Here is a 109708-nt window from a genome sequence, read left to right on the forward strand (position 1 = left end):
AGGTACTATTGCTGTTAAGCAATTTAATGCTGTTTCGCGAATCTTAGAATCTGGGTTATTGAGATTATTTATAACAAGATCAACAAACGTTGTTAGCGTTTCTTTATCGAGAAATGGTGCTATTGTTGCTAAGCAATTTAATGCTGCTTGGTGAAGATTAGTTTCTTGATTATTAAGATTGGTTTTAACCGATCCCACAAGCGTTGTTAGTGTTTCTTTATCCAGAAGCGGTACTATTGCTGCAAAGCATTTTAATGCGGCTTGGCGAACTCCTTCATGTTCGTCATGGAGTTTATTTTTAACCGATTCCACAAGCGTTGTTAGCGTTTCTTTCTCTAAAACAGGTGCTATGGTGGCTAAGCAATATAATGCTGTATAGCGAATAATCCACTCTTGAACATTGAATTTGTTAGTAACGGATTCAACAACCGTTGCTAGCATTTCTTTTTCTAAACCAGGTGCCATGACGGGTAGGCAAATTAATGCGGCTTGGCAAACATTCCGATAAGGGTCATGAAGTTTGTTTTTAACTGATTCAACAAGTATTGCTAGCGTTTCTTTCTCTAAAGCAGGTGCTATAGCGGCTAAGCAAGTTAATGCCTTTTCGCGAACCTCCGAATCTTGATTATTGAGATTATTTATAACAGGATCAATAAGCGTTGTTAGCGTTTCTTTATCGAAAACCGGTGCTATAGTTACAAAGTCATCTAATGCTACTAGGCGAGTATTAGGATTATTAAGATTAATTTTTAAACGCTCAGCAAGCGTTGCTAGCGTTCCTTTCTCTAAAACGGGCGCTATGGTAACTAAGCAATTTAATGCGACTTGGCGAACACCCCAATCATTGTCATGGAGTTTGTTTTTAACAGGCTCAACAAGCGTTGCTAGCGTTTCTTTCGCTAAAACGGGTGCTAGGAGGGCTAAGCAAGTCAATGCAGCTTGGCGAACACCCCAATCATTGTCATTAAGTTTGTTTTTAACAGGCTCAAAAAGCGTAATTAGCGTTTCTTTCTCTAAAGCAGGGGCTAGCTCTGTTAGACAATTTAATGCTGCTTGGCAAGCCTTCGGATCTTGATCATGAAGTTTGGATACTATCTCTGTAATATCTAACGAAACGTGCCGAATCATGCCAAGGAGTTTTAACCCTCGCAATCGCTTGGATAAGCTTAATTGAGGGTTTTTCATCTTCTCAGCAAATTGTTTTGCTAAGGTATGCAAATAGTTGTCATCGCCGTTGCAAATCGAGCGCGCGTTGGCGAGTATTGTTAATAGCTTGATTTGGCTTGAATAAAATTCGACACCATCCTTTGCAAATAAGACAGTTTCTACTGCCCTTTGTTGCGCTTTTCTACCCGTGTGCCAGGCGCTTAAAAGGTCTTTAAGTCCTAGATAGGAATAAATGTGTACTAAAGCTTCTTGAGGTAATGGTGAAAAAAAATCAGTGTTTGTCATGCAGCAGTACCTTTTAAGTCGATTACATTAGACGATTTTCAATAACACGCGGTCCCTTATCCTTGTGATGAAGAATAGGGAGTCGATTCCTTGTTCGCACTTTCATCACGCGTGTTATGAGGTAACTGCCATTCGACTATAAACGAATACACTGTTTCAGAGAGCTTAATTTTCTTTGACGGTGGTTCACTGACCTTTGCCTCTGTTTGGTCTTGTATTTCAAGAACCAACAGATCATTTGCCACGATTTCAATGCCTGGATGCTCTGCACGAAATTTTGTTACAGCCTCGCTGGTCACTTTAGTGTTAGATACATTGACCGTTTTTAATTTGCTGAGAGTGGCCAACGTTTTAAAAACGTCGTTATCAATTTGAGTGTTTTGTAAATCCAAATGCTCAAGATTTTCATTGCCTTTTAGATGACCTATACCATCACTCGTTATTTTAGTTCTAGCCACGTTTAACTGTCTTAGTTTAGGCATCGTTGTTAATGTTTTCAGGGCTTCATCTTCAATTTTAGTTTTCTGTAAATGAAATTCTTCGATAGTCGCATGATTGGTAAAACAAAGCAGACCAGTACTAGTAACTCTCGTGTAGGATAAATTTAATTGCCTTAATTTAGGCAGGGTTGCTAATACTTTGAGGGCTTCATCTTCAATTTCAGTCTGTTGTAAATGGAATTCTTCAATAGTGGCATTATTTTTAAAATAAAGCAGACCAGTACTATTAACTCCCGTGTAAGATAAATTTAACTGCCTTAAATTCGGTAGGGTTGCTAGAATTTCTAGAGCTTGCAAGGGTTCACCCTCTATTTCGGTGTGATGTAGGTTTAATTCCTCAATCACACTGTTACCCTTTAAATAAAGAACTCCCTTATTGGTTACCCATGTGTTGGATATATTTAACTTTCTTAATTTAGCCATGGTTGAAAACACTGCGAGAGCTGGGTCTCCTATTTCAGTCTCTGATAAATTGATTTCCTCAAAAGTCTTATTTTTCCGAAGAAGAAGAATACCTGTATCAGTAATGCTCTCTTGATTACCTGACATATCTAATCTTTTTAGAGATTTATTTCTCTTGGTCAAGGCGAGTAAGGTGGCATTACTAACATCAGTGCTCGCGAGGCTAAGTTCTTCAAGGACATTATTGTCAATAAATGATTTTGCATTTTCATCATTCAAATTACTGTTGTTATAAAGCTTTAAGGTTTTAATCGTCTTATTTGCTGCTAAGTCTTTTGCTGCTTCATCGATACCATTATCGGACAAGTCCACATATTCTAAAGTGGTTGTGGTTGCTACGATGCGGGCTCCCTCGTTGCCCAAATCATTTAATGTGAGATCAAGTCCCTTAAGAGTAGGAAAGTGGACGAGTGCTCTAAGTCCATCACGGCGAACATTGTGCCCAGTTAAATTAATAAAATGAATGGATGGGTTTTTGGTTAGAAAAGAAATAAGGACATTTAATACATCATTATCATCAATGTCGTCGTCCATTTTCGACAAATCGAGTTCGTTACTTCCAGTGGTATAATAGGAGTTAATGATTTCTTCGGTTAACATAATTTGCCCTCTATTTACGATTAAATAGATTAGGCTTTAAAAATAAGGGGATAGCTTGATGATAGGTAATCGCCTTGAAAAAAGCCTAATGCTTCTATCATGGCGATGCACCCGTTTCGTAATGGAAACTTGAATTAGTATCAGTCCTCCTCATTAATCCATTGGGGAGAAGACACATCGCAGTTTTTGAAAATGTTAAATTATTTCTCAAAAGAGACGAAATTGTATCACATTTATTATGTTATGATCAAATCGAATCACCAAAGTTAACGGTTAGATTGACCTTGTGAATCACTATAATCGAAGCTTAGTGCCGGTTAAATCGGCTTTTTTCTAAATTTTGTATCCATTTCTCCCGATTTACTTGCCCCATATCCGCCTCTTTAATGACGTAGTGAACAACGTAAAGCCCATCGTTGCCTTTGTTAACGATTTGTAATTCGTTTTGTTTAAAATTCTCAGGCGAGGCAATACGAAATTCGAAGAGCACTTGTTGGGGAGTTTCCCTAATGATGTTAACAACGGGTTGAAATCCGGAGTCTTTTAATTGTTTAAGAACAAAATCGGTATATTGTTTAGGGGTGATAGTATTTTGAATTCCCGGAATAAATTGACTGGTGACGAGTTCATGCCATTGATTAAGGTTATTGCCAGCTGGGATATACTCGACAGTAGTAATTTCATCGGTTTTCTTGCCCCAAACCGCTTGCCAAGGGCGATTATCGAAAAAAATCGTTTGAGTTTCATAATCCTTTATTTTAGGGTCAACGACAGAAGACTGAGAAGTGGGTTCGTGCGTGCAGTAAAGTGAGTCCTTGTAGGTGTAGAACTCGACACATTCTGCTCTATTGTCATGTGTAACTTTGATTAATGATTGCGGATCAACCGTAGCGTGTGCATGAGTAGCGATCGACAGGAGTGCAACCGGTGTAATTAATCCTAAAAATTTATTCATTATCATTTCTTAAGCAGTTAATGGTGAATAAGTTCTAGAGTATCGGGATGTTGGTGAATAGTAAAGGTATGTGTTCAGGATAACCGCATCTTATTTCAGCACAAGAAGTCTTCATTTTGCCTACGCGCTGTGAAGTATACAGGCATCCCGGCGATCTTGAATAAGGTTCGAAGTGGATTGCGCGTATAAAGCGCAGAACATAGACCTCTTGACTGAATAATATTCGTTAGTTGTATGTTTATTGTCTTGGAATGGAGGAGTCAAATTTCAAGACAATAGCAGGTTAGAAACCCGAAAGAACGATTTTCCCTCGTGATTTACCAGATATAAGTAATTCATGCGCTTTGTTTAAATTAGCTGCATTGATAGCACCAAAGTGCTGATTGAGAGTCGTTTTAATCACGCCTTTATCCACGAGATCCGCTACTTGAGTTAATATTCGGTGCTGATTAATCATGTCATAAGTTTTATACATCGAGCGCGTAAACATCATTTCCCAGTGAATGGAAATGCTTTTCAACTTGAAAATCCTGAAATCAAGATGCTCAGGATCATCGATTAAGGCGAATTTGGCTTGCGGTTTAAGACAGTTGACTAATTCTTCTGCATGCTCGCCACTGTGCGTTAAGCTAATCACATAATCGACTTGACCAATGCCTAGTTTTTCCAGCTGTTCCAGCATCGGCTTGTTATGGTCAATGACATGATGCGCACCGTGTTCCTTAATCCATTGTTGAGATTCTTCCCGTCCAGCGGTGCCAATAACGGTTAGCTCGGTTAGTTTACTTGCGAGTTGCACCAAAATGGAACCCACTCCGCCTGCAGCACCTGTAATGAGCAAGCTGCCTTTCTGATTCGCCGTGACATGTAATCGATCAAATAACAGTTCCCAGGCGGTAATAGCGGTTAACGGCAGGGCGGCAGCTTGTTCAAAAGACAGGCTTTTGGGTTTTAACCCCACAATGCGCTCATCAACCAGAGTAAATTCACTGTTACAGCCCGGACGTGTTTTATCGCCTGCAAACCAAACCTCATCACCTGGATTAAAAAGAATTACCCTGTCACCCACTTCTTTAACAATGCCTGACGCATCCCACCCCAGTATGCTATGTTGACCTTCTTCAAGCTGCACTCGTCTGCGCGTTTTATAATCGACAGGATTTACCGCAATAGCCTTAATCTCTATTAATAAATCATGGCCAGTTGCTTTAGGTATGGGTAATTCGAGATCAACAAGCGGATTCATTTCTTCTTTAGATTTTGCTTTGATACAGCCAATTGCCTTCATACAATGTCCTTAAGTACTGAGTTCATTAAAGCCTAGCAACCCTAGGGTGTCCAATGCAAATCATTTAAGCAGTGGAAAGAGAAGTGCCCTGAAAAGAGATTACCTTATTAGAGATAGATTTAGCAAAGGATGTATTTAATTAATGGGTGTAGTGTACGCTTTGGGCTTGGCCCAACCCATTCAATTCCCTATGCAGGGTAAAATGCGGGTAGTAGATAAAAAGAAAGGTATTGATGTTCAACCATGAGATGCGCGCTTGCCTGATCTTGCAGAGTTGAAAAACAACGATGGAAGACTTGTAGTATACTTAGAAAAATAATCTAAGGTGGACCCTGGTGATGAAAACGATATTAGTAGGTTTATTGGTACTTTGGGGAAGCTTAGTGAATGCTGCTGCATCAGATCCGATGACCATTAACGTGAACCCCAAGCAATCGAAATTTCAGATTACCTTACCCTCTAATCCAACTACAGGTTACCAATGGACAGTGACCCAATATGACAAATCTTTTTTGCAACTCATCTCAAGCCAGTATATTGCACCGCAATCCAACTTGATAGGAGCGGGTGGACAAATGTCCTTTACTTTTGAGTTAGTTGAGGGCAAATCTTACCCAGCAACCACTGCCATAAATTTAAAGTACGCCAGACCTTGGGAACCTGAAAATGGGACTGCTAAAACAGTAACTGTTAATTTTCAGAGCACTAAACCCTGATTTATTGTTTAATTTCATACAAATACTGCCGTTTTCCCATTGTTTTTAAAGCGCTGATCAGTTACTTTATTTGCTGAATTTTCTGATTAGGGATGATAAATGAAACGGCTTTGTCTTAAGTCCGCTACCTTTGCTCTAATGGCTTTATTCTTAACTCAGTCTTTCTCCCATGCAGTGACTTTCTATGGTTTAGAAAGTGTCGATCACTATCACGGCAAAACCAATGGCGCTTTCTTTATTCAATTAGGGAATTTTTCGGCTAAATTAAATGCCTACCATTTTCAGGAAAAAATGCAGGCGAAGATTGCTCAACCCATTAAAATTGAACGAAGAGGGGGAAACTATGTCGTTATGGTCGGGCCTTTACGTTCGATAGCAGAAGTAAAGACCGTTGTTGCTCAGGCAAGGTCGAGAGTGGTGCGTAAGCCAATTTCCGAAACCCCCATCACTAAACGTGGGCAAAAAGGTTATGCATCACACAAAATAATACGACCAGAAAAAGAACCGCTGGAAAAAGAACCCGTTGAGCACTTTGCCTTAATCAATGAGAATTGGTATATCGGGGTTTTAGGCGGTGTCCAATGGAATGATATTACTCATAAAATAACCGTCAACAACGGTTCCAATGCCCAGGCTCCTTACAACCAAGATACCTATCTTTCAGGTGTTCATGATCAGGCATTTGCAGGCGCTGCGGGAGGGTATCGTTGGGAGCTTAATAACAGTTGGATACCTGCGTTTGCCTTGGGATTACGCTATCACCGTGTGTTTGCTCGCGATGTGGGTAAATCTGTGCTTCAGTATTCGATGCCCGAATTTGGCAATTATAACTACAGTTGGCAAATATACTCCGATGTTGCATTAGCCACTGCCAAGCTTAACTTTTTTCAATACAGGACATTCGCACCTTATTTAAGTGGAGGGTTTGGCGCTGCTTTTAACCGCGCTCGTGGTTACAGCGAAGCTTCCCTGCCAGGAGTGACTCCGCGGATTAGCCCCGCCTTTGCGGATAATTGGACTACACAATTTGCATATAATTTGGGGGCAGGACTAGACGTTCAGTTTGGTAGTCGCATTATCGTTTCCTTAGGTTACGAATACCAAGATCTGGGCAGCGTATCCTCTGGAAGCGGCATGGGTACTTGGGCAGGGCAATCACTTAATCTAGGAAGTTATAAATCCAATGCTGCCATGTTAAGTGTGAGTTATTTATTAGGTGATCGGTAGTAGGGCCTCTTCTACTGAAGTTCCCTTTTTATAATCAGTTGGAGGGGTTGTATGGCGATGATTCGTATAGGCCTAATATGGGTTCTATCCTTTTTTTATGTTCAGGGAAGTATGGCAGCCGTCGATCCAGTGGCCTGGTCTCTTCAGCCAATCAGTGGATTTTCTCCGGTAGGTCCAGGTGGCGCTTCCACGGTCGTTTATACTTTATCGAATAACCTTCCGTTTACTACTACGATTAACACAACATTTATTAAAAGCCATGAGTGGTTTTATATTCAAGATAATTGCAATGGCTATCCATTATTTCCAGGCACTAGTTGTTTAATAGCGATCACCTTTTTTCCGCAGGGCGTTGGCACCTCATTCATCCAGCTTACTTATGGGTATCACTTGAATCGTATCCCTTTACCACCTTTACTAGCGGTAGCCAATGGGCCGACGCCACCTTCAAGTTGCAGTGTAGTAGGCAGTAACCCACTCCCTTTGCCGGTAAACACTTATCAGTTTGCAGATAATTTGGTTAAATTTGTGTTCACAAACCCTTGCTCGAATGCACCAGCGATTTTAGGACCTGTGAACCTTAATGTCAGTTTTTCAGCTGGTATACAGGCAGTGGTAAATAATTCGCAAGCTGTAGTCACTACTGGTTCTGATACGTGTTCAAACCAAACGCTTCCGCCGCAAGGAAGTTGCTCTATACTCGCTTCTATTGTGCCACAAAATCCGGCTGCAAATATGGTTGTATCAGCCAGTGTGACATCAGGAGGCCAAGTGGCAACTGCTTCAACCTCATCGAGAGTAAACAGCAATAATCCAAGTACCCATGTTGTCCATTTTGTTAATCAATGCCCTTTTAATGTTTGGTACGGAATAGCGAATGGGAGTGGAGGGTCAAACTCACCTGACCCCACGCCTGGAAGCCAACCCAACGGTGCCCCTGCTTCTTCCTATCTGCTTCCTGCACAATTACCCGGCCAAGCTCCTAGTGTTATCAATCTTGTCGTCCCCGAATACATTAACGGTGCAATATGGCCGCGAACGGGTTGTGCTTTCCAGGGTAGTTCTTTTGTTTGCGAAACCGGTAACTGCACGTCGCTTCCCGATTCCGGAACCTGTGTTACATCCGGTATACCCAATACAACGCCTCAACCTATACCGCCTTTTACTAAATTTGAGTTTACGATTAATAGTGCTGGTGCAGATGGAGTTTATGATGTTTCATTAATTAATGGATTTAATGTCCCAGTGGAGATTAAAGGGCTGGGCCCAACTTCAAGTGACCCCTTTTCTTGTACGGGGGCAGGGGCTGTCATTCAACCTCAGGGTTCAACGTTAGGATCATGTTCTTGGCAATTTAATCCCGGTGATCCCAACGTTTCTGGCTTAGATCCGCTTAATGTGGTTTGGGTTAGCGCAGGACCCCCCGATAATTGTACGTCTAATAGCAGTTGTGCAGGGGGGCTCGTATGCGGAATGGCCTTTGATAATATACTTGCGCCGAATACGATCAATAGACGTTGTGGGGAGTTTATTGGTTATACAACTCTAGCGAATTATATTGGCTATTCTAGTGCTTCTCAATGGGGGTCAAGCACTTTTAACCTCTATAATCAATATGGTATGGGTAATCTGCTGGGAGCCTCTTATGGGCAATTCCCTATAACCCCTCCGCCGACTCCAGCTAATGCTAACTTTGGCAATATGCTTGGATGCCAAATCACGACGACGGATGCACTTGATTCTTGCTATAACAACGCAAATACCAATTTAGCCAATTGTTGCGGGTGTGTCGATTGGGACACCAGTCCCATCCCTACTGCAGTCGCTGCTTCATGCCTTAACAAAAATCCTGATTGGACTACCAACTTGATAGGGACTATTACTGCGCAAAAGGCTATTATGTGGTTAAAAAAGACTTGTCCAACTGCCTATTCTTATCAATTTGATGACCAGTCAAGCTCTTTTACCTGCACACCTCCGGGATTAGTCAGCTATCAAATCACTTTTTGCCCTGGGGGAATTACTTCGTTACCTACAGGAGCTGTTGATGGGCGACTGAGTTAATATCCTACTTAAAATGAAAGGGACTTTATTAGCCCCTTTCAATAAAATCCTCCAAACTTTTGCGTTCAGGGTATTAGGGGGTAATTTTTCTGTCTTCTGCCTCATGCGTATGGTCTTTCTTGTTTTCAAGAGCTTCTGCATCAGGGATGACTTCATCGAGTTTAAAATAAGCCCCCGTAGTAGGATTGCGTCTTAAAAACGGATCCTTTGGATGACGCTCTTTTATCTCTAAAATCTGACGTAAATCGTAGATTTCCTCAGATACTCCGCTCGCAACTGAGGGATTGGGTAATCTCACTGGTATTCGAGGAATCCCATGTGCATAAGCAACGAGCTCATCTCCCGAATCTTTAAAAACGCGACCAGTGACCATTTGACTAAATCTTTCTTCCGGATTTTCAGCCATGATGGAATTGATAATGTGCTTCTGCATGGGGGCATTAAATCTGTCCCACCGACCTCTAATTTCTTTGGGGATAAGTGCCCAGGTTTTTTCATCAACATTTATCTGTGCAGGTTTTTCTTCTTTGACCCCCAATAAAAAAAGCAGCTTACGCGGAGAAACAGAGGTAATTGTTCTGCTGGAGGTCATAATGCTTGTATCCCGGGTGACTTGCACCTCAACGAAGGATTCGATGAAATCGAGATAGTCTTTTTGCTGTAATAAACCAAAGAGTTTATCAACTGCTTTTTTTTGTTTTTCGGAAGGGGGATGCTGGGTGCTCTCTCGTACAATTAATTGTGAACCGGTATTATTAACCCGGTAATTTTGATCGCAATCGATGTATTTTAATAACACTTCAAGAATCTGTTTGGTCAGGATTGTCAGTTTGAGCTTAAATTGACGCCTTTTCACATCATGTAAATTTGAAGCCATTTATTTCTCCAGAGGATTAATTGTTTTAATTGTATATTTTTTATACATTCAAATCAAGATGTTTATTCTGGAAGCGTTTGAGTAAGGCAAACCTCAAAATCTTTAGTTAATCAAACGCTTCTCGCAATAAAGTATCATCTCATTTCTCTATGATTGTGAGCATCAATTTCGATGCTTCTTATGCCTGGCTGCAGGGCTGACAATGGTTTGATCAATGCCTTTATTAAATAAATCTGCGGAATAAAGGGGGCGAATTGTCACAACAGTGCCTGCAAAATTATTTTTTACATTCGCAGCCTTCACGAAATCGTGATTTAGCCATTTCGCATCGTCAATAAACATGCGAACGCATCCGTGGCTTGCTCGATAGCCTGGGATATCTTCCGAGCCGTGTAAGGCAAAACCTTTATGGAAAAACATGCAATAGGGCATACTGGCGCCTCCTTTTCCTGCCGGAAACGCATTCGAGACGCAATTTTCACCTTCTTTGCTAAATACCCTAAAGATACCAGTTAAAGTCCGGCAAGTTTTGCTGCTGTTATCCGAGCATTGGTCGCTGCCTGATGAAATAGGTCCCCATTTAATTAATTGCCCTTGTTCGTCGTAAGCGCCCCAAGCCAATTTTTCTTGATCGACAATGATTTGATTATCAGAAGAAGGGGAAATCTTCAGAGGGAAGGGAGACACATCGAATAGATTAACCGTCTCTAAATTTTGTGGAACAGCAATGATTTGCCCTTCATATAAGGGATTATAAGTGCGGTTTAATCGTTGCACGAGATCGCGTTGAGTTTCATCAGGAAATAATTTTTTCCAACTTTGTCCACCTTTGATTTTAATGCATTGATATTGAGGGTACTTACATAGTCCCGAGCCATAATAGGTAGGTTCCGATCCATCCTTTCCTGCTTTTGCGAGTACGGGTAATAAGGCTAGTATCATTAAAATGATTAGTCGTTTCATGTTCAATCCCCATCTATTTTCCATAATAAAGCGGACTTGCTAAAAGAAATTGACAACGACAAATACTATGAGCAGTAGGATCACATTGGCTGATGCAAAACGGATTCTAATGTCTCACAAAATTTTTCAATTTCTTCTTCAGAATTATAGTAGTGAACCGATGCTCTTACCAATGAAGCAAGATTTCTTTTGGCTAGGTCTAAGCGTGCATATTCTTGTAATGAGATTGAAACATTAATATGATATTTTCTCAGTTGCTCTTGGATAAAAACCGGCTCTTTATTTTTACACGTGAAAGTAACAATTCCGCACTTATTTTTTCCAAGATCTTGAAGAGTGACGCCTTTAATCGTTTTTAATCGCTCCCTTAACTGTGCAGCTAAAATTTGGATTCTTTGCCAAGTTACACTAATGCCGAGTTCCAGAGCATAATGAATAGCAACTGCCAGGCCAATTTTACCAGCAACATTTTGTTCCCAGGTTTCAAAACGACGAGCGTCTGTTCTTAGCTGATAATCGTTATCAGCTATCCATTGCGCCGCGTGAAGATCGACAAAGGGTGGTTCATATTGGCTAATGATGGATTTGCGAGCATATAAAAATCCTGTTCCGCGTGGACCTCGCAGATATTTTCGTCCGGTAGCACATAAAAAATCACAACCAATTTCTTGCACATCAATAGGCATTTGTCCTACGGATTGGGTTGTATCAACCAGATAAGGAACGCCATGCTTTTTGGCTATTTTTCCTGCTGCAACGATAGGATTTATTAATCCACCTTGAGTAGGCACATGAGTGAGCGCGATTAATTTAACTTTTTCATCCAATTTTTTTTCTAAATCTTCTAAATCAAGTTGCCCGGTTTCATCATTCGCAATCACTACAATTTCCACGCCTTGTTGCTTCGCCCGATGAAGAAAGGCTAAGTAATTACTTGCGTATTCGCAAACGGAGGTAACTATTTTGTCTCCTTTTTGCAATTTAAAACTATAAAAAGCCATCTCCCAAGCGCGTGTGGCGTTTTCAGCGAAGGCAATCTCTTCCGGATCACAATTGATCAGTCGAGCGGCGTGTTGATACAGTTGCTCAGACTGGTCAAAATGATAGTCTGCTGCTTCATAACCGCCCCTATTTGCTTCCAAGTCCAGATGGTTTTTTACTGCATTGAGCACGGGTATCGGGGGTAGAGATGCTCCTGCATTGTTCAAATGTAACACTTGGCTACAGCCAGGGGTGTCCTGTCTTAGTTTTTCAATTTTTAATGAGTGCATGCAAAGTCCTAATCGGTTTATAAGACAATCTATAGTCGCGCACGCGAATTCAACGCGTCAAAATTTGCCCTACAATCTTACTCGCCCACGCACAATTAAGGAAGCGGCGGCCAATTTTCCAAGGACGTGTACTATCTATGCTTAACAAGGGTTGTTACTGGCGATTTGAATACCCCATGTTCGCATGAGAATCTATAAATAAAATCCATAAAGTATAAAATATGCTATTTTTGTAAGAGAGCGGGATACCCTAAAGATGCCCACACACCCTACCCGAAACACTAGAGTTCAGCTCGAATTACTCATTCAAAAAAAGAATACTCTTGCTGCCTGTCAATCCAGCACTGGAGTCTCTGAAGTGAGGTCAGCTGAAATCTCGCCAAGCAATCCTGTAGCGATTCATGAACTGGCCGAACACATTGCCGATTTTATCCCTACCAGCGATGTACTCCCCCTCATCGATGAAAAAACCGGTGAGGAAAGCACAAGGAAAATCACCCCGCTTGCCGATTTTGTCTCAGCGAACCGCTTTTTTTACCATTTAACTCAACCCCGGCATTTAGCCAGCAAACTGTTATTGTTCACTGCGCAAGGCAAAGAAGAGGAGGTGGTAAACTTCTTTGCGATGTCACCCCATTTAATTCGCAGCTTAATCGCCAGAAATGATGTTGAAGATTATTCTGGAAGGCGCTTTAAAAACATCTCTGCTTTCCAGTATGCGTTATGGGCAAGGGATTGGCATCTATGGGAGAGAATGTTGAAAGCCTTAGATGAGGCTTATGCTCGCGCATTACCGACTGAAGAATGGGAGGCACTTCCAGAACACCAACGAAACCAAGTGATGACGCTGACTAAAGTCGAGGTAGCCGACATACGAACCCGTTTAAAGCAACAATATGATGAGGTAGTGGGTAAAGGGCTTGATTATACGATTACCAGAATGGGTGAAAACGGTGAACCCATGGTTGTGCACGTTAAAGGGGAAACCCACTTTGACTTAATAGGCCCCGAGTTTTGTTTGATGCCACAAGAAGCTAACTTTGCCCCTGAAAAAGGCAAAATTTATATCAAGATTGAACAAGGTGCGCTGCATTACAGGTTGATTAGTTTATCAGGGGAACCCGTGTCCGCAAGCATTCCTTTAGAACGGCTAGCACCGCTTACGCAATTAAGCACCGCTGAAGACATAAAACCTTTTATTACTCCTCTCTTAAAAATTACTTCGATGCGCGGACATACCCATCCCCAAGCACTGATTAGTAGTTTAAAGACCTACTATGAACAATGTAGCAACTGGAATGGGTCTCAGATGGAAAACCACTGGTGTCATGTGGTGGGTATGGCTCAGCGTGAAGTGCCTGTCCATATTGCCCAGGAATACTGCCGTACCGATTTGGCATTAAGAAAAGAGCGGTCATTCACCGAGCTTGAATTTCCCAGGACGCTAGAATTTGATAATTGGATAAATGATAAAGCTGAATCATGGTTCCCTCTACACTTGAATAATAAACTCGGTGAGGGTTTTGCCATATATAATTATGGCTCGCGCATGGGGTTGCGGCGAGGTCCGTGGCGGGGTAAAGAGGTGTGCCCGGGGGCGACACAACGTGTTTCGCGCTGGCTCGACGACTTCCAGAATTTGTGCGGCTTGTTAGCCCTATGCGAAGTCAGATCTAAGCAGGTTATAGAGTTAGGAAAACGTTTGTTAAAACAGGTACAAGAGGTGGGTTTGGAAGTCGAGAAAGATAAGGGCATGGCTTATCCATAGTTTGGGTTTACAGGTTGCGCCAGTTAAGCCTACCAGGTTAAAGCATAGCCGGTGATTTTGTTCATGCCAACGGAAATTTTACATTGTTCCTTAAGCAAGTTGCCATTGTTAAGCTATAATGATCTTTCATACAACAGAAGGGGCAATAAAATGCGTGGTTTTTTTTCCTATTTGCTAATCGGATTACTCACTTTTGGCTTAGTAATCAATGAAGCTTCAGCCAAGCGCTTCGGAGGCGGCAGAAGCTTTGGTGTGCAGCGTTCCTATGGCAGTCTTTTTTCATCTGCTAAAGCCCAACCTATGAAATCCTTAGGGCAGCAGGCTAATAAAAGCAAATGGGGCGGTATGTTAGGTGGTTTGCTAATTGGTAGTTTATTAACAAGCTTGTTTATGGGAAATGGATTGGGAAGCGGTTTGTTATCTTGGCTAATTTTAGGCTCAATCGCCTTTTTTATCATTAACTTTTTACGTAGAAAAATGCAGCCTGGATTTCAATCGGCACAAACGAACGCGTTTAAACAAAATCCATTTAACAATCGTTCAACGCAATTTTACGCAGGAAATTCGAGTGGTAGCTCTTTTACTACTTATCCCGCTGGGTTTGAGCCGGAAGCTTTTCTACGCGACGCTAAAGTGAAATTTATTCGCTTACAAGCAGCTTATGACCAAAAGAATTTGCAAGACTTGAGTGATTTTACCGCTCCCGAAGTGTTTGCTGAGATCACAATGCAGCTTGAAGAGCGGGGGAATGAGCTTAACAAAACAGAAGTGCTTAACTTGGAGGCGCAATTATTGGATGTGTCGCAACAGGCGGATTCCACTATGGCAAGTGTGCGCTTCACTGGAACGCTAAAGGAAAACGGCGAACAGACACAACTCGATGAAATTTGGCATTTCCGCCAATTCTTTAACAACAAAACATGGGTTGTAGGGGGTATTCAACAAGAGGTTTACCAGCCACGATAGGCGCTAATTAGCGTACCCACAAAATTTGATGGCTACAATCTAGACGACGTGCCGCGACTTGTTCGCGGCTTCTAAATTTTTACTCAGAACGGCTGAATACTGCGGAAAAACCGCAGTATGTGGATTTTTTTGAATAGCCTAATGAAAACGAAAGTTCTTTTGATACTGGCTTCAAGCTTAGCTATGCTCATAAACACGTATCCGATGCCCATCTGGATCGACAGCAACAAAATTAAGACCGAAATCCATCCTGACAGGTTCTTGGATAATGGTTAAACCCCTTTTTCGCCAGTTTTCATATCGCTCATGCACAGCCTCTGAATTGGGAACTAAAATAACGAGTTCAGACCCACCACCTAGAGGGGCCGCTGTAGCAGGCTCAACGGTGTCTTTAGACCAAAGACCCAGTCTAAATCCCTTTTCAAGAGCAAACATGACAAAAGTAGGTGAGGATTCCACAGGTTGGTTTTCAAGTAAATTGCTGTAGAAATCAGCACTGGCAAGAGGGTTTGCCACATACAGAATAACGAAATTTGGATTAAGCATAGTGAGTTCTCCGATTGATGTTATGGAGTCTCAATCGTAAAGGAACATGCTGCCAAATTTTGTCAGTAGTGTTTGATCGATTATTGCATGGATATGCCATTTAATTCGCGCCATTCGTTTAAAAGGGCTTGGCGTCTTTTGGGATAGCGATGATTGATTAATGTCAGTTTTTTAATGCGATCAATCCGAAAATGACGAAAAGATTGGCGAATTTCACACCAAGCAGCTAAAACGCGGACTTGATCAAAAAAACCAATGGCGAAAGGCCAAATGACCCGTTTGGTTTCGCTGTCTTTAAGATCCACATAAGTAATTTCCATTTTATGCTCAGAGCGGATGGCTTGGCGGATCAAGGCTTGTTCCTCGTCACCCGTTGGTGTTTCATGTCCGGGGCCAACAAGAAGACCGGCTGTTTCTAATTTATTACGTAAATCATCGGGAAGTACGGCAGCAATTTTTGCCAACGCATTGTGTGATGAAAGTGCTAATCGAGAGTCCGTTCTTTTAGCTACCCATCGTGAACCCAAGACTAACGCTTCAAGCTCCTCCTCCGAAAACATCAAAGGTGGAAGCATAAAACAAGGCCGCAAACGATAACCAATTCCTGGTTCACCATCAATTTGAGCCCCTTGTGCTTGTAGCGTTTGAATATCTCGATAAAGTGTTCGCAAACTAATACCGAGCTCAGCGGCGAGCGTTGCTCCGCTTACCGGATAGCGATGGCGACGTAAGATTTGTAATAAATCAAGCAGGCGTTCTGTGCGAGACAAGGTTGGAATCCCGATAAAATCAAGAAAAAAGATCCTGCCATATTGTGGCAGGTTAAAACAATAGTTGAAACTCATTCTTCCTCATTTGGCTTTAAATTTTGAGTTAGAGGACGTAATATCTCCGGTATTTAAACCAAACGGATAATTTCATGCCAAAACTCTTTTCTTACGGCACTCTGCAATTGGCGTCAGTGCAGATGGCTACTTTCTCAAGGCATTTAGAAGGTAAAAAAGACAGCTTAAAAGGCTATGTGTTAAGGGATTTGCAAATAACGGATCCTCATGTCCTAAGGGTGAGCGGTAAGGCAGTGCATCAGATACTTGTGCCAACAGGTCAAGAGAGGGATCAAGTTGCAGGAATGGTCTTTGAGCTCACCGAGGCGGAACTAGTAAAAGCAGACGAATACGAAGTTGACGATTACGTACGAATCAACGTTCATTTGGTTTCAGGTACTGAAGCTTGGGTCTATGCTCATCGTTCAGTGATTGCTCAGAAAGTTGATTAGAGAGGAGCAATTATTTGCATTCAGTTCTTCTGAAAGGCAAATACCGGGGTTCCCAAAATAAATCTTGAATCAACTTCTCGATCTCTGCATCTTGATTCTTTTGTGCTAATCCTTCTTTTATCGCCGTAGTAGCCACGGCGACGGCAATGTGTTTAGCGACCACTTGTGCTTCATTAAGTGAAGGAAGCAACGGAGCGAAGCTGTGCTGTTTACTGGGTGCGTATTCACTTAATGTGGAAGCTGCGGCCCAGATCATTTCTTTGGATAATCGCGAAGCTTGTACCGCGATAATTCCTAAACCTATTCCAGGAAAGACTAACGCATTATTGCATTGGGCAATTTCTAATAAACGGTTTTGATAATCTACTGCAGGGAAAGCAGTTCCAGTGGCTATTAATGCTTTGCCTTGACTCCACGCTAAAAGATCAGCAGGTTGTGCTTCACATTTTTCATCAGGATTTGAAAGAGGAAAAATAATAGGGCGCTCACAAGCTGAGGCCATGATTTCCACAATTTCTTGAGAGAAAGTACCGGGTTGGGCGGAGCAACCGATTAAAATAGTAGGCTTCACTTGCCTGACGGTGTCAGTTAAGCTGGGTAGTTGTTTATTATGAGTAGGCCACCAAGCAATTTCAGCTTTTGCACGCGCATAAGGTTTTTGGGCCTCTGTAAGTTCTAAATCAGAATCCACTAAAAGGCCTTGGCGATCGATAAGCCAAAAGCGTTTATAAGCGTCTTCCTTACTTAATCCTTGCCTCATCATGGCTTCAACGATCTGATCGCTTATACCCGTCCCTGCAGAACCTGCACCAAAAACCACAATTCGATGATCGGTAAGATTGATGCCAGTCACATCGCAGGCAGCCAATAATGCCGATAAAGTGACAGCGCCCGTGCCCTGAATATCATCATTAAAAGTGCATAATTGATCTTGGTATTGATCTAAGATTCGTCTAGCATTGTTTCGGCCGAAATCTTCCCAATGCAAGAAAGCATTAGGAAAATGCCTGCGCACCGCATCAACAAAAGTCTGAATAAAAGCATCATATTGCTCTTGTGCGATACGTGGGTGTTGACAGCCAAGGTATAACGGGTCATTAAGTAATTCTTGGTTATTTGTGCCCACATCAAGAAAAACGGGTAAAGTGCGAATGGGATTAATACCGCCACACAGGGAGTACACCATGAGTTTGGCAACCGGAATATCCATGCCGCCGATCCCTTGATCGCCAATACCCAATACACCTTCCCCATCTGTGACTACGATTAAATCGATTTCAGGATTTGAGCGATTGTTTATAATTTCTTCAATTTGATTTACATCAGAATGGGCAATATATAAGCCTCTTGGTTGGCGGTATTCATGGCTGAACCGTTTAACGGCAGTCCCTACAATGGGGGTATAAATGGTAGGAAGCATTTCTCCTAAGTGCTGGCTTAGCAGTTTGTAGAACAAAACCTGATTTTTATCATGCAAATTATTGAGGTAAATGTTTTGCTGAAGACGCGTTTTATAGCTGGAATATTGTAAATAACTGCGATTGACCTGCTCATCTAACGTTTCGATGCGATGGGGAAGTTTACCAAGTAAACCAAACGCACGCCGCTCTTCCCGGGTAAAAGCTGTGCCTTTATTCAGTTGAGGGATAGTGAGCAACGGTTTACCGAAGATAGCGGTTTCGATGTGGAGTTCTCCAGTTTGCTCATCACGAATAATTTTGAAGTCTAGCATAATTATTTTTCATCAAATCGAAAGGGCATAACAATAACTAATAAGCAGCATGTATTCAATGCAGTAAAAAATTATAGTTCTAAAATGAAGGGCGAACATGGCGTTAGTGTACCACAAATGGTAACATCGGCAGTTTTATTATAAATGCCCAGAGGTTGGTAATGATAAAGTACTTGTTGATGGCCTGCATGCCATTGATATTAGCTGCTTGTTCGACTCAAAGTAATGAACAATACTATCGAACGCATCCGCAAGTATTACAAGATGCGATAAAAAATTGTTCTACAGGGCAGTCCTCTCGGCTCAGTTGTGAACAGTTAGCCAATATTGCAACGAGTGTGAATGAGCTGGCTTTTCAATTGCAAATCAATCCGCAAGCGTTTGGTAAAAAAATACTGTCACTGCAAGAAACATTAGCGCGTCAACAAGCTGATTTAAACACCAATCCTAATCAACCCGCGCTTAGAGAAACAGTGAAAAAAAATGAAGAGCAGTTGGCTGAGTTTTTAGCAGTAGTCCGATGGATAGAATCCCCAGAGAGTTAGTATGAGAATTTTGGTAAGTAACGATGATGGTGTGTATGCCCCAGGCATACGAGCACTTGCTAATGAAATGGCGACCATTGCAGAAGTCGTGGTGGTTGCTCCCGATCGAAATCGCAGTGGTGCCAGCAATTCCCTCACTTTGACAAGGCCACTGAGAATTAAGCAATTAGATAATAGCTATTACAGTGTAGAAGGCACGCCTACTGATTGCGTGCATTTAGCTTTAACTGGGTTTCTTGAACCCACTGCTGACATGGTGGTTTCAGGAATCAATGACGGAGCTAATCTCGGTGATGATATTCTCTACTCAGGAACGGTTGCCGCAGCGATGGAAGGACGGTATTTGGGACTGCCAGCCATTGCCTTTTCGATGGTTGGGGAAAATATTCAGCATTATGATGCTGCTGCGGCAATTGCCCGGCAATTAGTTCTTAAAATGCGTGCTAATTTATTGCCGTCTCAAACGATCTTAAATGTTAATATTCCTGATTTGCCATTAGAAAAAATCCGGGGAATTGAAGTCACACGTTTGGGGACTCGGCATGCAGCGGAACCTGTTGTTAAGGAATATGACCCTCGTGGACGTCCGATTTACTGGGTAGGGCCTTCTGGCGTCGAAGCAGATGCTGGGCCTGGTACCGATTTTTATGCCATTGCTCAAAATTGTGTATCGATTACTCCTCTACAACTCGATATGACGCATTATAAGGTATTTGATACCTTATCTGCTTGGGTTCATGAAATTAATTGGAGCGTATAAATTGCATTTTTCTATGGCCTTACAATCAGATAACCGCTAAAGTGTAGTGCTAATTTACCAATACTATTCTTTACCCGAGATAAATATGTACAAATTGTGCGTATTAATACTAATAATACTGCTTGCTGCTTGTACCTCCAGGCCCAGCTTAGCCCCGGTGGTTGAGTTAAAATGGAAACCACAGAATCCCAATAAAACCACTCACATTGTGCAGCGCGGTGATACGCTTTATGCCGTTGCTTTTCGCTATGATCAAGATTATCGACAACTGGCTGCAATGAACCACTTGCATAGACCTTTTGCATTAAGAGTGGGTCAGGTTTTACGTGTTAGAGGAATAGCTCCTCGTGCTCGATTTTTGCCAATGAGGACAACACGTACTGCACGCTACGTAGCTCGCACTAAACAGAATAGCTATTCTAATGCCAAACCTCATAGGTATGGAGCAGTCTCTAATCAAGGTCAAAAATGGATTTGGCCTGTCAACGGTCGGGTTGCAGCCCGATTTGCTCCTCAGCAAGGAAAAAAAGGCATAGATATTGCTGGTAAAAAAGGTGAAAAGATACGAGCAGCGTCCAGTGGAGTAGTTGCTTATGCAGGCAGTGGGCTTTCTGGGTATGGAAATTTGATCATCATTAAACACAATGATCAATACCTTACTGCCTACGGTAACAACTCAAGAAATAGGGTTAAGGAAGGGCAAAACGTTAAAGCTGGACAAATTATTGCCGAAATGGGTGTTATCGATAGAAGATATTGGGGCGTCCATTTTGAAATTAGAAAGGCTGGGAAACCAGTTAATCCTTTGGATTATTTAAAGGGTTAAGAGAGCTTGGCTTGAAAAATAAGCAATTTGTACATATTTTATATGCCATAATGCTATGAAGCAGTGTTTTTTTCTTATTGAGATATGAACACATAGGTGAAATATGCAGGCAGATAACGAATCAATGAAGGAAGATGAAATTCCAGAAGAAGAGTGGGATGAATCTCCTACTGAGGAAGTGTTGCTCTCTGAAGAGCCAACTGACGTCGTTGAGGAAGTAGAGGAAGACCTCCCTGATTTTAGTGATGAAGAGGCATTCCCTAGTTTTCAGAGAGGCAGACAAGCGTCCAAAATTATGGATGCGACACAAATTTATTTGAGCGAAATTGGGTTTTCTCCATTGCTCTCAGCTGAAGAAGAAGTCCATTACGCGAGGCTCGCACTTAAAGGTGATGCTGCGGCGCGTAAAAAAATGATCGAGTCCAATTTGCGTTTAGTGGTAAAGATTGCACGGCGCTATCTTAATCGTGGATTACCGCTCCTTGATTTGATTGAGGAAGGGAATTTAGGATTGATGAAATCAGTGGAAAAATTTGATCCTGATCGAGGGTTTCGCTTTTCTACGTACGCCACTTGGTGGATTAGACAAACCATTGAACGGGCGATCATGAATCAAACACGCACCATAAGGCTACCCATTCATGTGGTAAAAGAGCTCAATGTTTATTTACGAGCCGCAAGGCAATTAACTCAAAAGCTTGATCATGAACCTTCAGCAGAAGAAATTGCAGAAATGGTGGACAAACCTCTTGAGGATGTTGAAAAACTACTGGGCTTGAATGACAAAGTGGCTTCTGTCGATACGCCTATTGGTTATGATGAAAGTAAATCGTTGTTGGATACTATTGCTGATGAAAACAGTATGAATCCAGCAGAGCTTTTAACGGATGAAAATTTGCGTAATCATATTGAATCCTTACTGGATAAATTAACAGAAAACCAACAACAGGTCATTGCAAGACGTTTTGGTTTGCGCGGTTTTGAAAAAGCGACTTTGGAAGATGTTGGCAAAGAAATTGATTTAACACGGGAACGCGTTAGACAAATTCAAGTTGAAGCCTTAAAAACACTAAGAGGACTCTTGGAAAGAGTAGGTTTGACACAGGAAGATTTGTTTTAAAGCATTAAGTAAGGCCAGCTCTCTCCCCTATGTCCTGCGACTTGCTCGCGGGACATAGAGTGATAGCCCCCGATTCCTAACTTAATGTCAGGAACTCAGTGCGGCTATTAGCCACTAAAATTAGAGCCTAAACTTTGCCAGCACTTGGAGTAATCCAATTGCCTTGCGGGATGCATTAATGCCTCTTCACTAATTAGCCAAGGCATTTTGGTTTCAAACATAAACGCTAAAGTATCTTTGTATCGAGTCGGTGTTAATTGTTGACTGACCGCATTTTGATACGTTTCATTATCTGGGCCATGCCCAATCATGCAATTATGGATACTGACGCCACCCGGCAAAAAGCCTGTTTTTTTCGCATCATATTCTCCATCAATTAACCCCATCAGCTCGCTCATGATGTTGCGATGAAAATAAGGAGGCCGGAACGTATGTTCAGAAACCACCCAGCGTGAGGGAAAAATAACAAAATCCATATTAGCGACACCCGGGGTGTCACTTTCAGAGGTTAATACCGTGAAAATTGAGGGATCAGGATGATCAAAGCTTACGCTATTTATCGTATTGAAAAGGGATAAATCATAGCTATAAGGGGCATAATTTCCTTGCCATGCTACCACATTGAGTGGGGAATGGTGCGATTGGGCTGTCCAAAATCGTTGCTGATATTTGCAAAAGAGCGTCACTTCTTCTTCTCTCTGATCTTCAAAGGCTGCCTGAGGGTAGAGAAAATGCCGGGGGTTCGCTAAACCGTTGGCGCCAATGGGACCCAGTTGGGGCAATGTAAAAGGGGAGCCAGTATTTTCGCAAAGATAACCGCAAGCCAAAGGACAAGACAGATCCATCTTAAATTTTACTCCACGAGGAATCACTGCAATTTTGCCAGGAGTCAGAGGAAGTCGACCAAACTCTGTGTAAAGAAGAATTTCTCCAAGATAAGGCACCAGCAATAGTTCACCGTCACTGTTACTAAAATAACGGTTGTTCATCGAGCGATTGCATTGGTAAATAAAGGCGTTTGTTAGGTTATTGCCGGCGATGTAAAATAAGCCATCGATGAAATCTTGGGGATTGGTAGGGCAGGGTAACGGAGACCAGCGCCATGGATTAGGCGCCTGATCTTTTGCCTGGACAAGCCTTTTCCCTTTAGAATAGGGGACGTAATCTTCATGCACTACCGAAGGAAAGGTTCGATAAAGCCAGCTGCGTAAATTCACATGCCTTGGCCTTGTGAAAGCACTTCCACTTAATTGCTCTGCGTATAAACCGAATGGACATTGTTGAGGAGAGTTTTGTTCTTTGGGTAGTGCTTTAGGAATTGCTTCTGATTGATGGTAATTACCAAACCCTGATAGATACACCTTTGTCTCCCTCAATAGCGGTGATTCTTATTTGGAATTGTCTAGAATAACTTGAAAAAGTTAAAAAAGTCGAGACCGATAAGTCTAGTCAGCGTTCTTTTTAATACAATGGCGATGTATAATCACCCCATTTAAGGTCGTTTCGCTGAGGTAGACATTCATGGCTGGACATAGTAAATGGGCTAATATTCGTTTTCGCAAAGGTGCACAAGATGCTAAACGGGGTAAAATTTTCACTAAGCTAATTCGAGAAATTACGGTTGCCGCACGCGCGGGCGGTGCTGAAGAATCATCCAATCCAAGATTACGTGACGCGGTGAGTAAAGCCCTAAAAGCCAATATGAAACGCGATACTATTGACGGTGCAATCAAGCGTGGTGCGGGTGGTTTAGAAGGCGAAAGTATGATGGAAATGCGCTATGAGGGCTATGGTCCTGGGGGTGTTGCTATTCTGGTTGATTGCTTATCCGACAATAAAAACCGCACTGTTTCAGAAGTTCGCCATGCATTTACAAAACACGGTGGAAATTTAGGAACAGATGGTTCTGTTGCTTACCTATTTAACAAACAAGGTGAAATCCTTTTAGCGCCTAATCAACCTGAAGAAAAGGTTATGGAAATTGCAATTGAAGCGGGTGCGGAAGACGTGATTACGGAAGAGGGACAAATAGAAATTATTACCGCCGCCGATAATTATCATACAGTATTGGCTGCTATTCAGCAGGCAGGGTATGAAATTGAACAATCACAGCTCACTATGCGTGCTCAGACAATGGTGCCTTTGGATAAAGAATCTGCCGAAAGCTTAATAAAGTTAATTGACATGCTGGAAGATTTGGATGATGTGCAAGAAGTACACAGTAACGCAGAATTTCCAGAATCTATCTTTGAATGAATGCTTAGCAGACAGTAGTAGGTGGGAGGCCTTGGTCTAATAGTAGATCTTGGCCCAGCCTACTTTGATTTCATGTTTGTCGAAAAGGTATGTATCAGTGAGTATCATTTTAGGGATTGACCCAGGATCACGCATAACGGGTTATGGCATTATCAAAGAAGAAAATCGAAAGCTCCATTATATTGATAGTGGATGCATTCGCACTTCCGAAGGCCTATTAAGCCAACGTCTATTGGAAATTTTCGATGGGATCTGTCAGTTAATGGATCATTATTCGCCCGATGAGGTAGCAATAGAACAGGTCTTCATGCACCAAAACCCCAATTCGGCACTGAAGTTAGGGCATGCGAGAGGTGTTGCCATGGTTGCCGCGGCTTCACATCGAGTTAAGGTAAGCGAATATTCAGCGCGTGAAATTAAGCAGTCGGTTGTGGGCTATGGCGCAGCGCAGAAAACTCAGGTAAAGCATATGGTTGTCAATATTCTTATGCTCAATCGTGCCCCACAGAATGATGCAGCAGACGCTTTAGCCATAGCCATATGTCACAGCCATATGCGCCATGGCTTAGCTGCCCTACAACAAGCCCGACAGCAAGGTATAAGGAGTCGTGAGAAATGATAGGTTGGTTAAGCGGGCAAATCGTTGATAAACATCAATTAGGGAAATTAGTAATAGATGTGAATGGCGTGGGTTATGATGTTGAAACATCCTTGCAAACGTTTTTTCAACTCGAATCGCATCAAGGTAGAGTAGGATTACACATCCATACCGTTGTGCGAGAAGATGCGTTGTTGCTTTATGGGTTTTTAGATAAGCTTGAACGCGCCTTATTTCGTGCTTTAATCAAAGTGAATGGGGTTGGGCCTAAAATGGCAATCACCATTCTTTCCGGTATTACTCCCCCTGACTTTATTCAATGTATTCATGATCAAAACACCTCGTATTTGACTAAATTGCCCGGGATTGGTAAAAAAACAGCCGAGCGTTTGATGATCGAAATGAAAGACAGCATTAAGCAGTTTGGTTCGAGTGATTTAGGTCAATCGATGACTAAATCAGTGATAAATCTGCGTGAACAAGATGAGGCCATTAGTGCTTTGGAAGCGTTAGGGTATAAGCAGCAAGAAGCCATAAAAGTGATTAATAAAATTGATGATGGCAGTAAAACGTGCGAACAGCTGATTAGACAAGCATTGCAATTGTTGAGTAGCCGGTAACAAGCAAGCCTGTATGAAACGCAGTGTCAGCATTTATGCCACAATTTCTAGGGCTATGTCTATGAGTCACCCACCAGACGCTTGTTGTATTGGAAAATACACACGAACAATTAATCCTGTTCCAACAGTAGGGGAGTCTAGCTCTACTCTGCCACCATGCAAGTCGGTAATTTGTCTTACAATCGCCAGACCTAATCCGCTACCTGGGCTCTTATTTCCTAAAACGCGGAAGAATCGTTCAAATACCCGAGCTTGTAATTCACTGGGTATTCCTGGACCATTATCGCAAACTTCGAGAATTAACTCTGACTTTTTGGCATGGACACGAACAGACACTTTGCCATTGTCTTTGCAATAGCGTATTGCGTTATCAACGAGATTACGCACAAGAATACCTATGGCAGTTGGATTTCCGGCAAATCCCGGTAGATTTTCGTCGTGCTCAAATTCAAGTTCGATTTGTTTCTCTACCGCGTTTGGCGCTAGCATGGCGAGTACTTCACGTGTGATTTTGACTAAATTGACGTCATCAATATCATTAATACTCGCTGCTTCAGGAACTAATTTACTCATTGTAAGCAGTTGTTGCACTATGTGGGTGCTGCGGTTTACGCTAGCAATTAATTTTTGCAACGCTGAATTTTTTTCCTCAATGTCATTGGTATTCAATGCAACCTGAGCTTGCGCTTTTAGTGCTGCAAGAGGGGTCCGTAACTCATGTGCTGCGTCAGCGGCAAAACGTTTTTCGCGCTCAAAGCCTTCTTGGAGACGATAAAATAATTTATTGAGCTCATCAATTACAGGCTTAATTTCTTCCGGAACTTCCTGCAAATCCACAGGCTCTAAGTGAGTCGGTGCTCGATTAGCCACTTCTTGAGCAACCCGGTCCAAGCTGTCTAATCCTCGACCAATAATAATCCAGATCAGCAAACCCGATAAAGGGAAGGTCAGCAGCATGATATAAAGATCGTCTTGAGCAATGCGATGACCTAATTCGTTGCGAGTATCGTAGCGCTCAGCTAAAACGGTGCGTACACCAGCTTTTTCATTGTAGGCAGTGAAAACTCGCCATTTTTGGTTGCCGAGCATTCTATCACTGAAACCATCGATTTCAGCTGCCAAAGGAATTTTAGGCGCAGTAGGTGAATGCAGTAGAAGCTTTCCTCCATTAGTCCACACCTGAAAATTAAATTTCTCCATGTAGTTTTTGGGAGGTAGTTCGTTCAAAAATCGACGCTGGTAATAATTATCAATTTTTTGTGGAATGAGTTCTAAGGCATCCTGAATTTTGTTCAGTGGACGCTGATGAAGATCATCGCCTAATAACGCTTGATAGGAGAGAGCTGAGATGGCCATCAAAGTATCCAAGTGCTCTTGAATATCCTTTTGGTCGAGATAATAATTACCGATAGCAGTAAGGGTCGTTGTGATTGTAATTGCTAATAATAGATTAAATAGCAAAAATTTCCGAATTGAAGATCTCACGGTACTTAATTACTCTCGTTTTTTTCTGCCATGTACCCCACACCTCGAATAGTGCGAATAAAATTGGCATTGAGTTTTTTCCGCAAGTTATGAATATGAACCTCTAGGGCATTAGAATCTACATCTTCATCCCAACCATAAATACTTTGCATAAGCTGTTCACGTGATAAGACTTGGCCGCTGTTTTCCAGCAATTTTTGTAATAAAGCAAACTCACGTCGCGGTACATTGATCATGACATCATCGACGTAGACTGAATGTGCAGCAGGATCTAATGTAATGTTTCGATATTGTAAGACAGAATCAGCGCGTCCTTGTGAGCGTCTAACAAGTGCTCGAACTCGAGCACTTAATTCGTTTAAATCAAAAGGTTTAGTCATGTAATCATCAGCGCCACTATCGAGTCCCTTAATCCGATCTTCGACGGTTTCACGGGCAGTGAGAATAATGACTGGCGTTGCATTTCCATCATGACGGATGGCCTGAAGAAAACCTAAGCCTGAGAGTTTAGGTAGCCCCAGATCAAGAATAATAAGTTCGAAAGATTCAGATTTTACTGCAGCTCTTGCTGCTTCGCCATCCTTTAGCCAGTCAACGACATAGCCAAATTGAGTGAGGCCTGCTTTCACTGCATCACCCAGTAATTCATCATCTTCAACTAGTAGCAATCGCATTCCTGCTCCTAATGGTTAAACGATTCTAACGTGAATCGCTAGAGGGTTGACTTTCGATGTCTCTTTCAATGAGGTGCCTGGTTAAGTATATTGCTTGAATAAAAACAAATACTAATGTAAAGCCAGCACCACCAAATAATTTGAAATTAACCCAGATGTCGGTACTGTAATAATAAGCAACATACAGGTTAACACTACCCATTAAAACAAAAAATATAGCCCAAGCAAAATTTAATCGGTACCACACCTTCTGCGGTAAGCTAATGTTTCCTTCCATCATCTTTTGGATCAGCGGTTTTTTACTGATCAAAGGCGAAATGAGAAATACCAATGAAGTAAGCCAATAGATTCCGGTGGGTTTCCATTTAATAAACCAAGGGTTATGAAAAAATAAAGTGGCTCCACCTAATACAAAAATTAACCCAAAGCTAATGAGATGCATCTTTTCATAGCGCTGATGTTTAAACCGATAAAACACCACTTGAAAAAGGGATGCGGCCATAGCAATAGCAGTGGCGTTATAAATTCCAAACAATTTATAACTTAAGAAAAAAATAAAAATCGGAAAAAAATCAAAGAATAATTTCATAGCCCTAATTCATTTTTTAATATTTCTTTAAGTATATCACACGATTTCTAACTCACTTACAAGCCTTAAACTTTATGACTAAAATGCGTGGCATCTGAAATTTCAGGGCTATCAGGGTTATTTTCAAGTTGAAAAGCCGCTTTTTCCAAAGCGGTTTCCACAAGATTGAAAGCTTGCTTTTGCATCTCAGGTTCTCTTAAGGACATTATTTTGGCTAGCAAGATCTCCACTTCTTTTTTTACGGCGCTCATTTGCGCGTCTTCGGCTTCCATTCCCCCGTTGCTAAGTGGCCTAATAACGATATCGGGTAGAATACCTGTAGGCTTATGTTTGGATAGGGATTGGAATTTTCGCTTTTCGTCAGGTGAAAAAAAAGAATGGTAAGACCTTTTAACAGAAAACGAAGTGGCTTGTTCTTCTGATTCGATAGGCGAATCAATGGACGTTGGATCGGAGTCGCCCATCAGCATATCAAAGCGTTGTTTGAGTTGTTCTCGAGAATAAGACCGAGTAAAGTAAGCATCTAGCCAATTCACCAGTAATTCTGGTTTATCCACCTGTATTTGTAATGGTTTCGCAGGATCACTGGGATGAGTGATAAAAAAATCGGCGGTTGCCTGAAAGCAAGCCAATTTTTCACCGGGATAAATAATGCAATTTATTCCTTTTTTCGCACTAAGCCAAATCACTGCAGGACTTTCTTCGGTAAGATAGCCGCGTGAACGATGAAGCCAAAGATCAAAGCCACCTTCCTTTTTGTGGCGTTTTGCAAAATCCTGTGCATCTTCCTCAATCTTACTCTTTAATGCATCTTGCTTGTAACACTCTATGAGTTCTTGTTGGTTTTCTACAAAATCAGGATCGCTATTGATCCATTCTTCCCATCGCACGATTTTAAAATGCTTGCCTTTCTCAATGGCCAATTGATTGATTACAGCAATTTTGGCGTCGATAGGGCTGTACTCAGGTTTTATTGCTTGGCGTAGTGCAGTAAATTGTTCTGTGGTTAAATTAAGCTTATTTAAAACATTATTTGCTTCTTCGCCAGGAGTATTTCTAACCAGCTCATATAAACGCTCAAATTCATGAATTGATAAATGGAATGGCAATAAAAATTGCGTTAGATTTTCTTGAAGGTAATCGTCTCCAAGAGCGAGAGCTTGCCTTTCAAGTTCTGCTTTCTCGTCAGCGGCTAAATCCGCTGTCATGGGTTTTAGATTGTGCCAACTGACTTTATCTGCCACGAGGAAAGTAGTAAATTCTTTACTTTGAGTATCCATTTCAGACGCATTGTCTTTTTCTGACTCCTCGTCAGATTTGCTTTGACGTTTTTTAGTCTTTGCGTTGTAGAGCTTGTCAGCACTTAAAGGATCAGGTTTAGTAGGACCTGCGAGTGCACGTTCAATGATCGCGCCTAAATACTCCCCGGCACAATGCTCCTTACCTCGTATGCTCAAGAGCACCAAGCTTTGGATACCATGTATACCTTTTAAATTTTGCGCATCTTTTCCATTAAATTTGGCAGTAAGAATATGCCCATCTTTAGGGCCATGAACTCGAGGCATTTGTTTTCCTCAGAATAAAACTTTTAAATATTTATAAAAAAATCTTTAAAATTCAATATAATTAATTGCAATTTATTTCCCGATTTTCCAAAAATTATAAAGAATCGCATTGTTTATTTTAGCATGGATTCATGATTTTTTTTTCGAAAATCGCCCAGAAATTCTAAGACTCCCATTTTACTATTAAATAAATTAAGGAAATATTAACTTCACCATCTTTTATGAGCTATTACTTATGAACTAGACTAATAATTTAGCAGAAAATCGATTAATTTGATATTTAGGTGATTAAACTCCATGTCTTTAACGTGTTATCATAATGAAGAATAAAAGAATTTAATAACGAACTTATCCTCATAATAAGTTGGTATAGCTTAGAAAGGTGAATCATGACTTTTGAGGGAAAGGAAGAGCTTCTAAATATTATCGATGAAAAAGACGAAGAAATTGCTCGTTTAAAAGCCGCTTTGGAGCAAGAAAAGTTGCAATTTAAAAATGAACTCACCGAGGTTCAGGATTATTATGAAAATATTCTTGCCATAATGCCCGGCCACGTCTACTGGTTAGATAGGAACAATGTTTTTCTTGGCTGTAATGACTTGCAAGCGAAGAATGCTAAATTGGAATCTAGAAAAGAGATCGTTGGAAAAACCAATTACGATATGCCGTGGAAAGATCAGGCTGATGAATTAAATAGGCTGAATACTCTCGTGATGGAAACGGGGGTGCCTCATGCAGCGGAAGAGTACGCGGTAATGGCAAATGGATTGGCTATCTATTTTTCACAAAAAACCCCGCTTCGCGACAAAAACAATCGTATTATCGGTGTCTTAGGAATTTCAATTGATATTACTGAGCGTAAAAAAATGGAAGCGGCTTTGCGCCGAGCGAAAGAGTCAGCTGAAGTGGCAAACCACGCGAAAACGGAATTTATTGCGAACATGAGTCATGATATTCATACGCCATTGAATGGAATAGTGGGGTTATCCAAAATTTTGGAAGAAAAAATTCATGCCACTGAAGAAAAGCAATATGCACGTTGGATTAAGGAAAGTGGGGAGCAACTGTTAAGTTTATTAAATAGGGTAGTGCAAGTGATATCCAAAGAGCTCATTGAAATGGAGGTGAACGAAGAAATAGTGGAATTGCGTCAATCGGTTCAGAGCATCGTTCATCTTCTTTTACCCGCCATAAAGCTGAAAGGCCTTGAGCTAATCCTTGATCTGGACGAAACAATACCCAAAAAATTAATCACAGATAGAGCGAAACTCCACCGAATTTTATTCAATCTTCTTGATAATGCGATTAAATTCACTGAAAAAGGGACTATCACGCTCAAAATAAAAGTCATTGTGGATGACAAAGAGTACGTACGATTACAATTTAGCGTAGAAGATACTGGAATCGGTATTCCGGAAGAGTTGCATATTCAAATTTTTGAGCGCTTCTTTTGTGTTGATCCTACTTATCAGGCCGAACAAGGTACGCATGGGCTTGGATTGCATGTCGCCCAAAATTATGTCGGTTTATTAAGCGGGGAAATAGAAGTAGACAGTGAGCCGGGTAAAGGTTCGTTATTCTACTTTACTTTGCCAATGAAGGTAGCGGATAGGCAAGATAATTCTTAAAGCAATAACATATAAAAATCCTAGCCAAGCACTAATTTTTGTCCCGGTTTTAATCGACTTGTATCGATATTCGGATTGAGCTGACTCAGTGTTTGGACACTGGTGTTATTACGTTTAGCGATGCTACTTAAGCTGTCTCCTGTTTTTACGGTGTATACTCCATATTGCACAACGCGCTTCCAGATGATTAATTGTGAACCGATTTTCAAACCTGATGCAGCATTAGTTTGGTTCCAATTTTGGATATCGATTGAGGTTACATTGTATTTCTTTTCCAATGTTTGATAAGTATCGCCTGGTTGTACAATATGGATCACTTTATAAGTCTGTGTGGTCGGTGGTTTGTCGATTTCTACAGGGGGCGTGGTTTTAGGGATTGCAGCAACAGGCGCATTTTTGCTGCTTGGAATCAAGATAGATTGCCCCAGCTTTAATTTATCCGACTTCAATTGGTTAAGCTCGCGAATGAGTTTTACTGTTGTAAAATACCTTTGAGCGATCGAGCCTAATGTATCGCCGCTGTGCACTTGGTGGCGTGTCCAGCTGACTCGTTTATCGACAGGAACAGTAGCGAGATTGCGATTAAAATGCACTACCTTGTCTGCAGGAATAAGTAATTTAAAGGGTTTGTAGGGTGCGGTTGCCCAGCGATTATAGCCCGGATTGAGTTTAATGAGATCCCTATAAGAAATGCCAGCCAATTTCGCTGCGTGATTAAGATCAATTTGGCTGCCTATATTGACTTCTTCAAAATAAGGCACATGAGGTATATCGGGGAGTGTCACCCGGTATTTTTGCGGGTATTTAATAACTTCAGCTAAAGCAAGTAAGCGAGGAACATACGCTTTGGTTTCACTGGGTACGGGTAAAGACCAAAAACTGATATGGCGCGATGATTGGCCACTATTTTTGATGGCGCGAGAGACGGTCCCTTCGCCCGAATCGTAAGCAGCGATGGCGAGGAGCCAATTGCCATTAAAATATCGGCATAAATGGGTTAAGTAATTCAGTGCACCGTCAGTGGAAGAGCGGATACTGCGCCTGGCGTCAAACCACCAATCTTGTTTTAAACCCAAATCATTTCCTGTTCCAGGCATAAGTTGCCACAGCCCCGCAGCACCTACTCCAGAATAAGCAAAAGGATCATAAGCGCTTTCGATCATGGGCAACAGTGCCAGTTCGCCAGGTAGTCTTCTTTTCTTTACTTCAGTAACGATATGATAAATATAGGGCTCAGCCTGTGCTAATTTTTGTAAATAGCTGGGATGAGTAATCAACCATTGGATTTGGGATTGCACATCAGGTTGATTAACCTCATGGTTAAGAGTGAATTGGCTGCGTAGGACATCCCAAACATTGGGTGCTGGGCGTGAATAAAGCGCATGAGGAAAAATAGATAAGCTGCAAAACAGAAGAAAAAAACTAATAAAAGCTAAGGAGGAAAACTTCAATGCGAAACCCTTATTTTTATTATTTGGGGAACAGTGTACTCGATAATAATAAAGCAATAAACCTTTTATTTTTCAAGACAACTGCATATCGCAAGCCTCGTAGCGTTGAGGATCTCCTTGGCTGACCTCAGGGTGACACATTGCATTCAGGAGGAAAATTGTTGTGTGTCAGTGTATCAGAACTTATCTTTTTCTGCTCGGATTTGCCGAAAAACAGATAAAGAATCCTGTTCCTGACAACCCTTCAGCTTTGCATATTCCTTGACCGCTGCTACTTGAATTCTAAAAAAAGGATTAATTTGCTTTTCAAGAGTAATCGTTGAGGGCAGGGAGCAGGGGGGGACTTGATTCAGTAATTTTTGCAAGTGATGATAAATTGCTGGATTATTAGGTTCGACTGTGGCAGCGAAACGAAGATTTTGTTGCGTGTATTCATGGGCACAATAGACTTGGGTGTCATCGGGTAATGTTTTAAGCATTTGTAACGAATCATGCAATGCTTCGATGCTACCGTCAAATACGCGTCCACAGCCTGCTGAAAATAAAGTATCACCGCAGAATAGCCATTTTTGCTGTGGCTCATAAAAGCAAATATGAGTGGACGTGTGTCCAGGTGTAGATAAAATGGTAAATTGATATGAATCCAGCGCTAAAATGTCTCCACCCTGCAGAGTATGTGTCACATACGGGATACGCATGTCTTTAGGACCATATACCGATAGATGGGGATATGCTTTAAGCAAGCCGGCTGTTCCGCCAATGTGATCAAAGTGATGATGAGTGAGCAAAATGGCTTCAAGCGTTAAGTTTTTCTCCTTTAAAACTTCTAAGACAGGGCTCGCATCGCCTGGATCCACACAAATGACTTGCTGTTTGTTCATCCCTTCAATAAGCCAGATGTAGTTATCGCTCAATGCTGAAACCGGTATTACTTTCATTTACATTCCTTTTCTCAGCGCTTTCTCCTTTCTAAAGTTTATGCTAAAGGGTCTCTACAATAAAGGAAGAAACACCGGGATTAAAAAGGGTGCTCAAGTGCTTTAGCGCTGTTCTCATTTCTTCAGCAAGAACATAAGGAGGATTAATAATCCATAAGCCACAGCCAGTCATTCCAGTTTGAATGGACTGTGTTAAATTAAATTCAATGCGTAACGCGCTTTGCGCGTTAATGCTTGCCATTGCCCGCAATAACTGCTCGTGAAGCCGGTTATCAATAATGGGATACCAAAGGCAAAAAACCCCTGTAGCAAAACGATGATAAGCTGATTTAATCGCTTTGGGCACTTCTTTATAATCCGTTTTTATCTCATAAGAAGGATCAATAAAAATAAGGCCGCGGCGCTCAGTTGGCGGAAGCAAGGCATTAAGATTGGCTATTCCATCGCTATGACTAAAAAAAACTTTTTTTCCACCGTGCGGTAGTTTTTGCAAACTTTCAAATTCGCGTGGATGCAGCTCACAGCAATATAAGCGGTCTTGTGGACGCAGCAGATCAATAGCTAAGCTAGGTGAGCCGGGGTAAAAACGCAATTCTTCTGATTCATTGACATGGTGAATGACATGAAGGTATTGAGAAAAAACAGCCGGCAATTTAGCTTTTTGTAACCAAAGCAGGCTAATCCCTTGAAGATTTTCACCTGTTTTCATCGCTTGGCTATTTTTCAAATCATACATGCCTCGACCCGAATGCGTTTCAAGGTAAAAAAGGGGCTTCTCTTTGCTGGTCATGTAAACCAAGACGCGCGTAAGCGTTAAATGTTTAATGACGTCGGCAAAACTACCCGCGTGGTATCCGTGTTGATAACTGAGCATAGGATTAGAAAGCACAATAAGTTTGGGCTGCAGTATATACCCAAGCTAGTTTAAAATGCTATTTTTAGCTTTAATTGAATAGGGCAAACGCCTCTCCCTTTTGAACGTAAATAGTTCTCTTTTTGGCTGCTTCTCGCGCTTTATGGGCGAGATCCATACCTCCAATCAGGATAGCAGCTTGCATTTAGCGCATAAAAGGAACTTTTTAATGCCATTAGAGGCGGTACCCTGTTTTATTCAAGGTTAGAATTTGGCCATTCTTTATCGCCAAATAAGGGGCCAAATAATTCAGAGCAATTGTGGATCTGGCTCCAGAACAAATCACCAAAGTCAAAATGCCACCATTCGTATTCGTAAGTAGTAAAGCCAACTTTTTCGAGGACAGCACGTAGGAGTTGTCTTCTTTGCTTGATATTTTTTTCTTCCAAAGTAAGCTCTGTTAATTGCTCAAAATAATCTCGATGTGCTTTCTCAGTGCAATCGTCAAAGGGAGTGCCCATCTCGAGTTCTTTGCCACTGGCTATTTCAAATAGGGTTAAATCGATAGCCCCCCCACTGAGATGAGGAGAGCAGTAGTTATCACCTATTTTTGCTGGTAAGGTGACGTATTTTTTCGTTTCTTCAAAATTTTCCTGCTCAGTGAGATGGGGAAATTTACTCTGAATTTCTTTACGCATCCATTCAAAAAGCGCTGCTTGAGTAGCTCTCGGGCGATACACGTCCCAGACGAGAAAGCCGAATTCTTGAGGAAGTAATTCGATAGCTTGAAGCAAGCGTTTAAGTACGGCATTTCTACCATAAATATGAGGCGAAGAACTAAACCCAAGCTCAAAATAGATAGGGCGGATAAAAATCCGCGGATGAAGGCCATTGGTCAATTCAACCGCTTCAAATTCGGTTGGGTGAAGTGTATTTTTTGCTGCCATCTAGAGCTTCCTGAAGAACTTCGATCATTGAGCTAACGGTTTAATTTCCTCATCATATTGTAAAGCCCGCTTAACGACTTTACGCCCATAAAAAAAACGTCCAATGACGTTGGTAACAAATTGATTTACTAAATGAGGAAAAAAGGGCATGGGTCTTAAAACATCAATAATGAGTACCGCTCGATAATCATCGCTTTCATTTTTTACTTCATGGGGCCAGGAGTCATCAAATAAAACGGCTTCCCCTTCGCGCCACGTATAAGGCTGATTGTTGACAATGATTTGAGGGGGATTATTTTGTGGTATATGAATGCCTAAATGATACCGTAAATAACCGATATAAGGGCCTTTATGGAGTGGTATGGATTTTCCTGGCTCTAGGATAGAAAAAAAGGCTTGAATTAAATGGGGGACCGTTTTTACTAAACGACAAAGGGTTGGACATAAAGTTTGCGCTTTTTCCAATTCATACCCCAAAAGGTAAAGCATAAACACATTCCAATTTTTTTGAGTTGCATCGGATATGTCGGCTTCCCCCGGATCAATATCATGGTATCGGGGTAATTGCTGCGAGTGGGTTAACACATTTTCAAATTCTTTTTTTATCACTGAAAACTGCTTTGTTACCTCATTTAGGGCAGGGAAAGTGTGTTCAATATTGAAAAAAGTGGGGCGCTTATCATAACCCACATAACGCCCATATAGGTTATTAACAATATCTTTAAAATAATGATAGTCCATTACTTCTTCCGAAAAGAATTAAGGGTTATGAATCTAGGGTATTAAGAGGATGAAGTCAATTGCTTACTACTAATAAAAGCGCCCAGCATCCCATTCATCCTAAGCAATAAGAATAAATGATTAAAGCCTCAAAGCGCAATTGAACTGAAAATTCTCTTCATAATGCAGCGCTAGGTTTTTGATACAAAATTCGACAGCGGTTCGGAAGTCCTTCACTTTTGCTCAGGATGACAGGGGTATTGTCGTCCCGAACGAAGTGAGGGATCTCCTGAAGGAGGGCACTGCCAAGAGTTGGGAGGTCCTTCGCTTTCGCTTAACGGTATTGTCGTCCCGAACGAAGTGAGGAATCTCCTGAAGGAGGGTATTGCCAAGAGTCGGGAACTCCTTCGCTTTCGCTCAGGATATATTTTCTTTGCTGCATCCGCACTGTAATGAACTTAAAGTGAACCGCTAAACAAAATATTGTTTTTTGAACAAGTGCCTACAGTACTGTCTGTTAAACTCAGCTTATAAAACCATCCCATTTACTTGGGCATTCCACATTGTTTTGAAATAGCTTTTTGGTTTATTCATCAGTTTATCAAAATGACCTTCCTCGAGGATTTTTCCATTATCCATAACCACAATTCGATCCATATAGCGAATTGTTGAAAGTCGATGGGCAATAGCAATGACTGTCGTCCCGTTTTTCTCCAAAATCGTATTAATGGATTGTTGAATTTGCTGTTCTGTGACTGTATCCAAGCTAGATGTTGCTACATCTAGAATAATGATGGGTGCATTTTTTAAATAGCCCGTGCGATGGCGATGCGCTGACCCCCGGATAGATAACACCACGTTCACCGGTTAGGTCGAATGATGTTTTTTTTCACGAACAGAGCATATTAAAACTGCTGTGAATTACACTAACTCCCATATCGTGTTGAATAAAGAACGATGCATTTCCGCCACATGAGGATTTTCTATGAATATTGCGAGAAATGGCTCAACGATTTGAACTAAAATGACATAATGACCGTAGATTACCATGTTAATATTAAGTCGCATATGAGCAGGAAGTAATTTGATACTATTCTCGCAGACAATTTTTGACTGTGTGCAATAATGCGAATGGCTTTTATTGTTATCTTGCAAAATCAATTTGATGTTTGGCACCAGTAAAGAGCGTTTTTGCATGAACTCTTTGAAGTATTCGGGGTCAAGTTCATACCATTTATCCTGATCGGAAATCACAAGATATTCATCGCCCCGCTTTAGAGTGATTAAGATATTGTCGTAAAGCAATTTTATCCCGGATAAACCTTGATATGTTTTGATGGTATTTACGGTAGGTGAGCAACGTAAATAATCTTGAACCAGGGCAGGCATGATAGCGTTTAAGGTTTGTTTTTGATTTTCCAGTAATAAGGCGAGTTTCTCGGGCGACTCAGCTACATATAACTTTCTTACCCCTTTAATTTCAACATGCATCAATCCTTTAGTTATCAGTGTTTCAATCAAGCCGTAAACCGTTGCCCGTTTAAGCCCACTTTCGAGTGATAAATTTTGCGCTGTCGTGGGTCCCATCCTTAGAGCTGCCATATACAATAGAGCTTCTTTTTCGGATAACCCCAATGATATAAGACCGGGAAGCACTTGATTATTCATAGCCATTCTCTGTTGTCGGTTTTGACGACAAAATATCATTTTTTTACAAAAATACCTTGTTTTATAATAGCGTTATATTCTGGAATTATCGACATTTTATTTGGGGAGGGGATTATGACTACGATTGCAAGCTTAACCAAGCGATATATCGAGGGTATTTATCAAACCAAAGCTTTCATGATAAAAGAAAGCCCGATGACCTTACACTCAGGTAAGAAAAGTCATGTGTATTTAAACCATCGTCAGTTTTTGACGAACACGGATTATCTCACTGTGATTGCAAAACTCTATTTTGAACTCATACAGAGCAAAAGTTCCGATTATTGTTTGGGTATTGTGGACTCCATTATGAGTCCGATAATTGTTGGTGCAATGAGCGTTTTATTTAAAAAAAATTATGTAATTATACAGAAAAAAGCTATGGGACATGGGACGCAAGAGTCAATTTTCGGCACGAGTCAAAAGCCCATTGTGTTGATTGATGACATGACTTCAACAGGAGAAACGTTAATTGACGCGGCACATAAAATTCGTGAGAAGGGTGGAGTAGTCAATTATGCAGTTATCAGTGCTTATCGTGAAACAAATGCACTCGATAATTTACGCTCACATGACATTGAGCCGTTGGCCATTGCAAGTTTTAACGAAATTGTGAATACATTATTCGAGTCATTTACAGAGCAAGAAAAAATGATTGTGCAACAATATCCACTTATTATGGACTGATGGTTATGTTCTCTCTATTCGGCATTTGTTTTTTAGCAGGCTGCATTGGAGCATTGCTGCAAGGCATGGTTGGCATAGGTACTGGTATTATTATTGTTCCTACACTTACCTTTATCCTGCCGTATTATCATTTTCCACCTGATATTGCTTTTCATATGGCGATTGCAACAGCGATGACAGCTATTGCTATTAACTCTCTAACGGCTTTAATCCATCATTACCATCATAATAATATTGACTGGAAGTTATTTCGTCTTATCGTTGGATTTAGTACTTTGGGTTCGGCAATCGGAGCACTTATTGCTGCGTTTATAAACGGCTATTTATTAAAAATTATTTTTTCAGTGTTTCTTATGAGTCTTGCCGGTTACCTTTTATTATTTAAAAAATCACACCATGAAATATCCGAAACGATGCCTTCTAGTGATGCAACGAGTGTTAAATTGCGATGTGTTGGTTTGGGGATTGGTTTTATTGCAAGCTTTGTGGGTTCGGCAGGAGGGATTTTAATGGTTCCTTTTCTGCGTAAATTAAATTACCCGATGCGCTATGCCGTCGGAACTTCTACTCTAATCGGCTTACCCATTGCATTAGCAGGCTCTGCTATTTACATCGTACTGGGTAGTATAAAAATGCCGAATTCTTCAGCAACTATTGGTTATCTACATTGGCCTGCTTTATTAGCGATTACTCTAGCAGGACTTTTCAGTGCACCTTTAGGGGTTAGATTGGCCACAAAATTACCCACTCTTTTATTACAACGCCTATTTGCTTTCATGATGCTAATCATTGGGCTAAAAATGCTAAATGCTTAAGGTTTCTTCCCAATTGTCTTAGTGCATTATCTGTTTTAATATAAATCCAATGTATTGTCACCTGAACGCAATACCCATGTCTTTGCGTTTTTAAAAATAAATCCATCACTGTCAATGTATCGTTGACTATAAATGGCTTGATGGGAGTTAAATCACTCAGCGCGTTATAAACCAACGTATCCTTTATAGGGAATTTTTATTTGGACAAGGGATTACATAAATATCTTATTTGGTTAATTATCACGCTATTTGTTGTTTATGCATTCTGTCTAAATACAGCAGCAGCTGTGTTTTCAAGCGCGATTAAACTGACGCTTGGGGTAAGTGACATTCAAGCATCGATCGCTACAGGCGCATTTATTTTAGGTTTTGCAAGCCTGCAAATTCCTGCAGGCTATTTCTTAGATAAATTCAATGCTAAGTACGTGGTCAGTTTTGGTGTATTTTTGTTGGCAATAGGAAATAGTCTTACCTCAGTCACGACGAATCTTTTTCTCTTCACCTTGTCGAATTTTTTACAAGGGATGGGGGCTTCTTTTTCTTTTGTTGCTGCGGCTGTGCTGATAGCCCAATGGTTTAGGGAAAAAGATTTCCCCATTTTATTTGGTTTGACACAAGCACTCGCCTGCATTTTTGCAGGGATACTTCATTATTATTTTATTATTACTTTAAGGGACCATTCATGGAATTTTATTTACAGGGGGCTTGCTATCAGTGGTTTTATTTTATTGTTTTTAGTTTTATTTTTTGTGAAGAGTCCTTCACGCCAGGTAAGCAATCAATCGCTTTCATTGAGGGAATCCTTAAATTTAACTTTAAAGAATAAGCAAATCGTGCTGTGTTCAATTGCCGCAGCTGCCTCATTTGGTGTCCTGCTTGCGTATGCCAGTTTTTGGTACATGAGCGTGCAGTCATTTTACTCAGTGAGCAAGTTGGATGCAGCGATAACGAGTGGCATGATATTTACGGGTATTGGGGTTGGCACGCCATTATGGGGATGGTTTTCCAATCGAGTAAAATCGAGAATGATGGTGATTCACGTCTCTTTAGTGCTTGGGACGATGGTATTATTGTTAGATTTATACCTTCCCCACTTAAACGTGAATACCTTAGTTTTTACTGAAATCACGTCTTTTTTTACTGGCTTTTTATTATCTGGTTCAATGCTTTTTTATACTGTCGTGAGTGAAATTTCAGGTAACCAAACGCGCGGTGTAGCCATAAGCGTGTTAAATACCCTGGTTTTTTTATTTAATACGTTGATGCTATTTATTCCTTATTTATTTATCACAGCTCAGTCGAAACAGTTTTTTACCCATTTGTGGGTCCTTCCTTTTTCTATCTTGTTTTCTATCTTAATCATGTATTTTATTAGGGAGCCCAAAGTTCATACTGAGGATAGCGAAATAGTGCATCATAATTAGTCCTGGAGTTCTTTAGAAATGTTTACTATACCCATATCATTGGGTATATAAAATAAACCAATGGAGGAGCAATGAAGTTTATCGTGGGCTTTATGGCAATAATTATCAGCACTTCACTTTTAGCAGACTCAAGTACTCAGCCACAAACTGAAGGATGCATCGTGGAGGGAAGCCAAATTCAGCTCATGGGTAAATTGATCAGTGAGACCACCTCGAAAATGTTGGATGACACCGATCCAAAAGGCAGGGATCCATTGGAAACTTATTGGGTTCTTTCTACTGAAAAATCCTATTGTGGCGAAAGTTATAATACTGAAACTAAGGCACTCAATCGCATTGGAGAGCTAACTTCTCGTTTTCAATTAATCCTTAAACCCGAGCAATATAATGAGCAACAGGATTTATTGGGTAAGAAAGTGATTGTTGAAGGAAAAATGCTACTTGCTCACACCGGACAGCACCACACTAAGATGCTCATCGATGTAAATTCAATTGAATCCGCGACTTGTAGTTCAGAATTATAGCTTATTCTAAGCGTTTTAGGCGGAGTTGTATCTCAAATTTTTCAAAAAAGATTTTCAGAAAATTTTACTTATTTTTATAAATTATTTTCAGCATAAAATTCTCCTAAAAATAATCCATTTATTTGCTAGACTTAAATTGAAAAACTAAGAGATTCTTATGAAAATAGCCTGGCTTACGGATATCCATTTAAATTTTTTAGATCGCAATTCGCGAAAAAGATTCTACGAATTTATTGCAATCACCAAAGCAGATTTGCTCATGATTAGTGGGGATATTGCTGAAGCTCCCTCCGTTAAAGAGGTATTAATCGAGATGGGAAAAGAAGTGAGTAGACCCATCTATTTTGTACTCGGTAATCACGATTATTATTTTGGTTATGTGCAAGAAGTGAGAGAAGAGATGACGCAGTTAACCCATGGTGAACCACTGCTTTATTGGCTTCCTGCGACAAAACCCATTGCGTTGAAAAAAAACGTTTTTTTAGTGGGACAGGATGGATGGGCGGATGGTCGCTATGGTAACTACTACAAAAGCCCTGTTGCTGTGAATGATAGTCGCCTTATTATCGATTTATTTTTACAACAAGGGATGGGAAAAAAGCAACTGTTAGAGCAAATGAGGGAATTGGCAGATACCGATGCCCAGCAATTAAAAAATAAATTACAGGAAGCTGCGGATTTGGGAGCGAAACAAATCTTAATCATTACGCATGTACCTCCCTTTAAGGAAAATTGCTTTTATCGAGGTAAGGAGGGAACGCAGGATTTTTTGCCTTATTATGCATCGCAAGCAACAGGGAATGTTTTACTTGAATTAGCACATGAGAATCAACAAATTCATTTCGCGGTTTTTTGTGGGCATACGCATGCTAAAAGTATCTATAAACCCTTAGAAAATTTAACCATTAAATCAGGACAAGCTGAATATTATATGCCGGAAATTCAAGAAATTATTACCATTTAAAGACGGTTATTGGCCTATAGATTAAGTAAAATTTTATCCAGCCCTAGAGATAAAACATCCACAAAAATAACCACGGCATACCTAAGAGCAGGCTGACCGGATAGCGCAACTAACAGAAAGATATTGGATTTAGAAAAGCGCTTGAACAGAAACAGCTGCAACCGTTTCGAGGATTTATTAACCCTGCTAGAAATAAGATTGGAATATTCTTAACTCAATTAAGACGATATTTTCTGGAATATACTTCCCTATGCTGCATTAACCTCACTAGCCCTGGAAAAGTTATGAAGGAGGAAGTAGAATTTAGGGCTTCAATAGCAATTTAACATTTTTAGCCAAGGGCATGAATGGGTATGAGTTAGCAATTCTGCAAATGTTCAGCCTAAAAATTAGTGAGATTTCTAGCAATGTTGCTTTAACTGTTTAATGTTAAATAAAAAACAAGAGGTATCTTTATGACTGTAATACTAAGCCTAGGTGATGTAGTCACACAAAATCAGCTTGCTACTGTTAGTCAGTTTGCATCATTTATAGATCCAGTCAACCCTCAAGCTAAAATGCCTGTATTGGATAAGATTTTACAGAGTAAAGCGATGGGTGATTTACTTAAACAATTTAAAACAGGGCAAATATCAGAAGAAGCCTTCCTAATCGATATACTGAAAAGAATTGAAGAAAATACGGGTGTTGCTTTGAGCAAGGAGCAATTCTATGCAGCTTGGAATGCTATGAATCCCTCATCATCTAGCTTTATAAGCAGATTAAATGAAGTTGCAATGCATCGTGATGTTATTTTTGTAAGTGAGACAAATCCTATTGACATGGCGCACTTAAAGCAGGAGCTACAAAAGGAAAATATTCCTTTCACGACTGATGAAGAAAATAATTTAACTTCCCTTGCAGGCATTCCGCTATATTTATCTTATGTACACAAACAACCAAAAGAATCTCTTATCTTAACAGTAATAGAGAAGCTTAAAAAAAATTCCTTAAATCCTGAGCAACTCTATTTTCATCCATGGGATATTAAATACATGCTAAGTGATCGCAGTATTCCCCACGAGCAATTGGAAAAACTAAATCAAGAGAGTAAGGAAACAGTGAGTGAAGCACTGGAGACAAAAGGAATTGCGACTCTTGTGTGGCATATTAGCCAAGGTGAAAAGTTTGCAGAGGCTATTAAATCTGAAAATATCTATCATGTACCTGTTGCAAAGCTTTAACTGTTAGCGCAGGATTTTAAATATGCACTCTAATAAAAAACTTGTGTTATTGCGCATAGTTCTCATCATGCTCGGTAGTGTTGGTATGAGTCAGATAAGGTTTTATTCCAGCTAAAACTCAAAAAATCTACATTGATTTACCTGCCCCTATGCAGCAGTAGCTGGGAGTTACCTATTTTTACCCACTAAAATAATGGGCAATATCCCTGAAATTGGTGCTCAAGCCTATGATAAGCCTGCGTAAATTGTCCCAATCGATAGAATAGACTTCCTTTCATTCAGTTGTCTTACCTTCAATTGCTATTTAAAAAATGAAATAGACTCTCTATAGGCCTGGTATTTGCATCAATCACTTTGCTTTTATGGGAAATGTTTGCTTTATTAAAAGGAAGATCACCTTTGTTAACTTCATGATTTATAATGATAGAGTTTATTGACACCCTAAGAAAATCGGCTGTGTTTTCCTGTCTACAAGAAAATGAATTGCAAGATCTTGTCAGTAAATTCGAATTCATTCATTTAAAGGCAGGAGAAATTCTTTTCTCAAGGGGAGATAAACCGGATTACATCTATCTTGTCGTGACTGGCAATGTTTCTAGCTATTTTATGAATAAAAATAATCAGCCAGAAATTATCGGTAGTATTGAGCAGGGACAGATTGTAGGTGAAGCGGGAGTGCTTTCGGGTGAACCGCGTATGCTTACTGTGAAAGCAACAGCACCCTCAGAGCTGGCTCGACTACCGGCTGAGCAGTTTAATGCCTTATGCAGTAACAATCCAGTTATATTGCAAGAGACTACTAAAATTGTCATCAAGCGTTCTCAACGCACCATGAACCACATTGCTGATGAATCTGCTCAGCAATGGCATATTCTCATTCCTGTAAATCCTTACATTTTTATTCAGCAATTTTGCGTGAGGTTAAAAAATAATTTAATGAAATATCCCAATATATTCTTTTTTGAAAGCAATGACCTGGAAGCAATCAAGAAAGAGATCGCGAGTTTAGATGAGCACAAGAATCGAGTAATTTTAGTGATCACTTCAGCTGAGATTTTATCGGAGCTAATCCATTTAAATAAAATAAAAACAATTTACTTGTTAGCTGACAATCAAATGGCCGCAAGTATAGATTCTAAAATTCTTGAAGTAATTAACAATAAAAAAAGTGAAATTTATGTGAAATCCGAACTAATTTTATTACACCCTGATCAAATTGAAAGACCTATTAATACAGGAACATGGCTTGAAAAGGCTTCTTTTTCCTTTCATTATCAAATTAAACAAAATCGAGATGCGGACTATCAGCGGTTATTACGCTTTATGAATGGCACTGCTACGGTGCTTGTATTAGGGGGTGGTGGGGCAAAAGGGTGGTTTCATGTAGGGTTAATTAAAGCATTAACTGAGAAGGAAATTGAAATTGATGGCATTGGTGGTGTTAGCGCAGGCGCAATTATTGGTGCGTGTTATTTAATCGATCCGGAGATTAAACAGATTGTTGATAAATTAAAGCAGATTACGCGTGCATTTTACCGTATTACTAAGCTAACAAACTTAACTTGGCCTTTAGTGTCATTATTTAAACCGTCTAATGCAATGGCCTCATTGCAGGCTATATTTCATGACATAAGGATAGAGGATTTATGGCGGCCCTTTTTCTGTGTAACAGCTAATTTATCTTTATGCTGCGAGTCTGTTCATTATCAGGGAGAACTTGCTCCTTTAATTATGGCGAGTAACTCGATTCCTGGGGTATTACCGCCATTTATTCTTAATGGTCAATTGCATTACGATGGTGGGTTAATTAACAATTTACCCATCGATGTGATGCGAAATCGCATTGGCAATCAAAATAGAATTATCGCTTCTAGTCTTTCTACCAGCGGTACCGATAATACCCTCTATCAACTCCCTCAAAAAATTAATCTCATTCAGTTTTTAATGGCTCGGTTTGGAAAAAGTACAAAAAATTACCCGATAATCTGGGATAGTTTTATTAAAGCTTTTTTATTAGGTTCATCACTCAAGGAAAAACAAAACAGCGAATATGCAAATTGTTTAATAAATCCTGATTTAAGCAATTTTAGTATCTATTATTTAAGTAGGGAACAAGAACAACGATTACTTCAATTAGGTTATGAAGAGGGATTAAGGTTAATCGAACGAATGTGAGAATTTACCATGATAGGGATTAGCATTCTAAACGCTTACAATAAATTTTTGCACTGTTTAGGAAAGAAGGGTGTGTTTCAAGATACCCCTTATCCTGATGTACAAACTCATTTCCCGCAGGCAAAAATTCTTGAGGAAAATTATTCGATTATTCATGATGAATATTTGCGCTATTTACAGCTTAGCTTACCATGTCCTAGTTTAATGCAATTGGGGCTATATGGAGGTAATAGGGCCAGTACTTTACCTTGGAATGACTTTCATGCTGAAAACAACAAGGAGGCAGATTGGACCACTGTTTTTTTAAAATTAGATAGCAAAATGGTTAGCAAGAATGTGGAATATTTCCCCCAAACAGCAGAGCTATTAAAGAACATGCCAAACGCCGTGAATGTTTTCTTTTCCCAGCTGGGGCCTCAGTCCAGTATTGAGCCGCATTATGGTTATATGAAAGGCTTTTTGCGTTATCATTTAGGCATTATTATCCCTAAAGAGAAGTTATGTTATTTAGAAGTTAACGGTATTTTATATTATTGGAAACCAGGGGAAAGCGTTGTTTTTGATGATATGTTTTTGCACGCCGCTTATAATAAAACAGATCAGGCAAGGGTAATTTTATTTATTGATTTTTATAGACCGCTTCCTTTCCCTTATGATTGGGTAAATCGAAAAATCGCCAATCTATTGATGAAGAATCAAGTTGTCAAAAGAGCTGAGAGAATAATAAATAGTTATTAGCTTATCCTGGTTCCTTAACCCAGAGTAATATTGCGCCTCCGATAATAAAAAAAGGTAATAGCACGGCCATCCCCAAGCGCTGACTATCAAAATAGGTGGTAAAAATTCCGACCAATAAAGGGCCTAAAAAACTGGTGACCTTCCCCGTAAATGAGTAGAGGCCATACATGCGAGTGATTTCGTTTGGTTTCGCTAATCGAGCGAGAAAGGTTCGGCTGGCAGCCTGTACTGGTCCCACAAAAAGACCAAGTGTGGGGGCAGAGAACCAAAATAAGGTGCTGGATTTCACAGTCAATAAAAAGCAAAAAGTGATAAGCAAACCAAGCAAGGCAAGAAGAACTGTATTTTTTGAGCCGAGCCAATCATCAAGCCAAGCGAATAAGGCAGCTCCTATACCGGCTGAAATATTCATGGTAATTCCAAATATGACAATATCCGTGACACTCAATCCGAAAGTCCCGGCTGCATAGATTCCACCTAAAGCAAATAACGTATTTAAACCATCCATATAAATAATACGTGCGATTAGAAAAAGAGAGAGATTTTTTTGTTGAGGCAACGTTTTAAGAGTTATTAAAAGCGCTTTGAGACCTTTTTTTACAGCAGATTTAATGGGTAAATAATTCGTATTTTGCGACTGCACAATCAAAAATAGAGGCAAACTAAAAATAATTAGCCAAACGACAACTAATAAAGCGATGGCACGAATGTTTGCGGCATTTGCAGTATTGGAATCGAGGTGGCCGGCAATGAAAAAATACAAAGCGGCTAATAAACAAAAAATTCCCCCCAAATAACCGCAACCCCATCCCCATCCGGATATGCGACCAAGGTATGCTTTAGGTGCAATTTTAGGTAAAAAAGCATTGTAAAAAACGGTGCTTTCCTCTAAAGCAAAATTACTAATAAAAATGCAAACTAGCGTCAAAGTAATGGAGTTTGGACTAGGGTATGCAAACCATAGGAGACCGGTTGTTATAATGCCTAAATAGGTAAAAAAGAATAACCAGCGCTTGGAGTGTCCACCATAATCTGCGATAGCACCTAGAAAGGGACTGATGATGGCTATGAAAAAAGCAGAAGCTGAAATGGTATATCCCCACAAGGTAGTACCGTCAATGGTATTGGGGGCGATTTTTTCTGAGAAATAAGTTGCAAAAACAAAAGTAAGAATCACTACAAAATAGGATGAACTGGCAAAATCGTAGAGTGCCCAAGCAATAATGTCTTTGATTTTAGTCTTCTCTGCGGGCATCCTAATCATTACCCAATCCTTTGCTTTGATTTCACTTTAGAGAATACCTCAAATTTAGTTATTGAATCTACTATGCATTCGACAATGATTATCTATACTAGTTAGTAAAACCAAGAGAATTATCATGACTGATACAATTAAAATGGAATTTAAAAATAAATTACTTATCCTTGGGTTTGGCAGTATTGGGCAGGCAATTCTTCCTCTTTTATTTAAACATTTAAATCTTGCACCTTCTCAAGTCATTATTCTCTCTTCAGATTTAGAAGGGCTTCCAATCGCTGAAAAATTTGGTCTAAAAATAAAAGGCGTAACGGTTACAAAAGAAAATTATAGGGATTTATTGGCAAGTCATCTTCAGCAGGGGGATTTTTTATTAAATTTATCGGTAGGGATCTCCAGTCTTGATTTAATTCATTATTGTCAAGAGCATCATATTCTGTATTTAGACACTTGCACCGAACCTTGGGCAGGCCAATACGTGGATAAATCCTTATCAACCTCGTTAAGGACTAACTATGCATTGCGGGAAGCCGTTTTACAGCAAGGAAAGAAGAACGGCCCTACCGCGATTCTTACTCATGGAGCTAATCCGGGCTTGGTATCTCACTTTGTAAAACAAGCATTATGCAATTTGGCATCAGATAATCATTTGGATCTCAAAGGGGTTGATCAACATGATTTTTGGCCACGATTAGCACACGCACTAGGAATAAAAACAATCCATATTGCAGAACGTGATTCGCAAATTTCAACGCAACCTAAAAAGCCCAATGAATTTGTAAATACTTGGTCTATTGATGGGTTAATTTCGGAAGCAAGTCAACCGGCCGAATTGGGATGGGGGACTCATGAAAATCATTGGCCTGAAGACGCTAAAAAACATCCATTTGGTTCCAACAGTGCAATCTATTTGAATCGTTCGGGTGCGGCAACAAGAGTACGAACCTGGACCCCTTCTTATGGGTCTTTCAATGGATTTTTAATTACCCATGCTGAAGCGATCTCGATTGCTGATTATCTTACTCTCAAACAAGATAATAGGGTTTCCTATCGCCCTACGGTTTATTATGCCTATCATCCTTGTCCCGATACTATTCTTTCTTTGCACGAATTAGAAGGGAAAGAGGGGGTGCTCCAAGTACGAAAACGATTTCTTTTAAACGATATTACCGAAGGAGCTGACGAGCTTGGGGTGCTGTTAATGGGAAATAAAAAAGGTGCGTATTGGTTTGGTTCACAGTTGTCCATAAAAGAAGCGCGCGAATTAGTTCCTTTTAACAATGCGACGAGTTTACAAGTGGTTGCTGGAGTATTGGCGGGAGTAATGTGGGGAATCCAAAATCCAGCGCGAGGAGTGGTTGAACCTGAACAGATGGATCATAATTTTGTACTCAAATGGGCTCTCCCCTATTTAGGAAAAGTAGCCGGCTATTATACTGATTGGACGCCGTTGCAAGATCGATCTACCCTTTTTTCCCCTAATTTGGATCATCAGGACCCTTGGCAATTTATTAACTTCCGTGTGTGTTAAGTAAAGTAAGCGCTTGAGCTGTTTGTAAACGTATATTCAGGGTATTTTATGAGTAATTCGGGCATGACTTATTATCCTAATATTTCGTTACACTGTCACTTGCAGGAAAGGTTTCTTTTAAAGCCTCATCTAATGATCTTTCTTTTTTAATTTTTCGACGTCTGGTCGTCATTTTTGATTTTGATTTTTCGTCTCGTAGGGCTTGATGCTTTGAGATTCTTGAATGTTGTTTTAGAGGATCATGACGATCGGATTTTGTATTATGGTGAATATTCATAAAACCCCCTCAGGTGTTAAAGATTAATGTCTTGTGATGTAATTTGGATTTCTCCCTCCTTATGTCGAGCAACGATTAATGTGTATTCGGGAACCTCTAACCAGGTTGTTGCATCTTCGGTTAAGGGTTCAGAGGAAATAATAATGCTCGCTTTTGTGTCGCCTCCTTTCATCCGATATTCTTTCTCATAAAGTCCATAAGATTCGCCATAGGTGTACCAAAGCGAATGATAGGCCGCATGTGTTGAAGGCTGGGATTCCGATGAGAACCAGCCGTAATCTAAAACCAAGCGAGTAGCTGCAATAAATTTGCCATTGGTAATAAATAAATTAACCGGAGAGTTAATGCGAATTTTATTTTTCTTTCTTACAAATTGTAAGATGTTAATTGTTTCGAATACGGCACTAATGATCTCTTTAGTTTCGTAGTCATTCTGCGATTGAGCAAGCTGTGATAACAGCAAGTAATAAATCCATTCGCTATCGGTTGTGCCTTTAATTTCTTTTTTATATTGCTCATCAATAAATTCTAATAAGTCATAACGCATGAGTTTAAAATCATACAATGCTCCATTATGCGCAAGAATCAAGTTAGTTTCAGGCAGAGAAAATGGATGAACATTTTGAATGCCAATCACTTGTTTGTCATTATAGGCGACTCCTCGCAAGTGAGCCAAAAGACAATGAGGAGTAATTTTTGAAGATAAATTACGGAGGTTTTCGTCGTAAAAAGGAAGGTATGGCGTTTTATAAAGAAATGGAAAATCGGGATTATGAGATTCGGTATTCCATGCTGCCATACCAAAACCTGCTAAATTTAATAAATGCGTCATGTAAATGGGGTGATAACTCTGCTTAATGAACGAGTTATCCGGCTTGTATAAAAGCTCTTCAATCAAAATGGGTTTTCCAAGGTAAGATAGAATTCTGCACATAGCATTTTACCTGTTGTAATTTTCGATTTGTAATCTCGAATCCAATTTATCAACAGAACGTTGTAATGCCACGACCGATTTACAAATCAAATGATAAAGTTTATACCACAGCAAAGGTTGAATAACCTCAATGGATTTTAAATGCATCTCATTCATTTTTAATAAAATTGATTTCTCGCAAGTGATAAAAGTAATTGCAAAAGGGTTGCTCTCAAGACATAGATTGGCTAACAACGTGTAAGGACCTATTACGGATAATTTTGCAAGCCTATTGCTTTTCATAATGCTTGATTGAATAGCACCCCGAATTACAATGTAACAAGTGGTATTTTTCTCAGTCTCAGAAATAATCTTACAATTTTTAGGAGCGTCTAAAAGCTGACAGTGTTTAAATAAATTCTCCCACTCCTCCTTGTCAAAATAATTAAAATTCGTGATCAGCATTTCTTTATATTTCTCACTTTTATCGGGAAGCAATATACTGGGTTTATTGATGGAATGGATCACTCTGCCATAGAGCGATAATTTTGACATATCAGAATCGGCTATGTATTCACTGACTTTCTCATGTAAACTTTTAAGGTGGTTGCAGACTTGATGGGTGATGGCCCTTGTAATTTTGTAATTAAGAATAGGAGAGATTAAGGAGACCATTTTTAAATAAATTTTTGATATGAATAAGCAAGTGACATTCTCATTCGTAATGAAAGAAGTATGAGAGGGTTCATTGACTATGTAACTAATTACTCCTAAAAAGCTCCCTGGTGATAAAACGCCTAAATGAAACTTATTTTTATCAAGAATTTTTTCCGTTACGCTGACGGTTCCTTCTAGGATAATAAAAATTCCATCAGATTTTTTACCCTGTTTAATAACAATTTCACTGGCTGAGTAGCTAATAATTTGGCTGTAATTAAGCAGTGATAAAATTTCATCTTTGTTTAAAAATTTATTCAGAGTAAAGTTATCGGAATCATAAATCCATTTTACATATCTGTCTGTGCTTTTATCTTGATTTACTTTCTCAATCATTTTCTTCCTTTAAAACAATATCTGTAAAATTTATCACATTAACATATGCTATATTTTTACAGTATAACCCATTATAAAAATTATGTTATTTAACACGAAAAAAACCAATGTTTAATTGGCTTATTAAATGACTCGTTAAAATAGGGATATTTATCATGATGAAATCGAATTCCAATCAAATTGCGTACAAACTTAGTGATATAAAAAAACGCGCTAAGCAATCGCTTGATAAAGGTGCTGTCACTGAGAATTATCCGCTCGATTAGATCTCGCCTGCAAACATCTAAATGTCGCATTTGAACTGAAATTATGTGTGTATTACGCTATCGTCATCATCAAATTATTGCATCTGGTATTGACAGGCCTCAAGTAATTCGCACTCATGCGTGATGAAATCGTCATGCGGAAAGATGAGTGTAGAACTCTAAAAACTTTTGCAAATCCTGTTGTGTCATTCTCGTTATTCCATATCGAGCTTTCCAAATTTTTTTAATAACCAGAGGAACACGGCTTCGTGTTGCCTTAAGTGCAATTGCCCAAAGATGTGCTATAAATGCACATCCTTTGGTTTTGCAGTCAATATCCAGCAAGTACAGAGCACTTTTAAAGCGCCTAAGATTGTCTTTTTTTAACAACAATGCGGTTCTAGAATTAGGTTTCAATAGATTTTTTTTAGCTAATCTCTTTTTTATTAGTCGATGAAACTGGAACGAATCTTTTCGATGGCGGCCATAGCTTTGATTAATTGATTTAAAATGAATTTCGAGTGGAGAATTTTTCCAGGCAAGCTTCTCTATTGCCTGAAAAATCGCATCAATATCTGTTTCTAAATCAGTAACGGCTATTTCTTTGGGATAAATTAAATAGTCTAAGTTATCATCCAAAAGCATGTATTGAATGACTGGAGGCTTTTTTTCTCCACGAGTAACCCAGCGAATCGCGGCTATATTAGGCATAATGCACTCTGAGTGTCGTTATACTATTAGTTTAGTCATGGAGGCATTTTTTATGTTTCGGGTGAGATTTATGAGCAATGTAGATTATTTTTTTTACTTCAGCAACGATATTACCGTCTGAATCCATAATGGATACAATAAACTCTGTTTCGGTTTTACCGTGTTGAATAACCTCTTGTCGAATTTTTTCAAGTTGATGGGGTGATATTTGAAATGTGGCATAAACTACCCCTTTGGCAGGCACTTTATAGCGTATTGATGCGGATTTATCCCAAACAATATAGCTTTTTCCTAATAAATTCAGCAACATGAGCATATAGAAAGGGTCTGTCATTGAGTATAAAGAGCCACCAAAATGAGTCCCCACGTAATTTTATTCCAAAAGCGCATCTTCATTTGCACGACCACTTCGGAACAATCTGCATTAAACTGTTTGACACGGATTCCTGCACCTAAAAAAGGGGGCCAAAATTTCATTAACTTTAATAATAAAGAAAACTTCATCACACTTTTCTCAATGAATACTTCACTCAAATGTGACATTCATGAATAATTTAAGCAACCACATTATGCATACGCGGCGAGAAAGTCTAGGTTTAATAATAGGAGTTTATTGACAATTAATTGGTGATCCGATGTACTGCTGTTGGATGACTACTTTGATGAGAAGAGGTACTGTGTCACTTTCATCAGTCAGGAAAGTGAATCGGTTTCAAATCCAATTTTCCTAATCAATGCGATTTTGGATTAAATTCGTATAAAACCAATTTATTTGGTTACTGGAAAGTTTTACATTGTAGAATACAAAAATAATGGGCTTGTTTATACACTAGTTTTTGGCTGAGAGTAGGAATGGGGATAAGCCCTCAACAGAAGGATTGAAAAATTAGTAATACAATAACCCAAGAAACGGCATGGAAAACACTCTTAGGTACATTGCTTGCTGCCTTTTACATGATTCTTTTTTTTCTGATGTTTTCTTCGCTAAGCACGCTGGATTTTCTGTCTTTTTATTCATCGTCACAGATCTTAGCGAAAGGAGGTCATCCATACCAGGTTTTATCAGCCATCTCATTTCCAGTGTCAGCCCTTGTGCCTGCCAATTTAAATCCTCCTGTCGTGTTATGGCTTTTCAGTCCTTTCGTAAAATTTAATTATTATGTTGCAGCGGGTTTGTGGTCGGTATTTTCCCTTATTTTGGGATTGATTGGTGCTCGGATTGCATTTTTTTATGCCTTTTCAAGTGATTTTATTAAAAACAATGGGTTTTATTTGTATTTTTTTTATTTATTGAGTTTTCCTACGCTCATGAATACCGGCCTTGCCCAGTTCGGTAGTATTCTTTTATTTTTTGTCATGAGTGGTTATCACTTATACAGGAAAAAACGAGATTATTTCGCAGGAGTTGTTTGGGGAGTCATCATTGCTATCAAGTTCTTTCCTGCATTAATTATGGTCTATGTGCTCGTGCATAGACGTTATAAGGTTTGTTTAATGATGCTGGGTACTGCATTGTTGTTATCACTCCTCCCTGTAGTTTTTTACGGTACAACCTTGTATACAGAATATTTTTCGATGATGTCACTTGTTAAGTGGTATGGAAAGAGTTGGAATGGATCTATTTTAGGAATGATTTACCGTATGATTCCCGGTGAAGGTGCGCAAAATTGGCTTCTTATTAAGCAAATTTATGGTGGATTATTTGGTCTTTTTTTACTGTTTTATGTCAAAAGAATAATAATCATTGAAAAAAAGGGTATTCCACATCAATCGTTTTGCTTAACCCTGGTGATGATGCTGCTGCTAAGTCCTTTCGGGTGGTTATATTATTTTCCCTTACTCGTCTTGCCTTTTTGTTTAACTTGGTTAAATTTTGTGTTTGAAAAGCCAATGACGATGACTAAATTGGCTTGGTTTCTTTGCTTGTTTTTATTCAATATCCCCATCAATAATCTGCCGTTATCCCTCATGCCATCCCTATGGTGTAAATTGAGTGTTTACTCGTTTAATTTTTATGGTTTACTGGTTCTGTTGTACCTTGTTAATAAAATCCAGATGCCTTACCGGAATGTATTGAAAGCCTGAGCCTTTTTAACCTCGTCAATGTCGCCACCTACTTTTTCATGTAGTCTATTGTGTAGTAGTTTAGCGCAGACTTCATAAGATTCGATTTCCACTTGATGGCCTAAGGTTGCTGTGGCTTTAGGCTTCTGCCTGACAAAATTTTCGCCATCAACAAGCCAGACGCCGGAACGTTTGATTTTGTCGTGACCATCTGCCTGAACGATCAGGCCTTGGTTTATCGTAGGCGTAACAACCTGCGTCCCATCAAGCTCGCTGCGTTTTTTGTAATTAATAGGCAAAGCCATGGAGCAGGAGGAAATGATTTGAATTGCGGGGCCATACTCATCACAGTGAAAATCGGGGAATTGCTTTTGCAAATATTTCCCTAACACGCCCTCCTGAGCATCAATACATACGCTACCCGCGAAAGTTATTCCTTTGAACATCTTAAGGTAATCAAGTGTCATCAATTTTCGGTTCACAACACTTTGATGATAAGTGTTTCTCTCCGCTTCGGCGTTTAGTAATTCAGACTCCGGAATGTCAGCGGGCCCTTTGTTAAGTTTGTAGCTTAAATACACCACTTCTCCATTTTTTAGGCCAACAAGCGTATTGATTTTTTGCCGACGGGCCTTATGGCCCATTGTTACTGCAACGGCATCTCTTTCCTCTGTTGCCGTAGTTGCGGTGATATTGACCATAATGAGCAATTCAGGGAAGTATCTGCTTGTTTTGCAATACCCGGCTAATAATAAGGTTTGGGTATTATGGGACATAAATAGTCTTCCACTGCCCGTGGAAGAACAGTGGCTATAGAATTCTGGCATTACGCAAAGCGCCATTTCATCGGGGAATAGGGGCCTTCGCTCAGTAAGTAATCGATAAGCGGTACTTACGTGTTGGTGAAATAACTCAATCTGTTGTGCGATTGTTCTGTAACTAAGCTTCGCAAAATTTCCCGTGGGCATCGATACTGTTGCTACTTTCAAGCTCCGCTGCTCGCAGTATTTGTCGCCAATTTTTTTGAGCAATATACTCAAGGGTTTTTTAAGTTCGTTTAAAGCAGCAATCATTGAATGGGAGTTGATGTCAGGAAGGCAAACTCGAATATAGGATTCTGCTGCAAAAGTAATATTGAGTTGATTCCAAATTTTTTCCGAAAACACACGCTTTAGAATAAGTAATTTCTCAGCTTCTGCATAAGAGAAATAAACCACTGCATCGACGCTAAGATCATCATTAACCCAACCAAAAAAATTGGCATTCGTTGTATGGCGTAAAAGAAGTATCGCTGCACTGTAGGTTGTTTTACCCATATGACAATTATTTAGATCAGTGTGCGCTAAATATAAACAAAAAACATTAACAAAATATTAAATATAAGGTATTGGGTTTCGTCGAAATTCAGTAAACAGGGAAGATTGGTTGTGGATTGTCAACATCTCCTAAATAAGGGGTATTTCTGAACTGAGGAATCGCAAAATAAATTTTATAACTCGTTAACTAATAAGTACGAAGGCTTGGTTGATTAAATACAGCCGGGTTAAACAAATCTAAATTAAGAACATATGCGAGAGCTATTTAAACAGGGCATGATTTTAAATGAAAATATAATAGTAAGCAGTTTGTTTTTTATATCTTTATAATTGAAAAATGTTGCCGAAATTAGAGCAAATTACATATGAGCCGCCAGCAATTTTTAGATCGTCCTGATAGGGGGTATTGTCGTCCTGAGCGAAGCGAAGGATCTCCTTGTTGGAGTACTGCTATTATTTCACTGAAGAAAGTGATTGACGAACACCATAGCCATCTGAATCAAAATAGTAATTGCAAGTGACCCGATAGCGATAAACGTTAATATCATTCCTCTAATCCGCCATTTAGGGTAAGAAACAAGGTTGCTAGCAGTTTGATACTCTTCATCTTTAAGTAAACTATATGCATGCATGATCCGTCCTATCAAGAAAAGCATGCCCAAAAAATTAATTGTCCATATCGGTAAACCATTAATCTCAGCATGACCGAGTAAAATCAAAAAAATGGCGGCATACTCAACAAAGTTGCCCTGGGCTCTTATGAAGCGCCTCATTTGAAGATTGTTACCATCTCCAATTCCCACACCAAGTTTTCTGCGAGCTTGTATGGTTTTAATCGAGAGTCGAATAAGTATTATTCCAAGTATTGCTGCATATATTGAAGTTACCATGCATCTTCACCAAAAAAGAGTTAAGCATTAAATTTTTTTTATTTAGGATTTAAACGTTACTGTTCCTAGTATATATTCGTTTCATATTACAGAAAGGGATATTTCTCATGCTAAAACGAATTAATTTTTTCATTACCGCTGTTATCGCTGCTATAACACCGCTAAGTTTATCGATTTCTTCATACGCTGAAGATGTACCTAAAACCAATGAATATTGGTGGCCAAAATTATTAGACCTTAGCCCACTTCGTCAACCCAATACCAACTCTAATCCAATGGGACCGCAATTCAATTATGCTGAAGCGTTTAATAGTCTTGATCTCAACGCAGTTATACGTGATCTTGAGAAATTAATGAAGAGTTCGCAGGAGTGGTGGCCTGCTGACTTCGGCAATTACGGTCCTTTTTTTATACGCATGTCATGGCACGCAGCCGGAACTTATCGAATTTTTGATGGCCGAGGTGGAGCTAATGGTGGTTTTCAGCGTTTGTCTCCCCTGAACAGCTGGCCAGACAATGCAAATCTCGATAAGGCAAGACGTTTGCTTTGGCCTATTAAACAAAAGTATGGCAACAAGATCTCATGGGCTGATTTACTCGTTCTTGCTGGAAATGTCGCTATGGACTCCATGGGCTTTAAAACCTTAGGATTTGCCGGTGGCCGCGAAGATGTTTGGGAAGCGATCAATATCAATTGGGGCTCTGAAGGAAAATGGCTTGAGAGTAACCGTAAATCCCCCGATGGAAAACTTAAAAACCCTCTTGCTGCTTCAGTTATGGGGTTGATTTACGTTAATCCAGAAGGCCCTAACGGAGTACCAGATCCGCTTGCAGCAGCTAAAGACATTCGCGAGACATTCGGACGTATGGCGATGAATGATGAAGAAACTGTCGCACTAATCGCAGGAGGGCATGCCTTCGGTAAAGTTCATGGTGCTGCATCGACCAAAAATTTGGGACCGGCACCTGCTGGTGCCGATATCGAACAACAAGGTTTTGGCTGGAAAAACAGTTATGGAACCGGTAAAGGTAAAGACACTATTACCAGTGGTTTAGAAGGATCGTGGACAGTTTCACCCACCAAGTGGAGCCATAATTATCTCGAAAACCTGTTTGCGTTCAATTGGGTTAAAACCAAGAGTCCAGCAGGAGCAATCCAATGGATTCCTGATAATAAGAGCACTTCCTCTATGGTGCCTGATGCATTTGATTCTAGCAGACGACACGCTCCGATCATGCTTACAACAGACCTTGCTCTTAAGTTTGATCCCATTTACAGTAAAATCGCCAAGCGATTCTTGGATAATCCCAAGGAATTTGATGAGGCTTTTGCAAAGGCTTGGTTTAAATTGATTCACCGTGACATGGGCCCACGCTCGCGTTACCTGGGTCCATTAGTTCCGCAAGAAGTCATGATTTGGCAAGACCCTGTTCCAGCAGTCGATTATGTATTAGTTAATCCAGAGGATGTTGGGCTACTCAAGAACAAAATTCTTAACTCAGGGTTAAGTATTCCTGAATTGGTAAGAACTGCCTGGGCTTCAGCCTCTACTTTCCGTGGGACTGACATGCGCGGTGGTGCAAATGGCGCAAGAATTCGACTGGCTCCCCAGAAGGATTGGCCAGTCAATGATCCAAATGAGCTAGCAAAGGTTTTAACAATCCTTGAGAATATCCAAAATGATTTTAATAAGGCTCAAACAGGAGGAAAAAAAATATCGCTTGCCGATTTAATTGTTCTTGGAGGTAATGTTGCAATAGAAGAGGCAGCCAAAAAAGCAGGTCATACTATTCAAGTTCCGTTCATACCCGGACGCACCGACACCACCCAAGCGATGACAGACGTGAGCTCGTTTGCAGTTCTTGAACCTACTGCGGATGGATTTCGTAATTACTTTGATAAAAGTAATCAGAAATCACCGCCAGAAATGCTGGTAGACAAAGCAAGCTTATTGAAATTAAGCGTTCCTGAAATGACAGTGCTAATTGGCGGTATGCGGGTCCTCAATGCAAATAGCGGACAAACTCCTTATGGTGTATTGACTGATAAACCAGGTAGTTTGAATAACGATTTTTTTACTAATCTGCTAGATATGTCCACCGAGTGGAAGAAGTCAGAGACAATAGCAGGGGTCTATGAAGGTTTTGACCGCAAAACAGGTCAATTGAAATGGAGGGCGACTTCAGTAGACCTCATCTTTGGGGCCAATTCGGAGCTAAGGGCGGTTGCCGAGTTTTACGCAACTGATGATGCCAAAGAAAAGTTCGTACACGATTTCGTTAACACGTGGGTTAAGGTAATGAATGCCGATCGCTTTGACATAAAAAATAGAGTAACTACTATAGGCTAGGGATTATGATAAAAGACCTAGGGAACCAGCTTCCAGTTGGTTGCCCATATATGAATAGCAAATACCAAACCTGACCAAAAACATGACGCAGAGCCTGGACCATATTGTTATATGGAAAAGCATGAGAAATCTGTATGAGCATATAAACGCTCGTTAAGCATTTCAAAACACATACGGCCATCATTTTGGGATCATATGTCCGTGGTTTATCCGCGGGAATCCACGGAGAGCTAATGCCAGTAGAATCTCTCCTTCCCCGCGGCAAAAGACGGGATGCGGAGCCTAAATCCTTAAGCTAGCACTTAGGCCAAGATTCAACCGACGTCTCTTTTGCGCTCCCGCGGGCTTAGTAATTAATAACAGCGAAATTGTCCAAAAAGATTAGTCCAACAGCCTGGACGACTGAGAATAGGTCTTGCAAAGGGACCTGGGTGATTGGCTATGCATCCTCCGTAAAGACTCTTATGATATCCCAATCCACAATCTTGTGCTGCATTAGCTTGAGAAGTATATCCTGCTGCTAAACATAATAGACTGACCATCGCAACCATGCGTAATAATCCTAAAATAGAAATGGAATGCGCTCTCATGGTCTCCTCCTTAGTGCTCGCGTGATTAGCATTCAACCTAAGTATAGGTTTTATTTTTTAAAATGCATAAATTTTAGACGGCAAGATTGCCTAATCAAGCCATTTCTTTCTTGATTAAAGAGGGGAATTCTTTCGCAAAAGCGTTGGCGTAAAATCGACTCCCTTCTACTGACAAATGATCGTCATCATAATAGAGAGGGATGCCCTTTTTAAATGCGTAACACCATTGTTTATCGCAAAAATAGTTTAAGGGATCGAAAGTTTCCACTTGTGGAAATTCCTTAAGAATTTCTGTAAAAAGTTGGCGCAATGGGCCTTGTCGTTGATCGACGATTTCTCGGGGGACATTGCAGTTTTTGATGGTATGATTGTGAAGATATAGAGGTCGGCTGTTTAAGCATTCGTTGATTGGACGCAGTAATTCAGGCACATCGTAACTGATAATGACGCGCTTGTGTTTTTTGATTAAACGGTGAAGTGTTTCGCGTAGAGCAGGTCGCCAAAAAGAGAGATCGTCTAAAGGCTGTCTTTTTGATTTATACCATAAACCCCAATCTTGTTTCTCCGGATTATAATCATAACCACTTCGATTATATGCAAACATTCTTAAACTAAAAATAACCGTTTTAACTGACGCAAGTTCCTCATCAGAAAGCGCTTGTTCGGTCATCTTTAGGCAAGAAGAAGGAGTCGGCTTTCTATCAATACCTAATAAAAAAGGACAACCTGGCCCAAGGATAATGCTGATGTGATTTTGAGGGTATTTTTGAAAAAAGCCGGAAAGCAGATGATGGGCATGAGAGTCACCAAGGATAAAAACAGATTTTTTCCCGGGATGCGAAGCAATTCCGAGGCCTAAAGGAATTGCTCTTTTAGCCATTGTTTTGGGTAATGTACCCGCAAACTCAGGAGGGGGGGTGAGGTGAGCAAGGGTAGGTCTTGAGGTAAATCCCTCTTTTTTATAGGTATAAACTCCAAGGCCGATCACGCCAAGCGATAAACCGAGTAAAATGAGGGCATTTAAGCGTTGTTTTTCACCAAAACGAATGGGTTTTTCAATAGAGAGATAACTTAAAAAAGCCAAGAGAAAGCTAATCCCCACGCATAGGATACGAATACTTTTTGACGGCATGCCTTGCTCCATGAGCCGCGCAAAACTAAGTAAAGGCCAATGCCAAAGGTAAAGAGAAAAACTCATCAATCCTATTGCCACCATGAAGCGGTTGGCTAAAAGAGTACGATTTATCCAGCTGTTTGTACCCGCCGCAATCAGTAAGGCGGCCCCTAAAACCGGTAAAAGCGCATTATTCCCCGGAAATGGGTGTTCAGGATTTAATCGATAAACGGCAATAGCAATGCATAATAGTCCTGAAAAGGCCAAGACATTAGCAGTGAGGTAGGCCCATTTAGCAAATTGCTTTAAAAACGAATGAACAGGAGAGGGAAAGCTATAAAAACTAGCGAGCAAGCTTCCCATTAGAAGCTCAAAAAAACGGGTATGGGGGAAATAAAATGCGCCAATCGGATTCTGTTTTACTGCGTGGATGCTTAAAAAGTAAGAAATAAAAAAAAGAAGTACCGTGAAGAAGAGAATATTCAATTTTTTCTTATAAGCAGCCCAGATTAAGAAAGGCCAAATCAAATAGAATTGTTCTTCTATTCCTAAAGACCATAAATGCAAAAGCGGCTTAAGATCGGCAGCCGTATCAAAATAGCCACCTGCTTTCCATAAGGCCAAATTAGACGAAAAAAGCCCTGCGGCAGCCATGTATTTTCCGTAAGCTTTATATTCGTCAGCTAATAAAGCAAACCATCCTAAAATAAAAAAACTGATTAAAACGAGCAGTAGAACTGGAAAAATTCGGTTTATACGCCGAATGTAGAACCGTTTAAATGAAAATTGATTGGATTTTAATTGATTAAATATAATCGTGGTAATGAGATAACCCGAAATAACAAAGAACACATCCACACCGATAAAACCACCAGGTAAGCGCGTGGGGAACGCGTGAAAAAAAACGACGAGCAGAATGGCCAAAGCACGCAAGCCGTCGATATCCGCACGATACTGGCAGTGGGGAAGTTGATTTTTACTAGCAGTGTAGAATGAAATTTGTGGCAATATCCTTTTGTTTTTCAACCTGGTTTTCCTTATTCTTTTTATTAAAAAAACTGTACTGATGATTTTTAGATAAATTTAACTCACTTGGATTATAAAACCTACCTTCCGCATTGAATGGCTTGAAATCTTGTTTCGCCTCTTTTTCATGGTTGATATACGGAGTATCTTCTTTTGAATTATAAAACCTACCTTCCGCATTGAATGGCTTGAAATCTTGTTTCGCCTCTTCTTCATAGTTGATATACGGAGTATCTTCTTTTGGCGAGCTTTCGCTTTTTTGGGTTATTTTACCTGAAGTCAGTCCATTTAAATGATCAGATTGTTTGTCGGTATTCAGTGGGTCCGTTTTTTGGCTTGCTCCAATTGGATGAGCGATAGGCTGAAGATGTTCTTCGGGTGAGCGTTGATCCTCTAAGTCATAGGCTCTATGCTCAGCGCGCAGCGGTTTCTCTCCTTGGTTTATCCCAAGACTATAAGCAATATCCTGAATGTCTCCTTGAAGTTTTTCCACGATTTGAATACTTTCTGTCTTTGATTCAAAGAAATCCCATGGATGAGAGGATGAGCGAAAGAACTTAAATGTGATCAATGCCAAAATAGCACTCACAATATCGACAAGAAGTTGCTTCGCACCTCCTCGATGAGTTGATAGGATTTCTCTGGAAAGGTCAATTGCATCGAGGCAGTTCGTTAAAAATTCCTCAGGATTATCAAGTGTTTTAAGATAGTGCTCAATTTCTTTTCGAAGAGTACGGTAGAGTGTGATTGAAGCACGAGCCACCTCTTCATAGGCTTCATCTTCGGTTGCTTTCACTGCATGTGTACACGCTTTGACTTTTAAAGCATCTAGTGCTGTCAAGACTCTTTTTCTTGGATCATCGGTGCTTAAGGCTTCCTCTTGCATAATTTTCTGTTTGTCTGCAAGGTTTTTTAGCCAATTTTGGCAATCCTCTTCAGACGCATTTTCATGCGTAAGCGCGCGATGCAGATTATTATAATCAGGAATTTTATCCAGAATAACTTGAAGCACATTCCAGCGTACATCCATTTGCAGAAACGAACGGATGAGTTGTTCACTTTGCGCTTTTTTAACTAAAGCAATAAGAAGCTCTTCGGACAACTTGTCAGATGATTTGAGGGTATTAAAGATAAGGTTAAGACCGTCGTCATCAGCGATAGCAATCATTTCCTTTAGTGGTAAAACGTCGATTATCTCTTTACCGAGCTGATAAAGCAGCATCAGTCCTAAATTAGCATTGAGACGATGTTCGCGAATAATACCGATTACCTCTTCGAACGCACGGGACTGGGTGGGATATTTTTGCACGATTTGAATCAGTGGGATTTCCCATTGAGACTCTCCCTGCGCCACCCGGGACAAGCAGTGTTTGATAAGTGCTTTAAACAGTTCATGGCTTTGATGGGTATTTAGTTTTGTTGCGCTAATGAGTGCTTTGGCAACTTCACTGGAGAATTTTGGATGAGCCAGCACATCATTCATTACGCTCATTGTGGCCTTTGGATGAAAAACGACTGCTAAAAGCCTACTCGCGGTAAGATCTCTTTTCCCCAGGATGACAAATAGCATCGCTTCAGTGAGATCTTTTCGCTGCAGCAGCTTGTCAATAGAGGCTGCGCTTTGACATTGTTGAGCCAAGGCAAGCAACACATCAGGCGAAAGCGCATCCATATTGTCTATAAATAAAGCGATATCTTCTTCTTGACCAATGTCTATCATTTTTTCCACGGGTAAAGCGGAAATGACGCTTCGACCAAGAACCCTGAAAACTTGAAATCCAAAGTCGACACTCAAATTTTCTTGTTTAATGATTCGAATGATGGATTCGGGCGCGCCAGCCAAAGAAGAGGGTAATCGGGAAGGTCTATATTGCTTGAAAATACGAAGAAGAACAGTTTGCCATTCAGTGCGTTGCACGGGTAGATTTTGTTTTGCAAAACAAACTCTCACAAGTTTTTTCAACAAATCATGTTGTTGGACAACATTTTCCCTGTCCTCACTGAGGGGATTTGTATCAACAATTTGTTGTGCGATTTGAGGTGAAAAGGCGTTATGTTCAAAGGCTCTTGCCTTTAAAGCTGGTGTCGCTCGCGGATGAGAGATAAGTTTCGCAAGAAGATCAGAATTAAGATCAAGATTCATGATCTGAGTTAAAATTTCAGGAGAAAGATCCCGTCTGCTAAGAAGCTTGTCAATTAATTTAGGCGTAGAGCATTTCGGTACGAGCAACATTAATAATTGTTCGCAGAAGGTATGTCTGTTGCGAGATCCTGGAATAAGTTGATTTACAACGATATTGTCTATCAGAGATTCAACGTCCTTTTCTTCAGCAATTTCAATCAGCTTTTCCATGGGCAAAACAGAGATTGCGTTTTGACCGAAAATGCGAAAAATCTGAAGTCCTAAATGAGCATCTAGGCTTTCCGGTTTAATAAGATTAATCACCGATTTTGAAACCCCAGCTACAGAAGGAGGCAGCTGGCTGTATCGCCTAAAAACACGAAGAAGCACGTCTTGCCATTCGTTGTCTTTCCGGGACAAATCTTTTTGAAGACAAAATTCAACAAGATGTTGCAACACTCGATGATGGATTGAAATGATCGCTTGGTCGCTAATAAGATCCAAATTATCGGTAAGTTCTTCAGCGATAAGAGGAGAGAATGATTTGTGATTAAAGGCGGCAGTTGATGCTTGGGTATCGATGTTAGGATGGGATATCAGCTTTAAAAGCAGCGTGGAGCGCAAATCAGGATGATTAGCCAGTACTTGTAATAAAACGCCTTCAGTGAGATCACCTCGATCGAGAAGCCCTTGAATCAATACTGGTGTAGTGCATTTTGCAGCAAGCAACGGCAATAATCGTTCACTCAGACCCCGGGTTTTTTCATAATCCACAAGGGAAGCTAAATCTTCTGGTTCTGCGTGATGAATTATTTTTTCCATGGGTAAAAGAGATAAAACATCCCTACCAAACCAACGAAGCGTTTTAAGCGCTAATTTCACACTTAATTCCTGTTCAGGAAGAAGGCGCATTATTTCGGATATTCCTTTACTGTGCTGTTGACAATATTTCAGTAATTCGCCCAGGAAGCTTTCCCATTCGGCCGGTTTTTGGCGATAAAAATCAAATGCCTTGTATATTAATTTATCCAGTACTTGAGACGCTTGAAAATTGCGTCTAGGTTGACGCTCAATCCAAGCCAATATTTGTTGAGCCATATCGCAAGAGAATATACTTCGATCACACGCGTCTTTCATGACGGTATAGGTCGCTTTTCTATGCGATACCGCTTCTAAAAGAATGTTTGGATTGTGTGTACGTCTAGCAATCGTGCTTAATACCAATAAATCAATGTCCACCTGACCAGTTAACATTTGCAGTAAAGCGTCATCCCCAAGTAACTCTTTTTCAATTAATTTAGCCAGAAATTCTGCTGAGCATTGAGGGTGGCGCCACAACGCGTCATGAATGCGTTTACCTGCTGCGGGGTGCTGATAGATGCGTTCAAGCATTTCTGGGGTTTTTGCTTTGGCAAGAAAGGCTAATAGCCGATCTTCATCTAAGTCTTTTCGGTCAAGCAAAGTAAGCATGACCCGATCGCTAATGTTGGTTTTTTTCAGGAAGTTATCGATCAGATCAAGTTTAGCAAACGGTTCTCCTGTTCCAGTGCACAAACCGGCTAATTCCAATAATCCCAGCTCAGAAAAATCGTGGGATGAATCGAGTAATTTTCTAACAATAAAGTCATTATGGCTTGGAAAGCCAGGATAGCGGGAAAGATGGGAAGGGAAAAATTCACTGGAAAGGGCTAACTTTTGTAATACCTTATTGAGGTATTGGTCAATCAGTTCTTCCTCATTACATCGTTGCAGGAGTAACGCCAGCGCCTGTTCAGAAAAGTCTTGGTTTAAACTGAGTAAGTGCTTAACCACTTCGCTACCACAAAACGGATTACGGATGAAGACAAGAAAGAATGCATCGCTCAGATTTTCTGTCTTTAAAAGCTCAAGTAAAACCTCCCTTGACCCCGCATTTCTTGCAAGGGTTGTAAAGTAAGTAAGCAGGGATTTTCCTTTTAAAGCCGGGTGATTGGCAAGGAGTTGGAGTGTTCTTACTGCGGCTAATTGGTGTCGTTTCGTCTCTTCTTGATTAATGGGTCTCTGAGTTAACGTAATGTCATGATTCTGGCAAAAATGTTCAAGTGACAAACCTAAACATTTTTCAAGGCATCTTCCCTTCTCCTCATCAAGACGATTGGCTAAACCGTGCGATAAACTCTGCAGCAATCCCTTTAAGGTGAATAGATGCTTTAAATGGCTGTCGATATAACCAAGGCTTCTTAAGGGCAACCCAAAGGTTTCTTGCATGTGCTCAATAGAAGGCTCTTTGTCTAGCCAATGCTGATTTAAATAAACAAAGGCTTCTGCTACTTTTTTGTATTCCGCAGCTTGTGCGGGAATAGTTTTAGGATATAAATTTTTCCAATCGAAATTTGTCAAATTATCAAAAGGATGCTCAGTAATATAAATAAACCCCTCGGTATTGGATTGGGCTAATGCCGCTTTTAATGGAGGGAGCTCTACTTCACTGCCTGGCCGGTACACCTGGAGCTTGTTCTCAAAGAATGTTATTTTTTCCATCGGCTGTTCTTTTAGCCAATGCAAAGGGGCGTCCTGGTTCAATAGTGACTGAAATTCGCCGTTAAAAAAGCGGATTTGTTCACGTAAGCTGAGGTATTGTTGATCAAGCAGCATGCCTTCGGGACGAGTTCCTACCACCACTGTGTCTTGCGTGGTCGATACCCAATCGCTCGATGAATGCCCTATGGCCTTTTCAAGGCTTTCCAGCTCTTGAGGTGTCACGAGGGTGGCATGTAAAACCCCGTGTTCATAGTGATACCAGATAAGAAGCACTGGTTTGAGAAAGACATTTAAGTGTTCGTTTTGGTTGGTGTAGTTATAAATGTAATTTCTGCTGGCTCTTAAGGCAGTGGAGAACAGGGGGGTGTCGGCGATTGCACATACCTCATTAAGGCTTTTAGTCTCGCTGTTAATCACACGGGAAAACCCCTGATAACAAAGATTTATCCAATTCCTTTGTGGCATTTCTTGCAAACGAGGGTTATAACACGCATTCAACTGTACGCGCTCGACGCGGATATCTTTATGAACTTGAACTTGAACTTCTTTACTGTGGCTTGCACTGGAACCTTTGTATTTTTTTGGACACCAAGGTAGAACTTTGTTAATGATGGCTTCTAACTCGAGTTCAATTGCCTTAATTTTTTCCGCAGGCAAAGGGATGTTTGCCGATTTATAGCATTCCGTTAAAAGGGCTAATAAGTCCGCTTTCGAGGATTCAAGCATCGCGGCCACCTCTTTTTCTTCCGTGACCGCACCATAGAGGGCAAAATAATCGCGTTTGGCTATTTCTTCAAAAAAGCATCTGAACTTTTTGGCAAGCACTGATTTTTGCTCTGCCTCTTCAGAAGGTAAATCTTGCACTAAAGTCAAACTGTTGCGTCGCATGTAATTCACTAATTGGCTCGTACCGGACGCAAGCACATCGGCTAACAGCATTATTTTTTCATTCAGTACAAGGCGCTGGGTGAGTCCTTGACGACTAATGCCGTCTAGACGTTGAGGGACAATCAACTCAAGCGAGTGGCCTTTACTTAGCCACCGCATACGCATATCGCCTTGAATATACTCTTGAAATAAATTGTTTTCGTCCACTAATGCGATGGCATGTGCTTTCTCATCTTGCTCAAGATCGGTACCGAAAGTACGGAATTGATCATAATAAGAAAGGCGCTCTTGGGGTGTTGAGCCGAGCACTCGGCTGATTTCTTTCTCTTCACTTGTTCCTAATAGAATAGGCTCTTCTGGTTTATTGATATCCAATGCATACAAGACATCCTCTTCATTAAAGTAAAGAATATGCTTGATTGGATTGCTAAAGTGATTAGGGTGTAGACGAGCATACCGAGCCAGCTCTGTGGCCACGAGATAATTGCTTACGCCAGTGAATGTGGCATTAATATCAATGATTGCCCGAGTACGCGCGCGTTCGCTAGAATTGCCTATCGCACTTTCGATAAAAGAACGCACATCTTGGTAGTCCAAGCTCGAAACAGCCGTATTTTTATCTTCCAAGATTTCGAGAATATAGCCATCACTACCGAGTGAAGAGGTGGCATCGTACTTTAGTCGATGGTGGAGCGTCATATGATTGGAAGGGGTTCCTGATAAGCATTGCACGCTTCGATACACATCCACATGATTAAACGAATCACTTGAAATGATTGCCGGATCGAGGTTAATCAGTTTTAAAGACGCTTCTTGAAGTAAAGAAAAAATAAAAAAGCGATTATTCTTATGACGATTGTACAGCTTCTCCATTTGTGACGCGTCAGAGAGGTTAACCTGACTTAACGTCAAGCCGGATGCGCCTTCTAAGAGCGCAAATCCTCGAGCTGTAGGAGTGTCATCGAGGTTCTTTAAATTCGGATTTAAAAATAATTCTTGGCGCGCTTGAATTTGCCAAGAAGTGATCCGCTCTTTAAAAAGGGTTTCACTAATGCCATTGATGAGCATCATCTGAATAGTGCGATTTAGCGCAACAAGCTCATTGCCATCACGGCTGCTTTCATTGGGTGCATTATTGCCACTGTAAGGAATAGAAAGGGTGTATTGCACCGGGGATAAATTTTTAAGTCGGGATGCCCCGTACTTAACGTCCAGTTTATGCCGTAATGTCTCAGGAAGGATGACATTAATTTCTTGTTTAAAAACAGAAAGTGCTTCTTTTTCTTCAGGAGTGGCATGAACCACTGCTTCGCACATCTCTTGATCAAGTAGATAAGCAATGAGCTTTTCCTCAATGCCTTCACCGTGACTAAGAACCGCTTTGGCAACAAATTCTTTTAGAGGACTGTTGGGCTCTTTAATCAGTTTAGTCGCGAGATTGTGTTTAAACGATCCCCAATCGTAATTAGCTGCTAAGTAAGGGGCCTGTTTAATAAATTCAGTATCAATAAAACCAAACAGCGCGATGCCATTTTTAATCAGATCTGGCCCGATGGGTTTCGGCTCGCCGCGGGTGTAGTTTAATTTTTTCTTAATCCATAAACCAAGGTGAGCTTCATCGATGATGCAATCCGCTTGATTGCGAAAAAGCCCAGTGATTTTATCCAGCCAATAAATTTGTTTCTGCCAGGTTTCGTCATGTTGATCGTCCGCAAGCAAGAGCTCAAGGTACTTAAGCTCCAGTGACTGCATTGATTCACCCGTAGTCACTAAATAACAACGTGTTGTCATGATTTCGGTGAAATGCTGATACAGTTGCTCTAAACGCTCTGGCGAGCAGTTGCTGTCGCGATTGAATTCAAATCGATGCGCACGTTTACCATACAATCGTTGAGAAAGCCGATTTAAATCGACATGGTTTGTGGGTAATGACGCGGATGGAACTTCAACGACGACAAGGTTATTTCCAGTGGCTTTCTTTTCGGCGAGGACAGGAATGATGACTTTCGATTTCCCACCGCCCGGAATGATTTTTTCGATGCACTCATTGGTGCCGCCGTCAGGGAGTGGTGTTAGTAAGCGTTTAAATGCACTCACTTGTCGTTTACGCAGTAAGATATTTTCGGCGTATTGGATAATAACTGTCGCTGTTTCATCCAATCCTGGAATTTCCTCTCTTGCTAACAGTTCGAATGCCTCAAGAGCGGTATCGATGCTCTTAGTCTGGAGGGCTTTGTCTAATTTACTGATCACCTTTTGAGTGAGCTGGTTTTGGATACTCACAAACAGGGCTTTGTGAATCAGGTTATGCAGTTGTTGCGCTTTTTCAGGACTAAGCCCAGTTTTTTCAATACTGTAGGCAGTATCGGCATTGCAATAGAGGGATAAAAGGTCTGCTTTACCCAGCTTAGCTTGGCTTTTTGCCCGCTTTTTAATTTTCCACGATTTTGCTTTTTCTGGGGATTCCGGGCCTTGATTAGCAAAATTGAGTGCCTCATCCCAGGCTTTTTGCTCTTGATCAGCAAGCGTGGGTGCCATTTTACGTGTTGAATCAAGGACTGATTGGGTGAAGTGAGGATCGTCAAGAAAAACTTGAGCAAGTGCTTTTTGCTTTTTCTCTTGTGCAAAAAGCATTTTGCCTGCTTCGACTTCAACGGCAAAGCGCTGTTCTAAATCAGGAGTTAACGTTTTTCCTAATGCTTCAATTGCCTCATCCGTTTTCTTTTCCAGGGCACGGTAATCGCTCACTAATCGTGCTAATACCTCGCCTTCCTTACTCTTGCTCAACACTTGCTTAAGGTTTGTTTGCACCAGCAACGCTGGATTAAGTTTTTCGGTTGCGATTAAAGGTGTAGGTATAGGGCGTTCTTTGGCTAAAATGTCTTCGGGTGTGGCCAAAATTTCTTTATAAACGTCTTTGGCTTGATAAATTTGCAAGGGTGGTACAGTGCAAGATCTAATCGTATTAACCAAATCACTCAATTTAACTTCTTTTTCTGTCACTACATGCCGATTATTTAATACGCGATACAGCACGTTACATAAAAAAGGAATATCTGATTCTTGTTTATCTAAAGGAATATGGTGAGCTGCAAGTAACGTTTTTGTACAGAAGTCGCTTAATTGTTTACGATGAACATGTTCAGCAGTGTGAGCAATTTGAAAATAGGTAGGAAAATAAGTAATGAACTCGTCTTCTGTAATGCCTGATGTAAGAACCTCCATCGCTTCTTGTTCCGCGCGGGAATCAAACTGTTTTTTATTGGAAAGACTATTGATCCAATTTTCTGCTTTGGCTTTATTATGAGCTTTCATTTCAATGCTGGCTGGAAAATTTAAATCAATAGGGACCAGCTCAAGCGCTGTGGATCGAGCAAGAGCAGGTTGCATTTTTTTAAAATAATGCTCAATAAAGGCTAATCTTTTCTTATCAGTAGTTGAGATATTTCCTGATTCACTGCGAGCTTGTAGTGCCTGACGTTCCCTTTGGAGAAATTCAAGGTTTAAACTCATCCACTCATAACCCAGCGCTCCCTTAGGTGCGCTGCTTTTGGGTTGAGAATGCTGGTAGTAATCCAATAAGCGTTTACGCTCCATGACAGAAAGTTGATAGTCATGCGCAAGATGGCGTCTCATCGCTTGCATGCGTTGGAAAGAGAGATAAATGGTTGATGGCAGAGAGTTAAGAAATTGTGTTAATTGCTGATGCTCTAATTGTTGGTAATGTGCATTTGCGGTCTCTGAAGAAGGGGGCGGGGCGAGATTAAAGGTGCGATCTTGCAAGAGGTAGTCACTCAAAAGACTCATTGCCTTAAGTTGGCAAGCAGTATAAGGAGGGGTACTCCGGGTCGCTTCCTTTTTCCCATTCGGTAAAATATGAGGCAAATCTTTGCAAATCCAGCGAATGAATTGTAATTCGGCGGGATCCCCCGTTAATCCACCTAAGCGAGTATTGCAATCTTCAAGTACTTTCCAGGCTTTCTGAGTTTGGTTTGTCGCAAGGTAGGTATAGGCTAAATAAAGAGCATCGGCAACCGAATCCGCGATGGGTTCGCCATCTTCTAGACGAAAACTGATTGCTCTTTCACTGTTTTCATAATTCCATAAGGGAACACGTGCTGGGGGATGATAAGCCCAATCTTGCCGGAGGCATTCATCTGCTATTGTGCCATTGGTATCATGAATGACAGGGTAAAAATCACTCTGTGTCGCGCCGTTTTTCGTGGCATAAAAACGTGCCACAGGAACGAGATAGCGTGTTTGCCTGTCATTTTGCAATACCAATCCAGCCACCGAAGGATGAATAGGAGACTGGTAATCGACCACTTTTTCTCCTGTTTTAAGATAAACAAGAGCTGGTTCGGCAGCAGAGGTGTCAATGTTAAATTCAAGGTCATACCGAGGAAGCTTAATCACGGTATCAGCAGGGCTTGAATGAGTAACGATAAAATGATTACTCTCAAACCGATTTAGCAGTGAACGCCATTGGGAGGGTAACGTTTGTAATCCGTAAGTCGTTTCCTTTCCCTCTTTATCAAGCGCAATAAATTGGCCCGTTTTCGCTTTGTAGACATAAGTAGGAACGTTATTGTGAACCAATAAGCCGTCACCTGAATTGATATCGTGCCAGTAATCCATCGTGTCATCAGTTAATACTTTTGGCAAAGAGACGCTAAGTGGAATGCTCTTTTTATTGGCATATCGCGCAAGATGATCAGCGGTCAGTGGGCGTAATTCATAAGTTCTAATTTGATCTTGAATACGCCAATTTCGCTGAACGATTAAATCGTTATTGTTATAAAATAAATGGACTTCATCTTCTTTTTTCTCACTGGGCAAGTATAAATAGTGTTCATCAGCTGTGCTTAAACATTCATAAGCGTTTTGCAAACCCAGGTGTTTAATAAGGGGATGCCTTTGGAGAGTGAAGGGTATGCCGCTACGCGCTAATTTCTTTTCAAAGAGTTTGCCTAAATGAACGTTTAGTTCTACGGTTTGGCCTTTGTTGTTTTCCAAACGATAGAGAGGAAATTTTCCACCCATTAAGCTGAGATCTTTCGTGTAAGGGTATTTCGTAAAGCTATCCCTGATGGCTTGCGTAATGATTTTTTCCGGTTGTTCTTTCGCTAACGTTTGAAATCGCGCAATGGCACGATCCACTTCGACCTGGTGGGTTAAGTCTTCAAGAATCTGGGGATTAGCGTGGCTTTTAATGTAAAAATAAGCATCGAAAGCCAAGGCAAAGAGCTCATGAGGATTCTCTCCCAGTTCAACACGCGTCATGAGTGTTAAGAATAAATATTGCTGTTGGACATAAGTGATATCGGGATGATTCGGATGAGCAAGTTGTTTTAGGAGTTGCTCTTGAAGCACCTGTAGACGAGGCAATCCCGTTCTTTTGTCGGTTAAAGCAATGTAACGACTCACAAGGTAGTCTAAACGTAAAAACAGCAACGATTCCCGTGAATATTGTCCCTCTTTATTAAAAAAGCGAAATCCGGTTGTTAAAAAAGCATCAAATTGAGGCAAAAAAGAAGGGCTTTCCTGAGTTTTTTCTAAAATTCCAGGCTGAAAAAGGTTTGCTTCGACGTAACGTTGATCCGATTCATTGGCGAGCTTGTCGATGTGACGGATAAAATAATCCAGCGTTAGCGGAATTTGAAGGGAAGGAACACTGCGCAGATGGAAATAGTCGCGGGCAGTGATATCTGTTGGTGTAACTGGGGGCGCTGAAGCGGTGTCTTTTAACGACTTTGTAGGAGTTAATTGAATGTTATTTGCTGTTTTTGCTTTTAGTGCTTTGCGATAGCTCGAGAATTGAGACACATCGGCATCTAAAGCTTGTTGAGCAATAGAGTCTTTCAAGACGTATTTATTTTTAGAAAGTTCGGTCGATAATTCTTGCCAATAAACGAATGTCGGATAAAGGGGTGTGGAGACACGAAAATCGTCTTGCACAATGCCTAATTCGATCCTCGGAGTCTTTAAAAGCCGATTTTCAAAAAAAGGATTAATGGCTTCTCTTAATTTCGATTCGTAATCAAGATGTTCTTCAATTTTTTTAATAACAGGATTAAATCGAGGCTCCAGTCGCTCAATATAGCTTCGATGTTGTGAAATCATAAAAAGCGCTTCCATTCCCTTGGAACGGATCTCTTTGTGGAGCTGAGAAATGTTAAAGCCGTACTTACTGTTGTACTGGAGTTTGAGTTCGGCAGTTAATTCGGGTTCTGTGGCTAATAATTTATTAAGGTATAAATAAAAATCAGCGTGATACTGATGCGAGGCATTGCGAAATCGATTGCGCAATGCTTCAAAGCGTTTATCAAGAAGGGGGTTATTGGTAGCCCAGTACGGGTTTCGGTGATTATTGCCAATAACAGTCTGCATCATGACTGAAGTAAATGGGCTAAATGAAGGAAGATTTTGTGCTTTAGCAAGCGCCGATTTCACATCGACTTGTAATGCGATAATCGATAAGGCAAGCTGATTAAGTCCGGGTATTTGAGCTTTAAGCCAATCGCTTTGCAACTTCCATAATGCATTTTGAATTTTATCCAGTTGCTGTTCAAATTTGGCATAATCCTCTATCGTTCTCAACTCGCTGTAGAAAGGAGAGGTTAACCCATCTTGCTCGTTTACAGGCAACTCTAAAATCAGCTTTTCTAAGTAATTGTACCGAAGCGCAGGGCTTTTTATCTTTTCAATGTCGCTAACGACTTGTGTTAGATTATCAATAAGATTTCGTCCCGAATTTAAATCGATTTTTAGAGTGGATTCCATCTGATAAGTGAGTGAATCAAAATGGGGTCTAGCGAAGAGTTGTGACGGATCGACTAATGTCAGTCGTGGGGGAGAGTCTATCGCCACGGGAACGGTCTGTGCTGAGGTTAGTACTGCTGCATTAATTTTTCTTTGAACTTCTTTTATTTCTTGATAATACTTGTCTTTTTCTATTTCCGGGAAAAGACCAGCCACATCGAGGATCTTTAAATTGTTTTCGATGGCTAAGTTAATTTGCTCCCGAACTGCAGGCGTAAATGGCTGTTCTCCTTTCAAACAAGCACCAGCATACTCAAGCAGGGCAAAGTGTTTGAATTTAAAGATAAAGCGTTCATAGAATTCTTCGGAAGGGGAAAGAATTTTAAGGAGTTGATGGAGGCAGCGTTCACTGCATGTCCCTGATAATTGCCCCGCGGTGTACCCATACAAAGGAATCGGACGCTCAACTTCTTTACCGCCAATATAACTGATCTTCGCAAGTATCTTTTTGTAAAGAATTTCCTCCGTCACGGCTCTTTTTTGCTTTGCTACAGGCAATTTTGCTTGCAGAAGTTCGCCCACAAACAGAGCGAGTTCACTTTTTTCTTTCGGCGAGTTCGGTACGGGAAAATGCCAAGCTTTTAGAGGATTATAAAGCTCTTTTTCCCGACTTGATTTTTTATGATGATGTTTAATCCCGGCGCCAGCGTTGACGGCTGTGAATAGATATCCGTCTTCGGTGCGAGTGAATTCATAAATCATTGAGTGGCCACCTTCCTCATCTACCCAACCACCTGGAAGATGTAGTTTTTGGCCTACGTCTAAACTGGTAATATCAGCGGCAACTTGCTTTCCCAGTGTGTCGATTAATAGGTCAACAGAGCCTGCTGTCTGGGCGAGTTGATTCTCAATGTTAATGAGATAATCCATCTCATCCAATAAGCGCGCATACTCTGCAGGAAATATTTCTTCTTTGTCACTGAGATGAATCAGGTACTGTTTGAGATAGCCCGCGGTATACTTAAAAAAGATTCCTTGAAGTCCGTAAGTACCGGAGAGATTGGCATCATTCTCAATGTGGGCAAACAAAGAGGCATTAATCTTTATCATTTTTTACTCAGAAAGGATTATTGAGTTACAGAAGGTGCATCATTATAAGGGATAAACCTTAAGCCAATATTAGGAAGAGTATTGTATCAAAAAAATTACATAAAACTCAAAAAATGGCTAATTTGTTAATAATTTCTTAATTTGTGATTGGTAAATTACAACGCACTATTAGTCATTATTGGGTAAATTGTTATGTTTGATAGAAGAAGAGATAGAACGAGCCACAACCAAAGAAACCAAAAATCAAGTACGCCGCGCAAATATGTGCCAAAGGTACCAGGAGAAGTTAAGAAACCGCTGACTACTCCGCCATCTTCGCAAGCCAAAGAAAAAGTAGTTTCCTCAGTTTCTCTGGGAACTGACCAAGGCCAATTGCAGATAGCTGAAGAAAAAGCGTTAAAGTCTTCTGAAAGTCAAATTCCTATGAGACCTTTAAAAGGTTCTCAGAGACTTAGCCGGTCAACTTTTCCGCATCAAGCGGTCTCAACCGATTTCAATGAGTCAAAAAAAGAGACCTCTTCACCTGTTGTGGAGCGGGCTGGAAGAGGCGCTAGTGCTTCACACAGTGATGTTTTATCCATTCGCGGTTATCACCAACGCGTACGATTTTACTCCACTGCACCAGTAAGCCGGAAAGTAGATCCACTCGAACCGATTCGCCAAATGGCTATCGAACTAAATAGCGGTCAATTATCGATGGAATTGCAAGAGCGAGTGGATAATCTAGGAAATGTCAGTTTTAGGCCGGATAGTTATTTTGAGCAAACGAAAGACAGTCGAGATTGCGTGAGAGAGTTTTTTAAATTTCTCCTCTTACGAAAAGAAATTTTAGAAGAAATAGAAAAGTGCATCCAAAGTAAACAAAAGTATCTTTCAAAAGGTGAAGAGGATGTTTGGCCTGGCTGCATTTCTTTTGTAACCAGTACGTTAGACGATAAAAATGTTTGCTTTGTCGCCTTATCTCGAGATGCTCAGGGAAGTGATGAAAAGCTCTTGCAGCTCTTAGATGAACTTGCAAAAGACTTGAACAATGGGCAGAAAGGAAGGCAGAGTAAATATTGCTATGCGGTGATGATGCAAACCAGCAAAAGTTTTAAAGGGATAATGTATGAATTAACGGGAAAAACAAGGACCTGTGCGGAATATGATTTTGGTTCATTGCTTAGTGCATTGTATGAGGAGTTTGGCAAACGATTGAAAGTAGATGGGTGCGTGAATGCGTTCTTATTCAATTATGAAAAAGAAACGGAAATCCAGTATAAAAAGGACATGAGAGGGAGAACCATGGCTACCGTAACAGTTCGTGATAATTACAATTCCTCTGTTAAGAAAAGAACCAATAACAATGAATTGGCGATTCAGGGGAATCAGAAAGTAACGCTCATTCCTTGTTGTTCCGTATGTCAACATAATAAAAGTAGTTTTCTTGCCACTTTGATCAGTTTTCAGGAAGAGGGAGAGAAATTTCGCCAAATTCAGCGAGGAAGTGATATACTTCAAGAAATTGAAACTGCTTCAGAACGGGTGAGCGTATCCGAAAAGAAATCGAAGCGCTTATCAATTGGGATTAATGATTTAAAAGGAACCAGCATGAATGGATTCCTAACCAGTATTAACTCAAGCCTGATGCTGAAGCAAGAAGAGGATGACGAGTCTCAAGCGATTCCGGTATACAGCTAATAATGATTTACCTAGTTGTTATTCCCGCCTAGGCGGGAATCTGTTTTTTTTCTTGCTGGGTTCTGAAGTTGAATTAGTGATGGATTCCTGTGGAAATCATCATGAGTGGACAATCGCTTGAGCTCAATATCTACATCATGATCAGCGAATAGGACGACAGTTATGGGACCTGAGAGCGTGTTAGTTGAAGTGAGAAAATTGGATAGCGAAGGGAGATTTTCAGAGATCATTGAGCTAGAAACTCAAGGACTTTCCAATAGCGATCAATGTGAAGTGGATTTCTATATTGGAAAGAGCTATTACGCTTTAGGCGAATTCGAGGAGGCTCAAATGAGGTTATCTCGCTCTTTGACAACTCTTTCCCCACAAAGCAGTTCGAAACTTCAAATTCAAGTGAGATTATACCTTGGTGCTTGCAATCTACAAATGGAGAATTATTCTCAAAGTATTGTTCACCTCAATGCCGCAAAAAGCTTATTCGAGTCTCTTTCAGACGAGGATAGAAACGATGAACTTGTTAAAATAGGTACTCAAATTTATTTTTATTTGGCTCAAAGCCTTAAGTTCGAAAATAAACACGAAGAGGCAATCGAGACTTTGGTGAGTGCACTTAATCTCGATGAAAATTGGCGTGAGGAACCGGAGGATAAAATTCCTCTCTTATTAGAGTTAGGCATTAATTCTAATTTGGCAAAAAAATATGAGCAGGCAGAATCACAGTTACGTTCTGTATTAGAACTACTGACTAAAAACCTGGAAGAGAATGAATTCTTGGTTGCTGATTTAAAACAACAGCTTGGATTCTCAATGCTTAAACAAAACCGCGTGAACCCTGCCATTGAAATGTTTACCAGTGCATTGGATGTTTATAAAAAGGCTGCTGATAGAAATGAAGCTGATATTGCCTCTGCTCAATTTATGTTAGGTATTTGTTATTTAAGGCATAAAAACTATGAGGAGGCTGACCAATATCTGCAGCAATCCCTTGCTGTCTTTAATAATCCAAATCTTCCTATGGCTGAGCTAAAACAGGCTTGCGCCTTCATTAAATGGATTGCTCAAGATGAAAGAAAGGATATTACCTTGGCATTCCATACTCATCATGATCGCTCTTCTTTTAAGCGACTCGAAGAGATTCTCACTGCTATTGAGCAACTTGAAAACCAGGAAGCTAATCTAGGTAAAGCTGAGGAAGCCACTCGTAGTTGTGGGCAATCCTTTCATTAAACATTATTCCCTCCCACGCTTCGATTGCGCGCTTATTATTTATCGATTTTCATAAAATAATCTTCAATCCTAATGAGGCATTGCCTCATTTAATTCCATGAGCAGAGTGTGGGGGACTGCCCCCAATCTCTTTTCTAATAATAATGCAGTCAAATTGAAATTAATTTAATTAAAATGATTGCAAAAAATGGAAATAAAATTTAAAATTATAACATGTGACATCAGGAATCATTACCAATGAACGAGTTTCTAGCTGTAACCGTAGTCATTACTTTGGCAGCCATCTCCCCCGGCCCCGATTTTGCATTAGTGATTAAGAATTCATTACAATACAATCGAAACAGTGGTATTTTAACTGCCCTTGGTATTTCCTGTAGCCTTTTGATCCACGCCCTCTATTGTATTTTAGGTTTGGCTATTATTATTGCGCATTCCTTATGGTTATTTAATTGCATCAAATACTTAGGCGCTTTTTACCTCATTTATTTAGGGCTAAAAAGCTTAAGATCTCGGCGTGAAGAGAAATTAGCGCTTAACGAAGAGGCTACTCGTAAGCCATTTGGTCCTTTTAAATCATTCCTGCAGGGGTTACTGTGCAATTTGCTTAATCCAAAAGCCATCTTATTCATAGTGGCTTTTTTTACGCTGGTTGTGAAACCTGAAATGTCCTGGTCAGTCCAATTGGCTTATTGCCTTGAAATTGCATTCATTCATTTTATTTGGTTTTCCTGTTTGTCTGCATTAATCACTTACCAACGAGTCAGGGAAAAAATAAGCACGCTTGAATACTATGTCATTAAAGCGATGGGTGTGGTTTTAATCGGGTTTGGCGCAAGGGTCGCGATGTTAAAAAACATGGTCTAGCAGGCGATTAAAAGGAAGAAATGAGAATGAAAAAAGCGCAGATAAACGAATTAAGGCATTTCTCGCGTAAATTAGTTCGAGAGTTAGGAATCCTTGAATTAAATAAAACACGCTCAAACAGAACACCACAGCATTGGCATGCATTAATTGAAATTCATAACCAGCCTAATATGACCATCACACAGTTGGGAGGATTACTTTTAGTGACGAATTCCACAATCTCCCGCATTGTAGGCTCTTTAGTGAAAGAAGGGTTAGTGACGTCCACACCGGGTATTGATAAGCGAGAAAATTTTTTGCAGATTACCGGGGAGGGACTCTCTGAAATAGAGTACATCGATCATTTTTCTAATAGCAAAATCTTAGGCGCGCTCGAATTTCTTACCGAGGCAGAACACTCTGAAATTATAGAGGCAATAAAAAAATATTCAGGTGCTTTAGAAAAAAGCAGAATTTTGCGAGAGCAAGTGAAGATTCATACGTTATCAACCTCTCGATCATTACGAAAGCAAATTATTCTTTTTATCGAAAATATCCAAAAAAATGAATTTGCTATACCCATCACGCCTGAGATAAATGCCTGTATTTTAAAAGCAGAGTCCGAATTTTATTATCATAATTCCTATAATTTTTGGTACGCTGTCAATGATGAAGGACAGATTATTGGAAGTATTGGTTTAAAAAAAGTGAATGATACTCAAGGAGAAATTAAAAAATTTTTCGTCCATCAGCAATACAGAGGGAAAAAGGTTGCACAAAAATTAATGAAAACTTTAGTAAAAGCCGCTGTAAGACATCAATTTGACGAGTTATTTTTAGGCACCGTCGATTTATTAAAAGCCGCTCAACGTTTTTATGAGAAGTACGGTTTCAATAAAATCGCAAAACAAAACCTACCCAAAGAGTTTGTTCTATGCCCATTAGATACTGTTTTTTTCAAAGGAAAAATAAGCGAGCAGCAAATAAGACTGGAGGATGGAAAAGGGTAGACAGACTTTGAGAGAAAAAAGTGAGCATCCAATCAAGAGCACCTGTGCATTGCTCTTTTCGCCGTTCATAGCGTATTGTTGCTGTTCTAAGGTTAAATAATGTTCGCATGATTTTATTGGAATTCAGAATTTCACTCTATTTTATTTTTATAATTAATCCATTCCTCATCGTGAGTGAAAATATACTCGCATGCCCGTTGAATAAAATAATCTTTATACTGAATCCCAGCCCACTGGCAATAATCCTCAATTTCTTTTAAGACTGAAGCATGCATTCTAATGCGAAACTGGATCTTGTCGTCTTCTTTTTCCTGAGTAATCAGCATTTTTAATTCTCTTCACAAGACACGAAATGTCGTTAAATAAAACTAAAGGCGTTACTGGTACTTCTCTTATCACTTATGGATTAAATCTATTTTAAGGGAATATGACGTCAAAGTGCTATGGACGATTGTATTTTTATTAATTTATGCGCGTACTAGAGAATAGAGAGCCAGGCTAGTGAGCTTAGTTCTTGAATACTATTGGTTGTTTATAGAATACTCTATTTCTCCCATTTTACCATTTTTTATCACAGCATAATCACTTTGAGGGGAATTATCGGTAGCTCACAGAATTCGTCTTTATTTTCTAGAGTATACTGAATCAATACAGTTTTACTCGGAAAAGCAATTGCACGGAGGGAAAACTCTCCTGTCATTGGTAAGTTTTGGGAATGGTTGATTGTGAATACTTCCTCGGATTTGCGATTTAGTTTTCAAGTCTGCTCGGCTGTATTTTTGCTCCTTTTAAATGAATTTATGTGACGAATAAATCGTCGGAAAGATTGTTTTTTAATCTATCTGAAAGCCATCAAGTCAAGGCTGTGACTTTATTTGTCAATAAAATTGATGCAAAAAAGCCGTATTAAATTTTCTCATGTAAATCTCATTTTTTGTCAATTAAAAGTCAATGTTATTTTCCTGGAAAAGTAAAGTCAATGTAATTTTGACAAAATTTAACTGATCTATTCTTATTAATTGTCACGATAATATTGACAAGTAATCCGTATTATGGACAAAATGAGTAATGCAATATACAAGGAGTTAAGAATGAAAAAAAATATTGCTATTGGCCTTTTAAGAGTCGGTTTATTACTGCAAAAAGGCTTTTCCTGTCGTGAGAAGTCATTAGTCTTTTGTAATTCACACTCATTGCTATTGAAATGTGCAAAAATGAAAATCCCTCATACTCATGAGGAATCAACGCCCCTGTATACTGAATAAGGACAGTTAGGTTTTAGTCTATTGCAAGTAAGTATTCAATTAACTGCTACAGCAAGGAGCTATTTACACGAGCGAATTAATTTGCTGTCAGGATTTGCGTCTCTAAACGATTTGGCTCCCAAGATAGGAATTATCTCTATGTAGTGTCGACTGATTTGAATAGAGAAGGAGTTTGGTATGAAAAATAATAGTAAATCCGTGGGATCCCATATTCTTAAAGTAATTAATCAGCTTTTTGAGCATAATGGCAAAAAAAGCATTCCGCATGTGAAAAAAATTTGTTTAAAGGCCAATATAAATCCTGCTACTGCCATAAAGTATCTTTATGTATGGTTGGAACAATATCAAGCCAGTGAATTTAGACGGGACCTTGTTTACTTATGTTCTACAAATCAAGCACAGGTTAACGAGCTGGAACAAGCGATTGGATCTCTAAAATGTTTGGCTAAGGAGTTAGAGATTCATAGTACTGTTCTAAATGATCTCACTTATTTTAGCTTCCCTTTAGGTAATCATATTATCCATTCACTGCAAGTGATTGAAAATAAATTATTTGTGACTTATTCCTATGTAAATGAATTGAATGATGAGAAAACAAGAGTAGAGAAACAGCTAAATCAAGCATTACTTGAAAATAGGCGCTTAATCGATGAGATTAGTGAGATGCAGCATGTGTTCTTCAAAAAGAAAGAATACCTTGAGGAACAGTTAGAAGCTAAAAAAAGAGAAGTATTAGCTGCACATCATTTAATTAAATCTTTAAAACGGGAAAAGCGCAGACCTGCGCTAAAGCGACTTATTTATGAGCATAATTTGATTGCAAAGCCACCTGGAAATAGTGAATAGAGTTAGTGCTGTTTTTAAAGGAAGTAAGTATGACTCTAACTAAAGTATAATTTGCGATTGACCAAGTTTAAAAACGCCAATTGAGGCAGCATTTAGAAGTGATGGGATAACTCCTTGGTCAAGGCGAGACGAATGAATTAACTGTGATAAGGATAATGTCATGCTTTCCCAAATAAGGAATAGTACAACTTACTCAACTGCTATATTAAACTAAACAGATTATTTCCTGCGCCAGATTTGCACGATTCTTGCATACTGTGTGAGATCGCTTGAATGGTGAAGACGAGGCGCGGGATTCAAGAGCCAGATGCGCTTTTTCCAAAAGTACTTCTACTCAATGAGCAACTGTTCCAATTGTTCGCTTTGTAGTCTCTTAAGCTCGCTATACTTATTTAGCGCTGACGCCTGGTGTTTATATTATTCGTGTTAGAAATAAATCAGGAGATATCTTAACTGTACACAATGGTGTAGTAGCGTGAAAAAGTTAAAATCATTATATTAGCATGTAACAACGTTTTGATTCTTATTCTTTCCACGGATTGATAGTTAGCACCCCGGCTGCTTCGTAAGGAGCAACATCTCATGACGCCACGGTAAATTTTCGCGAGGCGGCAATTGCGGCGATGTAACCATCAGGTGTTGGGAATCCTCGTCCTTTGTCCTTTGCTGTCACGGCCAGTTGAGCATAATACCGAGCTGCATCAATGTCGAATGGCAAAACTCTATCTCTGAACAGACTCATGAGACCGTCAAGTGCTTGTTCCAGCATTTCTTTGCGCTTACCGGCTGGAAGTGCTGCGATTCCAAATAATAGCTCGGCCAGCGTAACGCTGGATAAATATAATGTTTCGACTGCTTGAGTATTAAGCCAAGCCTTCACAGAGAGATTCGGTTCCGGCTTCATCGCTTCAGATACTACATTAGTATCGAGAACAATCATTCAAACCTCAGCGGCTTGGCAGGTATTTTGTCTCCGACTTGATTGAAGATTTCAAAATCCTCATTAGTTAGGCCGAGCTTATGACCCAGTGCCGCGAGAGCATCACCCATGCGAACACGTGTTTCCGGTTTGACTGCGCTTGCCAGTATTTCACGAACCTCGGCTTCCGTGCTTTGCCCATGCTTAGCAGCTCGCACGCGTAACGCGCGATGTACGTCGTCGGGCAGATTGCGTATAGTCAGCATAGCCATAGCATCATCTCATTAAATTGCATTCTATACATTCATTATAATGATTTGAATGCATGCCTGCAAGTAGAGAGATTAAAATGGCAGAAGGTATTTAGAAAATGAATTATAGTTAGAGCCAGATAAGGTACCTTAATCTATCAAAAACCCATAAAAATGGATAAAATTCTTAACTTGATCTTTATTCTTGCACGGAATGCAATGTGGTAAGGTGTTAGTTTATCTGTATTTTGATGTTGAGCAATTTCAAAAAAAGCGCTATTACCAATATCAAATGACCAGAATTTCCCCTGTACCCAAAGCAATTCTGTAACTCAAAGGAGCAAACATTTTTACATAAAATTTCTTACTTTCTATTAAGTCGCTTACATATATCAAAACATGGTCAATCATGTGGCTTTTACTCTACTAAATTTAATTATCAGATTCTATTCTGACCTCATAGTGGAGTACATGAAAGGTAGAAACTATGATTCCTAATAAATTTCTAACTATTGGTCTTTTCCAAGGTAAAATACAGCCTGGTAACGTTGACGCCAATTTAGAAAAAATTATCGAACAGCTTAACATTGCTGAAGCTAGGGGAATTGATATTTTATGCATGCCAACCGTCAAATCCAAACTTTAGTTAGCTTGGGCTCTCTTACGCAGGCGGGCTTAAACCGCTTTCTTCCCATCTTGGTATGTGCTCATTCCAAAATGAATGCTTCTCATTAACTGTTGATACCATTAACTACTCCCACTATTAACACTGCTGCAGTATTCCATTAGAAATTTAAATAAAAAAGTAGGTGGTTTACAGACCGCTTACCTATCATCCAGGCAGCACTATCAAAAAAATCCTGGTGAATTAAATACATCAAGCGATGGGCGAAAAAGTCAGCGTGGTTGTTGAGTCATTGAATGCTAATAAATCATTTAAATATTTTGGCAGTGGTTCAGGCTCTTCACTTACAGCTTTCTCAAAGCTCTTCTCTGAATGCGGAGGAATGATATTCGTGCCCAGGGCGTCCCGTTGAAGACGAGAACACGTAGGTAAATAATGTTGCCACAATGAGAAAGGCCAATAAAGCCAGAATTAGGCTGAGCGTTGGTCTATTTTTGTTCTTTCTTCGCTGAAAAACAAAATCCAAGAATAAAGCAATCTGCGTTGTGCTCTGACTGTTTTACTATTCAATGTGCCAATGGAGAACGGGTGTTTGTGGCCTTCACGCTACATTTTTTGTGATGAAACTCGGTTGCGTAGTGCATTGATTGCTTATTATATAGTCTTCATGCATAATTGCAGCCCAATAATTACTTATTATTTAATCATTGATTCGATTTGCAACATAAAAATTTAGATAAATTTTACATTCACACAGTAGCAGAGTTAAAAATGTTCTCAAAAACCGAAGAATTTAAGATGAATTTGCTTGACCGCATTGTAGTACAAAAATCATTTAACCCACCTAGCTCATTTCAAACGAGTGCCAAAGATAAATATGGAAAAAACAGAGACGATGGCTCTATGTCATCGCAAGAAATATTTAATGAAGATTGTACCCAGGGAGTCGAGCTTGTGGTGGACACTATTAGGAAGTTACGAACTGCAGGACCATTAGATCTTGATAGTACCAAAAACGCTTTAAAAAAATTGCTAGGGCAATTAGCGGCAATTAGGAAAGATACTGCTGATAAAACGGGAACGCTGGATAGTGAGCAATTTGGTAGATCTAGGAAGGAAAACCCTGTCTGCTACGAGGGACAACATATTATTGATATTACTCGTATTTATAATCCCCAACATCTTGCAGCACATGAAGAAATTAAAAAATTATTAAAAGGTTACATTGGTTCAATAATAAAAGAAAGTAATAAAAAGAGCTTTGGATATCAAGCTATGGCTTGTGATTCAAAAGAAGAACCTAAGTCGCGTTATGTTATTAGTGTTTATACACAAAAACGTATAGTATTTACACCAAAAAATGACAAAGAAGCCTCCATTACATTGGATGTCAATGCTGACAATATGCCGAAACTAATTGATTTAGCTAGTAATTCTAACTATACATTTCGTGCTGAGTACGATTGCTCTGACGATCTGCTTCACATATTCACGTTAATCGCTAATGAATTTCCACAATATAATAAAAAAAATATCTTAGTTGGAGAAATTCAATTAAAAATTGATGGGAAGTTTATTCCAGCTACCAGACATGTTAGTTGGCTTAACGAGTTTGCAAGCGAGTTTGAAAGGGAATCAAAAATAGTCCTGCAACATACGCGGGCTGAATATCATGAGGAGATTTTCAATCAAACAGCTGCATTATGGTTCGCTGCTATCTCATGGGACGAAACAAAAAGTGACTTTGCTACTCTAGATAGCATAATGGCAGATTTACAATTCTATTTTAGCCAAGCATTATTCTACTACCGAGGCGGCCCAACTATTAGCAAAATGTTACTGAGAGGGACTTATTACGAACAAGGATTTTTAGTTCGTCAAACAACAGGTAGTATAGACGAGTATTGCACGGGAGAGTATTACCCATTTATGACACAACATAGGAAAAAATTTATTAGTTGTTTTGCACAAGCACCTACTTCAGAAAGGACTAAGGAATTTACTTTGGAGCAAGGAAGATTTGAGGATAAAATAAAAACTGATACTTCTCTCACACTAGTTACAGATGGAAGTTATGTAGGGATGTAATTGAAAAAAAGAAAATTGGTGTAGCCTCATTAACTGATGAAAGTTAATGGAAAATCCAAAGAGGAGACATCACGATGGGAAAAGATACCGTTGTTTCACTGAAAAAAACAGTTGTATTTAGTGACTGATTAACAGAAACACTTCGATTTATTTAAACCCAATGCTACTCACGCTAATGTTATCAGTTTCCAGTCCTACAAAATTAGAAGCAAAAAGGTAGAGCAAATTATTAATTTATATTGTGAGACATCCTAGACTAAAGGGGAGCAGCTTGAGATCTCTTATGCAGCTATTTATAAACAATAGGATGTCTCTTAGACAGTTTTTAAAAGCTGCTTTGAGGTAATTTTGTGGTTTGGTTTTATAATTCCAGTTCAAACAATAAGCCAAATGATATAAACCATTCTTTTTGTCTAAAATGTGCTCAGGCTTCACTTCACTCATCCCTGACTTAGCTCCTTTATTTTGCAACCTCTTGGGCGGAAATTAATAAAAGTGGCAAAATAATACTGATAAAAATAACTTTTGTCTTTGACTTTATTGTCTAATATGAATATTTCAGGAGCGACTATATAGTTTATTTCTCTGTTACATAACTAACAGATTTAATTGCAAAAAGTTTGTTTTTGATTAAAATCTTGGCTTAAATCAAATTGGAATTAGAAATGACAAAAATTCGGGAGCTCCTCAATAATTTAAAAAAATTGACCCATTACACGCCTCCTCCATCTGCAATGCTTGGGTTTATACCACCTGGCTTTGTCCCACCCAATAATTTTATAACTATTGGTTTTATAAAAATAGGTGAGCCAGCGCCAATGGGTTGCATACAATTAGGTAGGCACTTTTTTTCTTCTCCGCAACATCTCATCGGCTACGGTTACTATCCTCCCGCTACTAATATTATGCCTCCCGCCGATTTTCTACCCTTTGGCTTTTTGCCAATTGGTAATTGGACTCCACCACCGGGTTATATGCCCCAGGGTTTTGTTCCGCCAAATGGATTTTTGCCGGCTCCTAATTACATTAATTATTCTCTAATGCAAAATGCTTTTCTATTGACTCCATCTAAGCCTCAGATATTAGCTACTGACCTTACAGAAAACATAAATGCACCTTTATCCCAAAATCAAAACTCTCGTTCATTCCCTTTTTTTAAAGCGCAGGATTCTACAGCTGAAGAGGAGTCTGAATTTGTAGCTTTACTCACATGTCCAATTACCGGAGAAATCTTTAAGGACCCTGTTACAGCTGAAGATGGGCGAACTTATGAGCGTTCAGCATTACAAAAATGGTACACTATAAGTAAGGATAAAAAATGTCCATTTAATCTGGACAAATCTCTAGGTAATCCAGAAATTCTGCCTACGAATATTATAATAAAACAGACGGTCAAAGCATATGAGGAATATTTGGAAGACATCCAACGCCATAATACATCGAGTGCTGATCTATTTCCGAATTAATTAGGGATTTCATCAATATAAATGAGGTCCATCTTATTTTGTATTTTGGGTTAAATTAAGCTGGAAGAGAAGTGCGATCACTCACTCTTCCCCCCATTTAAAACCAGCTGTGTCCAGTTTTCAGTAAGCTCTCTTACGGAAAAGAATCTATTAGATAGACAGCCTCGTCTTCTTCCTTGACTTGAATTTCTTGTAAATTGCTTATAAGTTGACGAAAAGCTTCGTGTAATCGATTAAGTCGATGAACGAAGATATTTACAGCAGCACATAATGACCGTTGTGCATAGATAGCGATGTTATTGATATCAATTTAATTAAGCGTCGAAAGATATGAGCGAAAAAAAATTTAATTATGAATCGATTGCAAAATCCTATGCCGCGGTTGTCGATAGTAAACCCATACATGTGTACTACGAAAGACCTTGTCTTTGGTCGCTTTTACCTGATAATTTGCAAGGATTAAAAGTACTTGATGTTGGCTGCGGTTCAGGTTGGTACGCGGAGCAATTATTAAAAGCAGGATGTGAGATAACTGCCATTGATAATAGTCCAACAATGATTGAACTTACTCAACAGCGAGTAAATCATCGTGGAAATTTTCACGTCATTGATTTAGTAAATCCATTAGATTGTTTTTGTGATGAAGCATTTGATCTCATTCTTGCTCCTTTAGTTATTCACTACATAAGTGATTGGCATCCTCTTTTTAAAGAATTCTCAAGGATTTTAAAACAAAAAGGGTCGTTTATTTTTTCAACACATCAACCTTTGCAAGAATCTATTATTTTTAAGATGGAAAATTATTTTGAAAAAACAATAATAACAGATTATTGGGATGGCATTGGCGAAGTAAAATTTTATCATCATACTCTACATGAAATGAGTGAGGCATTGTTTGATAATGGGTTTTTCATTGAAAAAATATTAGAACCAAAGCCGTTATTTGATCTCGAACAAATTGATCGAGATCTTTACCTTAAATTATGTAAAGAACCATGGTTCTTATTTGTTAGAACAATTAAAAATAGGTCAAACTTTTCAGGAGCTACTCATCCAACGAACAAATGAAGTTAGCTATTTTTATGTGAAACGAAAACTCACAGAGTGTTTGAAAGATCACGGGTATATAATTCTATTATAATCAGCAAGGTAATTAATGAAATTTTTCTGACCGAATTTAACGATCCCAACAATACAATTGCCTTTTTGATTTATTGATACCACCTTACATCGTTACTCTTTTTTAAAATAGCTCATAATAGCTATTTAGCTGTTTTTAGAAAACAAGCTAAAGGGCATGTTATTTAATTTTAAAAGCCTTTTTTAACCCTTAAAATAGCTTTAAGGTCAAAAATTAGTGATTTTATTGTTATTAGTAATAATTTTTGGTGTGCCCCCGTAATCCAGCTATTGTAAAGCAGGGCTTTGGGTGATTAAGCCTGGCTTTGCGATTTGTCTTTAATTTCGCTCATGGACACAGGCTATCCAAGTCCATCCTATCTTGATCTCCCGTAAGACCTTTCGAGGTTGTTTCAGGGGTGTTATTTTTTATTCCCTGAGTAAACATACTCTGGTTGCTGTCAAAGATCATTCTTATGAATTTGGAATCTTTTTGTGCGGAATTGAATAACAATTGAGCAGCAGTTTTATTTTCCACTTTCAATGCTACCCTAAGCAGCTCATTGTGTTTTCCAGGCCTTACCGGCGTATGAACCAGATTTTTAACAGCAGGAATCAATAAAATAAAGCTGATGTCTTCATCTAAATCGAGTTGATTACGACGGATTAAATTTCTTAGTACAAAAAACAAAAGCTTTGCTTCTTTAGAGGAAACATCAAATTTTGCACTAGATTGTGAATCTTCAAATTTGGCTTTTCTTTCCCTAAGCTGCATCAAGGTGTCGTTGATAAATTGTTCTACATCTTTTTCATAATTTTTGTTTTTATCAGCGTAATTAAAATCTGAAGGGTTAGCCAGGAAATGAGCTATTAATGCAGTATGACCACCCTCAATACTGCGACGCAAAAGTCCATAATGTTCTTCTGAAAATTCATTATTTTCCAAGTAATCAGGCATTTTTTCATTTAAAAATTCAAAAACCGCTAAGTAACCGTTATCCGCTGCGTTACCTGCAGCTTTGTCGAAATGAATGCCCTTTGTAAATGATTCAAATGCTTGCGGAACTGCTTTATCAATAACGCGCAAAATTTCTATAAATCCATTATAAAAAGCATAAATTATTGACGAACTAACCATTCTCCTATCAAGATATTCTGGCGAAATTTTTGTTAGTAAAAACTGAAAAATATGCAATTGTCCGAATCGTGCTGACCACGATAATGGCGAGTACGAATCTGGCTCATCAATCTTCTTTTGAAATTGTTCTGGAGCTGTTTCTGCAAAGTATTGTAATACGTCTAAATGACCGTAACCGCAAACTCCGGTTAGTGTAGAAAAGTTTGTATTACTTAATAATCTGCTTATTTGCTTTGGGCTCTTGATCTCGATGTATTTTAAAATTTCAACATTTCCACAAATCGCTGCAGTATTTATCCATGTTTGAACATCAGAAAATGAACTAAAGCCACTTCCCGATGTGCCCTTAACAAGTCCAGTAAAAAATTCAATATTGCCATGAGCTGCTGCTAAGTGAATGAGGGAAGAATTTTTTAAATTAAGTGCAGTTCCCATCTCCCGAAGATTCTCTACGGTTAAGTCTGGGAGTACTAAAGTAGCAAAAATCCATAAGCATTGTTTTTCTTTTTCTGAAATGCGATTTAACGTTGCAAAAAATTTATTAAATTCTCAAAAGTTTCTTTTTGGATCACCTCCATCAATGGAATCAACCGATCTGATAAATCGTTGTCAAAAAATTCATCTAATATATGGAGGGGAATATATTTGCCTAGTGGATGTGTCATTTGTTCATCGTTATTTTTAAATTTCATAAGGCTATTTCTCCTGTAAGAATCCAAATAATTAAAGTTCGGCTTAGCATTAATAGGGTGATTACAAGAGTATTGGGAAAACGAGTAATCACCCATCAAAGCAAATGCTTGATCAAGATGATGCACCCGTTTCATGATGAAACTAGATACTATTATCAGTCCTCGTCGTCTATCCTTAGGAGAGGAGACACATCATTCGGCAAATAGGCTTGTATGTACCTATGAGTCTTTTAAAACGCTATTTTTGTTCTATTGCTTTTCCGCCTGGGATCATTTTAAAAACCCGCAATAGGGCTTGCTATTACTCGTTTTTAAAATAATCCCAGCCAAAAAAATCAAGTTGCCCAAAACATAGCATTTTGAAAGATCACGTGTATATTCGTATTAGCCATTACTTTTCATTATACCATATTTCGATCGTGTGTAGCGGCAAAATAGAAATGTCCCCTTATGGACTTTGTGAAGCTAGCTTTTAAAGAAGAGAAGTTCACGAGGAAAGCGAATGAATGAAGAGGGAGCACAGAAGAATTAAAGCGATTATCAACGATTCCAAGAGTACTTGATAAAAAAATCACTCAAAATGCTCATTTAATTCATGGATTAAAAATCTGGATTGATTTTTTTATAATTCAGGAGTATTTTTTTTAATTTTAAATAATTTCAAGCGATTACATCCATGGGTTATATAGAATATGATGAAGATGAAGAAGAGTATTATTCTACGGGCACAAGGCCGGGTAATCAAAATTCCCCCCAAATACTTCAAAAAATTGCAAAGCGATTAACTAAATATGTTTTACATAATCGGGATGTTTGCTTAACGGATTTACAGACCAAGTTCATCAGTAAAGTTAAAGCAGGAGAACGATTTTTAAGTAAAGAAAATATTGACGTTGCTCATCATATCGCTATTAGTAGAATCATTAAAATTTTCGTAAATTTGTTAAACAATCCAAAATCTTTCAAATTAAAAGATTTTGAAAATTTTGGTGATGCGATTTGCTCAACAGAATCGCCAGAAGATGATAAAGGTCGCTCCACATTAACGGATTTTTTCAACGATATCAAAAATGGCTGTGAGCCAACGTATTTGTGTGATACGGCTAATGAAATTATTAAAATGCTCAATGGTTGTACTAGAAATTTAATTCCTGGCCATAAATCTGTAAACAGAAGTATTGGAGAAGCAAAAGATTTACACCTGATGGCACAAAAAGGAAAATCTGGGGCATATAAAGAAACGGCTCCATCAAGGAGATTGTCACATTTTTTTTCTGCCTTACCAGAATGCGATGACTATGCTCCTAGATGCAAAGAAACTAAAAATGGTAAAAAACTCATATTAAGTTCTAGCGTGGATGCAAAAAAAGATAAATCTTATTTAATTGAATCAAAATCGGATTTCTCATATAGCCGCTATGGTGGGTAATTCCAGATTCTCATACCTTAACGTCATCGTAAGTTTCTGTTCAAATGCTCCCGCTAGTCCAACAAGAGCTGCAGCTAAAAATCATGTATTCGAATATATTGAAATCTATTGCAATCGGAAACAACTTCATTCCGTGTTGGGTTATCAAACACAACGATATTTGAAGTCAAATTCGTCGCTTAGCAATGTGTCCGATTCTCCCGGGCAAGATCACTCAATTGGCAAATCAAGTTTATGTTCATTAGTACTCATTAGTAGCTCCTGCAACATCCATTGGAAACTCTCCTCGACAGGACAAAGGGCCATGCCAAATAAGAAGTTTATTAGTAATAGTTTAGATTTTGGCGGCAGTATCTCTTTCCTGATCTGGTAAAAATCCACCTGCCTGCATCTGCCACAAATGTGCATAATGGCCATTGGCTTGTATCAGAGCCTCATGTGTACCATCTTCAATAATATGACCTCCATCAAAAACGAGAATTCTGTCCATCTGCGATAGCGTTGATAAACGATGTGCAATCACAATGGTCGTTTTATTTTGCATTAAGCTATGCAACCCATCTTGGATGTATTTTTCAGTGACAGAATCTAAGGCACTTGTCGCTTCATCTAATATAAGAATGGGTGCATTTTTTAACATAGCACGGGCTATCGCAATGCGTTGGCGTTGCCCACCAGACAATTTAATCCCTCGCTCTCCAACTAACGATTGGTACTCATTCTTTAATTGGCTGATAAACTCATGACAGTGCGCCATTTTAGAAGCCTGAATTACTTCCTCATCCGATGCTGTTACACGGCCATAACGGATGTTTTCGAGCAAACTTCGATGGAATAAGGTTGTATCTTGGGGAATCATGGTAATTTGATCGCGCAATGAGTTTTGTGTGACTATGGCAATATTTTGTCTATCGATACGAATTTCACCTGATTCAACGTCAAAGAGGCGTAAGATGAGGTTTACAAAAGTACTTTTTCCGCTTCCTGAGAAACCTACTAAACCCACTTTTTGTCGAGCAGGAATGACAATATTTTTATTTTTAAAGAGACGTGTTCCTTCATCGTAATGAAAGGTCACATTAATAAACTCGATTTTCCCCTCCTTTACTACTAAGGGTTTTGCCTCTTTTTTGTCTACGATTTCATGAGGCATTTCCATAATACTTAAGGCTTGTTTACATTTCCCTGCTTCTTCAGCAAACGTTACAAATTGGCTAGCTAGATACCAAAGGTTGTAAAAAATACTAATTGAGAGAGAAATAATAAAACTAAAGTCTCCTACAGAAACCTGCGCTTTTTGATACAAATTAACCAAGAGCAGAATATTGACACCGATAAGCACAATGATGCTGATATCCCAGAAAATTCGCATCTTGATAATTGTCCACTCCATCGCTCTATCTTGACTAACAGCTTCAGCGACTGACTTTCTGATTCTCTGGCTTTCATAGGCATTGCGAGAAAATAAGCGAATGTTTGTAATGTTGCTAATACTATCTACCCAGCAACCAAATACCTTGGTTCGAGTGGTCGAGAAAATATGTGAGAGATTTTGAATAGGATAGAAAAAATAATAGGAAATACCTAAAAAAGAAATAGCCCATCCCAATAGAATCACTGCAAAAAGAGGATGGATAAGCAACATCATTCCAATCGCTACAATTAATCCTAGAAATTGAGCAAAAGCATCGTCCAGTGTGGTTAATAGGGTAATCACTCCGGAGTGCATGTCTCCAATTTTATTGGACAAACTACCTGCAAAATTATTTTGAAAATAACGATAAGAATGCTCTGTTAAATAATCAAACATCTTATTCATGATATCTTGACGGATACTTGGAAAAGCCCGCATTTTGACCCAATCCAATAGACGCATGTCCAACGCAATACCTACCCATAAGGCAATATAAAATAATACATACGGGGAAACGGCATGCCATACCTCTTGTCGATTGCCCTCCTGGGCTACTACCGTATCAATAATGATTTTGAGTATGTAAGGAGCTAATGCATTATTGATTGCCCAATAGAGTGCGATGAAGCCAAACATAAAAATATAGCGTTTATACGGTTTAAGTACCGCCAAAATAAAATTGGTTAATGAGTGCGAATTTTTCATTTTATCTCCTCGAGAGAGGGCATCCATTCGATACGCCCTTGATGGATTGAGTAAACAGTTTCAACATCAATGGCTTTTAAAAAATCTTGATCATGCGAAATGACAATCATGGCCCCGAGGTAACCTTTTAGAACCTGAATCACATGGGCATGTGTTTCTAAATCTAAGTTATTGGTCATTTCATCTAAAATGAGTAAATCAGGAGGGTGAGCTGCAATGCAGCATAAGGAAAGTCTTGCCTTTTCTCCACCGGATAACTCTGCAATGCGTTTCTCAACTTCTTCATTTTTACGGAATAAAAAATCATTAAGATGAGCACGACGTTTATGATTTGTCGCATGAGGCATAAGAGATTCCACCATTTCAAAAACAGTTTTGTGAGTTAACAAGTTTTGGTAATGTTGATCTAAATAACCAATATTTTCAGGGTTAGGTAGCACCCAGGATCCTGCCTTTGCTAATGTCTTTTCTGCCAAAATAGCTTTAATGAAAGTCGATTTTCCCGAGCCATTGTCACCACATAACGCAATGCGTTCTTTTAGACGCATATGAAAATTAATGTTGCGTAAAATAACAGCATCATTGTTGTAACTGACAGCGCCGTCTTTAATCGTTATCACCACTTTTTGATGTGTTGCGGCTCGTAATTGAAATTGAGGTTGAATGATTTCAGGTTGATAAAGTCCTGCTATTTCAGAAATAAGAAACTCTTTCCTCTCCTGGATATGATGTAAGCGCTGATGACCCGTTTTTACAGCTTTTCCTAGTTTTGCCGCGGATCGAACTGTAGGCCATTTTCGTTGCTGGATGCTTTTTTCGCCTCTAATACGCCTATTCTTATTGCGTTCTTGTTCTTTCATTTTTGTCAGATGCACTTCTTTCTTTTTTCGTTGTAGCCGGGCTATTTCTTCCTCCATAGAAGCAGTTTTTTGGGCTAATAAATGTTGGTACTCATCATAATTACCGGTAAAAACATCAACTTTTCCATTGTGAATATGCCAAATGGTATCAATACTATTTCTCAATAATTCCAAATCATGTGTGACGATGATTAATGTGCCTAAGTAATGGTGCAAATGGTTCACTAAAGCACGTCGGTTCCTTTGGTCTAAATGATTCGTGGGCTCGTCAAGTAATAAGAGATTTGGTGTATGAGAAAGTGCATCGGTTAGTGCACGATTTAAACGCTCTCCACCGCTTAATGATTCAAAAGCATCAATCACCTGAGGCAGATAGCCAATATTGACATCGTCTGGTAAGTTGATGCTGCCTTCATAGCGGGTCCATGTTCCTTGTATTATTTTCAGTAGCGTTGATTTACCTATGCCATTACGACCAATAATGGCAATACGACTTCCATGCAGCACTTCTTCGCTAAAATCGTGGAAACATTGCTTATGTGGGAAGGAAAGACCAAGATCTTTAAATCGGATGGGCTTATGCATGATTATTACGCTCTTAAGTATTGATTAGGGATAGTTTGAAAAATCTTTACCCCAAGCCTCGTCAGGGTATACTTAAGCTGTAATTCTCATCGGATTTCAAAAGCCTCAATTTGGAAATGAAACAGTTAATTGACCATGATACGCTAGTATAGAATAAAAATCAAACACTATGGGATAGGCATTGTGGTTTTGAACACAAAATTATTTGGGATTATGACGCTTGTGATACAGACGTTAAATTTTCGTGTTCAAACCATTCAAATGGCAGCAGAATGGGTACCCATATCGATGCCCCTGCGCATTGTGTCGCAAGTGGAAAGACAATTGAAGACTTAAGTCTTGATAGCTTACTGTCTCCTTGCATTATGATTGATGTTTCAAAACACATGCATGAAAATTATCAATTCACTGCTAAGGACATTAAAGTTTTTGAGCGCGAATTTGGCCAAATCGAGGAACAATCCTTTTGTTAATAAAGCATTTAAATATTTTGGAAGTGGCTCAGGCTCTTCACTTTACAGCTTTCTCAGAGATCTTCTCTGAATGCGGAGGAATGATATTCTTCGTGCCCAGGGCGTCCCATTGAAGACGAGAACACGTAGGTAAATAATGTTGCCACAATGAGAAAGGCCAATAAAGCCAGAATTAGGCTGAGCGTTGGTCTATTCTTATTCTTTCTTCGCTGAAAAACAAAATCCAAGCTCAGAACAATAAGCAGAATAGCAATCAGGATAAGAATAATCCAAGTTAACATGCTATCCCTCTCTTTTTTATGAAATTAAGGTTAATTTTTCAGAGTATAGCAGCTAAAAAAAATAAACCCAACTCACTGAATCAGTAACTCACAACGGGAACAAATTGGCTTTGCTCCCAGCTTTCTTGACCCGCTTGATAGAAAAACCTATTTCGCTGATGCGGGTAGGGAGTTGTTGAAGACGGCTCGGAGTTGGATGTTTGCCTACTCTGATTCTGAGTTGCTTCCTGAGCACATCGCTTTATATTGACTTGGAGTTCTTCAACAATTTGTAAGCTTGCCGTTTTCGTCTCAAAAAAGTCCCATTTGTGCGAATCGGAACGAATAAATTTCAGGGTGGCTACTGCGAGAATAGCACTGAGGATATCGATAAGCAGTTGCCCTATTCCTCCTCGATGAGTGGCTAAAATACCACGAGATTTTTCAACTTCTTTTGAGCACTCTCGAATAAACTCAGATGGGTAGCAAGGAGCCTGAAAAAATTGTTCAATTTCTTGGCGAAGTGTGCCATAAAGATCAAATGAAGCTTGAGCAACGTCTTTGTACGCTTCATCGGTAAGTGCTCTTACCGCATGATGACACGCCTTTACTTTCAAAGCGTGTAAGGATGCGATTAATGCCTTGTCTGGATGAGCAGTAGACTGTGCCTTTTCTTGGAGGGTGGTTTGTGTATCCGCTAAATGGTCTAGCCACGCTCGCTGCTTTTCTTTAGAGAATTGTTTATGTGTAAGCGCTAGTTGCAGTGTAGGATAGTCCAGATTTTTATTAAGAATAGCCTGGAGTACATTGTGGCCCACCTCTCTTTGAAGAATCGACTGCATGATTTCCAAGTCTTTTGTTTTTTTGACTAACTTGATTAGGCATTCTTCACTGAGAGGGCTAGAGTGGAAGGCATTTAAGAGGATTTTAACCTCAGACTCATCAGCAATTAAAAAGGCTTCTTCAAAAGGTAGCGCATCAGCTACTGCGTGACCTCCATGAAGAAGCAGTTTTAATGCTAAACGTTCACTTAATGGATGCTCGCAAATAAAATTGATCACCTCTTTATAGAGGTCACTGTCCACTGGGTATTTCTGGGCAATTTGCAACAACCGATTTTCCCACCGTGGATTGTTGCTCAGTGCTAATTGAGCAAAACATTTTTTAATGAGGTCCTTAAAGAGAAAGTGCGTTTTAGAGTTATTTGAAGGGACTGAACCGCCGATTTGGTTAATCATCAAATCGATGTCATTTTCATTGGCAAGTTCAGCCATTTCTCTTACTGGTAACAGGGGGATAGCCTGTTGGCCAAAAACGCGTAAAACTTTAAACGCCACTTCAGCCGTCAATGGTTTCAGTAAACCCCTATTGATGATTGCAGTGAATAGTTCCGATGAGCATTGAGAATGCAAGAGAATGGCTTCTTGAACTTCATCACTGGCTGCCGGATGTTGAGAAATTTGTGCTAGCGCTTCAGTTGTCTGAGCTCTTAGAACAAGATCAACTAATTGCTTTTCGTTAATCTCCTTCCTTTTGAGCAAAACAGTTAAGACTTCATCGCCAATTGTCGCTTTTTGCAATAGCTTATCCATGCATTGGTTAAAACATTCTTCGCTATCGCATCGTTGCAACATGAGTTTCAGATGCTGATCAGAAAATTCATGCTTAGAACTAAGTAAATTTTCGATAAGCGTGCTGTCACAAAGTGGATGTTGAAGAAATTCAATGAAAAAGGCTTCATTCAGATTTTCTGCTTTTAAGAGTTCACGCAAAGCGTCCGTTGATTGGGAACGTTTAAGCAAGCTTAAAAAATAATCGGCGACTCCTTCCTTTAAATGGAGCTGTTTTTGGATAATGAGTATCGCTTTTATTGCAGCCAATTGACGCTGTTTGGCTTCTTCTAAATTCGAGGTGAGCCCGTGTAATGCGGTGATTTGGTTGCTCTGGCAGAATAGCTCAAGTGAAATGCCGAGGTATCTTGCAAAACACTCTTCCTGTTTGGTCGAGGGGGAGGAGGCTAGTTTGCCTGATAACCATGCTAATAATTCCTTTAAGCCCTGTAAGTGGTTTAAATGGTCACCGATGTAACCCAGACAATTGAGTGGTAAGCTGAATTTCTCCTGTATTTCGCGCGCAGTGAGGTCTCTTTGCAGACCCATTTGATTCGCGTAAGCAAAGGCCTCAGCAAGCTTTTTACATTCGGCTATTTGTGTAGGAATGAGTTGAGGATAGGCGTGTTTCCAATCGAAATGGCTTAGATCATCAAAAGGGTGCGCGGTGATATATACAAAGGTCTCCGTGGGAGGCTGCACTAAACTGGTTTTCAATTGCTGAAAATCCATTTCACAACCCGGTCGAAAAATTTGTAGCTTAGTCTCAAAAAAAGTCATCTTTTCGACGGGTTGCTCTTTTAACCAAAGCAAAGGGGTGACTTGATTCATCAGCAAATTAAATTCACCATTAAAAAAACGAACTTGCTCACGTAAACGAAGGTATTGTTGATCGCACAGAGCAGCTTCCGGACGAGCTCCTGAAACAACAGTATCCTGGGTACTTGCTATCCAGTTCTTGCCAGGTAGGTCCTTTATACACTTTTCTAAATCCTCAAGCTCTTGTGGCGTGACCACAGTGGCATGTAAAACATCCCCTTCGTAGTGGTACCAGACAAGGAAAACCGGTTTTACAAATGCATTGAGATAGTCGCGCTGCTCCTTATAATTGTAAGCATAGTTGTTGCTTACTCTTAGCGTTTCAGAAAAAAGAGGGGGCTCGGTTGTTGAGCGCAGTTCATTTATCGTTTTGGTCTTGTTGCTAATTAGCGCAGAAAATGGATTTAATTTTTCCCAACTTTCCTCATCTTTTTCCCACAAATTAGTGCTGTAGCGATAACATTCATGAGCCTGTTCTCGTTCGAATTGTAAATCTCTATGGGCTTCGATTTGGATTTGCACTTCTTTATTGGTATCAGCCCGAGTGCTTTTGTATTTTTTAGGGCACCAAGGGAGAACATTATCGATAATGTGTTGTAAGTCGGTGTCGACCTGCAGACGCGTTTGCTCTGGCAAGGGAATACCTGCCGACTCATAGCATCCCGTTAGAAGGGCTAATAACTCGGTTTTAGAGGTTTTAAGCATTCCTTCAACGTCTTTTTCCTCACTTATGCCCCCATAGAGGTTAAAATAATTACCCGTTGATTTTTCTTCTAAAAAGCATCTGAATTTTTTGGCAAGCACTGACTTTTGTTCGCCATTTTCGGAAGGAAGGCCTTGAATTAAAGTTAAGCTATGGCGGCGCATGAAGTTAACTAACTGGCTTTTACCTGTTGAAAGTACATCGGCTAACAGGATGGTTTTTTCTTTCAACACCAAACGTTTGGTTAAATCCTGTCGAGAAACACCCTCTAAGCGTTTCGGTGTAATGAGCTCAAGGCTTTGACCTCGGTGAAGCCAGCGCATGCGCCAATCACCTTGAATGTATTCGAGAAGTAAGTTGTCGTCATCCACGAGTGCTAAAGCATGGGCATCTTTAGTCTGCTCAAGATCGGTGCCGGAGGCATGGAACTGATCAAAATAAGTCAAACGCTCGTTGGGAGTGGAGCCTAAAATGCGTTGGATTTCTTTTTCATCACTGGTACCAAGTTTAATCGGTTCATTGGGTTTGCTAATATCCAGGGCATACAATACATTCTCTGCATTAAAATAGAGAACATGTTTAATAGGATTATTAAAATGATTTGGATTAATGTGGGCATAGCGTGCTAATTCTCTCGCGACAAGATCATTACTTACACCATTGAAAGTGGCGTTAATATCGATGATGGCGCGGATTCGCGCACGCTCACAGGAATGACCTATCGCATGTTCAACAAAAGATCGCACCCCTTGATAATCAAGACTTGAGATGCGAGTGTTTTTAGCATCCAGTACTTCAAGAATATACCCATCAGTCCCTAAAGAAGCTGTTGCATCGTAGTGGATACGGTGATGAAGGGTCATGTGATTTGCTGGAGTGCCTGTCAGCAATTGTACGCTGCGATACAAGTCCACATGATTAAACGAGTCACTTGAAAGGATAGATGGGTCGAGATTAATTTGTTTTAGACTGGACTCTTGCAGGATAGAAAAAATAAGCGGGCGATTGTTTTTATGGCGTTGGTAAAGGCTTTCTATTTGCGAAGCGTCAGCCAAATTCACTTGGCTTAGCCTTAAGCCACACTCCCCTTCAAGAGTAGCAAAACCGCGAGCGGTTGGTGTTTCATCGAGATGTTTGTAATGAGGATTCGCGAACAATTCTTGACGTGCTTGAATTTGCCAAGCAGAAATGCGCTCTTTAAAAAGCGCTCTGCTAATTCCTTTGATAAGCATCATTTGAATAGCGCGATTGACAGCGACAATTTCATTGCCATCACGGCTGTTTTCATTAGGCGCATTGTTGCCACTATAAGGAATAGGCAGGGTGTATTGAAGCGGTGTTAAATCGTTAAGTCGGGATGCCCCGTATTTCACATTTAATTTTTGGCGTAAGGTTTCTGGAAGGAGAGTATTGATTTCATTTTTTAAAATCCCCAGAACCTCTTTTTCCTCTGTACTTGCATGGGTTACTGCTTCACAAAGTTCTTTGTCAAGTAAGTACGCGATGAGCTTCTCTTTAATGCCTTCACCGTGTGCGAGTACAGCTTTGTCAATAAAATCCCTCAATGGGCTATTGGGTTCCTTGATGAGTTGAGTAGCAAGGTTTTTTTTGAATGGCTCCCAATCGTAATTGGTATCGAGGAACGGTGCTTTTTTAATAAACTCAGTATCGATAAAATTGAACAGAGCGACACAAGTTTTAATGAGGGCGGATCCAATGGGGTTGGGTTCGCCAAATGTGTAATTTAATTTTTTCTTAAAACACAAGCCTAAATGGGCTTCATCGATGATACAGTCGGCTTGGTTGCGGAAGAGGTCGGTGATTTTATCCAGCCAATAGACTTGCTGCTGCCAAACGGCATCATGTGGTTTGTCTGAAAGCAAGAACTCAGAATATTTAAGTTCTAAGGATTGAATGGATTCGCCTGTGGTCACTAAATAGCAGCGAGTAGCCATGATCTCAGTGAAGTGCTGATAGAGTTGCTCCAAGCGCTTTGGCGAGCAGTTGCTATTGCGATTAAATTCAAACCGATGGGCACGCTTGCCATACAAACGTTGAGATATACTGTTTAAATCAATGTGGTTGGTTGGTAAGGATGCGGGTGGCACTTCCACCACAACAAGGTTGTTTCCTAATGCCTTCTTTTCCGCAAGAACGGGAATGACTACTTTTGACTTCCCTCCACCCGGCATAATTTTTTCAAGTGTTTCATTAATGCTTCCGTCAGGAAGGGGTGTCAGTAAGCGCTTAAGTGCACTCTCTTGACGTTTTCGCAGTAGTATATTTTCAGCGTATTGAAGAACGACGGTGGCTGACTCGTCTAAACCTGGAATTTCTTTTCTTGCTAGCAGCTCTAATGCTTGTAAAGCCGCATCGATATCTTTCGTTTTAAGCGTGTTTTCTAAATGGCTAACAATCTTATTGTTAGTCTGATTTTGAATGCTCGCGACAAGGGCTCTGTGAATAAGGTGATGGAGTTGCTGGACTTTTGCCGCATTAAGCCCAGTCTTTTCAATACTGTAGGCCATATCCGCATTGCAATAGAGGGATAAAAGATCGGCTTTGCTGAGTTTAGCAAGTCTTTTTGCTCGTTTTTTTATTTTCCACGACTGAGCCATTTCTGGGGATTCTGGGCCTTGGTTAGCAAAATTAAGGGCTTCAGACCAAGCTGTTTGCTCTTCTAAAACAAGAGAAGGTGAAGCTTGATAAGCGATATCAAGAAGGGGGGTAGTCAGCGTTGGATTTTCAATCAAGTTTTTGGCAAGTGCTTTTTGCCCTTGTTCTTGGGCAAAAAGTAATTTCCCTGCTTGTCGCTCGATTTCAAAGCGCTGTTCGAGATCATAAGTGAGGGTTTTTCCTAGCGCTTCGATTGCCTGAGTTGTTTTTTCCTCAATATCACAGTAATTTTTTATTAATTGCTGTAATTGTTCGCCTTCTTGACGCCCACCTAAGGCTCGGTTTATTTCGGTTTGTATCGGTAAAAGGGCATGAAGCCCCTCAGTGACCTGAAGTGGCGTGGGTATTGGCTGTTCTTTGCTTAAGAGGTCTTCTGGTCTGGCTAAAACATCATGATAATGATCTTCAGCTTGAGAGACTTGCAAAGGAGGTACATCGCTATTGCTAAGCATCGTGAGTAACTTGTTCAACCCAATTTCTTGCTCAGTGATGAGCGATGGATTATGCAGGACGCGATAGAGCACATTGCAGAGTAGGGGAATAGCGGATTTTTGCTGATCAAACAAGGAATTTTGAGTGAATGGTACATAGCGTGTGGCAATTAATGTTTGGGCGCAGAAGTCAAGCAATTGCTGACGGTGCGTCTGCCCTGAGGTGCAGGCAATCTGAAAATAAGCCGGAAAATGGTCGAAAAAATTCTTTTCGCTAATGTTCGATGAAAGTGCATTAATCGCTATTTGCAAAGCATATTCATTAAATTGCGTTTTATTGGAGAGGCTATTCACCCAATAAGCGCTGATTCCGCATTCCTCAGGCAAATCTAAATTAATTGTTATAAGTTCAACGTTTGTTGATTTAGCCTGAACCGGCCTTACTGCCCTGATCTGTTTTTCGATAAACGCTAATTGTTTTTTGTCGGTATCCGAGAGGTTGCCAGAATTTCTGAATTTTAGGGTTTTAAGTTGTTCTTGAAGCTGCTCTAAATTTAAACTCATCCATTCATAGCCTATAGCCCCATAAAATAGATTGAGGGGGGACTGTTGGCAGTAATCGAGTAAACGTTTGCGCTCTAAGACTGAAAGTTGAAAGTCATGCTCAAGGTGACGCCTCATGGATTGCAAGCGTTGAAATGACGAATAAATTGTATTAGGCAACTCATTAAGGAATTTTGTTAATTGCTCATGGGCTTTTTGCTGATAAAGGGCATTGGCGGTATTTGCAGCACTGGGCGGTGAAAGATTAAATTGGCGATCTTGTAATAGGTAATCACTCAAAAGACTCATTGCTTTGAGTTGGCAAGCGACATAGCGAGGGGTGCTTCTCGTCACTTTGTTTTTTTCAGTCGGTAGAACATGAGGTAAATCGTTACAAATCCAGCTAATGAATTGCAATTCTGCAGGGTCACCGGTTACTCCCCCTAAGTGGGTATTGCAGTATTCGAGGACTTTCCATGCTTTTTGTGTTTGGTTTGTCGCCAGGAAGAGGTAGGCTAAATAAAGTGCATCGGCGACGGTATCGGGGATAGGCTCCCCATCTTGTAAACGAAAACTGATTGCTCTTTCACTGTTTTGGTAATTCCATTGAGGAATAGGGCTCTGTGAATTAATAGCCTTAAGCGTTTCAGTAGCAATTGTGCCATTTATATCATGGATAACGGGATAAAAAGCACTTGGTTTTGCCCCTTTTAGAGTCGCATAAAAACGGGCAACTGGCACGAGATAACGCGTTTGCCGGTCATTTTCAAGAACCAATCCAGCTACGGCTGGGTCAATAGGCGACGGGGTATCGACAACTTTCTCTCCCGTGTGTTGATGCACCAGCGAAGGTTCTCTGGAAGAGAGGTCTATTTTAAATTCAAGCCCATAACGGGGCAATTTAATGAGGGTGTCAGTGGTGCTTGAATGCGTAAGAGTGAACTGCATACTCTCAAAACGATGAAGGAGGTAGGCCCACTGGGAATGCAATTGCGTCAATTGGTAAGCTGTCTCTTTTCCTGCTTTATCGAGCACGATAAAACGGCCTGCTTTAAAAGCATAAATAGGAACATGGTCCTGGACTAATAAGCCATCCTTTGAGGTAATATCTCGCCAATAATCGACGGTGCTATCGGTCAAAACTTTAGGCAGGGAGGTTACTACTGGAGTCGCGGATTTATTCGCATGCTTTGCTAGATGGTCTGTGGTGAGTGGTCTTAATTCATAGGTTTTAATTCGCCCTTGAATGCGCCAATTTTTCTGCACAATCAGATTGTTATCGTCATAAAAAAGATGAACTTCTTCTTGTTTTTCGCTTGGCAGCAGCATGTATTTTTTATCGGCGGTGCTTAAGCATTCCTGATGGTTTTCTAAACCAAGACTCTTAATCAGGGGGTGATTTTGAATGTTGAAAGGGACACCACTTTGAGTTAATTTTTTTTCAGACAGTTTTCCTGAATAGACGTTGATTTCTGCATGGTGCTCGCCGTTTTTTAAAACGTAGCGTGGAAATTTTCCCCCCACGAGGGTTAATTTTTTGGTGTAAGGGTATTTTTGAAGGCTAGTGCGAATGGCCTCGATAATCTGCTCTTCAGGTTGTTCATTGGCTAATCGCTGAAATTGGGCTATTGCGCGCTCCACTGCTATCTGGTGGGCGGTGTCTTCCAGGATATGAGGATTAATATGACCTTGGATATAAAAAAAAGCGTCAAATGCTAAGGTGAAAAGTGCTTTAGGATCTTCACCTAATTCAATACGGGCCAGGAGTGTTAAGAATAAATATTGCTGTTGGACATAGGTGATATCTGGACTGTTGGGCTCAGAAAGCTGGTTGACAAGTTGCTGTTGTAGTGCCTTTAGACGAGATAAGCCTGTTGTTTTATTCGTGAAGGCGATATAGCGACTCACAAGGTAATCTAACCGTACAAACAGTAATGAGTCACGCGAGTGTTGTCCTTTTTTATTAAAATAACGAAATCCAGTCTCTAAAAATCGATCAAATTGCGGTAGAAAAAAGGGCTTGCTTTGCGTTTGTAGCAAAAGTCCTGGTTGAAAAAGGTTGGCTTCGACAAAACGTTTATCCGATTCGTCAACCAGTTTGCCAATATGGCGGGTGAAATAATCGAGTGTCAAAGGGATTTGCTGTTCAGGGACACAGCGCAGATGGTAATAGTCGCGGGCAATGATATCGGTTTGGGTAACGCTTTTGCCTGGGTCTGTTAGCCATCTACCCGGTTCTTGAAAAAGCTGAATGTGATTGGCAGTTCTCGCTTTTATTTTGCCCTTATACTGTAAGTGTGTTCCTTCCGGCATATCAGCATCTAATGCCTGTTTTGCAAGAGAGTCTTTTATGTCATATTTATGGTGGGATAGCGCTTTAGTAAAGCTTGAGCAAGAAAAATGTGACAGGTCAAACGGCGTTTTTAAAAAAGGCTCCCATTCATGATTTCCAAAATAGATTCGAGCTGGATTTTCATTATTTCCAAAATGGACTCCGCTTGTATTTTCATTCCGGTCAATGAAAAAGGGTTTAATTACTCTGCTTAATTTATTTTCATAGTGAAGATGCTCATAAACCTTTTGAATGAGTGGATAAAATTTTGCGTCAAGGCGAATTTGAGATTCTAAATGTAGGGAAATCATAAAAAGTGCTTCTAGCCCTTTTGTCCTGATCTCTGTGTGGGTGTAGGAGGTGTCTACAGCAAAACGACTGGCGTGATATTTTCGCTTTAACTTCTTGGTCAATTGGGGTTCGGTTGCTAGCAATTCTGCATAATAGGTTAAATCATCCATATTCGATGGGTTAGGAGCCTGGCTAAATCGTTTTTGTAACGCTGTAAATCGCTCATCCAGAATGGGATTGTTAGTTGCCCAATAGGGATTTCGCCCATGGTTATTTAAAAGAGCGTCCATTACCGCATCAGTGAATGGACTGTAGGAGGGACGATGCAATTTTCGAGTCAAGGTTTCTTTGACATCAGCCTGCAGCGAGAGAATATTGAGTACAAGTACATTGAGTACAGGGATTTGGGCTTCTTGAAGCCATTGACTTTGCAGGTTCGAGAGTAAACATTGAATTTTATCCAGATTCTGCTCGAAATCGCTACAGTCCTTTACTGTTTTTAAACCGCTATAAAAAGGAGAGGCCAAACCCCTTTGGTTATTAAGCGGTAGTTGTAAAATCAGTTTTTCAAGATAAAACAATCGCGCAGCCTGATTTTTTTCATTGGTGATAGCATCGATTAATTGCGCCAGATTTTGATTAAGGTTTTCTCCAGAGCCTAGATTAATTCGTAAGTTCGATACTTCATCCCGAGCAGGCAAATCAAAATGGGGCTTAGCAAACGTATTCGATCTATCGTCTAAAAATAGTGAAGGCACAGTAGTATTTAAATCGGTTGGAGCGGTGTTTGCAGGGAACGCAATACAGTTGATCTTTTTTTGTAGTGTTTTTATCTCTTGGTAGAACTTCGCTTTTTCTGTTTGTGGGAAAAGCCCAACAATATCCAGTATTTTTAGGTTGTTTTCGATGGCTAAATTGAGTTGTTCCCTTACTTCTGGATTAAAAGGTTGCTGCCCATTTAAGCAAGCATTTGCATAGTCAAAAAGTGCGAAATGTTTAAACTTAAAAATAAAACGCTCATAGTATTCCTTTGAGGGGGAAAAGAGCTTTAGCAATTGATGAAGACAGCGTTCCGTGCACGTCCCAGATAATTGTCCTCCGGTGTACCCATATTGGGGAATCGGGTATTTGATTTCCTTGCCACCAAAGTAGCTTATTTTAGGGAGAGTTTGTTCATAGAGTATTTTTGCCGTTACTGCTTTTTTCTGATGAGCAAAAGGAAGCTGGGGTTGCAAAAGCTGCTCAACAAATAAAGCCAATTCCTTCTTTCTTTTCTGCGAAGTGGGTGTCGGAAAATGCCAAGCTTTTACAGGATTATATAGCTCTTTCTCGAGACTCGATTTTTTCGGATGATATTCAAGTCCAGCGCCCGTATTAATTGCTTTAAAGAGATAGCCATCCTCCGTACGCGTGAATTCATAAATCATCTCATGGCCATTATCTTGCTCTTCCCATCCCCCTGGAAGATAGATTGTTTGACCTTTTTGAAGATTGAGAACATCAGTGGTAACCTGGGTAACTAATTCTTCAAACAAGAATGGATATTTCAGTTTCATCTCAATCTTAATGAGATAATCCATACTTTGCACTAAGCGGGTGTACTCAGGGCAAATGACTTCTGCCTGAGCAGTAGGGGTTTCGAGGTAATGTCTCAAATAACCAATTGTATTTAAGAAGTCATTTCCTTCCAGTTGAAACGTTCCAGAGAGATGAGCGTCGTTTTCAATATGAGCAAATAGTGAGGCATCAATTGTGGTCATAGGTAAATTAGATATTAAGTAACGTTAAATCTGGCCAATTATACACCAAAAATAGGACCAAAAATGAAATAAAATTTTTAAAGAAATTAAGAGAAGTGAGTTATTTCCTTTGGGAAGTGCATTTTTCTTATTAGAGAAAGAACAAATAGCATATAAAAAATTGGATAAAATCCACGATATTGAAAATAATTCGGTTCAATTTTTGTTTAAAAAAATTGGATTGGATGATTTTTTTGTGGATTTTTTATACCAAAATGAGATGCTGCATTAAATGAGGTTATAGCTTTGCCAAGCCATCTCGGTGTGTTTACTTGGCAGTGTATAATTATCTAATGTGTGCTGATGAAATAGTACATGGGAGAAGATAGCGCTTAGAGATGAGCATAAAGGCCGTGGTATAAGATTATCTTTTCAGCTATATTAGCGTCTAATTTTTTATTTAGGGTTTATTATGTCTAAGTTGAGCAATTATTTGTTACGTGAAAAATCCTTAAAGGAGTTTCTGGCTGCTATGGGTCTTGATCTTGCTCAGATCAGGCTATCGAGTGTAGACGATTTTTTTCTCTTTGATTTTAATGAGATTAAGCAAGTAGAGGGTTTTGTCAAAAAATTAAACGAACTAATAATGGGCATTACTAAGGCCAAAGTCAGGCCTTTAAATCTCGAGATGCACCCTGGTCTTGAGAGCACTGGACAAACAGTAGATCTTGGTGACGTTGACCAGGTAGAAGAGAATATTAAGTCCTTTAGCCTCATCGAGCTTATTGATGCAGATATTGCACAGGCAACAGGTTATACCCCTAAGATGCTTGAAACTCATCGGCAAGCATGTAAGGCCCTCTTAACGATTATTAAATCACAAGGGGCTTATTTTGTTTTTTCTCAGGAATCAAATTTGTTCGAGTTGGCTTTGCCTGATCCTGCCTATGCGTCGATGTTAAATCTTTTAAATTATCCCCATCTATTCGTTAATGCCGAAGGCAGACTCGTTTTTGATCTAAAAAAATACCTGAGGAATTCACCCGATAACCTAATAAAAATTACACGAGAAGAGACTGATGAACCCCCATTGCTCTTTCTCAATAGCAATGCCCTGAAAAAACAACAAATTTATTATGCAACCAAAGAACTGGATGAGGGCCGTCTTGAAGTAACCCCTTATTTTTTTGTTCCACACGCTATATCGCCGCCAAACTATCATTTCATCCTCGATGTCAGTGGATCGATGGCAGGATCACTGCCGGAGCTGAAAAAAAGTGTAAAATCGCTGGCGCAGCAACTTTTTGCTTTCCAACCTGATGCGCAGCTGACTATCACAACGTTTTCTAAAGGCATTAAGGAAATAGGCGTTTACAGAGCAGGGCTACTAGAACAATTGAATAGCGATGTGGACGGTCTGGTTACGGAAACTAACACTCCTTTATACGAAGTGACTGCAACCTTTTTGGAGCGGATTAAATCCAGTAATAATCAAAACAACCTGCTGTTGTTTACTGATGGCGAGGATAATGATTCGAAGGAGGATTCCGTTCAGAGAATTCATACAGTAATTAATGGGTTAAGGACTCACGCTTCAAGCATCCGAGTAAGAAATAAATTTAATGTCTTTAGCTACAAGGTCGGGCGAGATAGTTTAATGCACGAAGTTGCTAATGTATTTGACAGTGAGCTCGTCGAGACTTCGAGTGCTGATTTTGTTGCGGCACAAGAGGATCCTGAATTACTGATGAGATGGGCTGCAGCGCGGGAGCTCTTCTCAATGCGCCTGGTGGTAACCGATAAACTGGGAGGTCAAACTATTGAACAGTACCAGCAAAGCCTGGATATGTCAGGTCAATTAACCAGTCTTAAACCAAGAATTTGCCTACCGGGGGAAACGTTAGAGATTTCTGTGGCTGATGGCACCGGTACTCCACTTTTGGAAAGTTCTAAGCGTTTTATTAGAGAAGTGGTAACAGCGGTAACACAAGAGACTTCCAAGGAAACCAGTTTCATCCCTAAATTCTTTCTAGATTGTGTCGATCAATGCATTGAGGTGGCCAGAAACTATATCACTGATGTTGCGCACACTTGCCCAAGTTATTTTCATCCCAATCATCCTAACTATTGGCGAACCAATGGTCAGGTATTTTTTAATGCAGGGTTGCCTAGTGGCCATTCCAATTGTAGCTTACAGATGATTGCAAGTCCTTCTTCCCAGCCATTACAGTTGGGTTTCTCTGGAGGCGAATGATCTGATGCATTTAATCTATAGATTTCACTGTGAAACCGAGAATCCTGAGCGAAGCGAAGGCTCTCCTGTGGCAAGCTACTGCCAAGAGTCGGGAGGTCCTTCGCGTTGCTCAGGATGACGTGTTGATTGTCGTCCTGAGCATTGATTGTTCTCCCGAAGTGGTATTGTCGTCCTGAGCG

The 109708-nt window shown here is 39.9% G+C and carries 81 protein-coding genes; 38 read left to right on the top strand and 43 right to left on the bottom strand.

What is annotated here, in order from left to right:
- The 4 genes from B5D33_RS03325 to B5D33_RS03340 all read right to left on the bottom strand — a co-directional run.
- The coding region (locus B5D33_RS03325; RefSeq protein WP_139364740.1) for a hypothetical protein at positions 1-1452 on the bottom strand (1452 nt) is incomplete at its 3' end.
- Positions 1453-1508: 56 nt separating this feature from the next.
- Complete coding sequence (locus B5D33_RS03330) at positions 1509-3014, bottom strand: leucine-rich repeat domain-containing protein (protein WP_058451402.1); 1506 nt, start codon at positions 3012-3014, stop codon at positions 1509-1511.
- 307 nt (positions 3015-3321) lie between these two features.
- The gene (locus B5D33_RS03335; protein WP_058451401.1) at positions 3322-3969 is read right to left on the bottom strand and encodes a hypothetical protein; all 648 of its coding nucleotides are present in this window, start codon (positions 3967-3969) and stop codon (positions 3322-3324) included.
- Between the two features lie 283 nt (positions 3970-4252).
- A complete protein-coding gene (locus B5D33_RS03340; RefSeq protein WP_058451400.1) occupies positions 4253-5257 on the bottom strand; it encodes a zinc-binding alcohol dehydrogenase family protein in 1005 nt (334 codons plus the stop codon).
- A gap of 338 nt (positions 5258-5595) precedes the next feature.
- On the opposite strand from B5D33_RS03340, the gene B5D33_RS03345 reads away from it, so the two are divergent.
- From B5D33_RS03345 to B5D33_RS03355, 3 genes are all read left to right on the top strand, one after another.
- Complete coding sequence (locus B5D33_RS03345; protein WP_058451399.1) at positions 5596-5973, top strand: protease inhibitor I42 family protein; 378 nt, start codon at positions 5596-5598, stop codon at positions 5971-5973.
- Positions 5974-6072: 99 nt separating this feature from the next.
- On the top strand, positions 6073-7200 hold the full coding sequence (locus B5D33_RS03350) for an SPOR domain-containing protein (RefSeq protein ID WP_058451398.1): 1128 nt from the start codon (positions 6073-6075) through the stop codon (positions 7198-7200).
- Positions 7201-7251: 51 nt separating this feature from the next.
- Complete coding sequence (locus B5D33_RS03355; protein WP_058451397.1) at positions 7252-9264, top strand: thaumatin family protein; 2013 nt, start codon at positions 7252-7254, stop codon at positions 9262-9264.
- 73 nt (positions 9265-9337) lie between these two features.
- Here B5D33_RS03355 and B5D33_RS03360 read toward each other — a convergent pair whose 3' ends face one another.
- From B5D33_RS03360 to B5D33_RS03370, 3 genes are all read right to left on the bottom strand, one after another.
- Positions 9338-10141 (bottom strand): hypothetical protein, encoded by an 804-nt coding sequence (locus B5D33_RS03360; protein ID WP_058451396.1) that lies wholly within the window; start codon positions 10139-10141, stop codon positions 9338-9340.
- A 162-nt stretch (positions 10142-10303) separates the two neighbouring features.
- Positions 10304-11104 carry a L,D-transpeptidase gene (locus B5D33_RS03365; protein ID WP_058451395.1) on the bottom strand — a complete coding sequence of 267 codons (801 nt, stop codon included), beginning with the start codon at positions 11102-11104 and terminating at the stop codon, positions 10304-10306.
- A gap of 80 nt (positions 11105-11184) precedes the next feature.
- Positions 11185-12375 carry an aminotransferase class V-fold PLP-dependent enzyme gene (locus B5D33_RS03370; RefSeq protein WP_058451394.1) on the bottom strand — a complete coding sequence of 397 codons (1191 nt, stop codon included), beginning with the start codon at positions 12373-12375 and terminating at the stop codon, positions 11185-11187.
- Positions 12376-12631: 256 nt separating this feature from the next.
- Here B5D33_RS03370 and B5D33_RS03375 point away from each other — a divergent pair, with 256 nt between their 5' ends.
- Positions 12632-14143 carry a hypothetical protein gene (locus B5D33_RS03375; protein WP_078767319.1) on the top strand — a complete coding sequence of 504 codons (1512 nt, stop codon included), beginning with the start codon at positions 12632-12634 and terminating at the stop codon, positions 14141-14143.
- Positions 14144-14293: 150 nt separating this feature from the next.
- Entirely contained in the window at positions 14294-15109 is an 816-nt protein-coding gene (locus B5D33_RS03380; RefSeq protein WP_058453244.1) for a Tim44 domain-containing protein, read from the top strand.
- 177 nt (positions 15110-15286) lie between these two features.
- On the opposite strand, the gene B5D33_RS03385 is transcribed toward B5D33_RS03380, so the two are convergent.
- A complete protein-coding gene (locus B5D33_RS03385) occupies positions 15287-15655 on the bottom strand; it encodes a VOC family protein (RefSeq protein ID WP_058453243.1) in 369 nt (122 codons plus the stop codon).
- Between the two features lie 80 nt (positions 15656-15735).
- The gene (locus B5D33_RS03390) at positions 15736-16500 is read right to left on the bottom strand and encodes a helix-turn-helix transcriptional regulator (RefSeq protein ID WP_234802446.1); all 765 of its coding nucleotides are present in this window, start codon (positions 16498-16500) and stop codon (positions 15736-15738) included.
- A 74-nt stretch (positions 16501-16574) separates the two neighbouring features.
- On the opposite strand from B5D33_RS03390, the gene B5D33_RS03395 reads away from it, so the two are divergent.
- Positions 16575-16931 carry a gamma-glutamylcyclotransferase family protein gene (locus B5D33_RS03395; RefSeq protein ID WP_058453242.1) on the top strand — a complete coding sequence of 119 codons (357 nt, stop codon included), beginning with the start codon at positions 16575-16577 and terminating at the stop codon, positions 16929-16931.
- A gap of 10 nt (positions 16932-16941) precedes the next feature.
- Here the strand turns inward: B5D33_RS03395 and B5D33_RS03400 are convergent, their stop codons facing one another.
- Entirely contained in the window at positions 16942-18663 is a 1722-nt protein-coding gene (locus B5D33_RS03400) for an NAD-dependent malic enzyme (protein ID WP_058453241.1), read from the bottom strand.
- A gap of 161 nt (positions 18664-18824) precedes the next feature.
- On the opposite strand from B5D33_RS03400, the gene B5D33_RS03405 reads away from it, so the two are divergent.
- The 4 genes from B5D33_RS03405 to rpoS all read left to right on the top strand — a co-directional run bounded on the left by B5D33_RS03405 (position 18825) and on the right by rpoS (position 21914).
- Positions 18825-19208, top strand: a complete 384-nt coding sequence (locus B5D33_RS03405; protein WP_065240038.1) for a hypothetical protein — start codon at positions 18825-18827, stop codon at positions 19206-19208.
- A 1-nt stretch (position 19209) separates the two neighbouring features.
- The gene (gene surE, locus B5D33_RS03410) at positions 19210-19968 is read left to right on the top strand and encodes a 5'/3'-nucleotidase SurE (protein WP_058453239.1); all 759 of its coding nucleotides are present in this window, start codon (positions 19210-19212) and stop codon (positions 19966-19968) included.
- A gap of 85 nt (positions 19969-20053) precedes the next feature.
- Positions 20054-20794 carry a peptidoglycan DD-metalloendopeptidase family protein gene (locus tag B5D33_RS03415; RefSeq protein WP_058453238.1) on the top strand — a complete coding sequence of 247 codons (741 nt, stop codon included), beginning with the start codon at positions 20054-20056 and terminating at the stop codon, positions 20792-20794.
- Positions 20795-20897: 103 nt separating this feature from the next.
- Positions 20898-21914 (top strand): RNA polymerase sigma factor RpoS, encoded by a 1017-nt coding sequence (gene rpoS, locus B5D33_RS03420; protein WP_058453237.1) that lies wholly within the window; start codon positions 20898-20900, stop codon positions 21912-21914.
- A gap of 107 nt (positions 21915-22021) precedes the next feature.
- On the opposite strand, the gene hmgA is transcribed toward rpoS, so the two are convergent.
- Entirely contained in the window at positions 22022-23275 is a 1254-nt protein-coding gene (gene hmgA, locus B5D33_RS03425; protein ID WP_058453236.1) for a homogentisate 1,2-dioxygenase, read from the bottom strand.
- Between the two features lie 160 nt (positions 23276-23435).
- Here hmgA and B5D33_RS03430 point away from each other — a divergent pair, with 160 nt between their 5' ends.
- The 3 genes from B5D33_RS03430 to ruvA all read left to right on the top strand — a co-directional run bounded on the left by B5D33_RS03430 (position 23436) and on the right by ruvA (position 25388).
- A complete protein-coding gene (locus tag B5D33_RS03430; protein ID WP_058453235.1) occupies positions 23436-24170 on the top strand; it encodes a YebC/PmpR family DNA-binding transcriptional regulator in 735 nt (244 codons plus the stop codon).
- Positions 24171-24267: 97 nt separating this feature from the next.
- On the top strand, positions 24268-24789 hold the full coding sequence (gene ruvC / locus B5D33_RS03435; RefSeq protein ID WP_058453234.1) for a crossover junction endodeoxyribonuclease RuvC: 522 nt from the start codon (positions 24268-24270) through the stop codon (positions 24787-24789).
- On the top strand, positions 24786-25388 hold the full coding sequence (gene ruvA / locus B5D33_RS03440; RefSeq protein ID WP_058453233.1) for a Holliday junction branch migration protein RuvA: 603 nt from the start codon (positions 24786-24788) through the stop codon (positions 25386-25388). Before ruvC ends, ruvA begins: the two co-directional genes overlap by 4 nt.
- A 66-nt stretch (positions 25389-25454) precedes the next feature.
- Here ruvA and B5D33_RS03445 read toward each other — a convergent pair whose 3' ends face one another.
- The 4 genes from B5D33_RS03445 to B5D33_RS03460 all read right to left on the bottom strand — a co-directional run bounded on the left by B5D33_RS03445 (position 25455) and on the right by B5D33_RS03460 (position 29701).
- Positions 25455-26873 carry an ATP-binding protein gene (locus tag B5D33_RS03445; RefSeq protein ID WP_058453232.1) on the bottom strand — a complete coding sequence of 473 codons (1419 nt, stop codon included), beginning with the start codon at positions 26871-26873 and terminating at the stop codon, positions 25455-25457.
- A 5-nt stretch (positions 26874-26878) separates the two neighbouring features.
- The gene (locus tag B5D33_RS03450) at positions 26879-27547 is read right to left on the bottom strand and encodes a response regulator (protein WP_058453231.1); all 669 of its coding nucleotides are present in this window, start codon (positions 27545-27547) and stop codon (positions 26879-26881) included.
- A gap of 25 nt (positions 27548-27572) precedes the next feature.
- A complete protein-coding gene (locus B5D33_RS03455; RefSeq protein ID WP_058453230.1) occupies positions 27573-28136 on the bottom strand; it encodes a septation protein A in 564 nt (187 codons plus the stop codon).
- Positions 28137-28201: 65 nt separating this feature from the next.
- Positions 28202-29701 carry a hypothetical protein gene (locus tag B5D33_RS03460; protein ID WP_058453229.1) on the bottom strand — a complete coding sequence of 500 codons (1500 nt, stop codon included), beginning with the start codon at positions 29699-29701 and terminating at the stop codon, positions 28202-28204.
- Positions 29702-30090: 389 nt separating this feature from the next.
- Between B5D33_RS03460 and B5D33_RS03465 the strand changes: the two genes are divergently transcribed.
- Positions 30091-31329, top strand: a complete 1239-nt coding sequence (locus B5D33_RS03465) for a PAS domain-containing sensor histidine kinase (protein WP_058453228.1) — start codon at positions 30091-30093, stop codon at positions 31327-31329.
- A gap of 20 nt (positions 31330-31349) precedes the next feature.
- Here the strand turns inward: B5D33_RS03465 and B5D33_RS03470 are convergent, their stop codons facing one another.
- The 7 genes from B5D33_RS03470 to B5D33_RS03500 all read right to left on the bottom strand — a co-directional run bounded on the left by B5D33_RS03470 (position 31350) and on the right by B5D33_RS03500 (position 37906).
- Positions 31350-32780, bottom strand: a complete 1431-nt coding sequence (locus B5D33_RS03470; RefSeq protein ID WP_058453227.1) for a lytic transglycosylase — start codon at positions 32778-32780, stop codon at positions 31350-31352.
- Between the two features lie 176 nt (positions 32781-32956).
- Entirely contained in the window at positions 32957-33718 is a 762-nt protein-coding gene (gene gloB, locus B5D33_RS03475) for a hydroxyacylglutathione hydrolase (RefSeq protein ID WP_058453226.1), read from the bottom strand.
- Between the two features lie 43 nt (positions 33719-33761).
- On the bottom strand, positions 33762-34592 hold the full coding sequence (locus B5D33_RS03480; protein ID WP_058453225.1) for a 23S rRNA (adenine(2030)-N(6))-methyltransferase RlmJ: 831 nt from the start codon (positions 34590-34592) through the stop codon (positions 33762-33764).
- Positions 34593-34825: 233 nt separating this feature from the next.
- A complete protein-coding gene (locus B5D33_RS03485; protein WP_058453224.1) occupies positions 34826-35518 on the bottom strand; it encodes a M15 family metallopeptidase in 693 nt (230 codons plus the stop codon).
- A gap of 24 nt (positions 35519-35542) precedes the next feature.
- Positions 35543-36259, bottom strand: a complete 717-nt coding sequence (locus tag B5D33_RS03490; RefSeq protein ID WP_058453223.1) for an aspartyl/asparaginyl beta-hydroxylase domain-containing protein — start codon at positions 36257-36259, stop codon at positions 35543-35545.
- A 507-nt stretch (positions 36260-36766) separates the two neighbouring features.
- The gene (locus tag B5D33_RS03495; RefSeq protein WP_058453222.1) at positions 36767-37093 is read right to left on the bottom strand and encodes a hypothetical protein; all 327 of its coding nucleotides are present in this window, start codon (positions 37091-37093) and stop codon (positions 36767-36769) included.
- Between the two features lie 66 nt (positions 37094-37159).
- The gene (locus tag B5D33_RS03500) at positions 37160-37906 is read right to left on the bottom strand and encodes a TrmB family transcriptional regulator (RefSeq protein WP_058453221.1); all 747 of its coding nucleotides are present in this window, start codon (positions 37904-37906) and stop codon (positions 37160-37162) included.
- 114 nt (positions 37907-38020) lie between these two features.
- On the opposite strand from B5D33_RS03500, the gene B5D33_RS03505 reads away from it, so the two are divergent.
- The 8 genes from B5D33_RS03505 to B5D33_RS03540 all read left to right on the top strand — a co-directional run bounded on the left by B5D33_RS03505 (position 38021) and on the right by B5D33_RS03540 (position 46495).
- On the top strand, positions 38021-38632 hold the full coding sequence (locus B5D33_RS03505) for an orotate phosphoribosyltransferase (protein ID WP_058453220.1): 612 nt from the start codon (positions 38021-38023) through the stop codon (positions 38630-38632).
- A gap of 5 nt (positions 38633-38637) precedes the next feature.
- The gene (locus B5D33_RS03510) at positions 38638-39447 is read left to right on the top strand and encodes a sulfite exporter TauE/SafE family protein (protein ID WP_058453219.1); all 810 of its coding nucleotides are present in this window, start codon (positions 38638-38640) and stop codon (positions 39445-39447) included.
- A 200-nt stretch (positions 39448-39647) separates the two neighbouring features.
- A complete protein-coding gene (locus B5D33_RS03515; protein WP_058453218.1) occupies positions 39648-40871 on the top strand; it encodes an MFS transporter in 1224 nt (407 codons plus the stop codon).
- A gap of 71 nt (positions 40872-40942) precedes the next feature.
- Complete coding sequence (locus B5D33_RS03520) at positions 40943-41395, top strand: DUF4431 domain-containing protein (protein WP_058453217.1); 453 nt, start codon at positions 40943-40945, stop codon at positions 41393-41395.
- Between the two features lie 157 nt (positions 41396-41552).
- Positions 41553-42359, top strand: a complete 807-nt coding sequence (locus B5D33_RS03525; RefSeq protein ID WP_058453216.1) for a metallophosphoesterase family protein — start codon at positions 41553-41555, stop codon at positions 42357-42359.
- A gap of 455 nt (positions 42360-42814) precedes the next feature.
- Positions 42815-43582 carry an HAD family hydrolase gene (locus B5D33_RS03530; RefSeq protein ID WP_058453215.1) on the top strand — a complete coding sequence of 256 codons (768 nt, stop codon included), beginning with the start codon at positions 42815-42817 and terminating at the stop codon, positions 43580-43582.
- A gap of 420 nt (positions 43583-44002) precedes the next feature.
- Positions 44003-45757, top strand: a complete 1755-nt coding sequence (locus tag B5D33_RS03535) for a patatin-like phospholipase family protein (protein ID WP_058453214.1) — start codon at positions 44003-44005, stop codon at positions 45755-45757.
- Positions 45758-45829: 72 nt separating this feature from the next.
- Positions 45830-46495, top strand: coding sequence for an aspartyl/asparaginyl beta-hydroxylase domain-containing protein (locus B5D33_RS03540; protein ID WP_058453213.1), 666 nt, complete (start codon positions 45830-45832; stop codon positions 46493-46495).
- A 1-nt stretch (position 46496) separates the two neighbouring features.
- On the opposite strand, the gene B5D33_RS03545 is transcribed toward B5D33_RS03540, so the two are convergent.
- Positions 46497-47759 (bottom strand): MFS transporter, encoded by a 1263-nt coding sequence (locus tag B5D33_RS03545; RefSeq protein WP_065240037.1) that lies wholly within the window; start codon positions 47757-47759, stop codon positions 46497-46499.
- 115 nt (positions 47760-47874) lie between these two features.
- Here B5D33_RS03545 and B5D33_RS03550 point away from each other — a divergent pair, with 115 nt between their 5' ends.
- A complete protein-coding gene (locus B5D33_RS03550) occupies positions 47875-49284 on the top strand; it encodes a homospermidine synthase (protein ID WP_058453212.1) in 1410 nt (469 codons plus the stop codon).
- A gap of 76 nt (positions 49285-49360) precedes the next feature.
- Here the strand turns inward: B5D33_RS03550 and B5D33_RS03555 are convergent, their stop codons facing one another.
- The 6 genes from B5D33_RS03555 to B5D33_RS16820 form a co-directional block, all read right to left on the bottom strand.
- Positions 49361-49561: a hypothetical protein gene (locus B5D33_RS03555; RefSeq protein WP_058453211.1), complete on the bottom strand. Its 201-nt coding sequence runs from the start codon at positions 49559-49561 to the stop codon at positions 49361-49363.
- A gap of 16 nt (positions 49562-49577) precedes the next feature.
- Complete coding sequence (locus tag B5D33_RS03560; protein WP_058453210.1) at positions 49578-50495, bottom strand: class II glutamine amidotransferase; 918 nt, start codon at positions 50493-50495, stop codon at positions 49578-49580.
- A 6-nt stretch (positions 50496-50501) separates the two neighbouring features.
- Complete coding sequence (locus B5D33_RS03565; protein ID WP_058453209.1) at positions 50502-51527, bottom strand: cyclic nucleotide-binding domain-containing protein; 1026 nt, start codon at positions 51525-51527, stop codon at positions 50502-50504.
- A 398-nt stretch (positions 51528-51925) separates the two neighbouring features.
- Entirely contained in the window at positions 51926-52483 is a 558-nt protein-coding gene (locus tag B5D33_RS03570; RefSeq protein WP_234802448.1) for a hypothetical protein, read from the bottom strand.
- 31 nt (positions 52484-52514) lie between these two features.
- Positions 52515-52817: a DUF4442 domain-containing protein gene (locus B5D33_RS16815; protein WP_234802449.1), complete on the bottom strand. Its 303-nt coding sequence runs from the start codon at positions 52815-52817 to the stop codon at positions 52515-52517.
- Positions 52814-52987, bottom strand: coding sequence for a DUF4442 domain-containing protein (locus B5D33_RS16820; protein ID WP_234802450.1), 174 nt, complete (start codon positions 52985-52987; stop codon positions 52814-52816). The genes B5D33_RS16815 and B5D33_RS16820 overlap by 4 nt, the downstream gene beginning before the upstream one ends.
- A 450-nt stretch (positions 52988-53437) precedes the next feature.
- Between B5D33_RS16820 and B5D33_RS03580 the strand changes: the two genes are divergently transcribed.
- Positions 53438-54568, top strand: coding sequence for a glycosyltransferase family 87 protein (locus tag B5D33_RS03580; RefSeq protein ID WP_058453208.1), 1131 nt, complete (start codon positions 53438-53440; stop codon positions 54566-54568).
- Here B5D33_RS03580 and B5D33_RS03585 read toward each other — a convergent pair.
- Positions 54544-55863 (bottom strand): hypothetical protein, encoded by a 1320-nt coding sequence (locus tag B5D33_RS03585; RefSeq protein ID WP_058453207.1) that lies wholly within the window; start codon positions 55861-55863, stop codon positions 54544-54546. The genes B5D33_RS03580 and B5D33_RS03585 overlap by 25 nt on opposite strands.
- A gap of 458 nt (positions 55864-56321) precedes the next feature.
- Positions 56322-56753 (bottom strand): MAPEG family protein, encoded by a 432-nt coding sequence (locus tag B5D33_RS03590; protein ID WP_058453206.1) that lies wholly within the window; start codon positions 56751-56753, stop codon positions 56322-56324.
- A gap of 107 nt (positions 56754-56860) precedes the next feature.
- On the opposite strand from B5D33_RS03590, the gene katG reads away from it, so the two are divergent.
- Positions 56861-59104: a catalase/peroxidase HPI gene (katG, locus tag B5D33_RS03595; protein WP_058453205.1), complete on the top strand. Its 2244-nt coding sequence runs from the start codon at positions 56861-56863 to the stop codon at positions 59102-59104.
- A gap of 353 nt (positions 59105-59457) precedes the next feature.
- Here katG and B5D33_RS03600 read toward each other — a convergent pair whose 3' ends face one another.
- The 3 genes from B5D33_RS03600 to B5D33_RS03610 form a co-directional block, all read right to left on the bottom strand.
- Positions 59458-59694 carry a GCG_CRPN prefix-to-repeats domain-containing protein gene (locus tag B5D33_RS03600; RefSeq protein ID WP_058453204.1) on the bottom strand — a complete coding sequence of 79 codons (237 nt, stop codon included), beginning with the start codon at positions 59692-59694 and terminating at the stop codon, positions 59458-59460.
- Between the two features lie 94 nt (positions 59695-59788).
- Entirely contained in the window at positions 59789-61834 is a 2046-nt protein-coding gene (locus tag B5D33_RS03605) for an acyltransferase family protein (protein WP_058453203.1), read from the bottom strand.
- A complete protein-coding gene (locus B5D33_RS03610; RefSeq protein WP_058453202.1) occupies positions 61788-75236 on the bottom strand; it encodes a DUF3638 domain-containing protein in 13449 nt (4482 codons plus the stop codon). The genes B5D33_RS03605 and B5D33_RS03610 overlap by 47 nt, the downstream gene beginning before the upstream one ends.
- Positions 75237-75428: 192 nt before the next feature.
- Between B5D33_RS03610 and B5D33_RS03615 the strand changes: the two genes are divergently transcribed.
- From B5D33_RS03615 to B5D33_RS03630, 4 genes are all read left to right on the top strand, one after another.
- Entirely contained in the window at positions 75429-76916 is a 1488-nt protein-coding gene (locus tag B5D33_RS03615; protein ID WP_133140978.1) for a hypothetical protein, read from the top strand.
- A 162-nt stretch (positions 76917-77078) separates the two neighbouring features.
- Complete coding sequence (locus B5D33_RS03620) at positions 77079-78143, top strand: tetratricopeptide repeat protein (protein WP_058453200.1); 1065 nt, start codon at positions 77079-77081, stop codon at positions 78141-78143.
- Positions 78144-78380: 237 nt separating this feature from the next.
- Positions 78381-79007 carry a LysE family translocator gene (locus tag B5D33_RS03625; protein WP_058453199.1) on the top strand — a complete coding sequence of 209 codons (627 nt, stop codon included), beginning with the start codon at positions 78381-78383 and terminating at the stop codon, positions 79005-79007.
- Between the two features lie 26 nt (positions 79008-79033).
- Positions 79034-79996 (top strand): bifunctional helix-turn-helix transcriptional regulator/GNAT family N-acetyltransferase, encoded by a 963-nt coding sequence (locus B5D33_RS03630; protein ID WP_058453198.1) that lies wholly within the window; start codon positions 79034-79036, stop codon positions 79994-79996.
- A 131-nt stretch (positions 79997-80127) separates the two neighbouring features.
- On the opposite strand, the gene B5D33_RS03635 is transcribed toward B5D33_RS03630, so the two are convergent.
- Positions 80128-80322 carry a hypothetical protein gene (locus B5D33_RS03635; RefSeq protein WP_058453197.1) on the bottom strand — a complete coding sequence of 65 codons (195 nt, stop codon included), beginning with the start codon at positions 80320-80322 and terminating at the stop codon, positions 80128-80130.
- Positions 80323-81087: 765 nt separating this feature from the next.
- Here B5D33_RS03635 and B5D33_RS16535 point away from each other — a divergent pair.
- Together B5D33_RS16535 and B5D33_RS03645 are read left to right on the top strand one after the other, a co-directional pair.
- The gene (locus tag B5D33_RS16535) at positions 81088-81261 is read left to right on the top strand and encodes a hypothetical protein (protein WP_156415025.1); all 174 of its coding nucleotides are present in this window, start codon (positions 81088-81090) and stop codon (positions 81259-81261) included.
- A 177-nt stretch (positions 81262-81438) separates the two neighbouring features.
- Positions 81439-82107 (top strand): hypothetical protein, encoded by a 669-nt coding sequence (locus B5D33_RS03645; protein WP_058453196.1) that lies wholly within the window; start codon positions 81439-81441, stop codon positions 82105-82107.
- Positions 82108-82687: 580 nt separating this feature from the next.
- Here B5D33_RS03645 and B5D33_RS03650 read toward each other — a convergent pair.
- Positions 82688-83047, bottom strand: coding sequence for a type II toxin-antitoxin system VapC family toxin (locus B5D33_RS03650; protein WP_058453195.1), 360 nt, complete (start codon positions 83045-83047; stop codon positions 82688-82690).
- Complete coding sequence (locus tag B5D33_RS16825; RefSeq protein WP_058453194.1) at positions 83044-83298, bottom strand: FitA-like ribbon-helix-helix domain-containing protein; 255 nt, start codon at positions 83296-83298, stop codon at positions 83044-83046. Before B5D33_RS16825 ends, B5D33_RS03650 begins: the two co-directional genes overlap by 4 nt.
- A gap of 466 nt (positions 83299-83764) precedes the next feature.
- Between B5D33_RS16825 and B5D33_RS16540 the strand changes: the two genes are divergently transcribed.
- From B5D33_RS16540 to B5D33_RS03675, 4 genes are all read left to right on the top strand, one after another.
- Positions 83765-83923 (top strand): hypothetical protein, encoded by a 159-nt coding sequence (locus tag B5D33_RS16540; protein WP_156415024.1) that lies wholly within the window; start codon positions 83765-83767, stop codon positions 83921-83923.
- A gap of 696 nt (positions 83924-84619) precedes the next feature.
- Positions 84620-85990: a hypothetical protein gene (locus B5D33_RS03660; RefSeq protein WP_115304892.1), complete on the top strand. Its 1371-nt coding sequence runs from the start codon at positions 84620-84622 to the stop codon at positions 85988-85990.
- A 653-nt stretch (positions 85991-86643) separates the two neighbouring features.
- On the top strand, positions 86644-87456 hold the full coding sequence (locus tag B5D33_RS03670; protein WP_176119738.1) for a U-box domain-containing protein: 813 nt from the start codon (positions 86644-86646) through the stop codon (positions 87454-87456).
- 330 nt (positions 87457-87786) lie between these two features.
- A complete protein-coding gene (locus tag B5D33_RS03675) occupies positions 87787-88524 on the top strand; it encodes a class I SAM-dependent methyltransferase (RefSeq protein WP_058453190.1) in 738 nt (245 codons plus the stop codon).
- Positions 88525-88924: 400 nt separating this feature from the next.
- Here the strand turns inward: B5D33_RS03675 and B5D33_RS03680 are convergent, their stop codons facing one another.
- Both B5D33_RS03680 and B5D33_RS03685 read right to left on the bottom strand, forming a co-directional pair.
- The gene (locus tag B5D33_RS03680; RefSeq protein WP_058453189.1) at positions 88925-90148 is read right to left on the bottom strand and encodes an ankyrin repeat domain-containing protein; all 1224 of its coding nucleotides are present in this window, start codon (positions 90146-90148) and stop codon (positions 88925-88927) included.
- A gap of 86 nt (positions 90149-90234) precedes the next feature.
- The gene (locus tag B5D33_RS03685) at positions 90235-90540 is read right to left on the bottom strand and encodes a hypothetical protein (RefSeq protein ID WP_058453188.1); all 306 of its coding nucleotides are present in this window, start codon (positions 90538-90540) and stop codon (positions 90235-90237) included.
- A 541-nt stretch (positions 90541-91081) separates the two neighbouring features.
- Here B5D33_RS03685 and B5D33_RS03690 point away from each other — a divergent pair.
- Positions 91082-91834 carry a hypothetical protein gene (locus B5D33_RS03690; protein WP_058453187.1) on the top strand — a complete coding sequence of 251 codons (753 nt, stop codon included), beginning with the start codon at positions 91082-91084 and terminating at the stop codon, positions 91832-91834.
- Positions 91835-92168: 334 nt separating this feature from the next.
- On the opposite strand, the gene B5D33_RS03695 is transcribed toward B5D33_RS03690, so the two are convergent.
- On the bottom strand, positions 92169-93953 hold the full coding sequence (locus B5D33_RS03695) for an ABC transporter ATP-binding protein (RefSeq protein ID WP_058453186.1): 1785 nt from the start codon (positions 93951-93953) through the stop codon (positions 92169-92171).
- Positions 93950-95401 (bottom strand): ABC-F family ATP-binding cassette domain-containing protein, encoded by a 1452-nt coding sequence (locus tag B5D33_RS03700; RefSeq protein ID WP_058453185.1) that lies wholly within the window; start codon positions 95399-95401, stop codon positions 93950-93952. Before B5D33_RS03700 ends, B5D33_RS03695 begins: the two co-directional genes overlap by 4 nt.
- 200 nt (positions 95402-95601) lie before the next feature.
- Between B5D33_RS03700 and B5D33_RS03705 the strand changes: the two genes are divergently transcribed.
- On the top strand, positions 95602-95871 hold the full coding sequence (locus tag B5D33_RS03705) for a cyclase family protein (RefSeq protein WP_267889326.1): 270 nt from the start codon (positions 95602-95604) through the stop codon (positions 95869-95871).
- Positions 95872-95924: 53 nt separating this feature from the next.
- Here the strand turns inward: B5D33_RS03705 and B5D33_RS03710 are convergent, their stop codons facing one another.
- Both B5D33_RS03710 and B5D33_RS03715 read right to left on the bottom strand, forming a co-directional pair.
- Positions 95925-96152, bottom strand: coding sequence for a hypothetical protein (locus tag B5D33_RS03710; protein WP_058453183.1), 228 nt, complete (start codon positions 96150-96152; stop codon positions 95925-95927).
- 80 nt (positions 96153-96232) lie between these two features.
- The gene (locus B5D33_RS03715; protein ID WP_058453182.1) at positions 96233-107296 is read right to left on the bottom strand and encodes a DUF3638 domain-containing protein; all 11064 of its coding nucleotides are present in this window, start codon (positions 107294-107296) and stop codon (positions 96233-96235) included.
- Between the two features lie 451 nt (positions 107297-107747).
- On the opposite strand from B5D33_RS03715, the gene B5D33_RS03720 reads away from it, so the two are divergent.
- Complete coding sequence (locus B5D33_RS03720) at positions 107748-109529, top strand: VWA domain-containing protein (protein ID WP_058453181.1); 1782 nt, start codon at positions 107748-107750, stop codon at positions 109527-109529.
- Positions 109530-109708: the final 179 nt, after the last annotated feature.

Source organism: Legionella maceachernii (assembly GCF_900167045.1).
GTDB classification, from domain to species: domain Bacteria; phylum Pseudomonadota; class Gammaproteobacteria; order Legionellales; family Legionellaceae; genus Tatlockia; species Tatlockia maceachernii.

What these genes read in the sequence shown, in the direction of transcription:
- B5D33_RS03485 (WP_058453224.1), bottom strand. Translation starts at nt 35,518, where the DNA reads ATGGCAGCAAAAAATACACTTCACCCAACCGAATTTGAAGCGGTTGAA.
- B5D33_RS03525 (WP_058453216.1), top strand. Translation starts at nt 41,553, where the DNA reads ATGAAAATAGCCTGGCTTACGGATATCCATTTAAATTTTTTAGATCGC.
- B5D33_RS03385 (WP_058453243.1), bottom strand. Translation starts at nt 15,655, where the DNA reads ATGCTTAATCCAAATTTCGTTATTCTGTATGTGGCAAACCCTCTTGCC.
- B5D33_RS03380 (WP_058453244.1), top strand. Translation starts at nt 14,294, where the DNA reads ATGCGTGGTTTTTTTTCCTATTTGCTAATCGGATTACTCACTTTTGGC.
- B5D33_RS16540 (WP_156415024.1), top strand. Translation starts at nt 83,765, where the DNA reads ATGATTCCTAATAAATTTCTAACTATTGGTCTTTTCCAAGGTAAAATA.
- B5D33_RS03685 (WP_058453188.1), bottom strand. Translation starts at nt 90,540, where the DNA reads ATGAAACGGGTGCATCATCTTGATCAAGCATTTGCTTTGATGGGTGAT.
- B5D33_RS03695 (WP_058453186.1), bottom strand. Translation starts at nt 93,953, where the DNA reads ATGAAAAATTCGCACTCATTAACCAATTTTATTTTGGCGGTACTTAAA.
- B5D33_RS03510 (WP_058453219.1), top strand. Translation starts at nt 38,638, where the DNA reads ATGTTCTCTCTATTCGGCATTTGTTTTTTAGCAGGCTGCATTGGAGCA.
- B5D33_RS03565 (WP_058453209.1), bottom strand. Translation starts at nt 51,527, where the DNA reads ATGATTGAGAAAGTAAATCAAGATAAAAGCACAGACAGATATGTAAAA.
- B5D33_RS03530 (WP_058453215.1), top strand. Translation starts at nt 42,815, where the DNA reads ATGACTGTAATACTAAGCCTAGGTGATGTAGTCACACAAAATCAGCTT.
- B5D33_RS03490 (WP_058453223.1), bottom strand. Translation starts at nt 36,259, where the DNA reads ATGGACTATCATTATTTTAAAGATATTGTTAATAACCTATATGGGCGT.
- B5D33_RS03430 (WP_058453235.1), top strand. Translation starts at nt 23,436, where the DNA reads ATGGCTGGACATAGTAAATGGGCTAATATTCGTTTTCGCAAAGGTGCA.
- B5D33_RS03645 (WP_058453196.1), top strand. Translation starts at nt 81,439, where the DNA reads ATGAAAAATAATAGTAAATCCGTGGGATCCCATATTCTTAAAGTAATT.
- B5D33_RS03600 (WP_058453204.1), bottom strand. Translation starts at nt 59,694, where the DNA reads ATGAGAGCGCATTCCATTTCTATTTTAGGATTATTACGCATGGTTGCG.
- B5D33_RS03360 (WP_058451396.1), bottom strand. Translation starts at nt 10,141, where the DNA reads ATGGCTTCAAATTTACATGATGTGAAAAGGCGTCAATTTAAGCTCAAA.
- katG (WP_058453205.1), top strand. Translation starts at nt 56,861, where the DNA reads ATGCTAAAACGAATTAATTTTTTCATTACCGCTGTTATCGCTGCTATA.
- B5D33_RS03630 (WP_058453198.1), top strand. Translation starts at nt 79,034, where the DNA reads ATGAAAAAAGCGCAGATAAACGAATTAAGGCATTTCTCGCGTAAATTA.
- B5D33_RS03580 (WP_058453208.1), top strand. Translation starts at nt 53,438, where the DNA reads ATGATTCTTTTTTTTCTGATGTTTTCTTCGCTAAGCACGCTGGATTTT.
- B5D33_RS03400 (WP_058453241.1), bottom strand. Translation starts at nt 18,663, where the DNA reads ATGCTAGACTTCAAAATTATTCGTGATGAGCAAACTGGAGAACTCCAC.
- B5D33_RS16815 (WP_234802449.1), bottom strand. Translation starts at nt 52,817, where the DNA reads ATGACAGACCCTTTCTATATGCTCATGTTGCTGAATTTATTAGGAAAA.
- ruvA (WP_058453233.1), top strand. Translation starts at nt 24,786, where the DNA reads ATGATAGGTTGGTTAAGCGGGCAAATCGTTGATAAACATCAATTAGGG.
- B5D33_RS03680 (WP_058453189.1), bottom strand. Translation starts at nt 90,148, where the DNA reads ATGGGAACTGCACTTAATTTAAAAAATTCTTCCCTCATTCACTTAGCA.
- B5D33_RS03715 (WP_058453182.1), bottom strand. Translation starts at nt 107,296, where the DNA reads ATGACCACAATTGATGCCTCACTATTTGCTCATATTGAAAACGACGCT.
- B5D33_RS03560 (WP_058453210.1), bottom strand. Translation starts at nt 50,495, where the DNA reads ATGTGCAGAATTCTATCTTACCTTGGAAAACCCATTTTGATTGAAGAG.
- B5D33_RS03585 (WP_058453207.1), bottom strand. Translation starts at nt 55,863, where the DNA reads ATGGGTAAAACAACCTACAGTGCAGCGATACTTCTTTTACGCCATACA.
- B5D33_RS03625 (WP_058453199.1), top strand. Translation starts at nt 78,381, where the DNA reads ATGAACGAGTTTCTAGCTGTAACCGTAGTCATTACTTTGGCAGCCATC.
- B5D33_RS03675 (WP_058453190.1), top strand. Translation starts at nt 87,787, where the DNA reads ATGAGCGAAAAAAAATTTAATTATGAATCGATTGCAAAATCCTATGCC.
- B5D33_RS03710 (WP_058453183.1), bottom strand. Translation starts at nt 96,152, where the DNA reads ATGTTAACTTGGATTATTCTTATCCTGATTGCTATTCTGCTTATTGTT.
- B5D33_RS03555 (WP_058453211.1), bottom strand. Translation starts at nt 49,561, where the DNA reads ATGAATATTCACCATAATACAAAATCCGATCGTCATGATCCTCTAAAA.
- B5D33_RS03460 (WP_058453229.1), bottom strand. Translation starts at nt 29,701, where the DNA reads ATGCCTCGAGTTCATGGCCCTAAAGATGGGCATATTCTTACTGCCAAA.
- B5D33_RS03365 (WP_058451395.1), bottom strand. Translation starts at nt 11,104, where the DNA reads ATGAAACGACTAATCATTTTAATGATACTAGCCTTATTACCCGTACTC.
- B5D33_RS03330 (WP_058451402.1), bottom strand. Translation starts at nt 3,014, where the DNA reads ATGTTAACCGAAGAAATCATTAACTCCTATTATACCACTGGAAGTAAC.
- B5D33_RS03405 (WP_065240038.1), top strand. Translation starts at nt 18,825, where the DNA reads ATGATAAAGTACTTGTTGATGGCCTGCATGCCATTGATATTAGCTGCT.
- B5D33_RS03455 (WP_058453230.1), bottom strand. Translation starts at nt 28,136, where the DNA reads ATGAAATTATTCTTTGATTTTTTTCCGATTTTTATTTTTTTCTTAAGT.
- B5D33_RS03620 (WP_058453200.1), top strand. Translation starts at nt 77,079, where the DNA reads ATGGGACCTGAGAGCGTGTTAGTTGAAGTGAGAAAATTGGATAGCGAA.
- B5D33_RS03570 (WP_234802448.1), bottom strand. Translation starts at nt 52,483, where the DNA reads ATGCCTAATATAGCCGCGATTCGCTGGGTTACTCGTGGAGAAAAAAAG.
- B5D33_RS03635 (WP_058453197.1), bottom strand. Translation starts at nt 80,322, where the DNA reads ATGCTGATTACTCAGGAAAAAGAAGACGACAAGATCCAGTTTCGCATT.
- B5D33_RS03370 (WP_058451394.1), bottom strand. Translation starts at nt 12,375, where the DNA reads ATGCACTCATTAAAAATTGAAAAACTAAGACAGGACACCCCTGGCTGT.
- B5D33_RS03480 (WP_058453225.1), bottom strand. Translation starts at nt 34,592, where the DNA reads ATGCTCAGTTATCAACACGGATACCACGCGGGTAGTTTTGCCGACGTC.
- B5D33_RS03390 (WP_234802446.1), bottom strand. Translation starts at nt 16,500, where the DNA reads ATGAGTTTCAACTATTGTTTTAACCTGCCACAATATGGCAGGATCTTT.
- B5D33_RS03720 (WP_058453181.1), top strand. Translation starts at nt 107,748, where the DNA reads ATGTCTAAGTTGAGCAATTATTTGTTACGTGAAAAATCCTTAAAGGAG.
- B5D33_RS03615 (WP_133140978.1), top strand. Translation starts at nt 75,429, where the DNA reads ATGTTTGATAGAAGAAGAGATAGAACGAGCCACAACCAAAGAAACCAA.
- B5D33_RS03545 (WP_065240037.1), bottom strand. Translation starts at nt 47,759, where the DNA reads ATGATTAGGATGCCCGCAGAGAAGACTAAAATCAAAGACATTATTGCT.
- B5D33_RS03465 (WP_058453228.1), top strand. Translation starts at nt 30,091, where the DNA reads ATGACTTTTGAGGGAAAGGAAGAGCTTCTAAATATTATCGATGAAAAA.
- gloB (WP_058453226.1), bottom strand. Translation starts at nt 33,718, where the DNA reads ATGAAAGTAATACCGGTTTCAGCATTGAGCGATAACTACATCTGGCTT.
- B5D33_RS03505 (WP_058453220.1), top strand. Translation starts at nt 38,021, where the DNA reads ATGACTACGATTGCAAGCTTAACCAAGCGATATATCGAGGGTATTTAT.
- B5D33_RS03500 (WP_058453221.1), bottom strand. Translation starts at nt 37,906, where the DNA reads ATGAATAATCAAGTGCTTCCCGGTCTTATATCATTGGGGTTATCCGAA.
- B5D33_RS03650 (WP_058453195.1), bottom strand. Translation starts at nt 83,047, where the DNA reads ATGATTGTTCTCGATACTAATGTAGTATCTGAAGCGATGAAGCCGGAA.
- B5D33_RS03340 (WP_058451400.1), bottom strand. Translation starts at nt 5,257, where the DNA reads ATGAAGGCAATTGGCTGTATCAAAGCAAAATCTAAAGAAGAAATGAAT.
- B5D33_RS03335 (WP_058451401.1), bottom strand. Translation starts at nt 3,969, where the DNA reads ATGAATAAATTTTTAGGATTAATTACACCGGTTGCACTCCTGTCGATC.
- B5D33_RS03415 (WP_058453238.1), top strand. Translation starts at nt 20,054, where the DNA reads ATGTACAAATTGTGCGTATTAATACTAATAATACTGCTTGCTGCTTGT.
- B5D33_RS16825 (WP_058453194.1), bottom strand. Translation starts at nt 83,298, where the DNA reads ATGGCTATGCTGACTATACGCAATCTGCCCGACGACGTACATCGCGCG.
- B5D33_RS03610 (WP_058453202.1), bottom strand. Translation starts at nt 75,236, where the DNA reads ATGATAAAGATTAATGCCTCTTTGTTTGCCCACATTGAGAATGATGCC.
- B5D33_RS03350 (WP_058451398.1), top strand. Translation starts at nt 6,073, where the DNA reads ATGAAACGGCTTTGTCTTAAGTCCGCTACCTTTGCTCTAATGGCTTTA.
- B5D33_RS03690 (WP_058453187.1), top strand. Translation starts at nt 91,082, where the DNA reads ATGGGTTATATAGAATATGATGAAGATGAAGAAGAGTATTATTCTACG.
- B5D33_RS03345 (WP_058451399.1), top strand. Translation starts at nt 5,596, where the DNA reads ATGAAAACGATATTAGTAGGTTTATTGGTACTTTGGGGAAGCTTAGTG.
- B5D33_RS16535 (WP_156415025.1), top strand. Translation starts at nt 81,088, where the DNA reads ATGAAAAAAAATATTGCTATTGGCCTTTTAAGAGTCGGTTTATTACTG.
- B5D33_RS03535 (WP_058453214.1), top strand. Translation starts at nt 44,003, where the DNA reads ATGATAGAGTTTATTGACACCCTAAGAAAATCGGCTGTGTTTTCCTGT.
- surE (WP_058453239.1), top strand. Translation starts at nt 19,210, where the DNA reads ATGAGAATTTTGGTAAGTAACGATGATGGTGTGTATGCCCCAGGCATA.
- B5D33_RS03520 (WP_058453217.1), top strand. Translation starts at nt 40,943, where the DNA reads ATGAAGTTTATCGTGGGCTTTATGGCAATAATTATCAGCACTTCACTT.
- B5D33_RS03450 (WP_058453231.1), bottom strand. Translation starts at nt 27,547, where the DNA reads ATGCGATTGCTACTAGTTGAAGATGATGAATTACTGGGTGATGCAGTG.
- B5D33_RS03355 (WP_058451397.1), top strand. Translation starts at nt 7,252, where the DNA reads ATGGCGATGATTCGTATAGGCCTAATATGGGTTCTATCCTTTTTTTAT.
- B5D33_RS16820 (WP_234802450.1), bottom strand. Translation starts at nt 52,987, where the DNA reads ATGAAGTTTTCTTTATTATTAAAGTTAATGAAATTTTGGCCCCCTTTT.
- rpoS (WP_058453237.1), top strand. Translation starts at nt 20,898, where the DNA reads ATGCAGGCAGATAACGAATCAATGAAGGAAGATGAAATTCCAGAAGAA.
- B5D33_RS03550 (WP_058453212.1), top strand. Translation starts at nt 47,875, where the DNA reads ATGACTGATACAATTAAAATGGAATTTAAAAATAAATTACTTATCCTT.
- B5D33_RS03375 (WP_078767319.1), top strand. Translation starts at nt 12,632, where the DNA reads ATGCCCACACACCCTACCCGAAACACTAGAGTTCAGCTCGAATTACTC.
- B5D33_RS03395 (WP_058453242.1), top strand. Translation starts at nt 16,575, where the DNA reads ATGCCAAAACTCTTTTCTTACGGCACTCTGCAATTGGCGTCAGTGCAG.
- B5D33_RS03590 (WP_058453206.1), bottom strand. Translation starts at nt 56,753, where the DNA reads ATGGTAACTTCAATATATGCAGCAATACTTGGAATAATACTTATTCGA.